This is a genomic window from Nevskia sp. (genome assembly GCF_021732705.1).
Classification (GTDB): domain Bacteria; phylum Pseudomonadota; class Gammaproteobacteria; order Nevskiales; family Nevskiaceae; genus Nevskia.
On the sequence record NZ_JAKFUM010000003.1, the window covers coordinates 339,219 to 453,755 of the forward strand.

Consider the following 114,537-nt stretch of genomic DNA (forward strand, 5'->3'; position numbering starts at 1 on the left):
AGATCGGCCGAGGTGCCGCCGACGATCTCGATCGTCGAACCCGGATGGGCTTTCGCGAACGCCGCGTTCAGCGTGACGGCGGCCGGCGCCATGCTCGGCACGGCGGCGATCCGGAGGCGGTCGGCGGCGTGCGCGGTCGTGGCGAGCAAGGTCGTTGCAAACACGGTGATCAGGAACAGCAGGCCCAGCAGGGCGCGGCGCAGCGGCATCGATGTCTCCTCGGAATGCGGATGTTTTTCTGGTCTGTTGCGCGCTTGGACCGCGCATCATCCGCTCGCGTTCGAGTCTGCCAGCGAGGTCGTCGCGCGTCACCGGCAGCCCGCTACACTCGCGGCTCTGCTCCCGCCCTCTCCCCGGAAGGTTTGCCATGCGTCGCCTGCTTGCCGTGCTGCTGTCCTGTGTCGTCGTCTCGATGGCTGCGGTGTCCGCCCAGGCGGCGGAGGGCGACGCGAAGCTTGAACCGGGCACCGCCCGCGCAACCTTCGCCGGCGGCTGCTTCTGGTGCATGGAAGCGCCATTCCGCAAGCTCGATGGCGTGGTGGCCGTCACCTCCGGCTACACCGGCGGCCACGTGCCGAACCCGACCTACCGGCAGGTATCGAGCGGACAGACCGGCCACGCCGAAGCGATCGAGGTGATCTACAAGCCGGCCAAGATCAGCTACGACAAGCTGCTCGACGTGTTCTGGCACAACATCGACCCGACCACGCCGGAGCGGCAGTTCTGCGACAGCGGCAACCAGTACCGCACCGAAATCTTCGTGCACGACGCCACGCAGAAGAAACTGGCCGAGGCCTCGCGCGCCGCGCTGCAGAAATCCGGCGTGCTCGGCAACGCCCAGATCGCCACCGCGATTTCCGACGCCAAGCCGTTCTACGCCGCCGAGGAATACCACCAGTACTACTACCGCAAGCAGGAACTGCGCTATCGCCTGTATCGCGAGCAGTGCGGACGCGATCAGCGGCTGCAGCAGCTGTACGGCAAGAAGGCGGGCGGGGAGTAGGTCCGCCGCAGACAGGGCCGAGCCGTCTCGCCCGCCGCGATGCGCGGGTCGTGACGGACCAGCCCCGGGTCAGCAGCTGCTGGCCTTGGTCGACGCGGCGTCGAAGATCTTCTCGGCGTTCGCGGCGAGAAAGTTGCGGAAGATCAGCGGCGAGCCGTCCTGCGCCCACAGCGGCGCACCGTCCGCGTCATGCGCCTGGGCGCGCTCGATGATCTCCACGAACTGACGCTCGGTGGCGGCCGTGCCGATCGAGCCATCCGCCTCGATCACCGGCGTGGCCATGGTCGCGGCCATCGTCGCGGTCTGGCGCAGTGGCGAGTTCGGCGCGCCCTGGATCGCCGGCAGCAAGGTGAAGCCGGCGGCGAGCATGGCTTCGGCCATCGCGTCGATGCCGCCGAAGCCGGCGCTCGGCACGTCGATGGTGACGTGGTTGAAGTCCGGGCCCAGCGCCAGCGCGCTGGCCGCTTCGCCGGAGACGGCGGCCACGGCGTCGAGTGTCGCGCGCTGCATCGGCGGACCGGGGCGGCTCATCAGCACGTCGACGAAATGCGCGACGAAGGCGCCGGCATCGGCTTCGCACAGACCGCCCGCGGCCTCGGCCTTGTCGATCAGTGCCAGAAACGGCGCGTGATCGACGGCGGCGGCCTGCGCCGCGCAATCCTCGCGAACGCGCTGCGCGACGTCGGGCGGAAAGGCGTCGAGATCGACCTGGCTGACGAAAATCTTGAACTGGTGCGCGTCGTCGCCGATCGCCTGCAGATCGAAGCTGACCAGCTTCTTGGCCGGAAAGCGGTAGTCCAGTTCGCGTCGCAGGCCGAGGACGCGGGCCGCGCGGACGAACAGCGCACGCACGGCAGGATCGGCCGTGCGGATCGCGCCGTGGTCATTCAGGAAGCGGCCGCCGCGTTCGGCGACGAGGGCCTGCAGGCGCACGAAATCCGGCACGTTGCGGGCGAACTTGGCGGTGGCGTACAGGACGAACAGCTCGCGCAGCGCGCGCGGATTCAGCAAGGGGAGCATGGCGGTCGGGCCGATGAACGAGATGTGCCGACTTTACGCAAGCGCCGCGGCATCGTCAGGTGGTCCGCCTCAGCCACTACAATCGCGCCTCGCCGACACGACCGCCCTCCGGATTCCCGACGCCCCATGCCCGCCGCTTCCCGCACCGCTGCATCCACGCCCAACGCCGCGCGCGGCACGGCGCTCGTCACCGGTGCCACCGGCTTCGTCGGCTCCGCGGTCGCCCGTCGCCTGCTGGCGGAAGGCTATGCGCTGCGGCTGCTGAGCCGCCCGAGTTCGGATCGCCGCAATCTGGCCGGGCTGGAGGCGACGGTGGTCGAAGGCGATCTGACCGATCCGGCATCGCTGGCGCGCGCGGTCGCGGGCTGCGATGCGGTGTTCCATGTCGCCGCCGACTACCGGCTGTGGGCGCCGAATCCGGACGAGCTGTATCGCTCGAATGTCGACGGCTCGCGGGCGCTGGTCGCGGCGGCGCACGCGGCCGGTGTCGCGCGCATCGTCTACACGTCCAGCGTCGCCGTGCTCGGCATTCCGAAGGATGGCCGGCCCGGCGACGAGCGCACGCCGGTGACCGTCGCCGACATGATCGGCCACTACAAGCGTTCGAAGTTCCTCGCCGAGGAAGCGGTGCGCGAGCTGGCGGACAAGGGCGCACCGGTGGTCATCGTCAACCCGTCGACACCGATCGGCCCGCGCGATGTGAAGCCGACGCCGACCGGCCGCGTCGTACGCGATGCCGCCAGCGGCAGGATGCCGGCGTTCGTCGATACCGGCCTGAACGTCGCGCACGTCGACGACGTGGCCGCAGGACACTGGTTGGCGTTCGAGCGCGGCCAGTTGGGCGAGCGCTACGTGCTCGGCGGCGAGGATATGACCCTGCGCCAGATTCTCGAAACCATCGCCGACATCACCGGCCGCCGCGCGCCGACGATCCGCCTGCCGCATGCCGCGGTGATGCCGGTGGCCTACGCCGCCGAAGCGCTGGCGCGCGTCACCGGCCGCGCGCCGGTGGCCACGGTCGAGGAAATCCGCATGTCGAAGAAGCGGATGTTCTTCAGCTGCGCGAAGGCGAAGCGCGAACTCGGCTACGCGCCGCGCCCGGCCCGAGCCGCGCTGGAAGACGCGGTGATCTGGTTCCGCGACAACGGCTACCTGCGCTGACGCAAAACGCTCATCGCGCGGCGAGGCGCCGCGCCTCCAGCCACTGCCACGACAGCAGCGCCGGCGCGCCGAAGCCGAGCTCGCGCAGCCGCCGCGCCAGCGACAGCGCCACGGCCACCTCCGGCGGCAGGCCGACCAGCCGGCCGAAAACGACGAAGCTCGCTTCCTGCACGCCGAGCCCGCCGGGCACGAAGAACGCGAAGTGGCGCACCGCCAGGGTCAGGCTTTCGATCGCCAGTGCCGCGCCGACGCTGATTTCGTGGCCGAGCAGCTTCAGCGCCAGCCAGGTCTCGAACGCGCCGACCAGCATGCCGGCGAGCTGCCACAGCAGCGCCTGGGTCAGCACGGCGTAACGCGCGCTCAAGGCGCGGATTTCGGCATCGAGCATCGCGGCATCACCGAGCAATGCGGAGAGGCGGCTGTCCGGCCCCAGCATCGCGATCAGGCCGCGCTCGACCTTCGCGAACAGCGCGCCACGCCGCAGCAGCAGATACAGCCCGACCGGCACCGGCAGCGACACCAGAAGCCCGAGCGCCAGCGAGCCGAGCAGGCTGTGATCCTGCGTCGCCGCCAGCAGCAGCACCAGACCGAGCGCGGTGAACAGGTACTGATTCACGAGCGTCAGCAGCACCTCGACGATCACGCTCGCCGCTACCGCCGGCCCCGGCAGCGGCCGCAGCAGCGCCAGCCGGATGCCGACCAGCTCGCCACCGATGCTGGCCAGCGGCAGCAGGCGGCTGACCGCCTCGCGCACGGTGGCGATCCACCACAGCCATGGCAAGGTCGCGACCCGCGCCGGATCGCGCGGCCGCAGCAACTGGCGCCAGCCTTCGGCATCGAGCAGCAGCGGCAGCGCGTGGAACGGGATCAGCCACAGCAGCGGCCAGCCGGCGTGGTCGAGCAGGTTCGCGATCGCGCCGAGGTCGTTCGTGGCCACCAGCGCCACGAGCAGGCCGAAGCCGAGCAGGGCGGCGATCAACGGCCCGGCTTTCATCGGGCCGATGCGGCGGTCCGCTCGAAATCGACCCAGCGCCCCAGCACCGCGCCGCGCGCCGTGATCGCCGCACGCACGCGGGGCGACAGCAGCGCGGCCAGCTCGTCGTCGTGGCGGTAGGTCGGCATCGTCGGGGTCAGGCCGCGGTGCGTGGCGGGGTGCAGGTACAGCTCGGTCAGCCCGTCCGGCAAGGTCTCGATCGCGCGCAGCACGGCCATTTCGTCCATCGCGCCGCTCGCGGCGAGGCCGTGGATGCGGTCGTTGTGGCGCACGCCGGCACGATGCAGGCGGCGTTGCATCAGGGCGAGCCAAGGCTTCAGCAGCGGCGCGGTACCGGGTTCGCGCGGCAGGCGCACCGCGCGCAGGCCGTGCTCGCGGCCGATGTCGAGCAGCAGGCCGAGCACCGTCGGGTGCAGGTGGAAATGCTTGTGCGCGTTGACGTGGTCAAGCCGCAGGCCGGTGGCGCTGAAGGCCTCGAACTGCGCGCGGATCTCGCGTTCGAGCTGGCGGCGGACCTGCGGCAGAAAGAAGAAGCGGAAGCCATCGCGCGCCATGCGATCGCCGAAGCGGCCGTGATCGTCGACCAAATCCGGAATCTCGCGTTTCGGCAGCACGGCCGGGCCATCGGCCAGCACCAGATGCAGGCCGACACCGAGCGTCGGCAGCCGCCGGGCGCGGGCGACGGCATCGGCCGCCGCAGGTGCGCCGACCATCAGGCTCGCGGTGGTCAGCACGCCGTCGACATGGGCGCGCTCGACCGCATCGTTCACCGCGACATCGAGGCCGAAGTCGTCGGCGTTGATGATCAGCCGGCGCATCGCGGCGCGGTCGCGGATCGAGCAGCGGTCACTCCGGAGGAGTCCGGACCAGCGGCGCGAGGCGCTTCAGGCTTCGCGCGCACGCAGGAACCGGAAGAACTCCACGCCTTCGCGCAGGCGGCGCTTCATCATGTCCCAGTCGCTGAGCATTTCGCGGACGATTTCCCAGATCTTGCTCGGCCGGAAGTAGAAGCGGCGGTAGAACACTTCCATCGAGTGGAAGATCTCGTCCTTCGACAGATGCGGATAGCTGATCGCAGCCAATTGCACGCCCTTGTCGTTGACCAGATTCACCGCGTCGTTTTCCTGCAGCCAGCCGTTGTCGACCGCCTGCTTGTACAGGGTTGTGCCCGGATACGGCGCGGCGAGGCTGACCTGGATCGTGTGCGGATTGATCTCCTTCGCGAACTCGATCGATTTCTCGATCGTTGCCAGCGTCTCGCCCGGCAGGCCGAGGATGAACGTGCCGTGGATCTTGATGCCGAGCTTGTGGCAGTCGGCATTGAAGCGCCGCGCGATGTCGGTCTTCAGGCCTTTCTTGATGTTGTGCAGGATCTGGTCATCGCCGGATTCGTAGCCGACCAGCAGCAGGCGCAGGCCGTTGTCACGCATGATCTTCAGCGATTCGTACGGCACGTTGGCCTTCGCGTTGCAGCTCCAGGTCCAGCCGAGCTTGCCCAGGCCCTTCGCGATCTCGTGCACGCGATCCATGTTCGACGAGTCGGTGAAGGTGTCGTCGTCGAACATCAGCTCCTTGACCTCGGGCATGTTGTCCTTGATCCACTTCGCTTCGGCGATGACGTTCGCCGCCGAGCGCACCCGGTAGCGATGCCCGCCGACCGTCTGCGGCCACAGGCAGAACGTGCATTTCGAGCGGCAGCCGCGGCCGGTGTACAGCGACACGTACGGGTAGTTCAGATAGCCGATGAAGTAATTCTTGATCGTCAGATCGCGCTGGTACACCGGGGCCACGAACGGCAGCGCGTCCATGTCCTCGATCGTGGCGCGCGGCGCGTTGTGCTTGATCGTGCCGTCCGGCAGGCGATAGCTGATACCGGTGATGTCGGCCCACGGCCTGTCGTTCGCGGCCAGTTCGGCGCAGGTGTAGTCGAACTCCTCGCGGGCCACGAAATCGATCGCGTGCGATGCCTTCAGCGAGCCGGCGGGATCGACCGCGACCTTCGCGCCGACCATGCCGATGACGATGTCCGGCCGCTGCGCCTTCAGCAGTTCGGCGAACTTGGCGTCGGTCGGGAACGAGGGGGTCGACGTGTGCAGGATCACCAGCGCGTAGTCGGCGGCGATCGCCAGCGTCTGCTCGACCGTCAGCTCGTCGGCCGGGGCATCGACCACGCGGCTGCCGGGCACCAGGGCAGCGGGCTGCGCCAGCCAGGTCGGGTACCAGAAGCTCTTGATCTCGCGCTTGGCCTGATAGCGGCTGCCGGCGCCGCCGTCGAAACCATCGAACGACGGGGCCTGCAGGAACAGGGTCTTCAGCGGGTTCTGCCGCGCTGGTGGTGTATTCGCAGCATCCATGTTTCGAACAGTCTCACTCAGGTCGAAGGGCGATTCGCTCGCCGGGCAATCTTCATCGGGCGACCCCGCCAGCGCACCACGCGACCGGCCAGACCGATCACCCAGAGCCCCAGCGCGAGGCCGTCGCGCAGCGGCACGAGCAGCGTACTGGTCAACAGATTCTTCAACAAATCCAGAGACATCGCGTTTTCGCTGCGCTGCACAACCGCGAGCCAATCTAGCACGAGGCGAGCGCCGATCGAGACGCCGACCGCAGTCAGGATCAGGCCATCCATCCCACCATTGCCGCCATTCCCGGTCAGCGCCGCCGCGCCGCTCAGAACGGCGACCGGCACCGGGAAGCAGATGAAGGCGAAGGCGTAGCTCAGCGGCGTGATCGTGCGGATCGAGCGTAGCCAGCGCAGTTCGCGCGCGGCGAGATCGCTGAGCCGGGTCTCGGTCACGTCGGTGATCACCTGCGCTTCCGACAGCACGGTGCGGCGTCCGGTTCGCCGCGTGAGTTCGCCGAGCCAGTAATCGTCGGCGACGTGGTGGGCGATCTGGCCGAAGCCGCCGATGCCGTCCAGCGTGTCGCGACGCAGCGCGATGGTGGCGCCGAACGCGAAGTTCGTGGACCCGAGCAGCCGCGCGAAGCAGACCGAGGGCGCGAACCAGTCGTCGATGAACTGCACGCCGAGCCGTGCCCAGAAGCCGCCGTCACGCGTCTCGCCCGTCGCTGGCGTCGACCGGCCGACGGCCCGGCCGCGATACAGGCAGGTGACGACGCCGACCGCGTCATCGGCCAGCGGTGCAGTGACCCGGCGCAGCAGGTCGGGTGGCGCCTCGATGTCGCTGTCGGCCAGCAGCAGCCAGTCGTGGCGGGCGTGCGGCATCAGGTTCATCAGGTTCGAGACCTTGAGATTGATGCCGTGCACCGCCGGGTCGACGACGATGCCGATGTCGCGTTCGGGAAACTCGGCGCGCAGGCGCTCGGCCACGGCCAGCGCTTCGTCATCGCTCGCATGCAGGCCGAACAGCACCTGAAACTCCGGATGGTCCTGCGTGCAGAAACTGCGCAGGTTCTGGTACAGCCGGGGCTCGCTGCCGAACAGCGGCTTCAGCACGGTGACCGGGCGCGCGACTGCCGGCGGCGGCACGCGCGCAGCCTTCGCCGTCCACCAGAGGCGGGCGATCAGGGTCAGCAGGATCGAGACCAGGCAGGCCAGCAGCACGGCGAGGCCAAGTGCCGGCACGAACGGGAAAACGGACACGGAGGCTGAGCGGGCCTTGGAAGATGGATCGTCTGATGCCGCAGGATGGTAGCGGCGTTGCAGCGCGGCCGTCGGGACGTGCGTCACGGCGCTGCTTTGTGTACGGTTCCGGGCAGGCTTGAGACGGGATTCGAAGGCATGCGGGAAGTCCGATGAAGCGGGGTCTGTCGCTGCAGCTGGGCGGGCTGGCGCTGGCCATCGCGATGATCCCGGCGGCGATGGCCGACGCGCGGATCTGGCCGGAAGACGCGATCGTCGGGCGCTGGCTGATTGCCTCGCGCGACGCGGTGATCGACATCCATCCCGCCCGCGACGGCGGCGGCGAATATCACGGCTCGATCGCCTGGCTGCTGGACAAGACCTACAAGGCGGAAGACGGTCCGGAGCGCGCCGGCAAGCCGCTGCTCGACGACCGCAACCCGGACCCGACGCTGCGCAGCCGGCCGTTGATCGGCCTGCCGATGCTGACCGGGCTTAAGTTCGATGGTCGCGATCACTGGCGCGACGGTCGCGTCTACAGCTCGAACGATGGCCGCACCTACACGGTGCAGGTGTCGCTGGCCGATACCGAGCATCTGAAGCTGCGCGGCTATTTCGGCATTCCGCTGCTCGGCCTGACCTCGGTCTGGACACGGGTGCAGACGCTGCCGAACCCCTGATCACGGCGGTGCCGGCCCGCCGGTCCCCCGGAATATCCGGGCGGCCGGCGAAAGGGGATGGCGCTGGAGTCGCCAGAAGTCCGCTGGCAACGAACTGCGAGCCAAAACCCGGCAAAATGGCGCGAAAATCGCAGCTTTTGACGGACGATGGACGGATATGGGAGGTCCCATATTCGTTCTTGGTGTAAGGGTCTTGTAAACTTGGGCCTTGAAACCGTCATCTTTGACCCATTTCCGTGCGCGCCGCCGCCATCGTTCGAGCGACGCATGCCTCCTCCGTCCGCTGTATTTTCCTCCGTGCACCATTTATGAGCGTGATGTCCAGAACGCTTGATTCCGACCGTTCCCCCGGCGCGCCGAACGACCGCGTGGCGGCCGCGCAGGCACAGCCGAACATCGCGCTGATCAAGTACTGGGGCAAGCGCGACGTGGCGCTGAACCTGCCGGTGGTCGGTTCGCTGTCGATCACGCTCGACACGCTCTGGACGCGCACCGAAGTGCGTTTCAGCGACGCGCTCGACGCCGATTCGATAGTGCTGAACGGCAAGTCCGACCCGAAGCAGCTGAAGCGCACCAGCGCCTGTCTCGACCTGTTGCGCGCGCGTGCCGGCATCAGGACCCGCGCCGCCGTGGTCAGCACCAACAACTTCCCGACCGGCGCCGGGCTCGCGTCCTCGGCCTCCGGCTTCGCCGCGATGGTGCTCGCCGGCGATGCCGCGCTGGGCCTGAACCTGACGCCGGCCGAGCAGTCGGTGCTGGCGCGGCGCTGCTCCGGTTCCGCCGCGCGTTCGATCTTCGGCGGCTATGTCGAATGGGCGCACGGCAGCCGCGCCGATGGCGAAGATTCGGTCGCCACGCCGCTGCTGCCGGCCGACGCCTGGCCGCTCAGTGTCGCCGTCGCGATCACCTCGACCGCCGAAAAGGCGATCGGCTCGACCGAGGGCATGAACCGCACGGCCGATACCAGCCCGTACCAGGACGCCTGGATCGACAGCCAGGAGGCCGATCTCGCCGAAGCCCGCGCCGCGATCGCCGAGCGCGATTTCGAGCGGCTGGCCGACATTTCCGAACACAGCTGCCTGAAGATGCACGCGCTGGCGCTCGCCGCGAAGCCGGGCCTGCTGTACTGGAACGCCGCGACCGTCGCCGCGATGCACGTCGTGCGCAGCCTGCGCGCGCAGGGCGTGCCGGTGTTCTTCACGATCGACGCCGGCCCGCAATTGAAGGCGGTCTGCCTGCCGTCGGCAGCGAGCCGCGTGGCCGCCGCGCTGCGCGAAGTGCCGGGCGTGCTGAACGTGGTCGAAACCGGCCTCGGGGGGCCGGCGCATCTGATCCCGACCGCGGCGGCCGCTGCGGCATGAGCCGCTCGTGAACATCATTGCGTCCGCTCCCGGCAAGCTGGTGCTGCTTGGCGAGTACGCGGTGCTGGAAGGCGCGCCGGCCATTTCGATGGCCGTGAACCGCCGCGCGAAGGCGCGCATCGCGCCGCGCGCCGGTGCCGTCAGCGAGGCCTACGCGCCCGACGTGCTCGATGCCCGCGTGCCGTTCACGCTCGGCGCCAACGGCCTGCCGGACTGGTCCGCCGCTGCCGGCGATGCCGCCAAGCTCGGTCTGGTCGACGAAGTGCTGCGCGGGCTGGCCGACGAACAGCTGGGCCCGGATGCGGCGCAGGCATTCGGCCTGTCGCTCGATACCTCCGAATTTTTCGATGTCGCCGCGGCCGATCGTCCGAAGCTCGGACTCGGGTCGAGTGCCGCGCTGACCGTGGCGCTGGCCTCGGGGCTGGCCGCGCGCGCGGGCCATGCCGCGGAAACCGCGGACCGTGACGCCTGGCTGACGCGCCTGCTCGGCCTGCATCGCAAGTTCCAGGGCGGGCATGGCAGCGGTGTCGATGTCGCCACGAGCCTCGTGGGCGGTGTCATCGCCTACCAGCTGTTCGATGGCGGCCAGCGGCCGCAGGCGCGCGCGCTGGCCTGGCCAGGCACGCTGCACAAGCGTTTCGTCTGGTCCGGCTGCTCGGCATCGACGCCGAAGTTCCTGTCGATCCTGCGCGCGTGGCGGGCGACACACGAAGCCGAATACACGCGTCGGATGAACGGCCTGCACGAGACCGCAACCGCCGCGGTCGAAGCGCTGGCGAGCGCCGATGCCGCCGCGTTTCTCGACTGTGCCCGCCGCTATGCCGGCGATCTGCGTGCGCTCGGCGACGCCAGCGGCGTCAGCATCTATTCGGCCGAGCATCTGGCGATCGCCGAACTGGCGCAGCGTCAGGCCGGCGTGGTCTACAAGCCTTGTGGTGCCGGCGGCGGTGATGTCGGCGTGTTGTTTGCAACAGACCCCGACCGACTCGCGGCGCTCGATGCGCCGCTGGCGGCAGCCGGGTTTTCCTGCGTGGCCCTGACGGTAGATCCGAGCGGCCTGCAGCTGGAGTTCATGGAGAGCAACGAAGCATGAGTGCCGATCAACAGGTTCAGGGCGCAGCCGACGCGGCCGCCATCGACAGATCGCGGTTCCCGGAGTTCTACAAGCTGTCGCCGACCGACCGCGTGCGGCTGATGCGCGAGCGCGGCTGGCTGTCCGAAGCCGACTACCAGCAGATGATCTCGGGCGAGCACACCTTGTCGCTGCACCGCGCCGACAAGATGATCGAGAACGTCGTCGGCGTGATGGGCCTGCCGGTCGGCCTCGGTCTGAACTTCCTGATCAACGGCAAGGACTACGTGATTCCGCTGGTGGTCGAGGAGCCGTCGATCGTCGCCGCGCTGTCGAGCGCCGCGAAGATCGTCCGCGGTGCCGGCGGCTTCACCGCCGAGATGGACGAGTCGATGCTGATCGGCCAGATCCAGGTCGTCGACATTCCGAACGTGCCGCGTGCGCAGTCGGCACTGCTGCAGCGCAAGGCCGAGCTGCTGAATCTCGCGAATTCGCTGCACCCGCAGATGGTCGCGCGGGGCGGCGGTGCCCGCGATGTCGAAATCCATCTGCATCCGCGGCCGGATGGCCACGGCGACATGATGATCGTGCATCTGGTCGTCGATACCTGTGACGCGATGGGCGCCAATCTGGTCAACACGATGTGCGAAGGCCTGGCCTCGCTGGTCGAGTCGATCACCGGCGGCAAGGTGTTCCTGCGCATCCTGTCGAACCTGACCGACCGCGCGCTGGTCCGTGCCAAGTGCGTGATCCCGGTCGACAAGCTCGCCGGCAAGGGGTTTTCGGGCGAGGAAGTGCGCGACGGCATCGTGCTGGCCACCGATTTCGCGAGCGTCGACCCGTATCGCGCCGCGACCCACAACAAGGGCGTGATGAACGGTGTCGATGCCGTGGCACTGGCCACCGGCAACGACTGGCGCGCAATCGAGGCCGGTGCCCACGCCTATGCCTCGCGCTCGGGCCGGTACACCTCGCTGACGCGCTGGTACAAGGGCCCGAACGGCGAACTGGTCGGCGAGATCGAGATTCCGATGAAGGTCGGCACCGTCGGCGGCCCGCTGCAGTCGAACCCGACCGTGGCGCTGAACCATCGCCTGCTCGGCGCGACCTCGGCCCGGGAACTGGCGATGGTCATGGGCACGGTCGGTCTGGCCCAGAACTTCTCGGCGATCCGGGCGCTGGCGACCGAAGGCATCCAGCAGGGTCACATGACCCTGCATGCGCGCTCGGTGGCGCTGGCGGCCGGTGCCTCGCCGGACATCTTCGAGACCGTGGTCGAGCGCCTGATCGAAGGCGGCGACATCAAGATCTGGAAGGCGCAGGAAATCGTCGTGCAGGTGCGCAAGGCCGCGCGCCACGAAGCCGGCGAACCGGAAACGCCGTCGAACGCACCGCGCGCGCAGGGCCACGGCAAGATCATCCTGCTCGGCGAGCATGCGGTGGTCTACGGCAGCCATGCGATCGCCGCGCCGGTGCCGCTGGCGATCGAGGCCAGCGTGCAGGACGGCGACGGCAGCACGCGCAATCCGGGGGTCGACCTGATCATTCCGCGCTGGGGTGTCGAATCCCGGCTGCACAAGGATCCGGCGCACCGCGACTCGTTCCAGCGCAGCCTCGGCATCGTCTTCGACAAGCTTGGCCTGACCGAGAAAAGCTTGCGCATCGAAGTGTTCCCGAACGTGCCGCGCGGCATGGGCCTCGGTGGCTCGGCGGCGATGGCGGTCGCGGTGATCCGCGCGATCGACCAGCACTTCAAGCTCGGCCACACCGACGAAGAGATCAACGCGCTGGCCTTCGAATGCGAGAAGGTCGCGCACGGCACGCCGAGCGGCATCGACAACACGGTGGCGACCTACGGCCAGCCGCTGCTGTATCGCCGCGCGCATGAAGGCAAGCCGCTGAAGATGGAGCCGCTGAAGCTGTCGAAGCCGATTCCGCTGGTCGTCGGCATTTCCGGCAAGGAAAGCCTGACCGCGAAGACCGTGGGCGGCGTGCGCACGGCCTGGCAGAAGAACCCGGAGCTGTACGAGAACATCTTCCGGCAGATCGATGCGCTGACCTTGCAGGGCGTCGATGCGATCCAGAATTACCAGCTCGAGCGGCTGGGCGATCTGATGAATGTCTGCCACGGCCTGCTTAATGCGCTGCGCGTGTCGAGCTGGGAAATCGAGGAAATGGTGCAGATCTGCCGCGAGCAGGGCGCCATCGGCGCCAAGCTGACCGGCGGCGGCGGTGGCGGTTCGATCATCGCGCTGGCGCCGGAACATCCGGAACGGGTGATCGCGGCCCTGCGCGATGCCGGCTACTCCGGCATGGAGGTGCGCATTGGGTGAGATGATGGCGGACCTGAATTCCCCGAAGACGGCATCCATGACGGCCCACGCCCCCGAAATTGCGCACCAGATCGTGTCGTTCGATGACGAACCGCTGATCCTGGTCGACGAGAACGACACCGAAGTCGGCTTCCTGCCGAAGGCCGAGGCCCACATGGGCGGCGGCACGCTGCATCGCGCGTTCTCGCTGTTCGTGTTCAACAGCGATGGCGAGCTGCTGCTGCAGCAGCGCGCCGCCGGCAAGCGGCTGTGGGGCCAGTTCTGGTCCAACACCTGCTGCAGCCATCCGCGTCGCGGCGAAACGATGGACATCGCGATCCATCGCCGGCTGAAGGAAGAGCTGGGCTTCGAATGCCGCTTCGACTATCTGTTCAAGTTTCAGTATCAGGCGCAGTTCGACGCCACCGGCGCCGAGCACGAGCTGTGCTGGGTCTACGCCGGCCGCAGCGACACGCGGCCGGCCGTCAATGCCAACGAGATTTCGGCGATCCGCTACATCGCGCCGGACGCCCTCGATGCCGAGATCGAAGCCCGTCCGGAATCGTTCACGCCGTGGTTCAAGATCGAATGGGCCCGCATCCGGGCGCAGCACGCCGGGGTCTATGCCCGGCAGACGTCGGCGTCTTTGGCATAAAATCCGCAATCCCGGTCCTATCCGGCACAGATCGTGATGCATCACGCTGTGTGATAGGCCACGTTGCCGGCCGCGTCTCGACGTCGGCGGCAGCGTCATCGAATCAGTTTGCCGTCCCCGGCGAAGCCATCAGAGGTTTGGAGAACACATGGGCGTTCCGCTTATCCAGCAGGTCACTGTTGCTCGCTATCTTCTTACCAAGAAGCTGAAGCGCGAGAAACGTTTCCCGCTCGTGCTGATGCTGGAGCCGCTGTTCCAGTGCAATCTGGCCTGCGCCGGCTGCGGCAAGATCGACTACGAGAAGGACATCCTGCAGCAGCGCGTCAGCGTGGAGCAGGCGCTGCGGGCCGCCGAGGAATGCGGCGCGCCGATGGTCTCGATTCCGGGCGGCGAGCCGCTGATCCACAAGGAAATGCCGAAGATCGTCGCCGGTCTCGTGGAGATGAAGAAATTCGTCTACCTGTGCACCAACGCGATCCTGCTGAAGAAGCACATCCACGAGTACACGCCGAGCCCGTATCTGACGTTCTCGATCCATCTCGATGGCCTTGAAAAGCGCCACGACGAGTCGGTGTGCATGGAAGGCGTGTTCGTGAAGGCGGTCGAAGCGATCCAGCTCGCGCTGTCGAAGGGCTTCCGCGTCACCATCAACTGCACGCTGTTCTCGGGCGAAGCCCCGGAAGAGGTCGCCGACTTCTTCGATTACGCGATGAGCCTCGGCGTCGAGGGCATCACCGTGTCGCCGGGCTACAGCTACCAGCACGCGCCGCGTCAGGATGTGTTCCTCGGCCGTACCCAGTCGAAGCAGTTGTTCCGCGACGTGTTCAAGATCGGCCGCGAGCGCAAGTCGAACTGGAAGTTCAACCAGTCGCCGATGTTCCTCGACTTCATCGCCGGCAACCAGGCCTACCAGTGCGAGCCCTGGGGCACGGTGACCTACAACGTCTTCGGCTGGCAGAAGCCGTGCTACCTGCTCGTCGACGAAGGCCATGTCAGCTCTTACAAGGAGCTGATGGAAACGACGAAGTGGGAAAACTACGGCGTCGGCCGCAACCCGAAGTGCGACAACTGCATGGCGCATTGCGGCTTTGAAGGCACGGCCGTCAACGACACGTTCTCGAACCCGCTGAAGGCCGCGAAGGTGGCCATGTTCGGCCCGGACATCGACGGCCCGATGGCGCCGGATCTGCCGATTCTCTACGGCAACCGTGCGGAAGCGGCGGCCGTGAAGATCCCGGTCACCGCAATCAAGAAGAAAGCCAAGCCGGCCACGGAAAAGGCGGATAGCTGACGCGCTGGCGGTGGCGTTCGCGCCACCGCCGGAGGCTCGGCAGTCGTCGATCTGATGGAAACCGCGTTCTGGCTGGCCGCACCCGCGGCGGTGATGTGGTTCGGACTCTGGCTGGCGCCGTGGCGTCCGTGGAGCACGCGCGAGCAGATCGAACCGACCGGTTTCGGGCACGGCGGGCATGGCGACATGAACGCCGTGACCGTGCTGATCCCGGCGCGAAACGAGGCCGAGGTCATCCAGCGGACGCTCGACGGTCTGCAGGCGCAGAGCGAGGGCATGGCGACCGGTCTGAAGATCGTCGTGATCGACGATCAGTCCGATGACGGCACCGGCGACATCGCCCGGCGCTATCCGAATGTCGAAGTGATCTCCGGTCAGCCGTTGCCGAAGGGCTGGGCCGGCAAGCTGTGGGCGCTGGAACAGGGCAAGGGCCGCGTGACCACGCCGATGACCCTGCTGCTCGACGCCGACATCGCGCTGGAACCCGGTCTGCTGCCGGCGCTGCTCGCGCACAAGCGGGCGACCGGCGCGCATTTCGTCAGTCTGATGGCGGACCTGCGCCGCACCTCGTTCTGGGATCGCCTGCTGCTGCCGGCGTTCGTCTACTACTTCAAGCTGATCTACCCGTTCGCGGTGTCGAACTCGCCGTCGAAGTGGGTGGCGGCGGCGGCCGGTGGCTGCGTGCTGGTCGATACGGCCGCGCTGCACAAGGTCAACGCCTTCGAATGCCTGAAGGGTGCCCTGATCGACGACTGCACCCTGGCCCGGCGGATCAAGGACGGCGGCCACAAGACCTGGATCGGGCTGAGTCGCGGCGTCATCTCCCTGCGGCCGTACGGCACGCTGAAGAGCGTGCACGACATGGTGGCGCGCTCGGCGTTCACGCAGCTGCGCTATTCGACGCCGCTGCTGCTCGTGGTCACCGCGCTGTTCGCGCTGGCCTACTGGCTGCCGATCGCGGCCCTGCTGCAGGGCTCGTGGCTGGCGGCTGCCGCGCTGCTGGCGATGTGTGCCGCGTATGTGCCGACGCTGCGCTACTACGGCTTGTCGCCGGTGTGGTCGCTGGCGTCGCCGCTGATCGGCGCACTGTATCTGGGCATGACCTGGAGCTCTGCCATCCGCACCTGGCGCGGCGTACGCTCCCAATGGAAAAACCGCACCTACGAAGTGGAGTCCTGAGGACTCGCTGACGCAGGGCTTTCGGAATCGAGAAGACCATGATGGACAACAACTCAATCGGCATCAGTGCATTTGCGACGTCGGTCCCGCCGTATCGCGTGGATCTGCGGCAGTGGTGCGAGTGGAGCAACAACAGCTGGGACAAGACCCGCGCGGTGATCGGCGAAAGCTTCCGCGTGCCGGGTGTCGAGCAGGACGTTTACACGATGGCGGCGAATGCCGTGGTCGAACTGATCGTCCGCAATGACATCGATCCGCGCCGCATCGGCTATCTGGCGCTCGGCACCGAATCGTCGATCGACAATGCGACCGGTGCCGTCATCGTCCGGGGGCTGGTCGATCGCGTGCTCGCCTCGCGCGGCATGGCGCGTCTCGCGCGGGACTGCGAAGTGCCGGAGTTCAAGCAGGCCTGCCTCGCCGGCGTCTACGGCCTGAAGGGCGCGCTGCGCTATCTGGCGTTCGATGGCGCCGAACGGCTGGCGATCGTGGTCGCCGCCGACATCGCCGAGTACGAGCGCGGCTCCAGCGGCGAACCGACGCAGGGTGCCGGTGCGGTCGCCATGCTGCTCGAACGCGATCCGAAGATCCTGACTCTGGATCTGCGCGCCGCCGGCAGCGCCTCCACCTTCCGCGGCCTCGACTTCCGCAAGCCGTTCCAGCGCTTCTGCGGGCAGCAGCCGGGGCCGAGCGGCCGTCTGGCCGACTTCCCGGTGTTCAACGGCAAGTTTTCCACCGCCTGCTATGTCGACGAGACGCTGTCGGCGCTCGATCAGCTGCTGACCAAGCGCGGCGGCAGCCACAGCCGCTACTTCCACGAGATCGAAGCGGTGTTCATGCATCGCCCGTATCACAAGATGCCGGTCACGGCCTGGGCGCTCGGCTATCTGTTCGCGCTCGGCGCCGACGGTGCCGCTGGCGCCGCCGAACTCGATGGCTACTGCGCCAAGGCGGGCGTCGATCCGGTGGCACTGCACGCCGAAATGGCAACGCTGCCGACCCGCGCGTTCGAGTCGGACTTCGACGGCACGGTCGCCGAGCCGTATCCGCTGACCGCGGCACTGATGAAGTCGTTCCGCGAGGACCCGGCCTACAAGGCGGTGGTCGACGACAAGATGCGCCTCGGCTCCAAGCCGATGATGGCGATGGGCAACCTGTACTCGGCCGCGCTGCCGGCGTGGCTGGCGGCCGGGCTCGAGGAAGCGGCGAAGAGCGGCCGCGATCTGGCCGGCAAGGAAATGCTGCTGATCGGCTACGGCAGCGGCGACGCCTCCGAAGCGATTCCGGCGCGCGTGGTGCCGGGCTGGCTTGCGGCGGCGAAGCGCATCCATCTGGCCGAGGCGCTGAATCCGGTCGTTGACCTGGACAAGGAACAGTACGAGGCGCTGCACGATGGCCTGCCGGCCCCGGGCATCACGCCGCGCGCGCCGGGCATCCGGATCACCAAGGTCGGCGATCGCCGCACCGGCGCGTTCCAGGATTACGGCATCGCGTACTACGAGTTGGGCGAACCGGTCTGAACGACCGTCGGCAGGTGGCGCGGCGGAGTCGATTGCCGGCGCCGCGCCGGCGGTGACGCCTCGGCGGGATGACCGTTCGGCCGAGGGCAGGCGAATTCGAAGCCCGGCACGGTGACAAACCCGGGCGGCCCGATTCCCGGGCTGATGTAGAGGGACTCGGTGACAGCGGCTGTCACACGACTGTCATGTTGGACCTCAAAACTCTGCGGCTTGGCGCGTGGGCGGCGCGGTGAAATGCCGTGAAAATGTCAACGAGATGGTCGATTCGTGCCGCATTGCCACGATAGATTTGGCTGCCCCCTTTGCACCCCGTTTCGCTTTCAGGAGAAATTCGTGAGCCTTTTCAACACAGCGATGATGCGCAAGCTGGCGTTCGGCGTGGTTGCCGCCGCGCTTGCACCTGTCGCAATGGCCGCCGACACCAGCATTACCGGTGCCGGCGCCAGCTTCCCGTACCCGATCTACTCGAAGTGGGCGGCCACCTACAAGGAAAAGTCCGGCGTCGGCCTGAACTACCAGTCGATCGGCTCGTCCGGTGGCGTCAAGCAGATCAAGTCGAAGACGGTCACCTTTGGCGCGTCCGACAAGCCGCTGAAGATCGAAGAGCTGAACGAAGGCGGCCTGACGCAGTTCCCGGCGGTGATGGGCGGCGTCGTGCCGATCGTCAACGTCAAGGGCGTGAAGTCGGGCGATCTGACGATGGACGGCGCGCTGCTGTCCGACATTTTCCTCGGCAAGATCACCAAGTGGGACGACAAGCGCATCAAGTCGCTGAATCCGTCCGCGACCCTGCCGTCGACCCGCATCACCGTGGTGCATCGCGCCGACGGTTCGGGCACGACCTTCCTGTTCACCGACTATCTGGCCAAGGTCAATGGTGAGTGGCGTGAATCGGTCGGCGCCGGCAACACCGTCGAATGGCCGACCGGCATCGGTGCGAAGGGCAACGAAGGCGTGGCGGGCATTGCCAGCCAGACCGACGGCGCCATCGGCTATGTCGAATTCGCCTACGCCAAGCAGAACAAGCTGGCGTTCACCAAGATGGTCAACAAGAACGGCGTGGCGGTCAGCCCGAGCAACGAAGCGTTCTCGGCTGCGGCCGACGGTGCCGACTGGGCCGGCACCCCGGGCTTCGCCGTCGTGCTGACCGATCAGGCCGGCGCTGCCGCCTGGCCGATCACCGGCGCCAGCTTCGTCATCGTCTACAAGAAGCCGTCCGATCCGGCTGCGCTGCGCGAAGTGCTGAAGTTCTACGACTGGTCGTTCGGCGATGCCGGCGCCAAGATCGCCGACGAACTGGACTACGTGCCGCTGCCGAAGAAGCTGACCGATCTGATCCGCGCCAGCTGGAAGGCCAACATCTCCGACGCGGCCGGTCGGCCGCTGCTGTAAGGCCAGACGCCGGTCCCCCGCCGGACCGGCTGGCTTCGGGATTCACGAAGGCCGGCACGAAAGTGCCGGCCTTCGCGTAGGAGCCGGGAGCCCGAGTATCCTCCCGCCGGAGCGTTCGATCGTGAACACAACAGCGCAAGCAATGACGATGGCCGGTTCGAGTGGTATCTCGCTGTCGACCCTGCGACAGCACAATTTCTGGGATGCCGTGATGCGGCATGCCACGCGCACGGCAGCGCTGACGGTGCTGCTGGTGCTGGGCGGCGTGATCTACACGCTGGTCGTCGGTTCGCTGCCGGCGCTGAACCAGCTGGGCCTCGGCTTCTTCTCCAGCCAGCGCTGGAACCCGGTCGAAGAGAATCTCGGCGGCCTCACGGCGATCTACGGCACCCTGATCACGGCGCTGATCGCGCTGGTGATTGCCGTGCCGATCAGCCTCGGCATCGCCATCTTCATCACCGAACTGTGCCCGCGCTGGCTGCGCCGGCCGATCGGCATCGCCATCGAGCTGCTCGCGGGCATCCCGTCGATCATCTACGGCATCTGGGGCCTGTTCGTGTTCGCCCCGGTGTTCCGCGACTGGTTCCAGATTCCGGTCAACAACGCGGTCGACGGCATTCCGATCCTGAGCACGGTGTTCGGCGGCCAGATCAACGGCTACGGCATCCTCACGGCCGGCATCATTCTCAGCATCATGATCCTGCCGTACATCACGTCGATCACCCGCGACGTGTTCGAGACGGTGCCGGCGGTGCTGAAGGAATCGGCCTACGGGCTCGGCTCCACCACCTGGGAAGTCGTGCGCAAGGTCGTGCTGCCGTACTCCGGCGCCGGCGTCATCGGCGGCATCATGCTGGGTCTGGGCCGCGCGCTCGGCGAGACGATGGCGGTGACCTTCGTCGTCGGCAATTCGCATCGCCTGACCGGCTCGCTGTTCAGCCCCGGCACGACGATTTCCGCCAGCATCGCCAACGAGTTCGCCGAGGCCGAGAACGTCATGCACGAGTCGGCGCTGACCTTGCTCGGCCTGACGCTGTTCGTCATCACGTTCATCGTGCTCGCCGCCGCGCGCCTGATGCTGCTGCGCCTCGAACAGCGCAAGGGCAACTGACATGGCGCTCGACACGTCGCTGTACGCGCGTCGCCGCGTGACCAACCAGATCGTGATGCTGCTGGCCTGGGCGGCAGCCGCCACCGGGCTGGTGATTCTGGCGTTGATCCTGTTCACGCTGTTCTACAACGGCGTGGCCGGCGTCTCGATCGCGGTGTTCACCGAGATGACGCCACCGCCGGGCTCGGAGCCGGGCGGGGGGCTGCTGAACGCGATCTACGGCACCTTGGTCATGACGATCATGGGCACCGCGATCGGCACGCCGGTCGGCATCCTCGCCGGCACCTACATGGCCGAATACGGGCTCGGCACGCGGCTCGCGACCGTGGTCCGCTTCATCAACGACATCCTGCTGTCGGCGCCGTCGATCGTCATCGGCCTGTTCGTCTACGGCATCATGGTCAAGGGCTCCGGCTTTTCCGGCTGGGCCGGCGGCGTGGCCCTGTCGCTGCTGGTGCTGCCGGTGGTGGTCCGCACCACGGAAGACATGCTGCGACTGGTGCCGAACGGGCTGCGTGAAGCGGCCTCGGCCCTCGGCTCGCCGCGTTCGCACGTGATCGTCAAGGTCGCGTATCGCGCCGCCAAGGCCGGCATGCTGACCGGCATCCTGCTGGCCGTCGCCCGCATCACCGGCGAGACCGCGCCGCTGCTGTTCACCGCGCTGAACAACCCGAACTGGAGCACCGACATGAATGGCGCGATGGCCAATCTGCCGGTGGTGATTTTCAAGTTCGCCGGCAGTCCCTACGAAAACTGGCGTGAACTGGCGTGGACCGGCGCCTTGATCGTGACGATGGCGGTGCTGGTGCTGAACATCGGCGCGCGCATGCTGTCGGCGCAGTCCAAGGCCAACAGCTGACCCTCATTCCTTCGACGCTGAACCGCGGCCATCCCCCGAACCCCAGACGGACGTCATGAACACTTCTTCCAGCTCGCTGCCGGGCGCCGTGCACACGCAGAAGCCGTATCTCGAAGTTCGGCCGGATTCGTCGGCGTCGAAGCTGCCGATGACCGAGAAGATCTCGGTGCGCAACGTCAATTTCTTCTACGGCGACTACAAGGCGCTGAAGGACATCTCGCTGCCGATCTACGACAAGAAGGTCACCGCGCTGATCGGCCCGTCCGGCTGCGGCAAGTCGACGCTGCTGCGCATCTTCAACCGGATGTACGACCTGTACCCGAAGCAGCGGGCCGAAGGCGAGATCGTGTTCGAGGGCAAGAACCTGCTCGATCCGAAGCAGGACCTGAACCTGCTGCGCGCCCGCATCGGCATGGTGTTCCAGAAGCCGACGCCGTTCCCGATGTCGATCTACGACAACATCGCGTTCGGCATCCGCCTGTACGAGAAGGTGCCGAAGTCGGAACTCGACGATCGGGTCGAAACGGCCCTGAAGCGCGGCGCGCTGTGGGACGAGGTCAAGGACAAGCTCGGCCAGAGCGGTCTGGGCCTGTCCGGCGGCCAGCAGCAGCGCCTGTGCATCGCCCGCTCGATCGCCGTGCGCCCGGAAGTGCTGCTGCTCGACGAGCCGACCTCCGCACTCGACCCGATCGCCACGGCGAAGGTCGAGGAGCTGATCTACCAGCTGAAGAGCGATTACACGATCTGCATCGTGACCCACAACATGCAGCAGGCCGCCCGTGTCGCCGACTTCACGGCCTTCATGTATCTCGGCGAACTGATCGAGTTTGGCGAGACCAGTCAGGTCTTCACCAAGCCGACCCAGACCCGCACCGAGGACTACATCACCGGACGGTTTGGGTAAATCATCGCGAGCATGCTCGCGATGATTTACGCCCGGCCACGGATGGCCGGGCCGGGCTCAGCCGAACAAGGACACCGTCTCGCCAGGGATGGCGTGGAACCCGTTCCGAACAAGGGCGTCGCGAGCATGCTCGCGATGATTTACGCCCGGCCAGTGTTTGGCCATGGCGAGACGCGACTCAATGTCGCGTCGAGTTAGCCAAACACGGCCGGGCCGGGCTGAGCCGAACAAGGACACCGTCTCGCCAGCGATGGCGTGGAACCCGATCCGAACAAGGGCGTTGCGAGCATGCTCGCGATGATGGACGCTCGGCGTCGCAAGTCTGGTCGCAGGCCGACGAAAGCCTGACGAGCGAACTCTGTCGTCTAGGTCGGCCACACGGAGCCACCCCATCACAAGGTCCCCACGGCAAGGCAATTGCGTGGTGCAGCGGCGATAATCCCGTGCCAGCGCGCGCTGCCCGCAGCCGCGACGACTTCGCCCGTGAGGCCATTCCGGCCGGGCCCTGAAGGATCCTGTCTTGATGAACATCGCCATCATCGGCTGCGGTTTCGTGGCCGATTTCTACATGCAGTCGCTGTCCCGGTATCCGGTGCTGAAGCTGGTCGCGATCCATGATCGCGATGGCGAGCGCCTGACGCAGTTCTCGACGCGCCACGGGCTGGATGCGCTGCGTCGCGGCCTCGACGACATCCTGGCCGACCGCTCGATCGGCATGGTGCTGAACCTGACCAATCCGGACCAGCACTACACCGTGTCGCGCGCCGCGCTCGAAGCCGGCAAGCACGTCTATTCGGAAAAGCCGATCGCGATGTCGCTGGCCGATGCCGAAGCGCTGACCGCGCTGGCTGCGGAACGTGGGCTGATGATGGCCTCCGCGCCGTGCAGCCTGCTCGGCGAGACCGCGCAGGCGCTGTGGCGCGCGCTGCGCGAGCGCAAGGTCGGCAAGGTCGGGCTCGTCTATGCCGAACTCGACGACGGCCTCGTGCACAAGATGCCGTATCGCAAGTGGCTCAGCGACAGCGGCCGGCCGTGGCCGTGGAAGGATGAGTTCGAGGTCGGCTGCACGCTGGAGCATGCCGGCTATTACGTCAGCTGGCTGACGGCGTTCTTCGGCCCTGCGGTATCGGTGTCGGGGCTCGCTTCGACGGTGTATCCGGACAAGGAGACCGATGGCCCGCTTGATCGCATCACGCCGGATTTCTCGTGTGCGCTGATCGCGTTCGAGAACGGCGTGGTCGCGCGTCTGACCTGCAGCATCGTGGCACCGCATGACCAGCGCCTGCGCTTCTTCGGCGACACCGGCGTGCTCGAAACCGATCACTCGTGGCATTACCGGCAGCCGGTCAAGATCCAGCGCTACCTGAACATCCGCCGCAAGATGATCCTGCACCCGATCAAGGAGAAGGTCGCGCTTGCGGACTATCCGAACCCGGCCAAGCGCCAGCGCGGCAGCCATCCGATGGAGTTCTGCCGTGGCCCGGCCGAGATGGCGGCGGCGTTCGAGGCCGGCAAGCCGTCACCATTGCCGCCGGACTGGTGCCTGCACAACAACGAAGTGGTGCTCGCGATCCAGCAGGCACTCGAAGGCGGCGGGCATCAGCCGATCAAGACCCGCTTCCAGCCGCTGGCACCGCCGGCGTGGGCCGGCTGATCCGCTGGTTGCGGACGCCTCAGCCGCTGCGGGTGAATGCGGCAATGCCCAGCACTTCCTCGACGCTGGTGACGCCGGCCGCCACCTTCGTGCAGCCGGCGATGCGCAGCGGCATCATCCCTTCGCGCAGCGCCTGTTCGCGCAGCTGCAGCAGATCGGTCTGCTCGCCGATGCGGGCGTTCAGCGTGCCGGTCAGCGGCATGATCTCGTAGATGCCGACGCGGCCCAGATAGCCGGTCTCGCGGCATTCGAGGCAGCCGACCGGCTTCCACACCTGCTCGGGCTTCGGCAGGCCGAAGCCGCCGGTGATCTCGGTCCAGCGGCGGTCGTCGATCGGCGCGGGTGCCTTGCAGTGCGGGCACAGCGTGCGCAGCAGGCGCTGGGCGACGACGCCGATCAGGGTCGACTTGATCAGATAGCCCGGCACGCCGAGATCGAGCAGGCGCGTGATCGCGGACGGCGCGTCGTTCGTGTGCAGGGTCGACAGCACCAGATGGCCGGTCAGTGCCGCCTGGATCGCGATCTCCGCCGTTTCCAGATCGCGGATTTCGCCGACCATGATGATGTCCGGGTCCTGCCGCATCAGCGCGCGGATGCCTTCGGCGAAGTTCAGGTCGATGTTCGACTGCACCTGCATCTGGTTGAAGCTGCCATCGACCAGTTCGATCGGGTCCTCGATCGTGCAGACGTTGACCTCCGGGGTCGCGAGTTGCTTCAGCGACGAGTACAGCGTCGTGGTCTTGCCCGAGCCGGTCGGGCCGGTGACCAGCACGATGCCGTTCGGCTGCTCGATCATCGCGGCCCAGGCGCTGGCCTCGGCCTCGTTGAAGCCGAGCTGGCGGAAGTCCTTGACCAGCACTTCTGGGTCGAAAATGCGCATCACCAGCTTTTCGCCGAACGCCGTCGGCAGGCTCGAACAGCGCAGCTCGATCTCCTTGCCGTCCGGCGAGCGAGTCTTGATCCGGCCGTCCTGCGGCTTGCGCTTCTCGGCCACATCCATCCGCGCCAGGATCTTGATCCGGCTGGTGACCGCGACCATCACCAGCGCCGGAATCTGGTAGACCTCGTGCAGCACGCCGTCGATGCGGAAGCGGACGTTGCCGGTGTCGCGCCGAGGCTCCAGATGGATGTCGCTGGCGCGCGATTCGAACGCGTACTGCAGCAGCCAGTCGACGATGTTGACGACGTGCTGGTCGTCCGCCGTCAGCTGGCCGCGGCGTCCGAGATCGGTCAGCTGTTCGAGCGAGCGCGTGCCGCCGAAGCCGACCAGCTTCGCGCGCTCCTCGCCGCTGGCCTTGACCGAGCGGGCGAGGGCGTAGAACTCGACCAGGTAACGCTCGATGTCGAGCGGATTGGCGACGACGCGCTTGATCTCGACCTTCAGCACCTGTTCCAGATCGCGTACCCAGTCTCTCACCCAAGGCTCGCTGGTCGCGATCGTCACTTCGCTGGCGCTGACCTTGACCGGCAGCAGCTTGAGCCGCGCGGCATAGGCGTACGGCATCACCGTGGTGATGCGCGCAACCTCGATGCCGAGCGGATCGATCCGCAGGTACGGCAGGCCGGCGCGTTGCGCCAGCCACTGGGTCAGCGCTTCCGTGGTCAGCTTGCGGCCGGGCTGCAGCGGGTGGTCCCACTCGCAGGCGCCGATGCGTGCCAGCGGGTGCGCGTGGTCGGTGCGCGTCGGCGGCCGGGCCAGCAGTGCCTTCGCCGCCGTGGCGGTTGCCAGCCCTTCGCCGACCAGGGTCGACAGCACCGATTCCAGCGTCAGGGGCTGGTCGGCGCCGCTGTGCGGGGGTGACGGATTGCGCGCTGGATTCAGCTCGATCATGGTCAGCCTGATTCTGAGGACAATCCGGATTACGGTCCGTTTGGGGGTGTGACGGCCCGCCGTTGAATGAATAGACTGATCGTCCAATTCATTTTCCGCAGGCCACGGTACGAACGATTACGGTTCTGCCGTCCGTGCCGGAGCCTGAGCCGCAGGAGCCCGTCGATGAACGATACAAAGGTTTTCGCTGCCGTGATGTCCGCGTCGCCCGCCGGACCGACGTCCGGCAGTCGCCGCCCGTTGCCGGAGGGCCGCGCATGAGCGACAGCCGCAGCTTCGACTTCATCATCGCCGGCGGAGGTTCGGCCGGCTGCGTGCTGGCCAACCGGCTCAGCGCCAGCGGCCAGTGGCAGGTCTGCCTGATCGAGGCCGGTCCGGACGACAGCAGCCCGTTCATCCACATGCCGGCCGGCATCATCCCGGTGATCCGCTCGAAGCTCCTGAACTGGAGCTTCTGGACCACGCCGCAGCCGAACTGCGCCGGCCGCTCGATGTACTGGCCGCGCGGCCGCACGCTCGGCGGCTCGTCGTCGATCAATGGCATGTGCTACATCCGCGGCCACGCGTGGGACTACGACCACTGGGCGGCCCTCGGCAACGACGGCTGGGCCTACAAGGACGTGCTGCCGTACTTCCGGCGCATGGAGAACTTCGAGGCGATCGACAAGGTCGACGACGGCCGCTCGTACCACGGGACCGACGGCCCGCTGAACGTGGCCGAGCCGCGCTACGTCAATCCGCTGATGACCGCGTTCCTCGCCGCCGGCCGCGAAGCCGGCCACCCGGAAACCGACGATTTCAACGGCGCACAGCAGGAAGGCGTGGGCCTGTATCACACGATGCAGAAGGGCGGTCAGCGCTGCAGCAATGCCCGCGGCTTCCTCGAACCGGCGAAGAAGCGGCCGAACCTGACCGTGCTGACGCGGACGCACGTCGAAAAGGTGCTGTTCGACGGCAAGCGCGCCGTCGGCGTGCGGGTGCAGCGCGCCGGCCGCAGCGAGGACCTGAAGGCCCGGGTGGAGGTGATTCTCGCCGCCGGCGCGCTCGGTTCGCCGCAGATCCTGATGTTGTCCGGCGTCGGCCCGAAGGACGAGCTGGCGCGCCATCGCATCGCGCCGGTGCACGAGCTGCCGGGCGTCGGCGAGAACCTGCAGGATCATCTCGACATCCACATCACGATGCGCGAGGAGACCCGGCATTCGATCAGCCTCCGGCCGCTCGGTCTGCTGAAGACGGTGATCAACACGTTCAGGTATCTGTTCGGCAAGCGTGGCGAGCTGACCTCGAACTTCGCGCAGGCCGGCGGGTTCCTCCGCAGCAACGACGAGCAGGCGATTCCGGACCTGCAGTGGCATCTGGTGCCGTTCGTCTACGCCAACCATGGGCAAACGCTGACGCCGCTGTTCAAGCACTACGCGTTCAGCCTGATGACCTGCTTCCTGCGGCCGGAAAGCCGCGGCCGGGTCAAGCTGATCGACGCCGATCCGCTGTCGCCGCCGATGATCGATGCCAACTACCTGGCGACCGAGCGCGACCTGCAGGCGCTGGTCGACGGCTTCCGGAAAGCGCGCGAAATCCTCGCGCAGCCGTCGATCGCCAAGCATGCGATCGATGAACTCGAGCCCGGCCCGGCGGTGCAGACCGACGAGCAGATTCGCGACTACATCCGCAAGAAGTCGGAGACCGTCTACCACCCCGTCGGCACCTGCAAGATGGGCCGCGACGCGATGGCCGTCGTCGATCACCGGCTGTGCGTGCATGGCCTGCAGGGGCTGCGCGTGGTCGATGCCTCGATCATGCCGACGCTGATCGGCGGCAACACCAATGCCCCGACGACGATGATCGCCGAGCGCGCGTCCGATCTGATCCTGCAGGATGCCGCCCTCGGACGGCTCGTGCCAAACTACCGGCCTGCGCCGGCACCCGCCGCCGCGTTCGCTGAAAAATGAACCTGCATGCCGCCGAGTCCGGTCCCGACCTCGAACCTGCTGGCCCGCTGCCGCCCCATTGCCGTCGGTAGCGCGCTGGCGGTGTCGGCCGGTCTGGTGCTGCTGCTGACCGGCTGCGGTTCGCTGCCGCAATCGGTGCCGGCGCTCGTGATTCCGGGCAGCGGCAGCGATGTCGAGGTCGCCGAGATTCGCCGGCTCGCGTTCTGCGCCAGCGCGTCGAGCGACGCTGCCGTCACCTTGCTGGCTGATGCCACGGCCGTGCGCGACTGGCAGACCGCGCGCGGAGTCGATCTGATCGCGGTCGGGCCGCTGCCCGCGGGGCCGTTCGCGGTGGTCGAGCACGGCGTGCGGACCACCGGCGGCTACAGCGTGGCGGTGACGCGGCGCGCCTATCTCAGTGGCGGTGTGCTGAAACTCACGGCCAGCTTTCTGGCGCCGAAGCCCGATGCGCTGCGCGGCTACGCGCTGACCAGCCCCTGCGTGCTGGTGAAGCTGCCGCCCGGCGATTACGCGCGTGTCGAAGTGCGCGATCCGTCCGGCACGCGTCGCGCGATCTCGCCGCTGCCAGCGGCGCCGACGCCGGCACAGCCCCCGATCCCGAATCCGAACACCGCACCGACTGCGCCCTGAGAGTCGCAGCGTTTCAACGAGGAGAGCGTTACATGCTGCGTTTCCTGCCGGGCTGGGTCAGCGGCCTCGTGATGATGCTGCTGCTGATCGTCAACACGCTGTTCTGGGCAACACCGTTGCTGATCTTCGCGGTGCTGAAGCTGCTGTCGCCGGTGCGCGGTCTGCGCGACCTGTTTTCCCGCGCGGCCGCCGCCAGCGGCCAGCACTGGGCGTCGGTCAATACCGTGCTCGGCGACGTGCTGTTGCCGACGCAGTGGGAAATCCGCGGCGTCGACAAGCTGAACATGAAGGGTCAGTACCTGGTCAGCTCCAACCATCAGTCGTGGAACGACATCTACGTGCTGATGAAGGCCTTCGACCGCCGCGCGCCGTTCTTCAAGTTCTTCATCAAGCAGGAACTGATCTGGGTGCCGGTGCTCGGCCTGTGCTGGTGGGCGCTGGACTACCCGTTCATGAAGCGCTACTCGTCGAAGTATCTCGCCAAGCATCCGGAACTGCGCGGCAAGGACTTCGAGACCACGAAGAAGGCCTGCGCGCGCTACGCGACGATCCCGGTGACGATCCTGAATTTCCTCGAAGGCACGCGCTTCACCCAGGCCAAGCACGACGACACCAAGTCGCCTTACACGCATCTGCTGAAGCCCAAGGCGGGCGGCTTCGCGCTGACCATCGGCGCGCTCGGCGAGAACATCAACTCGCTGCTCGACGTCACCATCGTCTACCCGGGTGGCGCGCTCGGCTTCTGGGATTTCCTCTGCGGCCGTGTGCGTCGCGTGATCGTCGAAGTCCGGCAGATCACCATCCCGCACGAGATGTACGGCGGCGACTACGAGGGCGACAAGGTGTTCCGCAAGCACATCCAGAACTGGATCGCCGACCTGTGGGCCGAGAAGGACGCCCGGATGGCCGTGCTGCTGGCCGGGGCACCGGCGGCGTGAGTCGTTGGCGGCACGCGCTGCTGGTGCTGGCGACCTTGCTCGCCACCGGCTGGGCGCAGCCACCGCCGTCCGCACAGGACACCGCGCCGATCGACGACCACATCCCTGAACTGTTTCCGCGCGGCCCGCAGCCCGAAGCGGGCGATTACGAGATCGACGGCCGGCGCGTGCATTACGTCGTGATGCCGGGCGGGCCGCAGCGGCTGATCTTCATTCACGGCACGCCGGGCAATTGGCAGGGCTGGCGCGACTACCTCGCCGACCCGCGGTTGCGTCAGCGCGCGACGATCATCGCGGTCGACCGTCCCGGTTTCGGTAATTCCGGCCGCGGCCGGATGGTGCCGGACATCGCCGACCAGGCCCGACTGCTGGCGCCACTGCTTGACCTCGCCGATGGCGGGCAAGGCAAGGCCTATCTGGTTGGCCATTCGCTCGGCGGGCCGATTGCCGCGAAGCTGGCGATGGATCATCCGGAACGCGTGGCCGGCGCGCTGCTGATTGCACCGAGCATCGCGCCGGATCTCGAGCACCCGCGCTGGTTCAACCACATGGCCGATACCTGGCTGGCGAAAGCGCTGGCCGGCACCTGGGTGCAGCGCCAATTCGCCGATGACGATCTTTACAACTCCAATGCCGAGATCATGCCGCTGGCGCGAGGCCTGAAGGCGATGGAGCCCGGCTGGGCCTCACTCACGATGCCGGTGATCGTGGTGCAAGGCCTCCAGGACACGCTGGTCGATCCCGCCACGGCCGACTATGCCGAGCGCGTGCTGCCAACGCCGAACGGCCGCGTGATTCGCCTGCCGAACCACGATCACTTCCTGATCTGGAGTGATTACGAGCGCTGCGCGCGGCTCGTGGCCGAACTAATGGATCACGGCAGCTGAGCCGATCACGGCCCGGCGAAGCGCTGCGCATACAGCGTGCCGCGGGTGGCGTAGACCAGCAGTGATTCGCCATCGCCGCGCATCGCGACGCTGCACGCGTACTGCAGCGGCGATGGTGGCGGCGTCGGCCCGAGAGAAGCCGGCAGCGCGGCCGTCAGCGGCGTGCCGTTGGCCCGGAACAATTGCAGCGATACCCGCCGCTGCGCGAAGTTGCCGCCGTCCGACGAACACAGCGCGACGTTGCCGGCATCGTCGATGCCAATGCGGGGCTCGCCGCCAAGCGCGATGCTGCCGTCCGGGCGAGGTGGCGGCGTGAACGCGGCGGTCAGCGCAGCGCCGCTCGTGTCGTAATGGCGCAGGACGACATTCGCGCCATTCGCCCATGTGGCGGCATGCGCGCCATCGCGATTCATCGCGAGGGACACGAGTTGGGCGCTGACGCCGTTCGGGCCTTCGCTGACGAGGTAGCGCGGGCCACGCGCGTCGCCGACCGCGTCGAACGCCTGGGCGAAGATTCCTTGGCCGTCGACGCGTGAGGTCCAGGCCACCACATGGCGACCGGTGCTGTCCATCGCGACGCTGGGATTGACCAGCAACGGCGGCGCGCGATCGTTCAGCAGCAGGGGCCGTCGCGGCGACCGGTCGATCTCGCGAGCCGGACCTTGCGCGGTTCCGTTGGCGAAGTAGCGGCGGGATTCGATCCGGTCGGCGAGCGCCACCCGCGGCGTGTTGGTCGGATAGGGATAGCCGTCGGTGGCGTTCACCAGGGTGCCGTCGACCGCCCAGACCACCACCAGGTTGCCGACATCATCCACCGCCACGTGCGGTGAATTTCCGCGCAAGGCCACGATGAATTCGTTGCCCGCCGGCACGCCGTCGGGGGTGAAGCGCCGAGCGCGGATCTCCGGCGAGATTCGCAGCGTCGGCAGTTCCAGGACGAACGGCACGGACGGCAGAACGAACGGGAGCGTATGTTCCCAGACCACGACGAAGCCGCCGGACGCGTCGATCGCGACCCGGGGATTGCCGGCACCGCCACGGGCGTCGCGATCGCGGACAGCAATCACACCCCCTTGCAGGCTGCCATCGGGCGCGATCCGTTGCGCCAGAAGGGTGTCTCCGAGATTGGTGCTGCCGTCGATCAGCGGCCCGGTCCATGTCACGACGGCGGCACCGTTGCGATTGCGGGCGACATCCGGATTGCTGTCGCTGGACGCGGCGATCACCACGGGTGCGCCCAGCCGGTCGCCGGGTGCCGCCAGCACGGTCGGTGCCAGCACGGTCAGCAGCACCAGCAGCCATCGGATCGAGGGGGTTGGCATGACGTCACTCCTTGTTGAAAGGGCCGACAGCGGCTTCTGCGAAAAGCTTGGGCTGTCTTCGCATCCCCAGCATTGATGGCGGTTGCCTGAGGGGTCGTCCTTTAGAACGAGGGTTCCAGTGCCAGCAGCGCGGCCCGCAAGGCCGGACCATCGCGGCGGACATCGGCCAGCCACGCGCGCCAGTCGCGCGCAACCGCATGCAGGCGCTCGGGCCTGCTCAGGCGCGCACCGATGCGCTCAAACGCGTGATCGATGCCGGCGGGTTCCCGATACGACAGCAACAGCGCTTCGAAGCGTTCGGCGTCCGGCGCGGCGCGATTGGCGGCGAGCTGCCAGGCCCCGGGGTCGGCCACCGCGCGTGCCGCGCGTCGAGCGAAGCGTTCCAGCGGTTCGGCGTGTGGCCCGTCCAGTGACCCGTTCAGGGACCAGTCCAGCGCCAGCGCGTGATCGTGCAGCACATCGAGCACGATGCCGGCGTAGCGCCGCGCGCCGTCACCGAACCGGGCACGCGCGGCAACGCTCAGCGGATGGGCGTCGGTAGCAACATCGACCCGGCGGTGAAAGCGGATCGAGGCTTCCAGTTGCGGCGGTAGTTGTCCGTCAAGCCGGCCACGCACGACATCGCCCAGCACCGCACCGACCAGCGGCAGGCCGGCGCGGTCGGTCAACCAGAGGTGGGCGAGGAAGTTCATTGCGGGCGAAAGCTTACGCCAGCAGCTTGCCTGCACCATCGATGACGATCGTCGAGCAGCCGTGCGCGTTTGCCTTGTCAAGCAGCCGACGCGGCGTCGGCCTTGCGCCGGCAGTTTCTGTCAGTGTCCGTCGTACCGCTTCAGCGCCCGGCAACGCGGAACGCCGGACCGGCTGCGACGCCATCGGACGAGTACAGCCGTGCAAAGACCGTGTACCGGTTCTGCTCAGTGAAGAACGGGTTGACCTCGCCTTCGATCGCGCGCCAAGTGACGACAAACCCGCCGGCAGAGTCGCGGGCAATATCGGGGCGATCGGATCTTTCCGCCTCGGCGACATAGATTTCCGGGCCGATTCTCGCGCCAGGTGTTGCTCCGATAGCCACCGGGCACGCGAACCGCGCGGCGGCGGCAAGGGTAGACAAAGGAGTTGCAGCGGTCATGGCTTTCATTGCTCGCTCCCTGGCAACGCGCATCGAGGTGTGGTTGCCTGCGCGCCGGCTGTCCCGCCGGGTTCCGATCGGCAACAAGGGGACGGTCGCAGCGGGGCGGATCGCCGTCTATCGCCACCCCGTTCGCACGCACGATCGCGATCCTGGTTGCCTGCGCGGTCGTCGCCTGAACACCGCTTGCGCAGATGCCGCGGTGCCGGGGTCTGCGGCATCATCAGGACATGAACAAGCCCATGACGAACGCTGACGCCGCGCTGACGCTGAGTGCCAGCACCGACCCCGGCTTCGCGGCATGGCTCGCTGCGAGCGGTGGCTCGCTGGCGATCAGCACGTATCAGGCCGGGCGGCTGTTCATGGTCGGCTGGAATGGCCAGCAGGTCAGTTTCCTGCCGCGCGCGTTCGATCGGCCGATGGGCCTCGATGTCGCGGGTGATCGCCTGGCGCTGGCGACGCGACACGCGATCTGGCTGTTCGCCAATTCGCGGCCGCTGGCACCGAACTATCTGGCGCCCGGCCGCTATGACGCGCTGTACCTGCCGCACGCGCAGTTTCACCTGCCGGATTTGCAGATCCACGATCTGGCGTTCGCCGGCGACGAGCTGTGGCTGGTCAACACGCGCCTGTCCTGCCTCGCCACGCCGAGCCCGACGCAGACCTTCGTGCCGCGCTGGCGGCCGGCGTTCATCGACGATCTGGCGCCGGAAGACCGCTGCCATCTGAACGGGCTGGCCGTTCGCGACACGCGGCCGGCATTCGTCACCGCCCTGGGCGAGACCAACACGCCGCACGGCTGGCGCGACGGCAAGCGCGGCGGCGGCATCGTCATCGACGTCGATTCCGGCGAGATCGCACTGCGCGGGCTGTCGATGCCGCATTCGCCACGCTGGCATGACGGCGCGCTGTGGCTGCTGAACTCCGGCGAAGGCCGGCTGCTTCGGATGACGGCCGACGGCCGCGCCGACACCGTCTGCGAACTGCCGGGTTATCTGCGCGGGCTGTGCTTCGTCGGCCACCACGCGCTGGTTGGCCTGTGCCAGATTCGCGAGAAGCAAGTGTTCGACGGCATGCCGGTGGCCGAGCGTCATGCCGACCTGCTGTGCGGCATCGCCGTGATCGATACCCGCAGCGGCCAGCGGGTGGGCCTGCTGAGCTTCACGGCCGGCTGCAGCGAGATCTACGACCTGCGCTTCCTCGCCGGCATCCGCCGTCCGAACGTGCTGAATCTCGCGAAGGACGACGTGAAGCTCGCGATCAGCGCGCCGGACTGCTGGTACTGGCTGCCGAAGGAGGAATTGACGCCGCCTTCGACACAGGACGTTTAGCCCGCGATGGCCTTCTTGACAACGTTGGGCAGCGCAAACGCGGGGCATCGCGAGCCACCCGGCCCGCGCAGCGTGACCGGCAAGGCGAGCGGATGGCCGGGACGCGGAAGCGGAGCCCGCAGGATCAGGCGCTGATGGCCTTCTTGACGACGTTGGGCCGCGCAAACGCGGGGCATTGCGAGCCACCCGGCCCGCGCAGCGTGACCGGCAAGGCGAGCGGATGGCCGGGACGCGGAAGCGGAGCCCACAGGATCAGGCGCTTATGGCCTTCTTGACGAAGTTGGGCAAAGCAAACGCGGCCCGGTGGGTCTCGGCGTTGTAGAACTCGGTGTCGAGCTTCGCGATCGCCGCTTCGTCCAGCCGTTCGGCCAGCGGGCCGGCGGTCTTCTGCGCGATCGAGCCGCTCCACCAGCCGCTCGGGTAGATCGTCTGCGGGAAGTGGATCAGCCGGGTCTGGGCAAAGCCGGCTTCGCGCATGAACTTGTGCATGTCGCGGATCAGGTCCAGATGCAGGATCGGGGATTCCGACTGCTGCACCAGCAGGCCGCCCGGACGCAGCGCGCGCAGGCAGTCGACGTAGAACTTGGCGCCGAACAGGCCTTCGGCCGGGCCGACCGGGTCGGTCGAGTCGATGATGATGACATCGAGGCTTTCGGGCTTCGCGTCCTTCATCCAGGCCAGCCCGTCGCCGAAGAACAGCGTGGCGCGCGGGTCATGATTGGCGACGCACAGCTCCGGGAAGTACTGCTCGGACAGGCGCGTCACGCGCTCGTCGATCTCGACCTGCGTCGCGGTCTTCACCTCCGGGTGCTTCAGCACTTCGCGCAAGGTGCCGCAGTCGCCGCCGCCGACGATCACGACGTGCTCCGGCGCGCAGTGCGAGTTCAGCGCCGGGTGCGACATCATCTCGTGATACAGGAAGTTGTCGCGGGTCGAGACCATCGTGCAGCCATCGATCGTCATCAGCCAGCCGAAGGTTTCGGTCTTGAAGATTTCGATGGTCTGGAACGGCGTGACTTCATGGTGCACGCGCTCGCCGAGTTTCAGCGAAAATGCCGTCCCGGTTTTGTCGACGGGCTCCGAAAACCAGGTGTTGTCCAGTGACATCTCGCGCTCCAGAAAAGTGCGCGGAGTATAAGCGGTGGCATCTTTCAATTGAGTGATCGCATGAACAAGCCCGTCTCGCCCCCGATCTGGAACGCATCGAGTTCCGTCGATCTCTACAACATCGATCACTGGGGCGACGGCTACTTCGATGTCAACGAGGCCGGCAACCTGATCGTTCGCCCGAACGGCAGCCACGGCAAGGTCACGATCGACCTGCACGAACTCGCCCGGCAGCTGCCGCGCGAAGGGCTGGAACTGCCCGTGCTGGTGCGCTTCACCGACATCCTGCACGACCGGGTCGATGTGCTGACCAGCGCCTTCGCGCAGGTGATCGAGGAGCAGCACTACGGCGGCCGCTACACCGCGGTCTACCCGATCAAGGTCAACCAGCAGGAATCGGTGGTGAAGGCGATCGTCGCGCACGGCGGCACGCGCGTCGGCCTCGAAGCCGGTTCCAAGCCGGAACTCGCGGCCGTGCTCGGTCTGGCTCCGGCGGGCAGCGTCATCGTCTGCAACGGCTACAAGGATCGCGGCTACATCCGCCGGGCGCTGATCGGCGCCAAGCTCGGCCACACGGTCTACATCGTCGTCGAGAAGCTGTCGGAACTGCCGCTGGTGCTGGCCGAATCGCACGCACTCGATGTCGCGCCGATCATCGGCCTGCGCGTGCGGCTGTCGGCGGTGTCGGAATCGACCCAGCAGAACACCGGCGGCGAAAAGTCCAAGTTCGGCCTGACCACGCCGCAGGTGCTCGAAGCGGTGGAGATGATGCGGGCCGCCGGCCGGCTCGATGCCATCCGCATGGTGCATTTCCACCTCGGCTCGCAGGTCGCCAACGTGCAGGACGTGGCGCGCGGCATGCGCGAGGCCTCGCGCTACTACGTGGAACTGCGCAAGCTCGGTGCGCCGGTCGATACGGTCGATGTCGGCGGCGGTCTCGGTGTCGACTACGAAGGCACGCGCAGCCGCAGCTACTGCTCGATGAACTACTCGGTGCGCGAGTACGCCCGCAACATCATCCGCACCCTGGCCGAGGTCTGCGCCGCCGCCGGCGAGCCGCAGCCGAACCTGATCTCGGAATCCGGCCGGGCGCTGACGGCGCACCATGCGGTGCTGATCACTTCGGTGGTCGATTCCGAAGTGGCGCCCAGTGCCGCGCTCGAAGCGCCGCACCCGGACGCCCAGGCCGCGCTGCATGCGCTGCACGCGCTGCCGCAGCAAATCGCGTCCGATGGGCCGATCGAATGCCTGCACGACGCCGCGAACTACCTGACCGACGCCCAGACCCAGTACACGTTGGGCCTGATTCCGCTGCGTGACCGGGCCTACGCCGAGCGTGCGTACTACGCGGTGGCGCGCGCGGTGCTGCCGCATCTGGACCCGACGATCCGCGCCGAGCGCGAAGCGATCGACGAACTGCGCGAAAAGCTGTCGGCCAAGTATTTCTGCAACTTCTCGGTGTTCCAGTCGGTGCCGGATGCCTGGGCGATCGATCAGGTGTTCCCGATCGTGCCGATCCACCGGCTGAACGAGCGCCCGAGCATCCGCGGTCGCCTGTGCGACCTGACCTGCGACTCCGATGGCCGGCTCGACCTGTATGTCGACCGCGAAGGGGTGGTCTCGACGCTCGCGCTGCACGAGCTGAAGGACGACGAGCCGTACCTGCTCGCGTTCTTCATGGTCGGCGCGTATCAGGAAATCCTCGGCGACATGCACAACCTGTTCGGCGATACCAACGCCGTCAACGTCGTGGTCGACGGCGACGGCTGGAAGCTCGAAGGCGCCGAGCACGGCGACCGCACCGACGAGCTGCTGCGCTACGTCCATCTGGCCCCGGAAGAACTGGCGCAGAGCTATCGCCGCAAGTTCGCGGCGACCGATCTGCCGGCCGCGACGAAAAGCGCCTTGCTGGCCGAGCTTGAGGCGGGCCTGAGCGGTTACACCTATCTGAGCTGAGTCGTACCGAACCCGACGAGGGAAGGACCCCGATGATCGACGCCGAATACGCCGGGCTGATGGCCCGTTACAACCAGTGGATGAACCGCAAGCTGTACGCGGCCTGCGCGACCTTGAGCGATGCCGAGCGCCGGGCCGACCGCGGCGCATTCTTCAAGTCGATCCACGGCACGCTGAATCACCTGATGTTCGCCGACGAGGCCTGGCTGCGGCGCTTCAGCGGCCGCTCACTGGACGGTCTCGCGATCGGCGTCGAGCTGTTTCCGGATTTCGAAGCGATGCGCGCCCGGCGCGAGACCCTCGATGAGGATCTGATCGTGCTGGCCGCGTCGTTCACGCCGGCATGGCTGGCCGCCGATTTCAGCTTCCACAGCATGGGCCTCGGCAAGACCTTCACCCGCCCGGCATGGACGCTGGTCACGCACCTGTTCAATCACCAGACCCATCATCGCGGTCAGCTGACGACACTGATGACACAGGTCGGGCTGGAAGTCGGGCTGACCGATCTCGCGGCGATGCCGGGGTTGGCCGAGCCGGTTTGAGAGGACGACAGCGATGATCTTCGGTATTGCGATCGCGATTCTCGGCGTAGGTGCTCTTGGGTACTGGTGGGAAAACCAGATGTTTTTCGCGGGCACCGACATCGCGCTGGAATGGTTCAAGACCTACGAGTTTTCGTTTTCTGCGGCGTTTCGTTCGAGTGACGGGGCTCAAAAAGCGCTTTCTGCCAAGGTTGCGGACGGCTTGACCGCAAAACTGAAGGAACCCGGCGAATTCAACAAGAACTGGCATGTTTCCTGGGTTATCGAGGCCAAACCGAGGCGACTTCGCATTGCCAAGCTCCAGGCCGCTCTGGACGCTGTTGCTCAAGCCCATGACTGCCTCGGCGGCGGCGTCATGCTGTCTTTCGGCGTACCGCGCACGCCGGTCATCTAGTGGCGCAGCGTGGCCAGCGGGACCAGCGAAAGCGCATCCGCGAATGGGTCGACCCTCGATGGTGGATGCGCTGACGCTTATTCACGCTGCGGTGGCTGGATTGAGCGATGTGCGTAGGGTGTGCCGGCTTCGTCGGCGCATCGTATTCGCGGCACTTCAAACCACTGCGCAGGGTGGGCTTACGGCCACCCGGTGACTCAGGCCGCCCGCAGAAACCGATCGAACTCGGCGACGAAGCGCAGCGGCGCCTCGTACGGAATCACGTGGCCGGACTTCGGGAATTCGATGAGCCTCGCGTGCGGCACCAGATCGCCGAGCAGGCGCTGGCCTTCGGCGGGATACATCGCCGAGCGGCCGCCGATCATCACCGTCATCGGCTGTGTCATCTGCTTCAGCGAATCGCGCCAGTCGAAGCCGTCACGCAGATACGAGCGCAACGAGTCGAGATAGACCGTCCAGTTGGTCGTCGGCACGAGGCGCTTGGCCAGCAGGTCATGCCGGGTCAGACGCGCCGCACGGCGCCAGCCGCGCTGACTGAATGCGAAGCCGAGGAACTCGGCGAGCAGGCCCCAGAAGCGCTGGCGCAGATGGCCCGGCAGGCGCTCGAACGGCAGGTCGCGATAAACCTCCAGCCGCTGCAGCAGATCGCCCCAGTCGGCGAGCCGCTCGGCCTGCACCGGCCCGAGCACGCCGTGCGACCAGTCGTCGCCATTGAGAATGCGCGGGGCCTGATCGATGTGCAGATAGCTGTGCACGCGGCCGAAACCGTAGCGCGCGTGGTAGTCCATCGCGGTGCAGGCACCCATCGACAGGCCGGCCAGACGGACCTGTTCCAGCCCGAGCGCCTCGATCAGGTCGGCCACGTCATCGGCATGCTGGTGGATCAGGTTCGACGTGGTGATCCGCAGGCCGTGCGAGCCGCCGAAGCCGCGCAGGTCCGGCAGGATGAAGCGCTGCTTGACCAGCAGGGGCGCGATCACCGGCAGCCACAGCGCGCCATGCATGCCGAAACCGTGCAGCAGCACGCAGGCCGGACCAGCGCGGCGGCCGACGTCGAGATAGTGCAGGCGAGCGCCGTCGCGCGTGGTCAGGTGGGGCATGGTGGGCAGGGCAGGCGGGAAGCGGGATCGAACAGTGCAGCGGCGTCGCGCCCGCGCGCTGCATGGCCCGACCGGCGGATCGGGCCGCGCCGCGAAACGGCGGGAACGGCGAAAGGTCAGCGTGCGGCGCGGGCGCCTGCTCGGGCTCTGGCAATCGCGGCGCGTACCTGGGCCGGCGCGGTGCCGCCCCAGTGGTTGCGACCGTTGACCGAGCCGTCCAGCGTCAGCACGTCGAAGACATCGGCGTCGATCAGGCTGGAGAAGCCGCGCAGCTCGTCGAGGCTCAGCTCGGACAGATCGACGCCGCGCGCCACGGCATGGCCGACGGCGGCGCCGACCGCATGGTGGGCATCGCGGAACGGCAGGCCGCGCTTGACCAGATAGTCGGCCAGGTCGGTCGCGGTCGAATAGCCCTTGAACGCGGCGGCGCGGCAGGTGGCACGCTCCACCGTCACGTTCGGCAGCATGGCCGCGAACAGCCGCAACGACGCCGACACCGTGTCGTGGGCATCGAACAGCGGTGGCTTGTCTTCCTGATTGTCGCGGTTGTAGGCCAGCGGCTGGCCCTTCATCAGCACCAGCAGGGCATTGAGATCGCCGACGACGCGGCCGGTCTTGCCGCGGACCAGTTCCGGCACGTCCGGATTCTTCTTCTGCGGCATGATCGACGAGCCGGTACAGAAGCGGTCCGGCAGCTTCACGAAGCCGAACATCGGCGTGCACCAGAGGATCAGTTCCTCGCTCCAGCGCGACAGGTGGATCATCGTCAGGGTGCAGGCGCTGACGAATTCGATCGCGAAGTCGCGGTCGCTGACGGCGTCCAGCGAGTTCTCGCTGACCGCGTCGAAGCCGAGCTGTTCGGCAACGAAATGGCGATCGATCGGATAAACCGTGCCGGCCAGCGCGGCGCTGCCGAGCGGCAGCACGTTGGCGCGCTTGCGGGCATCCAGCAGGCGCGCGCGGTCGCGCAGGGTCTGCTCGCGCCAGGCCAGCATGTGGTGGCCGAACGTCACCGGCTGGGCGATCTGCAGGTGGGTGAAGCCCGGCATGATGGTGTCGGCCTCGCGTTCGGCGAGGTCCAGCAGCACGTCGCCGAGCGCGGTCAGCAGGTCGGCCAGTTCGTCGATGGCGTCGCGCACGTACAGGCGCAGGTCGGTGGCGACCTGGTCGTTGCGGCTGCGCGCGGTGTGCAGGCGCTTGCCGGCATCGCCGATCAGCGCCGTCAGCCGCGACTCGATGTTCATGTGTACATCTTCGAGCGCGAGCTGCCAGCGGAACTCGCCGCGCTCGATTTCGCCGCGGATCTGGCTCAGGCCGCCGACGATGGCGTCGACATCCGCCGGCGTCAGCACGCCGACCTTGCCGAGCATCCGCGCGTGTGCCGTGCTGCCGGCGATGTCCTGCCGCCACAGGCGCTGATCGAAGCTGACCGATTCCGAGAACGCCTCGACCAGGGCGTCCGTCCCTTCGGCGAAGCGGCCGCCCCAGAGCTTGGCGGACGGATTGGAGACGGCGGCGGACGGCGGGTGCAGCGGGTCGGCAGGGGTCATGTTTGTGAAATCGTCGGGGTTTGGCAGCCACGGGAAACGGCGGTCGTCGCCCCGCTGTGAAGCCGGTCGCAGAATCAAAGTCGAAAGTATTGTACTGCGGCTCGCCATAGCCCCGAGACTTCCGCTAGGTTCGCAAGATGAAGCGTTTCGAGGTTGCCGCACGGTCGGAAAACAGCCCCATCCCGGAATTTTGTCGGGCCCCCCAGCTATTGACGCTGGTGTATGTCATGGCGCTGATCGCGATGGTGCTGACCCTCGCCGGGACGGCGACCGGGGAAGCGGCGCTGAAGCAGTTGCTGTTGCTGTCGATCTACCTCCAATGGATTGGGCTGTGCGGGGCCGGCGTGCTGTGCGCCGCGCGTCGCTGGTTGAAGCCGGCTCGTGCCGGCGTTCTGTTCTTCGTCTGCTGGGGGTTACTGGTGCTGGTGACGTTCCTCGTCAGTTCCGCTGCGTGGATGCTCAACGCGCAACTGTCGTTCGGGTTGATGCCCGGCGTGGAACTGTGGTCGTTCGTCGCCCGCAACGTCTGCATCGCCGGCATCGTCGCCCTGCTGCTGCTGCGCTACCTGTGGGAGCGCCACCAGTGGCAGGAGGAATCGCGCGCCGAGGCCGATGGCCGCTATCTGGCGCTGCAGGCCCGCATCCGCCCGCACTTCCTGTTCAACGCGCTGAACTCGCTGGCCGAGCTGATTCCGTCGAAGCCGGAACTCGCCGAGGAAATGGTCATCGACCTGTCGGACCTGTTCCGCGTCAGCCTCGATTCGCGCCAGCGGCTGATTCCGCTGCGCGAGGAGATCGAGATCGTCAAGGGCTACATGCGGATCGAGGAGATCCGGCTCGGCGACAAGCTGCTCGTCAACTGGGAAGTGGCCGAGAACACGCTCGATGCCCAGGTGCCGCGCCTGACGGTGCAGCCGCTGATCGAGAACGGCGTGCTGCACGGGGTGTCGCGCCTGCGCGCCCGCGGCATGCTGCATGTCATCGCCCGGCGCGAGGGCGATTTCCTGATCGTCGACGTCGAGAACCCGATTCCGCCCGAGGAAGCGCCGAAGCGCGCGGGTACGGGAACTGCAATCAACAACATCGCGCAGCGCATCAAGCTGATCTACGGCGATCGCGCCAAGCTCATTCTCGGCGAAGACCGGGACGAGTTCGGCCCGCTGTTCAGAGCGCGCCTGCGCCTGCCCTACGTCATTCATAGCGGCGCGGAAATCAACGCGCCCATCGCCCAGGAGGAGTAAAGCAATGAGAGTCGTGATCGTCGATGACGAGCCGCTGGCCCGTGAGCGTCTGGAACGCCTGATTGCCGAGTTTCCGGGCTACGAGATCGTCGGCAAGGCCGGCGACGGCGAGGCGGCGATCGATCTGATCCGCGAGGAAGAGCCGGACGTGGTGCTGCTCGACGTCCGCATGGGCATGGTCGACGGCCTGCAGGTGGCGCGCGCGATCAAGGAAGAGGACATGCCGCCGGCGATCATCTTCATCACCGCCTACCCGGAGCACGCGCTGAGCGCGTTCGATGCCCAGGGCGACGCCTACCTGCTGAAGCCGGTGCGCAAGGAAAAGCTGCGCGAGGCGCTGCAGCGCGTCAGAAAACTGTCGCGCGCGCAGAAGCCGACGATCGCGCTGCCGGGCACCAAGCCGGCCCGCGAGTTCGTGCTGGCGACGACCCGCGAAGGTCTGGTCCGTGTGCCGGCCGAAGACATCGTCTATTTCCTCGCCGACCAGAAATACACCACCGTCTGCCATCTGCACGGCGAAGTGCTGATCGAGGAATCACTGAAGACGCTGGAAGACGATTTCTCGCCGTGGTTCCTGCGCGTGCACCGCAAGGCGCTGGTCGCGACCCGCTTCATCGCCGGACTGGAGCGCGGCAAGGGCGACGAGTCGCAGCACTGGCTGAAGGTGCGGCACGCCGCGACCCTGCTGCCGGTGAGCCGCCGCCGTCTGGCCGAAGTGCGCCGCTTCCTGACCGACGACGGCAGCGACAAGACGCTCGACTGACGCATCCTCCGCCGCGAGCCGCGCCGCCGCCGAGGCTTCCGGCGGCGGCGTTGTCGTGTCCGGCGTCCGTAATGTCGATTTCCGCAGCCGCGACAAGACAAATTGCTGCGCTTTGTCCGACACTAGCCGCCTTGTCCAGTCGATCTGACACGCCGCGCTGCCCATGAGAATTGCCACTCGCGAAAGCCCGCTTGCCCTGTGGCAGGCCGAACACGTCAAGGCGCTGCTGGAGTCGACCCATCCGGGCCACGCTGTGAGCCTGGTGCCGATGACGACGCAGGGCGATCAGCTGCTCGACCGCAGCCTCGCGACCGTCGGCGGCAAGGGCCTGTTCGTCAAGGAACTGGAATCGGCGATGCTCGAGGGCCGCGCCGACATCGCCGTGCATTCGATGAAGGACGTGCCGGCGGTGTTGCCGGATGGCCTGATCCTGACCGCCTTCCTCGCCGGCGAAGACCCGCGCGATGCCTTTGTCTCCAATCGCTACGCCAGCCTCGATGAACTGCCGCACGGTGCCGTGGTGGGCACCGCGAGCCTGCGGCGTCAGGCACAGCTGCGCGGCCTGCGGCCGGATCTGGTGGTGAAGGAGTTGCGCGGCAACGTCAACACCCGCCTGCGCAAGCTCGACGAAGGCCAGTACGACGCGATCCTGCTTGCCGCCGCCGGGCTGATGCGCCTCGGCATGCACGATCGGATCAAGGAGCGCTTCGATGTCGCCCGCTTCGTGCCGGCCTGCGCGCAGGGCGTGGTCGGCATCGAATGTCGGGCCGACGACGCGGCCACCCGAGCGCTGCTGGCGCCGCTGCACGATCCGTATTCGGCCACGCGCCTGGCCGCCGAGCGCAGCCTCAACGCCCGGCTCGGCGGCGCCTGCACGGTGCCGGTGGCCGGTCACGCCGTGATCCGCGATGGCCGCCTGCAGTTGACCGGCCTCGTCGCCGCACCCGATGCCAGCCGCTGCGTGCGCGACGCCATCGAAGGCGATGCCGCGGACGCCACCGCGCTCGGCCGCGAGCTGGCCGAACGCCTGCTCGCCGGCGGCGCGCGCGAGATTCTGGCCACGCTCGGCATCCATGCCTGACGTCGCGCCCGCCGCGCGGCTGGACGGCTTCACCGTCCTCGTCGCCCGGCCGGCGCAGCAGGCGGATGCGCTGTGCGCGCTGATCGAGGCGCACGGCGGCCGCGTGATCCGGCTTCCGATGATCGAGATCGCCCCGGTCGCCGATCCCGCCGCCGCGGCGGCGACGCTGGCCGCCGCCCGCAAGCACGACCGCTGGCTGTTCACCAGCACCAACGCCGTGCGGTACGCCGCCGACTTGCTCGCGCCGCCGTGGCCCGCCTGTGCCGCGGTCGGCCAGGCCACCGCGGCCGCCCTGCAGGCACTGGGCGGCCGTGACGTGCTGGTGCCGGAGGCCGGCGATGGTGCGCAGGCGCTACTGCAGCATCCTGCGCTGCAGCGCATCGACGGCCAGCGGCACCTGATCGTCACTGGCGAGCAGACCCTGCCCGATCTCGAAGCGGGATTGCGCGCGCGCGGTGCGCAGGTCGCGGTGCTGGCGGTCTACCGCCGGATACCGGTCGCCCATGACCCGGCGACCGTTGTCGCGGCGCTTGAACAGGCCGATCTCGCGGTGATTCCGAGTGGCGAAGCGCTGCGGCAACTGCTGGCGCTGACCCCGTCCGCCGCACGTGCCCGGCTGCGGGCGCTGCAACTGGCCGTGCCGTCGCCGCGTGTGGTAGAAACTGCGCGGGACGCAGGCTTCATCGGCACGCCGCTGCTGCCGCACCGGGTCAGCGATTCGGCCTATCTTGATCTGATCCTGCAGTTTTCTGGCGCCAACGCCCGCCAACGCCCCCGAACCGTATGACCGAATACGAAGTCCCCGAACGCGTCGAGCCCCGGCGATCGCTGTGGCCGGTGCTGCTCAGCCTCGTGGTGCTGGCGGCACTCGCTGCCGGCGGCTACGGCGGCTGGAAGCTGTGGCAGGCACGGGTGCAGACCGAGGACATCGTCGCCGCGCAGGACACGTTGCTGCGTCGGCTGAGCCGCCAGCTCGGCGACGCCAACGCCGAGATCCAGTCGCTGCGCCAGCGTCAGAACGACATCGCCGAATCCGCCCGCCGCAACACTGACGTGCTCGGCTCGCTGGCCGACCGCGCCGACGATCTCGACGCCACCGTCGGCCGGATCAACGCCACCCTGCAGGGCGGCCGCGGCCGCGCGCAGCTGGTGGCGGTCGAGCAGTTGCTGCTGATCGCCAACGAGCGCGCGCGGCTGTCGAACGATGTGGTCGGCGCGATCGATGCGCTGACCCTGGCGCAGGAGCGCCTCGGCGCGCTGGCCGAGCCGAAGCTGTTCGCGATCCGCGAAGCGCTCGCGGCCGAGCGCACCGCGCTGCAGGCGCTGCCGAAGGTCGATGTCGAGGACGCCGCGCTGACCCTAAGCGGCCTGATCCGCCGCGCGCCGCAGCTGCCGCAGCGGTCGCGGGCGCCGCATCACGCATCGGTGGTCGATGCCGAGCCGTCGCGCGATCTGAAGCCGGATCGCGGCGCGTGGGCGCGCGGCATCGATTCGCTGCGCGAGGTGCTCGGTGCCGTGTTCATCGTCCGCCGCACCGACAAGCCGGTCGATCGCCTGCTGCCGCCGGAGCAGGAGTCGCTGGTCGGCCAACTGCTGCTGCTGAAGCTGGAAACCGCGCGCGCGGCGCTGCTGTCACGCAACACCGCAACGCTTCGCGCCACGGTCGAAGATGCCGAAGCCTTCCTCGACCTCTATTACCGCAGCGACGATGCCGCCGTGCTCGGCGCCCGCGCCGAACTCGATCGTCTGCTGACGCTAGAGCTGAGCGCCAAGCTGCCGGACCTGAGCCGCAGTCTGGGTCTGCTGCGCGCGTATCTCGATGCCAACCCTCGCTGATCGAACCCGGCACGACCGCCCGTGATCGTCGTCTATCTGGTGCTGCTCGTCGTCTTCGCCGGAGGTCTCGGCGCGATCCTGCTGCTGCGGCCGGATACCGGCTACGTGCTGATCAACTACGGGCCGTGGGTGGTCGAGACCTCGCTGGCCGTGCTGGTGTTCGGCGTGGCGCTGTGGTTCCTCGTGGTCTATCTCGTGCTGCGCCTGTCCGGCTTCGCCATCCGCCTGCCGACGACGCTGCGCGAAGCCTTCGATCAGCGTCGGGCCGATCGCGCCCGCGATGCCTTCGAGAACGGACTGCTGGCCCTGTTCGAGGGCAACTGGGCCCGCGCCGAAAGCGAGCTGATCAAGCGCGCCAGCGATCACCACGCGCCGCACCTGAACTATCTGGCCGCTGCCCGTGCGGCGCAGCGCCAGTCCGCGACCGATCGCCGCGATCACTATCTGCGGCTGGCGGCCCTGAACCGTCCCGAACACGAGTTCGCCACCCTGCTGTCGCAGGCCGATCTGCAGCGCAAGCGCGGCGAGTTCGAGGCGACCAAGCTCACCGCGCTGAAGCTGCGCGAGAAGGACCCGGCGCATCCGTTCGCCATCGAGCTGCTGGCCGAGAGCTACGCCGCGCTCGGTGACTGGGCCGCCTTGCGCAAGCTGCTGATCGATACCGCCGCGCAGGGCGTCATCGCCACCAGCCGGCGCGACCAGCTGATGAGCCGCGCGATCCGCGAACTGATGCAGCAGGCGATCGCCGAGGCCGCGCTGCCGACCCTGAAATCACTGTGGGAAGCGGCCGGCGCGCTGCGCGACGATCGCGACGTGCGCCGCACCTACGCTCGCGGCCTCGCCCGGCTGAATGCCGATTCCGAAGCGATGGCGCTGATCGCGCAGGCGCTGTCGGTGGACTGGGATGCCGAGCTGGCGCTGCTGTACGGCGACCTGCACGCGAACGACCCGATCAGCCAGCTCGCGACGGTCGAGCAGTGGTTCAGCATCTACGGCGAGAAGGCCGAGCTGCTGCAGGTCGCCGGTCATGTCTGCCTCGCGAACCGCCTGTGGGGCAAGGCTCGCAGCTATCTCGAAGCGGTGATCGCGACGGCGCCGACGCCGAAGGCTTACCTCGATCTGGCCCGGCTCTGCGCCGACACCCAGCAGCCGGAAGAAGCGGCGCGCCACTACCGGCTGGGTCTGGAACTCGCCGCCGGCAATCGCTGAATCTCAGCGACCTGCGGCGATGCACGGGTGCTTCGGCAGCGGCGGGTGCAGCAGGTCCGGCAGTCGGTCCACGGCGCTGAATTCGTCGATCACGCGCGGCGCCTGGGTCGAATCTGGATGGCGGATCGCCACCACTTCGCGGATGCCGTAGTGCTTCGCCGCGCGCAGCACCGGCAGGCTGTCGTCGGCAAACAGGGTGCGCGACGGGTCGAACGGATGGGCGTCGACCAGCGCCGGCCAGAAGCGCGCATCTTCCTTCGGCATGCCGAAATCGTGCGACGAGATCACCCGCTCGAAATGGCGGCCGATGCCGGTTTCCTCGAGCTTCACGGTCCAGCTGCCCGGATGGGCGTTGGTGACGAGCCACAGCGGCCGGCCGCTGTCGCGCACGGCTTCGAGGAACTCGTGGCTGCCGGGCAGCGGGCGCATGCCGGCCCGCAGCTCGGTCTTCATCGCGATGATGTCGAGCCCGGTGAACTGGCTCCAGTAGTCGAGGCAGTACCAGTTCAGGGTGCCCTGCGTCGCGCGGAACTCGGGCACCAGCCGCGCCAGCGATTCGTCCAGCGACAGCCCATGACGCGCGGCATAGCGTTGCGGCAGCAGTTCCAGCCAGAAATGGTTGTCGAACGACAGGTCGAGGACCGTGCCGTCCATGTCCAGCAGCACCTGGTCGATCTGCGACCAGTCGATGTTCAAGGCAGTCATGTCGCTATGATACCGACAGCCTCCATCACCCCCGCCATGACTTCCGAACGCCCCGTTTCCGCTGAACTGCTCGACGCCGTGCTCGCCATCGCCATCAAGGCCGGCGACGCGATCATGGAGGTCTACGAATCCGATTTCGCGGTGGCGACCAAGGACGACACCTCGCCGCTGACGCAGGCCGACCTGCGCGCTCACCACACGATCATCGACGCGCTGGCGCTGCTGACGCCGGAGATTCCGTGCCTGTCCGAGGAATCCGCCGCGATCGACTTCGCCACGCGCAGTGCGTGGACCCGCTACTGGCTGATCGATCCGCTCGACGGCACCAAGGAGTTCGTCAAGCGCAACGGCGATTTCACCGTCAACATCGCGCTGATCGATCGTCACGACGCCGTGCTCGGCGTGGTTCATGTGCCGGTGGCGAAGTCCAGCTACATCGCCGCACGCGGCCTCGGCGCGTTCGTCGTGCGTGACGGCCAGCGCCAACCGATCGCGACGCGCAAGACGCCGGACAAGCCGGCGCTGGTGGTGACCAAGTCGCACCGGGATGCGGCACTCGATGCCTTCCTCGCTCATGCGCCGGCGCACGACGAGATCAGCCGCGGCTCGTCGCTGAAGTTCTGCATGGTCGCCGAGGGTGTCGCCGACTTCTATCCGCGCACCGGTCCGACGTCCGAGTGGGACACCGCCGCTGCGCAATGCCTCGCCGAAGTCGCCGGTGCCACGGTGCTGCGCCTGCCGGACTGGCAGCCGTTGCGCTACAACACCAAGGAATCGCTGCTGAATCCGGGCTTCGTCGTGATCGGCGATCCGGCCTACGGCTGGCGCGAGCGCCTGCAGGCCTGAGCCGCATGGCGAGCCGACTGCAGGCTGCCGATCGGCGTCGCATCGCGGCGCTGTGGCAGGAACTGTCGATCGCCGCCGACGTCGTGCATGCCCGGCGTCTGCCGCTGTATGCCGAAGCGCAGCGGCTGGCGCCGATCGGGCTCGGCACGGACGGTCGCGACAAGATGCTGGTACCGGGGGCCGCAAAAGCCTGGGCATCGATGCGTGACGCCGCGGCCGGGCAGGGCGTCGAACTGCTGATGGTCTCGGCCTTCCGCAGCTTCGAGTTCCAGGCCGCGCTGATCCGGAACAAGCTGGCCAAGGGCCGGGTGATCGAAGAGATCCTGACCGTCAATGCGCCGCCCGGCTGCAGCGAGCATCACACCGGGCGCGCGGTCGACATCGGCACGTCCGGCTGTGCGCCGCTGGAAGAGGAATTCGAAACCACCGCCGCCTTCGCCTGGCTGCAGCGCCACGCCGGCGCCTTCGGATTCACCATGACTTACCCGAAAGGGAATGCCGAGGGCTATCTTTACGAGCCGTGGCACTGGTGCTGGCAGGTGCCGCGCGTGTTTCGGAGCCGCTGACCGGCGTTGCCGACGCCCCTTCGATCGGCGCGACCGACAGGCTCGATCACGTCGCCGCCAGCCTGCCGTAGCGGAGATGCCCGATGAACGTGCCGGCCCGCGGAATCGTCACCTGCTGTCTGCTCCTTGCTGTCGTCCCGCTGCCGTCGCGCGCGGCGGACGAGGTCTCGCTGCGCTTCGAAGGCTGTTCCGAGCAGACGGCGGTGCTCGGCTTCCCGGCACTGGCCTATCGATCGCTGCTGCCGCCGGGCTTCCGCTTCACCGGCCTTGGCGGCGCCGGGCTGACGGCGCTGGTGTCGGTCTCCGGTTCCACCTGCGCATCGTCGAATGGCGGCGGCCCGTCGGCAGAGCTGCTGTCGTTCGTGCAGGTGGATCCGCCGGCGGCCTATCGCGATCCGGCGATCCCGTTCTACGGCATCGCGCTGGGCGGCTATTCGAATCGCCCCGATGTCGTCACCGCGTTCGACCGGCTCGGATTCGGCGACCAGATCCGTCCGGGCGAGGTCACGGTGCGCGTGGTCGATCATCCGGCGCTGCGCGAGCGGCGCGGACAGGTCGTGGCGCGCGATGCCGACAGCCGCATCGTCACCAACACGGTCGTGTTCGGGCCGCTGGTGGCGCTGCCGGGCTCGCGCACGCGGCTGTTCGCGGTCCGCGACGGTGCCGTCGTCGCGATCGTCGATGGGGTCTACACCGCGCAGTCCGGCTTCATCGGCATCAGCACCTTCGTGCAGCAGGGCGATGGCCCGGCGCAGTTGCCGGCCGCGGTCGGCACGGCCGGACACGCCACCGGCTACGACCTCGTGATCACGCCGGTGCCGCTGCCGGTGCGATGACCCGCGATCAGCTGCCCTGCTTGCTGCGGATCGCCCCGACGACGTACAGCAGCACGATGGCGCCGATCAGCGCGCCGAGAAAGCCCGCGCCCTGTCCCGGCCGGTACAGCCCGAGCGCCTGACCGCCGTAGCTCGCGACGAACGAGCCGGCGATGCCGAGCACCGTGGTCAGGATGATGCCCATGCCGTCGTTGCCGGGCTTCAGATAGCGCGCGACGAGGCCGACGACGAAGCCGATGAACAGGGTCCAGATCATGTGACGCTCCTTGTGGCCGGTTTGGCCGTGGGACTGTAGCCGGGTTCGAGGCCGATCGGCGACCGGATCGACGTCCGGCCACGGCCGGCTCAGCGCGCCGACGACGTGTGATCGCGCGTGATCTTCCAGCCGTCCGCCGTGCGCCGGAACAGCAGCGTGAACAGGCCGTTCGGGCGATCGTTCTCGCGCGCCAGCGCCCAGCGTCCGAACGCGAGGGCCGCATCCGGGCCGGTGCTTTCGATCTCGATCTCGGTGAAGCTCAGCGTGCCCATCGCCGCGCGGTCCGGATAGCGCGTCCTGTAGCCTTCGAGCGTGGTCTGCCAGCCATGACTGACCTTGCCGCCGGATGCGAAGCGCAGGCGCTCGTCATGCCAGTAGCCGCTCATGAAGCGGTCGATGTCGCCGCGGTTCCAGGCTTCGGCCTGTGCCTGAAGCACGGCGCGGATCGCGGCTTCGCTGTCGGCGGCGGCCGGCTCGACGGCGAAACCGAGGCCTGGCAGCAGCGTGCCGAGCACGGCGGCGGCACTTCCGATGACGCCAGCGAGCACGCGACGACGGTGGGGATCGATCGGCAGCGACGCCGGCACGGCCGATTCGGGAGTCTGGTTGCGCGACATGAGGGACCGTCCGGACAAGGGTTCAGCCTGCAGCTTAGCGGCTGCTCGTCAATCACCGGGTATTCGCGTGCAGTAGCTCACAAAGCGGTTGATGGTCGCTGCGCGACTGGGACCCACATCAACAAAAAACCGCAGGTCGGACGCCAGAATCCATCCATCGCCAGTGCGCCGGCGCCAAGACCCGGCCCGGCACCGACCCCGCATTGAAAAGGTGAAGACCATGCTTCGTTCATTCATCGATTCCGACATCTACCGCGTCATGCTCGGCAGCGAGCAGCCAGAGGCGCTTTCCGACGTGTTCCTGCAGTTCGGCCTGCAGCACGAGGGGAACATCCGGCTGATGCGCCGCGACGACGGCAGCGGCGTGCACGTGGCGATGGTGCTGGTCGATGGCGACACGCTCGAGCGCATCGCGCTGAGCCAGCGGGTGATGATGATGCAGATCGACAACATCAGCGCCCGTCTCCGCGCCGTGCCGAGCCTGCCGGGCGGCGGCTCGGCCGAACGCACGCCGCGTTTCGCGCCGCTGCGGCTGCCCTACGGGGTGGCAGCCTGAGAAATTGCCGCCGCCGGCACGATCCGGCGGCCTGCGGGATCGATCCATCCGCGCGCGTGCAGCCAGCGGCGCGCGTCGTCCGAATCGCCGGCGAACCATGCGGCGGCGCTGCCGAGGATGAAGTGGTAGCCCCAGGCATCCATGTCGGCGAACACCTGCGGCCTTGAATAACCGGCCAGGTCCGACGCCAGCAGGCATTGCAGGTAGCAGACGGCGTTTTCCTCGGTGTCGGTGCCGCCAGCGTCGGTGTGCAGCACAGTCCGCCGCTCTGCATCCATGCAGATGTAGTGACTGGCCTCGTGCAGTGCGGAATGCACCGGCGTGTCCGGCCGGATCAGCAGCTCGCCACCGATCAACCCCGCTTCCGGCTCGCCCCAGTAACTGCCGGGAATCGGCGCCGCTTCCGGCAGCCAGCGCACGCTCAGCCCGTAGTCCGCCAGCAGGATCGCCAGCGCGCGCTCGGGCAGCGCATCGCAGCGCGTCACGGCAGCGCTGTCCGACGCTGCTGATCGCTCGGACGCTGGCGGGGCAATGCGGGTGTCGGCAGGCAGGGTCACGGTCGGATTAGAGCAAATTTTCCTGCGGGACCGCCCACGCCAAGCGGCTATGCTCGACGCGCCATCAAGACCAGAACAACCATTCGCGCGGCCCGGGCATGTCCCGATCGCCAGCGCCGGTGCCGGAGATCCGCATGACCCCGATTTCGAGCCGTCCGCGACGGCGTCTGCCGCTGCGCGCCCTGTGCCACGCCAGCGCCGCCGCGGTGGTCGCGATCCTTGCCGCCTGCGCCGATTCGTCGACACCGGGCAGCGGCGGCGGTACCACGCCGCCGGCGCCGCAGGGCGGTCCGGACCTGTTCCTGAACGTGCTGCCGCCGGGTTCCAACGGCAATTCCGCCGGAGGGCTCGGTGCGCCGGTGCCGGGCGTGCCGGTGCTGCGCTACCCGGACAACTTCGTCGATCAGCTGTCGCTGTACGGCAACCTGAGCTACGCCCGGCCTGGCCTCGTGACCGCACCCTGCGCGCCGCCACGGACGATCGCCGAACATGCGGCCTCGTCGAATCAGGCCTGCAACTACTTCAAGAGCGAAGGGCTCGATCCGACGCCGGGCACCGTCGTCTCGACCCTCAACCTGACCGCGCCGAACGGCCGCGCGGTACGCCTGCAGCGCGACGGCTGGGGCGTGCCGTACATCGTCGGCGATGATCGTCAGGCCGCGATGTACGGCTTCGGCTACGTCTCCGCCCAGGACCGCCTGTGGCTGCATGACGTGCTGCGCAACATCGGCCGCGGCCGCTTCTCGGAATTCCTCGGCCCGGCCGCCGATACCTTCGATTTCGACGGCAATCTGGCCGTGGTCGCCGGCTACAGCGAGGACGAGCTGACCGCGATGGTGGAGCTGGCGCGCACCCGCTTCGGCGCGCTCGGCGAACTGGCGATTGCCGATCTCGACAGCATGGTCGCCGGCATCAACGCCTACATCGGCACGCTCACCGGCCCGAACCTGCTGGCCACGCCGCCGGAATACAGCAGCCTGCGGCTTCCCGGGCTCGGCGGTCAGGGCCTGCTGTTCCCGCCGCGGCCTTGGACGCGCAACGACATCGTCGCGTCCGCGATCCTGATCCAGTCGATCTTCGCCACCGGCGGCGGCAACGAAGCCGTGGCCGAGCTGCTGCTGCAGCGGCTCGATCCGTCGTTCCGTCCGGGCGCCACCAGCGTGCCGCGCGCCGCCTGCGAGTTCTGGCGCGACGTGCGCCACGCCGACGATCCCGACGCCACCCGCACCATCGCCACCCGGTTTGCGACGCAGAGCCCGGGCACGGTCAGCGAAGCCTGCCCGCAGGCGCTGCCGGCCGGCACGGCGATCTGGGATGTCGGCAGCGTGCAGCCGCGCGCCGTGCTGGTGTCCGGCGGTGCCGTGATCCCGAACCCGACGCTGCCGCTGCCGGTCAGCGCGCCGCCACGGCCGGCATTCGGCGCGGCCGACCTGCTGCGGCTGCCGGCGATCTTCGGCCAGGCCACGCGTCGGCTTGCGTCGAACGACGCTGACGCGTCGGCCGGCGCGCTGGCCGTGGTCGTGCCGTTCCGCCGCGACCTGCCGGCACCGGCGCCGAAGACCGTGTTCGCCACGCTGTCGCCCACCAAGGGCGCGCATGACGCGCTGGCGGCCGCCGGTCTGCCGCTGCCCGACACGCTGTCGAACTTCATCGCCGTGACCGGCAGCCAGAGCGCCAGCGGCCACCCGATCGCCGTGATGGGGCCGCAGGCCAGCTATTTCGTGCCGCAGCTGCTGTTCGAGGTGTCGATCCAGTCGAACGGCGGCACGCCGCAGGATTTCGCCGGCCGCGGCATCGTCTTCGCCGACCTGCCGTACATCAACATCGGCCGCGGCGTCGATTTTGCGTGGAGCGCCACGTCCGGCGGCTCGGATCTGATCGACACCCGCGTCTCGCGCATGTGCAATGTCGACGGTTCCACGCCGTCGCGTGCCGACGCCAACGGCGACGGCTTCCCCGATGCCGACGGCTACCTGTTCGATACCCAGGATGGCAACGGGCCTCGCTGCCGCCGCTTCTTCCGCCGCACCGACGAATGGACCTCGGTGCCGACCGTCGCCAGCCTCGCCCTCGGCGGCCCGGCGCTGCCGCAGCGCGTGCAGCGCTTCGTGCTGCGCACGCACTACGGCCCGGTGTTCGCCACCGCAACGGTCGATGGTGCGCCGGTCGCGATCAGCCAGCAGCGCGCAACCTTCTTCGACGAGCTGGGCACCATCGCGCCGTTCGCGCTGGCCTCGACCCGCGTCGTGCACGACGCCGCGAGCTTCCAGCAGCTGTTCAACGGCGTCACCGGTACCTTCAACTGGCTGTATGTCGACGCCACCGATGTCGGCTACATCCACTCCGGCCTGTACCCGCGCCGCGATGCCGCCGCGCACCCGGAACTGCCGACCTGGGGCGATGGCCGCTTCGAATGGGCCAGCGGCCGCAACCTGCCGGCGGACTACTTCACGCGCTTCGAAGGCGGTGCGCCGTTCTCCACCAGCCGCTCGATCCCGGTCGCCCGCGGCCCGGCGCTGAACGGCTTCTTCGAATGGCCGGACTACCTGCCGCTGTCCGCGCACCCGACGGCGATCAACCCGCAGCAGGGCTTCATCACCAGCTGGAACAATTCGCCGGCCGCCGGCTGGTGGGCGGCGGACTTCAACGGCAGCTTCGGCCCGACCCATCGCGTCGACCTGCTCGGCGAGCGCCTGAAGGCGTTCCAGGCCAGCGGCCGCAAGTTCGACTTCGCCAACATGGTCGAAATCATGGGCGACGCCGCCTACGCCGATCTGCGCGGTCAGGCCGTGCTGCCGCTGCTGCTGCAGATCATGCGCAGCGGCCCGCTGACGCCGGAGCAGACGCAGGTTGCCGACCTGATGCAGGCCTGGCTCACCGCGCAGGATTCGCGCAGCTGGATCGGCGGCAGCACGCCGTATCCGCTGGCGCTGGGCGCGATGCGCCGTGACCGCGACAACAACGGCCTCTACGACCAGCGCCAGCAGGCCGTGCTGATGGACGCCTGGTTCCCGTACCTGCTCGACACCACACTGCCGCAGTTGGTCGCGCAGGACGGCTTCGTCGGCCAGGGCCGCTACGACGCCCCGCGCGCGCAGGGCTCGGCCTATCAGGCCGGCTGGTACGAACACCTGCGCCGCGTGCTGCAGATGGCCGTCAACGCGCCGAACACCACGCCGTACCGCGCCCTGCGCTGCGCCAACTCCACCGATGCCAGCGTCTGCCGGCAAGCCGTGCTGACCGCGCTGGACTCAGCCCTGTCCCGCCTTGGCGGATTCGCCAACCGCGCGAACTGGGACGGCAGCACGCTCGGCGTCTATAGCGCCCGCAGCAGCGACGCCGCCGATGGCCGCGTGATCGAGGACTACGACGCGGTCCAGCACATCGGCCTGAGCCTGCTGCCGGTGCCGGCGATCCGCTGGATCAACCGGCCGACGTTTCAGCAGGTGGTGGAGGTTCGGAATCGGCGGTGAGGCGGGTCGTCAGTCCGCAGCCAGCGCCTCGGCAAACGCCGACTCGTCGCATTCGATCCACGCGAAGCCTGCCTTGCGGGCTTCGCGGCTCAATGCGTCGATCAATCTTGATTCGATCTCTGCAGTGAGCGAGCAGATGCCGGCCACGTCGCCATCGACGCCAGGCCGGACGGCGCCAACCACGCCGGCACCGGCGAGCGACTGGACCTGCGACTTCCAGTCATCAGACAGGATTCGGCGAATTCCACTGCGGTCGAGCGCTATTGAAGTGAAGCGAGGCTGCAGCAGCAGAATGGTTTGAGCCTGCAACGTCCACGGCTGCTGCGGTAGATCGAATGCCTGCGTCGCGTCATCGACGCTGCGCGCGGTGATCACTGTTCCATCAGCACCGATGAACGCGATATCGGCAATCGAAGCCAACGCCGTTGCCAGCACCTGTACGACGGAAACGGGAATACCGCCATCGACTGACGGCGGGCTCGTCCGCCAGCCGATCATCGCGAAATGTTCGCGCGCGGAAACCACACCCAGATGCCAATGCAGCGCAACAGCACCGCGGCAGGCGATCAAGGCGTCTGTCATGGCGCAGACGTTTCGAAAAACAGGGAGAAGCTGACGCCCGCTAAGGCGTGGAAACCGCGCTGCGTGGCGACGCGCCCGGGTTTGTGTGTTAACCGCTGCATCCAACTATGCCGTCGTCAGACGGTATTGGCGATGCAGCAGCCAGCGGGTCTTTCGGCAGGAACACGGCCAGTCCCTGTGCCATTTCAGCTGCGTCCTTGCAGCGACCGAGCTTCTTCGCCATCGGAATGGCGCTCTGCAGCAGCGCTATGCGGCCGGTTTCAGGCAATGCGGCGACATCCCACCAGCGCATGCCATCGTCGAACACCAGCGCGAACGCCTCTGCCGTCCTGCCGGCGTCATCGAGGCGCTTTGCCAACTGCGTCCGGGTTGTCGTATCCAGCGGATTGCGGCGCACACTTTCCGCAAGCAGCACCAGAGGATCGGTCGAGACGCCTGCTACAACGGCGCTGGCTGCTTCTGGAAACCGTTCGAGCAGCAAGCCCAGATCGGCATAAACATATGGAACGACTGGCGTCGAGCGGATCAGTTCCGACATTTCCTTCGCCGCGAGTCGAGCGTTGGCAAGGCGCTCTTCGGGCTTCGCGGCACGATCTGCCGCCGCTGTGTAGGTTTTCGCAAACCATTCGCGTGCCGGAAGAAACGACGGCTGTGTCGCGACCATGAATGCCGCGAAGTGACCGGTGAATTTTTCGTTACGCGCCAGTTCACCGCACATCCGAAGCTCGCAGCGGCCACTGGTGAATTCGTAGAAGGCGGCCTGCAGACCCAGTGTCCCGGCAACGATGACCGCTACAGTGGAAATCAGGACTGTCGCAAATTTCGGAGTGATGTACCGAAATGGATTCAGATGCCGAACGGCCGGCGTCATGACATCGAGTCGGCCCAGATAGAGGCCCGCCAGCATTGCCAACGGCAGGATGTAGAAGATGAAATTCAGCGTTGCATGGCCGAACAGGCCCAACAAGGCCACCGCCAGACCAGCACGCTCATGGAAGTGGTCTTCGTCATCAACCCGGGCGACTTTCCAGAGTCTGATCACGGCCAGCACGCAGGTGAATGCCAGCATCAGCAATGCGCCCAGCAACAGAGGTCCGCCTTCTGCCAAAAACTGAAGGTAGTCGTTGTGCGCAAGGTCGCCGGTAGTCGAGTGCTCGGCAGGGCTGCGATACGTCAGATATCGAATCTTGTAGGTGCCAGGGCCGCTGCCGTACCACGGGCCATCCTGCACCATGTGCCACGTCGACTTCAGCATTTCGATCCGATCCGCTGCGGATTGGTCGTGGCTCAGGTCCGACAGGCGGGCCAGCGAACTGGCGTGGTTCTGCAGCGGTATCACGATGAGCGTCAATGCGATGAATGCGGCACCGGACGCTGCCGGTATCCGCCAGTGCTGCCGGTTTCGCCGCAGCAGCAGTGCCGTCAGGATCATCAGCGACAGCACGAACGACAGATGGGCTCCGCGTGATGCCGTAGCGGCCAGGCAAGCAAGGGCGACCACAAGCTTGAACGCCGTTGCCGAGCCCAGTGCGCGCCGCAGGCCGTTGTGCGCCGATTGGCGATGCAAAGCCACGATTGCGGGCAGGGCAAATAGGTTGCAGAACGCGCCGAGCGCGTTGACATCCTGAAATACCGAAAATGGTCGTGTCCGCACCAGCAGGAAGTCGACAACCCCGAGCAGCATGACCAGCGCTGCAATCCATTCGATTAGGTCAAGCGTGCTGCGCCACATGAGGTCATCGCGCAGCGCCGTGACTGCCATCAGATAGGCCAGCGGCAGCATGGCGATGCCACAGGCTACCGTTGCGCTGGTGCCGGGCAGGACGCTTGACGCGGTCGTGGCAACCAGGACAACGAAAAGCACCGCCAGCGCGGAGCTACTGATCGTGACCGGAAGCGTCACGGATTCCGCCTTCACTTCAGCGATCGCAATCGCCAGCGTGGCCAGCATGGCCAAGGTCGCGACAACCAGCGGCGCAATTACGGCTCCGCCCGTGTAGTTCAGCGCTGCCAAAAACGTCCCAGCGAGCAAGGGAGCGCTGCGGGCGGACGGTGCGATCTGCATATCGAATTCGCCTCAAAAACAAAAACGCCGCCCGGAGGCGGCGTTTATTGCACGTTAGATGGTCGCGCTGATGCAGCTTTAGCCGCCGCGGCAATTCGCTGGGACGTACTTCTTGGTGCCAGTCGTGGTGCAGGTCCAAACCAGCGGCTGATCAGTCGACGAAGCAACCGGTGTCAAAATAATGTTCGTGCCAGTCGGGATCGCTGACGTGCCAACGACGGTGATGATGCCATTGGCGACAGACAGCGAGGCAACGTACTGAGCGTTCTGGCTAGTGCAACCAGCAGCCGAGGTATCCGTAGGCAGCGTCCCGGTGGCCGAATAGGCCTCAGCCACTGCCGTCTTGCATCCATCAGCCTGAACGACCAACTCGGTGACCTTCGAACGGGTGATGTAATCCTGATAAGCCGGCAGCGCGATGGCAGCCAAGATGCCGACGATTGCGACGACAATCATCAGTTCGATGAGGGTGAAGCCCTGCTGTGCCTTCTTCATGGGGATGCTCCTTCGGGGGAATGAGGTGCGGGTGATTCGCGAATAAGAAAGAGCAACCCATGTGCCACGGGACTCTGCTTCATTAAAACCACATATTTTCAATAGCTTGCGGATTTTAAGTCGATCGTGAAGTGACGTGCTGGGCTTGGGCCGCGTCGTGGACTGACAAAAAGTGTCGGCTTGGGCTTTGATCGACGGGGTCGGGCGGGTCTGCTGCCGGGTGGCACGTGAGGACGCCCGCAGCACTTCGGCAAGCCGCGTCGCGCAGGCCCAGCGTTTAACATGTGCGCCTTCCGAATGCTGCCGGGGCTCGATCTTGATCGGGCTGACGGTGGCGATCGGGTCCGGATCACGGTTCGGAGCGTTGCACCGGTGTCCGAAATCCCCGCAGCCGTCCCCAGTCCTCAGAAGCCCCGAATCCCCATGAAGCCCGAGTACAGCCCCGCCGACGTCGAAGCCCAGGCCCAGTCCTACTGGGCGGAGAACCTGTGCTTCAAGGCGGTCGAGAAGCCGGGGGCGGACAAGTTCTATTGCCTGTCGATGTTCCCGTACCCGTCCGGCAAGCTGCACATGGGCCACGTACGGAATTACACGATTGGCGACGTGATCAGCCGCTATCAGCGGATGAAGGGCAAGAACGTGCTGCAGCCGATCGGCTTCGATGCCTTCGGCCTGCCGGCCGAGAATGCGGCGATCAAGAACAACGTGCCGCCGGCGGCGTGGACGTATTCGAACATCGACACGATGTGCGCGCAGCTGAAGCAGCTCGGCATCGGTTACGACTGGGAGCGCAAGCTCGCCACCTGCGAGCCGGAGTACTACCGCTGGCAGCAGTGGTTCTTCACCGAGCTGCTGAAGCGCGGGCTGATCTATCGCCGCAATTCGCGCGTGAATTGGGACCCGGTCGACCAGACCGTGCTGGCCAACGAGCAGGTGATCGACGGCCGCGGCTGGCGTAGCGGCGCGATCGTCGAGCAGCGCGAGATTCCGCAGTGGTTCCTGAAGATCACGGCTTACGCCGACGAGCTGCTGGAGGAAGTCAAGCAGCTGGAGCACTGGCCGGAAGCGGTGCGGACGATGCAGTCGAACTGGATTGGACGCTCGGAAGGGCTGGAGATCGATTTTGTCGTCGCCGGCCGTGAGGAGAAGCTGACGGTATTCACGACGCGACCGGACACGCTGTACGGCGTGACATTTGTCAGCGTGGCCGCGCAGCATCCGCTGGCGCTGGAAGTGGCCGCGCGCAATGCCGAGGTGGCGGCCTTCGTCGAGGAAGCGAGCCGCGGCGATGTCACCGAAGCGGCGATGGAGACGATGGAGAAGCGCGGCGTCGCGCTTGGGCTGGACGTGATCCATCCGCTGACCGGCGACCGCATCCCGGTGTTCGCCGCGAACTTCGTGCTGATGAGCTACGGCTCCGGCGCGGTGATGGCGGTGCCGGGGCATGACCAGCGCGACTGGGAGTTCGCGACCAAGTACCGGCTGCCGATCAAGGCCGTGGTGGCGCCGGCGGCTGATGGCCCGGCGCCGGATCTGTCCGAGGCCGCGTTCACCGACAAGGCCTTCACGATCAACTCGGCCGAGTTCTCGGGCCTTGCGTTCAAGGACGCGTTCGACGGCATCGCCGCCAGGCTGGAACAGCTCAACTCTGGCCGTCGCCGTGTGAACTATCGCCTGCGCGACTGGGGCGTTTCGCGCCAGCGCTACTGGGGCTGCCCGATCCCGATCATCTACTGCGACAGCTGCGATGCGGTGCCGGTGCCGGCCGATCAGCTGCCGGTGCGCCTGCCGGAAGATCTGGTGCCGGATGGTCGCGGCAACCCGCTGCTGCGGCTGCCGGAATTCGTCAACGTGCCCTGCCCGCAGTGCGGCAAGCCGGCGCGGCGCGAGACCGACACCTTCGACACCTTCGTCGATTCCAGCTGGTACTACGCCCGCTTCGCCAGTGCCGGCTGCACCACCGGCATGGTCGACGAGCGCGCCGCGTACTGGCTGCCGGTGGATCAGTACATTGGCGGCATCGAGCACGCGATCCTGCACCTGCTGTATGCGCGCTTCTTCTCGAAGCTGATGCGCGACTGCGGCCTGCCGGCAGTGGCCGAGCCGTTCAAGCGCCTGCTGACGCAGGGCATGGTGCTGGCCGAAGGTTTCTACCGCACGACCGACGCCGGCGGTCGCGACTGGATCAACCCGAAGGATGTCGAGCGCACGGCGGACGGCCCGAAGCTCAAGGGCAGCGGCGAGCCGCTGGTCGCAGTCGGCCTCGGCACGATGTCGAAGTCCAAGAACAACGGCGTCGATCCGGCGGCGATCATCGAATCGCATGGTGCCGATGCCGTGCGCCTGTTCATGATGTTCACCGCGCCGCCCGAGCAGACGCTGGAATGGAGCGATGCCGGCATCGACGGCGCCATGCGCTTCCTGAAGCGCGTCTGGAAGCTGGTCGCCGAGCACACCGCGCTCGGTGCGGTGGCAGTGCTCGACGCTGCGAATCTCACGCCGGGTCAGCGCGACATCCGCCGCAAGCTGCATGACCAGCTGGCGAAGATCAGCGACGACTTCGGCCGCCGCTACAACTTCAACACGGCGGTCGCCGCCTGCATGGAGCTGGTCAACGCGCTGGCGAAGTTCGACGACCGCAGCCCGCAGGGCCGTGCGGTGCTCGACGAGGCCTTGAGCGCGCTGGTGCGCGTGCTGTCGCCGATCGTGCCGCACGTCGCGCACGAGCTGTGGCTGGCGCTGGGCCACGCCACGCCGGTGATCGACGCCGCGTGGCCGGAGCCGGACGCCGCCGCCCGCGTGTCCGACGAGATCGCGCTCGTGGTGCAGATCAACGGCAAGCTCCGCGGCCAGATCACCGTGCCGGCCGATGCCGATCAGGCCGCGATCATCGCGGCCGCGCTGGCCGACGAGACCGTGCAGAAGTTTCTCGCCGGGGCCGCGATCAAGAAGCAGATCGTGGTGCCGCGCAAGCTCGTGAATTTCGTGGTGTGATGATCCGGCCGGGCACGCCCGCTTCCGGCGCGTGCGCGGCGTGTGCGGGTTCGATCGTGAGTGCTCGTTGATGCCTGTGATTCGAAAAATGGCGGCGGTCGGTCTGGCCGCGATGGTCGCAGTGGCACTGACCGGCTGCGGCTTTCATCTCGCCGGCAGCCGGCCGCAGCCGCTGGCGCTGAAGTCGGTCTATGTCGAGCTGGTGGATCCGTATCGGGTCACGGCACCACCGGTCGAGGAAGCGATCAAGGCGCGGATCGCGCGTGGCGGCGGCGTGGTGAAGTCGAAGCCGGAAGACGCCGATACGGTGCTGCGCCTGTCGAACCTCGCCGAAGCGCAGGAGGTGCTGTCGATCGGCAACGACGGCCGCGCCATCGAGTACCGGCTGGTCACGCGCGTGACCTTCGAGATGCGGCGCACGGTCAATGGCAAGGCCACGGTGCTGATCGCGCCGGAGTCGCAGTCGGTCTCGCGTGACTACAGCTTCAGCGCCCAGCAGATTCTGGCGAAGGAAGCGGAAGAAGCGCGCCTGCGCCGCTACATCCAGGACGATCTGGCCGAACGCGTGCTGTTGCGCGTCGAAGCGCTGCTGGCCAAGGATGCGCCGGGTCTCGCGCCGCCCGCCGAGCCGGATCAGGTGCCGGCCGATGCCGTGCCGCGGCCGCCGGTCACGCCAGGCATCGTGCCAGCAGACGCACCGGGTGCAGCACCTCCGGCGTGACGCCGCGGCCGGCGCGCAGCAGCCCGCCGGCCAGATGCAGCGAGCAGCCGATGTTGCCGCTGACGATCACCTGCGGTGCCAGCCGCGCGGCGGCTTCGAGTTTCGGCTGCAGCAAGCGATCGGCGGCTTCCGGGGCCGTGACGAAATGCGTGCCGGCTGCCCCGCAGCAGCGCGCCGTCGCATCCAGCGTGACCGCCTCCAGCCCCGGAATGCGCGCCAGCAACCGACGCAGGGCATCGCCTTGGCCGATAACGTGGCTCTGCGTGCAGGGATCATGGATCGCCACCCGCAGCGGCGATGGCTTGAAGCGCAGCGCGTCGCCATGCGCCAGCAGGAACGCGATCGGGTCCTGCACGCGCGCCGCGAACGGCTGGCCGCCGTCGGCGACGAGGCGCGGATAGTCGAGCAGGGTTGCCGCACAGCCGGTGGCCAACGGCAGGATCGCGACCGCATGGCCCGATCCGAACGCAGCGACGTTTTGTTGGGCGAGGCGACGGGCCTGTGGGGCATGACCGGCATGCTGGTCGATCGCCCCGCAGCAGGTCTGCGCGGCGGTGATCTCGGCGCGGAAGCCGCACGCGGCGAGCAGGCGCGCGAGGTCGTTCGCGACCTCGCGCTCGGCGATGTCGCCGATGCAGCCGATGAAGATCGCGACGGTTCCGCGCTCGGCGCCGGTGGCCCGCACTGCAGGTGAGGATCGCAGCGCGACGCGCGGCAAGGTCGATTCGAGCCGCGCGAGACGGCCGCGACCCAGCACGCCACTTCGTCGCACGAGCATCTGCAGGCCGCTGGCCGAGTACGCCCACAGCGCCACGCGCACCAGCGCGCGCAGCGAGGCGCGCGACAGCACCGCGCTCAGCCGCCGCGTGGGCTTCAGCCGGTCCGGGCGTTGGGCGGCCAGCTGCTCACGGCCGGCGTCGATCAGCGCGCCGTACGGCACGCCGGCCGGGCAGGCCTTTTCGCAGGCGCGGCAGCCGAGGCAGCCATCGAGATGGGCTTCGAGCGAATCCGAGATCGCGATCCGGCCCGTGGCGAGGCCCTGCATCAGCATGATGCGGCCGCGTGGCGAATCGGCTTCGCTCTGGCTGTCGAGATAGGTCGGGCAGTGCGGCAGGCACAGGCCGCATTTCACGCACAGATCAGCCGCGGCAAGCGGAAACGGGGCGGGAGGCGATGTGGCGGAAGTGGCGGCGCGAGCGTGGTCCATCGTCCAAAAACCTTAGCATGGCGGTCCGCCGCGCGATCCGTCGCGCGCCACTTCGATGCCCATGGAAACCCATTCGATGATGAAACCCGCGCTCATTCGCTGCCGTCGACGACGGTGGTGCGCTGCCCTTGCGCTCTCGCTGATGGCTGTTCAGGCCCATGCCGACGAGGCACAGCCTGCGGCCGACAGCAGCGCCGCTGGCGACGAGCAGGCGTCGGCGACGACTGCTGCAGCGCCCGCGGTGGCGCGAGCCGCGTCGCCATGGCGCGGCGAACTGGCGCTCGGCTTCGTCAGCACCAGCGGCAACACCAGTACCCGATCGGTGAATGCCCGCGCAGCGCTCGAGTATCGCCGCGGTCACTGGGGCAATCGGGCCACGGTGCTGGCATTCAGCGGCACGCGGGATGGCCAGACCACCGACGAACGCTATTCGTTCGCGAACAAGACCGACTACCAGCTCGATCCCGACAACTACGTGTTCGCCATCGGCAGCTACGACAACGATCGTTTCGCCGGTGTTGCCGAGCGCTACACGCTGACCGGCGGCTACGGCCGCCACCTGCTGAAAGGCCCTGCGCACCGGCTCGATCTCGAAGTGGGCGCCGGTGCCAACCGCACCCGTCCCGGCGATCGCAACCGCTTGCAGACCAGTGTCGTCGGCACGTTTGGCGGGACCTACGCGTGGGTGATCTCGCCGAACGCGACGTTTTCGCAGACCTTGCGCACCGAAGTCAGCGAAAGCAACGTCTATGTGAACCCGGTGACGTCGCTGAAGCTGACGATCGTCGGCAACCTGTTCGCGACGTTCAATCACGAAATCCGCTACAACTCGGAAGTGCCGGCCGACACGCGCCACGTCGACCAGATCAGCACCATCAATCTCGGCTACAGCTTCGGACCCGCATGAGCGAACCCTTGGTCAAACTGTCGGAACTGCCGGTCGGCGCCGCGGCGCCCAGCCATTACCGGCATCACGTGTTCTTCTGCTGCAACCAGCGTTCGGATGGCCGCGAATCCTGCGAGGATCACGGCGCCAACGCGCTGCGCGACTACTGCAAGAGCCGCGTCAAGAAGCTTGCGCTGACCGGTGTCGGCCGCGCCCGCGTCAACCAGGCCGGCTGCCTCGATCGCTGCGAGCTGGGCCCGGTGATGGTGGTCTATCCGGAAGGCATCTGGTACCGCTACAAGGATCAGGCCGACATCGACGAGATCGTCAGCGAACACCTTCAGCAGGGCCGTCCTGTGGATCGCTTGCGGATTTGACCGCTGCGGCCTGCGCGGCCGGGCTCGGCGCCACCGAGCGGCCGCCGGTGACCCAGGCCAGCAGGTCGTAGTAGCTGCGCACGTTGTCGACGAAGTGCACCGCCTCGCCACCGCGGGCGTAGCCGTGGCGAGTGTCGACATACCAGCGCTCCTGCGCCAGCAGCGGCAACGCGGCGCGGACATCGTCCCAGCGATTCGGATTCTTGCCGGCCTTCTGCGCCAGCACGCGGGCATCCTCGAGATGACCCAGGCCCTGGTTGTAGGCAGCCAGCGCCATCCAGGTGCGATCGGGATCGGACACGCCGGGCGGCATCTTGCGCAGCAGCTGCGCCAGATAGCGGGCACCCCCCTCGATGCTTTGCCGCGGGTCCTCGCGGTCGGTCACGTCCATGTGCTCGGCGGTATCGAGCGTCAGCATCATGATGCCGCGCACGCCGGTGAAGCTGACCGCATCCGGGTTCCACTTCGATTCCTGATAGCCGACGGCGGCCAGCGCGCGCCAGTCCAGGCCGTAGCGCTCGGCGGCGTCCTCGAAGAACTGGCGGTACTTCGGCAGACGTTCCTCGGCATCGGCCACCAGCCGTACCACGCCCTGATACTCGTCGTTCTCGAACTTCCCGAAGTGCCGGTCGCGCACCCGGGCCAGCTCCTTTTCCGGCAAGGCCTGCAGCCAGTTCTGGACAGCGGCGAACAGGCTGTCCCGTGCCTTGGCATCGGTCGTCGGTGCCAGCGCCCAGGCCACGTTCTCGGTGCCGCTGAGGTCGAACGCGACCCGCAGGCGAGTGGACGTGCGCTGATTGATCGCGATCAGATCGGAGTTGGCGACGGTGTAGGCCAGTTCGCCATCGACCACGCGGCTGATCAGATCGTTGGCGCCGGCATCCGGCACTTCCAGCCAGATCAGGTCGGGATGCTTGATCCGCATCTGCGCCAGACGCTCGGCCATCGAGCTGCCGGCCGGCACGGCGAGCTGGCCGTCGAGATGGTCGAGGTCGGCCGGCTTGCCGCGATCGGCGCGATAGACCAGCTGCTGGCGCACGGTCTGCACCGGCCGGGTAAAGCGCACGATGGCGCCATAGGCCGGCGTCACGTTCAGGCCGGCGGCACCGATGTCGACCTGGCCGCTGGCGACGCGGACCACCGCCTGCGCGCCGTTGGCGACATAGACCAGCTGGAGCTTGACGCCGATCGACTCGGCGAATGCCCGCAGCAGGTCGCACTCGTAGCCGGTCGGCCCGGCCGGGCCGTCGTAGCAGGTGGTCGGGCTGTTGGTCGTCGCCACCCGCAGCACGCCGCCTTCGATCACGCGGGTCAGCGAACCGGGCTTCGGCGAGCAGGTCGACAGCATCGCCAGCACCAGCGCGGTCAGCACGACGCGATGCGTCCGGAGCGGACGCAGTCGCCTCATCATCTTCGGATGCTTCCGGTACGCATGTCGTCGTCTCCCCGACCATCGCGCGCGTCGGGAAAATCCGGCCATGAAAAAACTGCCAAGAAAATCCTGCGTCGCGTCTGCTGGATTGATAGAATAGGCGGGCTGTCGCTGAAAAGCCCGCGTCCGGTATCGACCCATCGGCGCAAAACAGGCAGGCGAGGCGCCCCGGAGAGGTGGCAGAGTGGTCGAATGTACCTGACTCGAAATCAGGCGTGTACGCAAGTGCACCGTGGGTTCGAATCCCACCCTCTCCGCCATACAAAAGAAAAAGCCCCTTGAATGGGGCTTTTTCTTTTGTACGACGGAAAAGCCGAGGGTGGGATTCGAAGCGGCGGCAGCCGCCGGGGGTTGCTGCCGGGCGCGGCCGGTTGATCGGGCAAGTCGGCCCCTTGAATGGGGCTTTTTCTTTTGTACGACGGAAAAGCCGAGGGTGGGATTCGAAGCGGCGGCAGCCGCCGGGGGTTGATCCCGGGCGCGGCCGGTTGATCGGGCAAGTCGGCCCCTTGAATGGGCCTTTTTCTTTTGTACGAAGGAAAAGCCGAGGGTGGGATTCGAAGCGGCGGCAGCCGCCGGGGGTTGATCCCGGGCGCGGCCGGGTGATCGGGCAAGTCAGGAGCAACAGATGCTGGTCGAAATCGATGCACTCGCGGCCGAGGGGCGGCACTTGCAGGGGCTGGTGGCGGCGATGACCGACGCCGACTGGGATCGGGCGACGCCGTTCAAGCAGTGGACGGTGTGGGACGTGATCGCGCACCTGCATCTGTCGGATCAATGGGCGCTGGCGTCGATCGAAGGTCGGGCGGCGTTCTCGAAGGCGGCGGTGCCGCTGTTCGCGGCGATGCAGCGCAAGCTGGGATTGCGCGAGTACACGCGCGAGCATTTCGCGGCGTGGCCGCGGCGGGCGATCCTCGAATCCTGGCAGGCGTGCTTCGCGTCGTTGCTCGACAAGGCGCGGCAACTCGATCCGGATGCGCGGCTGGCCTGGTTCGGGCCGGACATGGGGGTGCGCTCGTTCATCACCGCGCGCTACATGGAGACCTGGGCGCATGGGCAGGACATCCACGATCTGCTCGGCCAGCCGCGCGTCTACAGCGATGACATCCGCGCGATCGCGACGCTCGGGATCAAGACCTTCCGCTTCACGTTCCGCAATCGCGGGCTGCCGGTGCCGACGGTCGAGCCGCATGTGCGGCTGATCGCGCCGTCCGGTGCGATCTGGACGTGGAACGAGCCGTCGGACAGCGAGCGCGTCGAAGGGCTTGCCAGCGAGTTCTGCCACGTCGTCACACAGGGCCGGAACATTGCCGACACGGCGCTGGCCGTCACCGGGCCGGTCGCCACGCAATGGATGGCGATCGCGCAATGCTTTGCCGGTCCGCCGGAGACGCCACCGCCGCCCGGAGCGCGCATCGGCCGGACCTGAGGCTCGTACGGGAAGGACCAGCCTGCTGGCGGTGCTTGATCTGCTGCATCGCAACAACGGCGGGGCAGTGCAACGCGCTACCAATGAAACTGCGTTGCGGGGATCTCCTCCAGCAGGCTTTAGAGCCTTTCTCGCACCTTGCCCCTGCAAAAGGGGGTTTTTTGTTGTCTGGGTGCTGCGTGGTGCCGCGACTCTGCAACAACCGGTTTGAAAGATCAACTGGTTCTTGGGAAAGCAGATTTACCGCTTGTGGCGTGACGCCGCCGCCTCGGCGAAGCGGGCCGCCGAGGCCTTGCGCTGGCAGGCGCGCGCTCGATGAACGCGGATTACACGCGGCACGTCAGCTTTCCGTCCGGACATTTTTCCGACGACGCCAGATGAACTTCGCGCTCATGTGTGACGCATTGCGCAGTTGCGAAGTGCCGAATGATCGGCGGTCAGGCCGCGATTCAATGAACTGTCATTCTTGTCGGATGCGGCGACAGACCGCGGAACGCTGGCGGTCAGGACTCGAGACACGATGGTTGACGATGAAGTGGCACGGGTGATCGAGCCCGCGCATGGGGCCCCGCGGGACACGCGCATCGCCTTCGGCGGGCTGGCCCGGAAACCTCGCGTGCTGGCCGGCGGGTTGCTCGCCGTCGGGGCGATCGTCGCGGCCGTTGCGGTGTTCGAGCACGAGGCCACGCCCGATCGGGTCGAGGCCGACGTCGGTCGCCCGGCCAGCCACGCCAGCCTGAGCGGGCTCCAGCTGTCGTCGACGGTGACCGCCGCCGTGCCGATGCCGGTGGCCTTGCCGCTGCCCGGTGCGCCGGTAATCACCAGCCGCGCCACGCTCGCGGTCGATCTCGATGGCGACGGCCTGCCGGAGCTGGTCACGGCTGATCCCCGGACGGCGCAGCTGTCGGTCAGCGTCGCGCGCTCCGGTCCCGGCGAGCCGCCGGCATTCGAGCCGGCGCACGCGGTGACGCTCGCGCTGGGCCATCCGGCCAGCCTGCTGGCAGCGGGCGACATCGACGGCGACGGCCGAGTCGACCTCGTGGTGGCGAGCGAATCGGCAGCGGCGACCGAGCTGCTGATCAATGTTTCCGTGTCGTCCGGTGCGCCGATGTTCCGGTCGGGCGGGCTGCTGGACATCGACACGCCGCCGTCGTCGTTGCTTCTGGTCGATGTCAGCGGCGACGGCCTTGCCGATCTCGTCGCGCTGCAGCGGCTGGACCACGAAACCGACCTGCCGATGTCGCTGGCCGTGCGCGTCAATGTCAGCAGCCGTCGCGACACCGAGTTCGCGCCGGCCCGCCGCTTCCCGACCGGCTACCTCGCGAACGGCGTCGCCGCGAGCGACTTCGATGGCGATGGGCGCACCGATCTGGCGGTGTCCAATGCCGGCAGCGGCACGGTCACCGTCCTGCGCAACAGCTCGGTGCTGACAGTGAACTTCTCGGTCGACCAGACGCTGGCGGCGCGGCGCGGCGTGACCGGTGTCGCGGCCGGTGATGTCGACGGCGATGGCCGGCCCGATCTCGTCGTCGTCGAACCGGCCGATGACCGGATCGCGCTGTTCCGCAATCGCGACGGGCGCTACGGGGATCCGGTCGAAGTCGCGGCGACGGCGCCCGGCGCCATCGCACTGGCCGATCTGCGCGGCGATGACCGGCCGGAACTGATCGTCGCCCACGGCGGCGCCGGTGGCGTCAGCATGCGGGTCGATGTCGCACCGCGCGGCAGTCCGCATGCGCGGCTGCTGCCCGAAGTGCCGCTGCTGGCACCGGGGGCGCAGGCGCTGATCGTGGCGGCCGATTTCGATGGCGACCGGCGGGTCGAACTGGCGCTGCAGCCGGTGGCGTTCGCGGCGGAAGCCGGGGGCGGTCTCGAAGCGACGGCGCCGTTGTCGCTGTTCCGCCATCCGTTTCCGCGGCTCATGGCGTCACGCGCCGTGCGGAGCCGGCAGTTGGCGCAGGCGATCGCATTGCCGACGACGGCCGCGGCGCAAGATGTCGCGGCCGATCTGCCGCGACGGGCGACTCAGTGATTGCGACCTTCGATTTCCAGCGCCAGCCATCGCAGGCCTTCGGCGCTGTCGCCTAGCGGCGCGAGGGCGTTGCGGGCGTCGTCGAAGGTCTTCGCCGCCAGCGCCTTCGCGGCATCGAAACCGAGCAGCGCCGGGTAGGTCGACTTCTCCTGCACCACGTCCTTGCCCGCAGTCTTGCCGAGCTGTTCGGTGGACTGGGTGATGTCGAGGACGTCGTCCTGGATCTGGTAGGCCAGCCCGAGCAGGCGGCCGTAGTCCTCCAGTGCCTTGACCACGACCGCGTCCGGCGCGGCGAGCGCGGTCGGCATCCGCAGGCAGCACAGGATCAGCGCGCCGGTCTTGCGCGCGTGCAGCGACTGCAGGCGCTCCAGCGGAATCTTCTTGCCTTCGGATTCGATGTCGACCGCCTGCCCGCCGACCATGCCGAGCGAGCCGGAGGCGAAGCCGAGTGCCGCCACGACCTGCAGCAGCCGCTGGGCGCCGATGCCATCGGTCGGGATGCGGCGGGTCAGGGCTTCGAACGCCAATGTCTGCAGGGCATCGCCGACGAGGATGCCCATCGCCTCGTCATAGACCTTGTGCACCGTCGGCTGGCCGCGGCGCAGGTCATCGTCGTCCATCGCCGGCAGGTCGTCGTGTACCAGCGAATAGGCGTGGATCAGTTCGACCGCCACGGCGGGCGCGTCGAGATCGCCCGGCTGCAGGCCCAGCGCTTCGCCGGCGGCGTAGACCAGCAAGGCGCGCAGGCGCTTGCCGCCGTTGCAGGCGTAGCGCATCGCTTCGTGCAGCAGCACCGGATCGGTCGAGGCCGGCGGCAGGGTCGAATCGAGCACGCGGTCGAAGCGGCTGCGGTATTCGGACACGCGGGTCTGGAACGAAGCGGCTGAGGTCACGGGCAAGGCTCTGATTGGAAGTGGGTGCCGTCGACGGGCTGACAGCGGTGGCGGCAAGCTGCCAGACTTCGCGCCGCGGACAGGGCGCGATCTGGCGTGGTTTTCGCAGGCGATGACTGCCGGATCGCGGGCCGACCCGGCGCGAATGACAGGCCATGACGGCTGCCGGGCCGTTCAGGGCCGCGCAGTTTGAACCGAACGCCGCCGGGCCGACAAGCGAAGCGCGGCGGAACCCTGCTGCTGTCCCTCCCGACCTCACGACCCCGAACATGATGCTGAACGCTGCCGACAACCCTGCCGAAACCGCCGCCATCCTCACCGGCCTGATCCGCGATGTGCCGGACTTCCCGAAGCCCGGCATCCTGTTCAAGGACATCACGCCGCTGCTCGAAAGCCCGGACGGGTTCCGCACCTGCATCGCCGCGCTCGGCGAGCGCGTGCGCGCCCACGGGGTGACCGCGCTGGTCGCGATCGAATCGCGCGGCTTCATCTTCGGCGCGCCGCTGGCCACGCATCTGGGCCTGCCGCTGATCGTGGTGCGCAAGCCGGGCAAGCTGCCGCGCAGGACCGAATCGGTCAGCTACCAGCTCGAATACGGCGAGGACCGGCTCGAAGTCCATGCCGATGCCATCGTCGCCGGCAGCCGCTACGCGATCATCGATGATGTGCTCGCCACCGGCGGCACGGCGGAAGCGGTGGCAACCCTGATCGCGCGGCTCGGCGGCATCGTGGCCTGCGCGGCGTTCCCGATCGAACTGGCATTCCTTTCCGGCCGTGCGCGACTGTCGGCGCCGGTCGAAAGCCTCGTCGTCTTCAGATGATCCGGGTTGCCGTCGAGCATTGAGGCATCGGCGCAGCGATCCCGCGCCGTCCACACGGTCCAGTCATCATCTTGCTGCGATCGGTGTCGATTGCGGCAGGAAATTCATCCAAATCACTGGCGGATCGAAGGATTCGACGAAATTGCACGCAAGATTGTTAGAATGTCGACAGAAAAGGCCGGCGGGCATGCACCGTTTTCGTGACACCACGCCGACACTCGCAACATGATCCGCTCGATTCGGCGCTGGGAACCGACATCGCGGCTGCGATCCTGGCCATAGCCGGCGACCGTCCCGACATTCTTGATGACCATTGAGCACACAACCACGGATGCGTTGCTGATCGCGTCCGCGTTCCAGGATCACATCCTACCGGGCGTGTCGCGCACGTTTGCGCTGACCATCCCGCAGCTGCCGCAGCCGCTCGGCGGCGTGGTGGCGAATGCCTACCTGCTGTGCCGGATCGCGGACACCATCGAGGACGATCCGGCCATCGGCGCCGATGACAAGGTGCGGCTGACCGAGCAGTTCGCCGATCTCGTCGCCGGCCGCGGCACCGTCGTCGCGTTCGTCGACGAGCTGCTGCCGAAGCTGTCGTCGGCCACGCTGCCGACCGAGATGGAGCTGGTCAAGAACACGCAGCTGGTGCTGACGATGACCAACAGCTACGCGCCGAACGCGCGTCGCGCCATCGAACGCTGCCTGCGCATCATGTGCCGCGGCATGCACCGCTTCCAGCAGCACGCCGGGCCCGACGGCCTGCGCGATCTGAACGAACTCGGTCGCTACTGCTATTACGTCGCCGGCGTCGTCGGCGAAATGCTGCGCGACCTGTTCTGCGAGTACTCGCCGGAAACCGCGAAGCGCAAGGACGATCTGGCGCGCTATGCCGTGGCGTTCGGCCAGGGCCTGCAGATGACCAACATCCTCAAGGACATCTGGGAAGACCGCGCCCGGGGCGTCAGCTGGATGCCGCGCCGCGAGTTCGAGCAGCACGGCGTCGACATGGCCAAGGTCGATCCGGCGAATCAGGGCGAAGCGGTGCAGCGCGCGCTGCACGAGCTGGTGGCGGTGACCCATGCACAGCTGGGCTACGCGCTGGAGTTCACCCTGGCGATCTCGCCGAACGACACCGGCATCCGCAAGTTCTGCGCGTGGAACATCGGCATGGCGCTGCTGACGTTGCGCAAGATCGTCGCCACGCCGGGCTACCGCACCGCGAACGACGTCAAGATCTCGCGCCGCTCGGTGATGTGGACGATGGCGCTGACCCGCGTCGGCATCCGCAGCAACACTTGGCTGCGCTTCCTGTTCCGCCGCACGGCCGCCGGCCTGCCGCAGATCGTGACGACGCCTGCCCAGGCACCGCTGGAAGCCTGATGACGAGCCCGCCGCGACTCCACCGCGAGTGGGTCGGCGGGCCCGGTTCCAGCCTGACGACCGGCGAACACGGCCGGATCGTCCTTTCCCGAATCCCGCCCCGAATGCTGCTGACAACACGAGCCAGACGATGACCGTACCCGCCGCCGCCCGTTCCCGCCGGACCGCCAGCAACCCGCTGGCCGGACGCGACGCCCAGCTCAACGCCGCCATCGACACCGCCCGCGACGCCCTGATCGCGCTGCAGAAGCCGGACGGCGAGTGGTGCTTCGAGTTCGAGGCCGACTGCACCATTCCGGCCGAATACATCCTGATGATGCATTTCATGGATGAGATCGACCTGGGCCTGCAGGCGCGCCTTGCCAAGTTCATCCGTGCCCAGCAGGTGCTCGATGGCCCGGATGGCAGCGCCGGCACCGGCCACGGCGGCTGGCCGCAGTACCGCAACTACGCCACGGCCGGCGCCATCGACATCTCGTGCACGGTCAAGAGCTACTACGCGCTGAAGTGCGCCGGCGATGACATCAACGCGCCGCACATGGTGCGGGCCCGCGAAGCGATCCTCGCGCTCGGCGGCGCCGCGCGCGCCAACGTCTTCACCCGCATCCTGCTGGCGATGTTCGAGCAGGTGTCGTGGGATGCAGCCCCGTATGTGCCGGTCGAGATCGTGCTGTTCCCGCGCTGGTTCCCGTTCGAGATCTACAAGGTCGCGACCTGGGCGCGCGCGGTCATGGTGCCGCTGTTCATCCTGTGCTCGCTGAAGGCCAAGGCCAAGAATCCGAACGGCGTGCACATCCCGGAACTGTTCGTGCGGCCGCCGTCGGAAGAGACCGACTGGTTCCGCAACGACACGCTGTTCGCGAAGTCGTTCCTGGCGCTCGATCGCCTCGGCCGCTCGCTCGATCGCTACTGGACCAAGCCGCTGCGCAAGCTGGCGCTGAAAAAGGCCGAGCACTGGTTCATCGCCCGCCTGAACGGCGAGGACGGCATCAACGGCATCTTCCCGGCGATGGTCAACGCCTACGAGGCGCTGGCCCTGCTCGGCTATCCGAAGGACCACCCGCTGCGCGCGACGTGCCTGAAGTCGATCCAGAAGCTGGTGCAGGAATGCCCGGACGGCAGCGCCTACGTGCAGCCGTGCCTCTCGCCGACCTGGGATACCGGCTGGGCGGTGATGGCGCTGATGCACGCCGATTCGCCGGACGGCTCCAGCCGCGCGAAGACGCGCGAATCGATCCGCCGTGCCGAAGACTGGCTGCTGCCGCGCCAGATCCTCGACCACGTCGGCGACTGGATCGAATCCGCACCGGACAAGAACCTGCAGCCGGGCGGCTGGGCCTTCCAGTACTGGAACGAGTACTACCCGGACCTCGACGACACCGCCGTCATCGCCGGTGCCCTGCACCTGACGGGTCGCGACGGCGTCGGCGCCAACCGCCACCGCGAATCGGTGTCGCGCGCGGCGGACTGGCTGGTGGGCCTGCAGTCCAAGAACGGCGGCTTCGGCGCGTACGACGCCGACAACACGCACCACTGGATCAACTCGATCCCGTTCGCCGATCACAAGGCGATGCTCGACCCGCCGACCGAGGACGTCACCGGCCGCGTGCTGGCCTTCCTCGGCGTGATCAAGCGCAAGGAAGACGCCCCCGCGATCAAGCGCGGCATCGCGTACCTGAAGAAGTCGCAGCAGCCGGACGGCTCGTGGTGGGGCCGCTGGGGCACCAACTACATCTACGGCACCTGGTCGGCGCTGGCCGGTCTGGCACTGGTCGGCGAGAAGCCGACGGCGCCGTACATCGCCAAGGCCATCCGCTATCTCGAATCGAAGCAGAACGACGACGGCGGCTGGGGCGAGACCAACGACACCTATCTGGACCCGGCGCTGAGCGGCACGATGCCTGGCCCGGCGGGTACGGAGATCGGCAACATCAGCACGCCGAACAGCACCTCGTGGGCCGTGCTGGCGCTGATGGCGATCGTCGGCGCCGAGCATCCGGCAGTGGCACGCGGCATCGAATGGCTGATCGCCAACCAGCATGCCGACGGTCGCTACGCCGGCCTGTGGCACGACCCGGGCCACAACGCGCCGGGCTTCCCGCGCGTGTTCTACATGAAGTACTACGGCTACGACGCCTACTTCCCGCTGTGGGCGATGGCGCGCTACCGCATGCTGCGCGCCCGCCGCGCCGCGGCCTGAGTGCCGCGCGTCACGACCGGCCGGTGATTTCGCGATGACTGCCTCGCCGGTCGGCGTCGTGGTGGCGCTGCTGTCGGAAGCGAAGGCGCTCGGCCTGCGCTCGCCGAAGCCCGGTCTCAACACCGAGCGCGGGCCCGAGCTGCTGATCCACGTTTCGGGGATCGGCGAGGCGGCAGCCCGTGCCGCGGCCGAGGCGCTGGCCGATGCCGGCTGCGCCGCGCTGCTGAGCTTCGGCACCGCCGGTGGCCTGGACCCGGCACTGGCACCGGGCGACGTCGTCTGCCCGAGCCGCGTGCTGTTCATGGACACGCACACGGTCGACATCGATCTCGCCTGGCGCGCGCGCCTTGCAGCCCGCTGCGCCGAGGCCGAGCTCGAACTGGTCGACGGCGCGCTGCTGACCACGCGCCAGACCCTCTTGAACGCCGGGATCAAGTTCCTCGCGCACACGCAAAGCAAGGCGGTGGCGGTGGATCAGGAAAGCTCCGCGGTCGGCGATGTCGCCAATGCCCGCGGCCTGCCGTTCCTTGCGCTGCGCGCGATCGTCGATGACGCCGAAGCGACCTTGCCGCTGGCGGTGATCGACGGAGTCGACGCGTACGGTCGTCCGAAGGCGGCCGTGATGCTCAGCGGCCTGATCAAGGCGCCGTGGCAGATCGGCAAGCTGCCGGGGCTGGCACGCTCGTTCGGTGCCGCGTCCGGCAGCCTGAAGGCGATCTGCAGGGCCGTGCCGGATTTCGCGTTTCAGGCGTAGTCCGGCAATCGACTTTCGCGTCGGGTGAACCCCCGACGCGACCGGTTCAAGCCGCCCGCAACGCCGTCGCGATCTGCATCCGCGCCGCGCGCAGCGCCGGGAAGAAGCCGCCGAGGAAGCCGACGAACAGGCTCAGGATCAGGCCGTTCGCGAGCAGTTGCGGAGTCACGCGGAAGCTGAACGCCACCTGCGTGAAGCCGGCGCCGAGCGTCGACACCGTGTAGCCGTTGAAGAACAGATAGGCGCCGGCGCCGCCGATCAGGCCACCGATCAGTGCCAGGGTCATCGCTTCGGCAATCGTCGCCAGCACCACGACACCGCCGCCGAAGCCGAGTGCGCGCAGCGTCGCGATCTCCACCGTGCGCGCCGCGATCGCCGAGTACATCGTGTTCAGCGCGGCGAACACCGCGCCCAGGCCCATGATCACGCCGACCACCGAGACCAGCACGCCGATGGTCCGCGTGAAGTTGCGCGACTGCGCGGAGAAGTACTCGACCTCCTTCTGGACATCGACCTGCAGGCGCGGATCGGTGGTCAGGCTGTCCTTGAACGCCTCGAACTCCGCCGGATCGTCGAGCTTCACGAGGAGCGACGAATAGCCGTTGCGCCGGAACGCCGACTGCGCGGTCTCGATGTCGACCATCGCTTCCGATTCATGGGCATCGCCGTTGGAGGTGAACGCGCCGACGACGTTCCATTCCGAGCCGCGAATCTGCACTTTCGACCCAACCTCAAGGCCCAGAAACTGCTCCTGCGCTTTCTTGCCGACGATGATTTCCTGCAGGCCCGGCTGGAACGCGCGGCCTTCGACGATCTTGAGTTCCGGCCGCATCGCGAAGCCGGCCGGTCCGACGCCGCGCATCGAGACATTGCTGTCCGTGCCCGAACGCCGCAGCTTGCGCTCGGCGATCACGATGATCTCGCCGGAAGCCAGCGGCTTGCCATCAGCCCCTTTGGCAACCCCGGGCGCCTGCTCGATGACGATGGCCTGATCGCGCGTGAAGAAGCTCGACAGTTCCGAGTTCGAGCCGCCTCTGAGCACGATCGCGCGATCCGGGCTGCCGGTGGCGCGCAGCGTGGCGACCATGCCCTGCGACATCGACTGCAGTGCCGTGATCACGCCGACGACACCGGCCAGGCCGACGACGATGACCAGCGTCGCGCCCCAGCGCGCCGGCACGCTCTTCAGGTTGATGGTGATCAGCTTCAGGGTCTGCGACAGGAATTTCATCAGCGGTCACTCCAATGCCGGTCGTACGGGGACACGCGCCACGCGGACGGCCGATGGAAATCGGGATTCAGACTGCAAACCAGTGCAAGCATCACCGGCCGGCCAGCGCATCGACGATCTGCAGGCGCCGCGCCCGCAGCGCCGGGAAGATGCCGATGGCGAAGGCGAGCAGCAGCATCGTCACCAGTGCCTCGATCCAGACCTTGCCCTGCACCGCCACCGGCGCGCCGCCGAGCACGGCCCCGAGCCCCTTCGCCGCGCCCATCGCCAGGACCATGCCGATGACGCCGCCGAGCAGGCACAGCGCCGGCGCTTCGGCCAGCACCAGCGCGGTGACCTTGCCGTCGCTGAAACCGAGTGTCTTCAGCACCGCGAACTCCGGAATGCGCTCGCGCACCGCCTGGCTCATGGTGTTGCCGGTGACCAGCAGGATGGTGAAGAACACGGCACCCAGAATGGCGGTGACGATCAGGCCGATGTCGCCGATCTGGCGCGCGAAGCCCAGGTTCCAGTCCTTTTCGGTCTGGGTCTTGGTCTCGTCCGGCGAGTTCTCGAACTGCGTGTCGATCGCCTTCGCGATCGCTTCCGACTGGTTCGGATCGGCGACGCGGACGATGTAGACGCCGGCGCCGCCCTGGCCGAACTGCCGGTTCTCGTCGAAGTAGCCGAAGTTCAGGTACATCAGGCTCGAACGGCCCTGCCAGTCATCGTCCTGGCCGTCGAAGATGCCGACGACGTCCCACTCCCAGGCGCGCGAGCCGTCCTTGGTGGTGAAGATGAACGACTTCAGCGGCACCTTGTCGCCGATCTTGAAGCCGAATTTCTCGGCCAGCTTGCGGCCGACGATCGCGCCGGTCTTGGTCCGCACGAAGGCTTCGCGCTGGTCCGGCGGCAGTTTCCATTCCGGATAGCTGTCGAGCAGGCGATCCGGGTCCACCGCGAACTGCGGGAAGAAGTTGCGCTCGTCCTGATAGATGCCGCCGAAGAACTGCGAATAGGCCACGCGCGCGACACCCGGAATCGACTCGATGCGCGGCAGCAGGCTCAGCGGCAGCGGCTGCGTGAAGCTGACCTTGGCCTGCGTGATCAGGCGATTGGCGCCGACGAAATCGGCGCCCGAGTTGAACAGCACGTTCACCGCCTGCAGCAGCCCGAACAGCATGAAGGCCATGATCAGGCTCAGCAGCGTCAGGATCAGGCGGGTCTTCTTGTGGAACAGGCTGGCCCAGACCAGCGGCAGGTATCTCATCGGTGTTCTCCGACAGTGTTTTTGGACGTCTTGTTGGCGAGGCCTCTCGCGGCATGAGCGTCCTGCCATCCCTGGCGCGACGGCGCACTCACGTCCAAACCCCTGCCCGCACATCCCTGTGCGGGCCGCGCTGGCAGGAGACGCGCCATTAAGGCGCCTCTCCTACCAGCGCGCCCTTGTCCATGTGCAGCTGGTGCGAGGCGAACTCCGCCGCCTTCGCGTCATGCGTGACCATGACGATGGTCTTGCCGTGGTCGCGGTTCAGCGTCTGCAGCAGGTTCAGGATTTCATCCGCCGTCTTGCGATCGAGATCGCCGGTCGGCTCGTCGCAGACCAGCAGGGTCGGGTCGGCGACCAGCGCGCGGGCAATCGCCACACGCTGCGCCTGACCGCCGGACAGCTCGTTCGGCTTGTGGCCCGCACGGTCCGCGAGGCCGACCACGGCCAGGGCTGCCGCCACGTTCTTCTTGCGCTGCGCCTTGCTGAGGTTGGTCAGCAGCAGCGGCAGTTCGACATTGGCTTCGGCGGTCAGCACCGGCAGCAGGTTGTAGAACTGGAAGACGAAGCCGACATGGCGCGCACGCCACTTGGCGAGATCGCCGGCAGACAGGGTATCGATGCGCTTGCCGTCGACCATCACTTCGCCGTCGCTGGGCTTGTCGAGCCCGCCGATCAGGTTCAGCAGCGTGGTCTTGCCGGAGCCGGATGGCCCCATCAGCGCCAGGAAATCACCCTGCGCAATGTCCAGATTCAGCTTCTGCAGCACTTCCACCGTCTGCTTGCCGCGCGTGTAGCGCTTGGAAACGCCGCGAATCGATACCAGGGCCGTCATGAGCTGCTCCGAGTGCTGCCGATGAAATGCAAGTGTTGCCGAATGAGTTGCTGAATGGATTCCAGAAGGCCTACGGGGCTTTCCGGATGACGATGCGCGCGCCATCGCCGAGCTTCGCGAGGTCACCGACCGCCAGCGCATCGCCGGCGCTCAGTCCGCCGATCACCGTGTAGTCGCTGCCGGTCTTCGCGCCGAGCTTCACCGCGCGCCGCTCGACCGTCGTGCCCCTGACCAGGAACACCGCGCCCGTGTCGCCGGTGCCGAGCACGGCATCGGCCGGCACCAGCACACCGCTCGGCTTGGGCGCGCCTTCGGCCGGCGCATCGCTCAGGAACGACACGCGGGCGCCCATTTCCGGCAGCACGCGCTCGTCCTTCTCCTTGAACGCGACGCGCACCTTGACCGTCGCCTTGGCCCGGTCCGCGGTCGGAATCACCGCGATCACCGACGCCGGAATGGCCCAGTCCGGATAGGCATTGAGCTTGATCACGGCCGGCTGGCCGGACTTCACCCGGTTGATGAAGTTCTCGTTGACGTCGACTTCCACTTCCAGCGAATCCATGTCGACCACGGTGCCGATGCCGGTGCGGGTGAAGCCGCCACCGGCCGACAGCGGCGACACGATCTCGCCGACCTGCGCCGCCTTCACCGTGATCACGCCGGCAAACGGCGCGCGCACCGTGGTGTCGTCGAGATTGCGCTGCGCCAGTTCGACGCCGCGCTGCGCGACCTCGACGTTGCGCTGCGTCGTCGCCAGCGACGCGCGCAGGCTGTCGAGCGAGGTCTGCGCCACATCCAGTTCCGCCGGGCTGATGAACTTCTGCTCCACCAGCCCCTTCCGGCGCGCGACATCGCGCTCGGCATTCGCCAGATTGACCCGCACCTGCTGCAGCTGCGCCCGCTGCGCCTCGAGCTGCGCCTGCGTCTGGTTCAGCGACGCCCGGATGTTGGTGTCATCGAGCCGCGCGACCACCTGATTGGCCTCCACCCGGCTGCCTTCCTCGATCAACACCTCGGTGACCTTGCCCGTGACCTTGGCCGAGACCGTCGCCGCCCGTCGTGCCACGACGTAACCCGCGGCATCCAGCAGCGAACCACCAGCGGCAGCACCGCTGCCGGCAATCGCCCGCGCCGTCACCACCGTCACCGGCACCCCCGGCGGGGGTGCGAACCAGGCATAGGCGCCGGCGGCCAGCGCGATCAGCAGCACCAGCACCAGCAGCCATTTCAGCCACGGCCGACCACCGCTTTCCGGTTCGTCGCTGCGATCGATACGGAGCTGGTTGAGCAATGCGGCTTTATCGTCCATAACCTGCGAAAGGGGTCAAAAAAAGGTGCAGCTAGCATAGGGAGAAACCGGCCCGTACGCAGGCACCCAGGGCCGGTTTCCACCCGCTTCCAACGGCTTTCAGGATAGGAAATGCGGCCCGAGGGCAGCAGTTTCGTTCGTCACGAAGCCGGGTTGACGTTTGTCACCCCGAGCGCGCGGCAGACATCGCCCATCAGCGCTCGATCGATACCGGTCTGGTGGTGCCTGCCGGGTGCGTTCGCGCTGCCGGCACCGCGGCACGCAGCAAAGCGCTCTGCCCAACCGTCCCGCCGCGCTGGTCGCGGTGGGTGGCTCATTCGACCGGCAGATCGCCGCAGATCGAAGCCTCACCTTTCGTTCACAGCGAAGCGGTCCGTCGGCCGTTCGCCATGCCGGTGAATGCCGATCCGCGCGGCCCGCAAACACACGGCCTGTCACGAGTCTTGCGTTAACATTTGTCAATCAAGCTGAGCGGAGCGGGATCCGCCAACGTTCTTCGGGAACCAGCGTCTGGCGGGGGCCGGGTTGAAAGCAGACAAGCGTATGCCGAGCCGTCGCCTTGCCGCGATTGTCTTCACCGACATCGTCGACTACAGCGCGTTCGTTCATCGCGACGAACTGCTCGGCGAGCGGCTGCTGAACCGGCAGAAGGCGGTGGTGCGCGCCGTGGCGCCGCGCTTCGGGGGCATCGAGGTCAAGACCGGCGGCGACAGCTTCCTGCTCGAATTCGGCAGTGCGCTCGCGGCGGTGCAGGCGGTGATCGCGATCCAGCGCCGGCTGCGCGAGGAGAATGCCCGCGCCGCTGGTGATCCGCCGGTGGTGCTGCGCGCGAGCATCCATCTGGGCGATGTCGAGCATCGCGACAACGATGTCTACGGCGATGGCGTGAACATCGCGGCGCGCCTGCTGCCGCTATCGCCGCAAGGGGGCCTGAGCCTGTCCGGTGCGGTGCTCGGACTGGTGCGGCAGCGCTTCAATCTGGACTGGCGCTCGATCGGCTTTCCGAAGCTGAAGAACATCACGCATCCGGTCGAAGTGTTCGTCGTGGAAGCCGAAGGGCTGGACAGTGACGAAGCGGCCGCCGCCGCGCTGCCGGAAGCCGACAGCGTGGCCGAGGTGGACCGGCGCGCGCGCGGGTACACCATCGCCGCGATCGCGTTCGCGCTGCTGGCCCTGGGCGGCTACTGGTTCGGCGTGCATGGTGCGGCTACGTCATCGGCGCAGGACAGCGCGCGGCCACCGCCGCTGGCGCTTGCCGCTCGGCCGGCATCGCTGGAGAAGCTCGAGCGGGCGTCGATCGCGGTGCTGCCGCTGGTCAACCAGAGCGACGATCCGAACAACGAATACTTTTCCGATGGCCTGACCGAGGAGCTGATCTCCGCCCTCGCGCAGGTGCGCGAGCTGCGCGTGATCGGCCGCAATTCCTCGTTCCAGTTCAAGAATCGCCCGTCCGATGCGCGCGTGGTCGGCGAGATGCTGAAGGTCGGCAACCTGCTGGAAGGCAGCGTCCGCCGGCAGGGCGATCGAGTGCGGATCATCGCGCAGCTGGTCAACGCCGGCGATGGCAGCCAGGTCTGGTCGGAGACGTTCGACCGGCAGATCAAGGACATCTTCGCGGTGCAGGTCGAGATTGCGCAGGCGGTGGCCGAGGCGCTGAAGCTGAAGCTGATCGACAACGAGACGCACAGCGCCTCGCGCGAAGCGAACCTCAACGCCTACAACGCGCTGCTGCTCGGCAATTTCTATTACGAGCGCAACGACCGCGACAACTGGCGCAAGGCGATCGACTACTACGCGCAGGCGACACAGCTCGATCCCGCCTACGCGCTGGCATGGGCCAAGCTGGGCGCGACCTGGGGCCATCTCGCCGGCAACTACATGGCCGGCGACGAGGTGCGCGAGGCCTACGGCAAGGCCCATGCGGCGGTCGAGAAGGCGCTGATGCTCGATCCGGCACTGGCCGAAGGTCATGCCGCGCTCGGCTGGCTGCTGATGATTGCCGACCTCGATCTGGATGGCGCCGAACGCGAACTGCGCCGCGCGGTGGAACTGGCGCCGACCGAGGCGGGCCCCAAGCACCGGCTGGCCTATGTGCTCGGCGCGCTGGGCCGGCTCGATGATGCCGTGACGATGGTGCGGCGCGCATTCCTGCTCGATCCGCTGGGCTTCCGCGGCTACTACTACCTGTCCGTGTTCCAGATGGCGCAGGGCCGTTTCGACGATGCCGACGCCTCGGTGCGCAAGGCACTGGAACTGCAGCCGACCGCCGCAACGCAGTACCAGCATCTGGCGATGATCCAGATCATGCGCGGCCGCCCGGATGCCGCACTGCTCGATGCGCTGCGCGAGCCGGATGACTACTGGCGCGACTACGCGATGGCGCTGGCGCGGCAGAAACTCGGCGACCAGGGCGCGGCCGATGCCAGCCTGCGTCAGTTCATCGATGCCCACACCCACGACGGCGCGTTCCAGATCGCCAGCATCTACGCGCTGCGACAGGAGCCGGACCGCGCGTTCGAATGGCTCGTCAAGTCGCTCGAAATGCGCGACCCGGCCGCGACCGGCGTGCGGCTGGATCCGTTTTTTGCGGCCTACCGCAAGGACCCGCGCTTCATTGCGTTCTGCCGCAAGGCCGGCATCGGCGCAAGCTGACCTTCGAGCGCTCCGCCGCCGGCGCAGTCGCCGGGCTGTAACACTCGCTCCCGATACTTCGCTGATCTGATCGGCATCGGAGCAGTGCCATGGCGAAGGTCGCGAATCCGCAGAAGTCTTCCATCGGTCGTCCTGCCGGCGGCAAGGCCGACAAGGCCGAGCGCACGGAAAAGGTCGTGCACCGCTATCGCACGATCTGGCTGTCCGACATCCATCTCGGCACCGCCGGCTGCAAGGCCGAGTTCCTGACCGACTTCCTGAAGCGCAACGACTGCGAGACGCTGTACCTCGTCGGCGACATCATCGACGGCTGGAAGCTGAAATCCGGCTGGTACTGGCCGCAGGAGCACACCAACGTGGTGCGCAAGATCCTGACCAAGGCCAAGCGCGACACCAAGGTGCTGTACGTGACCGGCAACCACGACGAGTTCCTGCGCAAGTTCGTCGACTACCGGCTCGAGATCGGCAACATCCAGCTGGTCAACGAAGCGATCCACGAGACCGCCGACGGCCGCCGCCTGCTGATCCTGCACGGCGACTACTTCGACGTGATCACCCGTTATCACCGCTGGATCGCGCTGGCCGGCGATCTGGCCTACGAAACGATGATGCACTCGAACTACTGGTTCAACCGCCTGCGCGCGATGGCCGGGCTGCGCTACTGGAGCTTGAGCGCGTTCGCGAAGCAGAAGGTCAAGAACGCGGTCTCGATCGTGTCCAGCTTCGAGGAAGCGGTGGCGCGCGAGTGCAAGCGCCGCGGGCTCGATGGCGTGGTCTGCGGCCACATCCACCATGCCGAGATCCGCACGATCCACGGCGTGGAGTACCACAACTGCGGCGACTGGGTGGAGTCGTGCACGGCGCTCGCCGAGGACTTCAACGGCAAGATCTCGGTGATCCGCTGGGTCGAGATCGACCACCTGAACGAGCGCCCGAACATCGCGCAGCTGAACCGCGCGCCGCAGAAGCTCGCCGTCAACGCCTGATCGCGGACGCAGCGACGGGCGCCAGCACCGTCTCCGGCCGGATCGGGTTCGAGGCTTCCGGCATCGGGCAGCCGCGGTGATCGGCCGTGGCGAAGGTGAACATCGCCTTGCGCGGCAAGGTGCCGACGAACGCTTCGAGTGCCGCCTGCAGCTTCGGCGCCGCTTCCGCGGATGTGGCGAAAAACGCCACCGGTGCCTCGATCGGGATCACCGACGGGTGGTCGAGCGTCAGGTTGCCGAGATGGCACCAGTCGTCCGGAACCATCGGGAACCACTTGGCGTAGATCATCGCCAGCTGCACGTCGTGGGCGTCGATCAGCGGCGCGATCCAGTCCGCAGCATTGGCCGTGGCGTGGCTGCGGGCGATTCGGGCCGGTTCCGAGCCGAGACCCCAGAGGTCGAGCACGTAGTGGTCGCTGTGGTACGAGACGAGGCCCAGATCGTTCACGGCGACCGGCACCCGGGCATAGTCGTGCGCGAAACGGGCCATCTGGTACTGCTGTGAATAGACCTCGGCGGCGGCGGCCGGCGTCAGCAGCGTGGCCTGCATTTCCAGCGATCGGCGACCCGCCAGCACGGTGACGCTGGCAACGGCGGCCGTTGCCAGCCAGCGCCACGGCAGGGGCGTGTGGCCATTGGCACGGACCGGCGCCGGGCGGGTGGTCACCGGGTCGGAAGCCCCGAACAGCGCCCAGATCACGATGGCGATGCAGACCAGCCGCGCGTAATTCTCGTAGCGGCCGAACCAGCCGTATCGCCCCGCGACCGCGTGCGCGCCGACGGTGCCGAGCGCCAGCAAGGCGAGCCACAGGCAGGTGATGACCGGCCTGCGCTGATCGCGCAGCCGCCAGGCCTGCACGGCGAGCAGTGTCAGGGTGGCGAGCAGCATCAGCAGCAGGCTCTGGCCGGCCTTCGACATCGTGGTCATGTCGAGGTTGGTCAGCGTGTTGGCGATGAAGCGCGAGAGGCCACCGCCTTCCAGACCATCGGCCACCAGCTGCGACTTGGTGGCCACCGACGACGGCAGCAGCGGCAGCCCCTGTATCCGCGCGAACAGCGCCCAGCCCGCAAGGCCCAGGCCGATGCCGCCACCGGCCAGCAGCGCCGCGCGCCAGCGCCGGACCGCGATCAGCAGCAGGATCGCGACGCCGGACAAGGCCAGCCCTTCGAACCGGATCAGCGGGCACAGGATGATCAGCAGTACCAGCAGGCGCGGCAGCAGATCACGCTCCAGCAACTGCACGCAGCCGGCGATGATGCCGATCGACAACGCAATGTGCAGCGAATGCTCGAGCCCGGTGAAGACGATGCCGAACAGGTTCAGCGCGCCGCCCAGCATCACGATGAAAGCGGCTTGAAACGCGGGATTCATTAATTGCGAACGCAGCGCCGAGGGAGCCGGAGGCACGGTCCCGGACGACATCGCCGCCAAGCCGGCGAGGTACCACAGCGACACGAGGGTCGCCGCCAGGCACAGCAGCAGCGGAACGTAGGCATGCACCGCGGTGCCGGCAAACGGTGCCAGCAGGAACGGAAACAGGATCGAGGAGCTCGGCGCCGCCGGTTCGCCGATATTGACGCCGTAACCGCCGCGGGCGATCAGCTCGCTGACACGGAGGTGGATGTAAGGGTCGTCCAGCGAATAGCGCAGGTCGCCGGTCTGCAGCACGATCAGCGTGCCCAGCAGGCCCATGATCGTCATGCCAGCCGCCGTGGTCAGCACGAACACAGTGCTGCGGTGGGTCTTCAAGGCAGTCGCTCGTCCAGCATCGTGGCGTGAAAGTGTAGGGGGGCCGCGAAGCGCCCGATTCCGACCGTTTGCCGATCAGCCGCAATACTGTGACGTAGTTCACAGGGACTGCGGACGACTTGTGATCGTGTCGGATTCATCGCCGAGCGCGAGCGCGCAGACGACTCGCATCCCACGAAGGCTTACGGCGCTGGCGTGCTCGCCAGTGCGGCACAGGCCTCGGCTTGCGGCTGATGCGCGATCAGGCGATCACCGTCGATCCGCCAGGGTGACTTGCAGCGCAGGACCTGCGCAATTACATCGGGTGAGCGCGTCTCGTAGTGCAGATCCCACACTTCCGCATTCGACGGCTCGGCACCGCCTGTGACGACGACATGGCGCACACCAGGATCAAACGCGGCAGACCAGCGTGGGCCGCTGTCGCGGGTACGCAGAACGGCCAGTGTCTGGCCGCTAACCAGATCCCAGACCCGGGTCGATCGGTCGTTGCTGGCGCTGACCACGAACGCGCCGTCGTGACTGAAGGCCGCGCCGTAGCTGGCTGAGGTGTGTCCGATCATTCGATCGAACTGGCCAGTGGACCATCGCCACAGCAACAGTTCGCCGGTGGAGCCCGACAGCAATACCTGTTTGCCGTCAGGGCTCAGTGTGCCGTGGCGGAAGCCGCCGGGTCCGGCCAGCGGTTCGTCAACGCGGGTCAGCAAGAGGCCCGTCTGGGCGTCCCAGACTCTCGCCGTGGCGTCGACACCGGCAGTGACGATGCGGCGGTCGCCGTCGACGAAAAACGCCGTCGGGACCACGCCGGCGTGGCCTTCGAGCGCCAGCAGCGCCTTTCCGGTGAGGCCATCGAATACGCGGGGCACGCCATCGAGACCGGTGGTCACGAGCTTCCGGCCATCAGCGCTGAAATGGCCGTCGACGGCGGGTGCAGTCGGGCCTTCCAGCCGCGCGATGAGGCCGCCGTCGGCCACGTGCCATAGCCGGGGTTCGGTCCCGGCCACGGTCAGCAGGCGGCTGCCGTCCGGGCTGAACGCAAGACGGCGGACGAAACGGTTGTGACCATCAAGCACGGCGCGCAGCGCGCCGGTTTCGACCTCCCAGAGGCGAGCACTGAGATCATCGCTGCCGGTGGCCACGGTCCGGCCATCTGGGCTGAACCGTGCGTAATTGACGGTCTTGGTGTGGCCGCGCAGCACGTGCAGCAAGGTTCCATCGGCAGCGTTCCACAGCCGGGCGGTGCCGTCGCTGCCCGCGGTGACCAGGACGTTTCCGTCCGGACTGTAGCCGCCGGCAAAGGTCTCGAACTCACTACCGGGCGTGATCGGCGCATCGTGCGGAAGACGCAGCGCTGGCGTCGTGTGGAAGCGCGTGGCGTCCCACAGCACAACGGCGCCGCCGATGCCTGCCGTGACCACGCGCTCGCCATCAGGGCTGAAGTGAATCTCGTTGACTTCGCCGTTGTGCCCCTCCAGGGTCGCGATCATCCGCCGCTCGTCGATATCCCAAAGTCCCAGGCGCACCCGGTCGAGCCGGGCGATCAGCCACCGGCCGGCAGGATTCATGTCGCTTTTGCCGTTGGCGGGACAGTCACAGGTTGTGTGCAGCAACTGGTCGCCGCTCGCGAGATCCCAAACCGTGGTTCCGTCGGCTGCTTGCGTCATCAGTCGACGTCCGTCGGCCGACAACACATAGCGGCTGATTTTTCCGTCATGGCCACCGTAGGCATCGAGCAATGTGCCACGCTGACCCTCGTAGAGCTTGATCTTGCCCTTCTCATCGCTAGCGAGGATCCTGTCATCGTCGAGGCTGAGCGCGGCGAGACTCGTTCCCAGGCGACTGTCAACCTTGAGCAAAGGCCGGCCATCGGCGACACGCCAGATGCTGATGCGGGATTCGGCATCGGTGATCACCAGACGCTCGCCATCGGCGCTGAACGATGCGGTGCCGACCCCGTTGACGGGTGCGGTCCACAGTCGCTCGCCGGTTTCGGTCTGATAGATCGACGCACGGCCGTTGCTGTCGATCAATGTCACGCGGTGGCCATTCGGTGAAAAGCTGCGAAACGCGGAGCCAAACTTGGTCGCGCTGGCACGCGCGTCCAGCTGCAACAGGAGACGGCCAGACGTCAGTTCGTACAGTTCGCTCTTGTCTGCTTCTTCGTTGAAAGGACGCTTGCCGCCAACGAGCAGAAACCGACCGTCACGGGAGGCCGTGGTGCCTAAATACTCAAACAGGTTCCCACTTCCCAGCGTCGCCTGTAGCTGGCCGGACGCCGCATCCCAAACTTTGACGTTGCCCCAGACGCTCAAGACGCGTTGGCTGTCGCGAAGCCAGCCGACACCGCCGGCCGCCTCATTGTCCTGATGAATGCGGATCGGCGAGAGCGGATCGACTTGTGCCATCGCCATGCCCAACAGCAGCCGAAGCGCGCGCGTGTCGTAGCCTTGGCTATAGGCCGCATTCAAGAACGTGGCAGCACTGGCAGGCTTGTTTGCCAGCAAGGCCTGTCGACCGGATTCGAACCAGCGGTCCAGTTGCGCCTGTCTCGCTTTCTCGGCCCGTTGTGCCTGCTCGATCTGCCAAAGCCCCGCGATACCGGCGATCAACGCCAGACTTCCTGCCGCGATCCGCAGTCGCCGCCAGAACTGCCGACGCCGCTCGCGCTGACGCAGTTCGTCATACGGCACATCCAGCAGGCCGGCGATCAGCTTCAGACGCGCTTCGGCCCGGCCGTCGCCGGAGCGACGCGCATCGGCGGCGATCGGCTCGACTGGCGTATCGCTGATCACGCCGTCGGCCGCCACGTGGCGCCGCAGCGCCAGTGGAAAGCATTCTTGTGCCGGATCATGGCCACCCGATGCTCCGGGCTCGCCGTCGATGATCAGCGCCAGCACCCGGTCGCTGCGGCCCAGTGACTTGAAGTACCGCACTTCCTCGTTGACCCAGCGCGACGCGGCCGAGCGCGGCGAGCAGATGACGATCTGATAGCGCGACTGACGCAGCGCTTCGTTGATCACGCCGCCCAGTTCGGCGGAACTCGACAGTTCATCGCGATCCCTGAAGATCGGGAACAGCTTGCGCGGCAGCACGCCGGCACCGGTATCGCGGCCGACCAGATGGCGCGGCACGACGTAAGCTTCAAGCGACCGGTGCAGCCAAAGCGCCCACTCGGAATCCTGGTGGCTGTAGCTGATGAAGGCCCAGTACTTGAACGGCGCTGCGGTCACGGAACTTCCTGGGCGCGGACTATCGAAAGGGGCAGCGGATCATCCTGCACGGCCCGAGCGAATTCGCCTTCATTGTGCTGTCAGGCGTTGCAGGATCAAAGCCTTAACTGCGTTACGTAAATCGATTTCAAACACGCGCAAAGTGCTCGGCCCGCAGGTGCTGATGCGAGCCTCGACATCGCGACGTCGCAGTGCCGTGTGGGGCGGCGCGCGGGACGGAGGCGAACGCGACCGCCGTGCGATCTCTCCCGATCCGTCGCCGGGTTCGACCGTACGCACGCTGCTGTCCCGTCCTTGCGTGAATGACGCGGCATTCGACGGCGGCAGCCGGCTTTGCGTCCTCGTGCCCGTCGCATCGGCCCAGAGTTCGAATCGGAACGGTCAGCAATGTCGAAGGATCGGCAAGGCCGCGGCAGTCTCGGCAGTGCTTCGTTGCCGCGTTGGCGACATCCGCAAGGTCGGCGGCGTGCCCGCTGCCGATGGCATCGGCCGCGGCGGCTGATTTGCCTGTCCGCGTCGCCGATGGCGTGAGGTCCGATGTGTCCGTTGGCTGTTCCCGCAACGGAAAGGTCGTAGTGGTCTGGGCGACCGGGCGTCAGCGCCTGGCGGCGCTACGGCAGCGATGCCTCGCCAGTGGACGAGGGCTTCTGATGATGCGTCGTGCCGCACCACATCGGCACGCTTGATGGCGCGCCGCTACCGCGCAGACGGTGTGCCGACCGGCTCGACACGCGTCGTCGAGACGGCCACTAGCCGGGCGCTGTAGTCGCGATCGATGGCGGCGGCCATGTCGTCGTCGCGTTGACGCAGCACGTCGGCACCGAGCTTGCCGCCATCCGTCCGCGACCGCGCGTCGAAGCGCCGTGAGGCCACGCGGCCCGCTGTCTGACGATCAGCGCCAGACAGCAGGCCGCCATCGAGGGCCGTGGCGGGTCGATCAGGCCTTGCCGCTCAACTGCGCGACGATGCCCGGGTTCTCAAGCGTCGAGATGTCCTGCGTGATCTCTTCGCCCTTGGCGATCGAGCGCAGCAGCCGGCGCATGATCTTGCCGCTGCGGGTCTTCGGCAGGCCGTCGGCCAGACGGATGTCGTCCGGCTTCGCGATCGGGCCGATCTCCTTCGCCACGTGCTCGCGCAGTTCCTTGATCAGCGCATCGGCTTCGGCACCGATCGGGCGCGTGCCCTTGCAGATGACGAACGCGCAGATCGCTTCACCCTTGATCTCGTGCGGACGGCCAACGACGGCGGCTTCCGCCACCCGCGGATGCGACACCAGCGCCGATTCCACTTCCATCGTGCCGAGGCGGTGGCCAGAGACGTTCAGCACGTCGTCGACACGGCCGAGAATCCAGTAGTAGCCGTCTTCGTCGCGGTGCGTGGAGTCGCCGGCAACGTACAGCAGCGAGCCGTCCGGGCGAGGCGGGAACTGGCCGAAGTAGGCCTTCTTATAGCGCTCGTTGTCGCCCCAGATCGTCCGCAGCATCGACGGCCACGGCTTGGTCATGACCAGATAGCCGCCGGCGGTCTTGCCCTGCACCGGATCGCCCAGCTCGTCGACGACATCGGCGAACAGGCCCGGCAGCGGCTGCGTGCACGAACCCGGCTTGGTCGCCATCGCGCCCGGGATCGGGCTCATCATGATGCTGCCGGTTTCGGTCTGCCACCAGGTATCGACGATCGGCAGCTCGCCCTTGCCGATGACCCGGTGGTACCACATCCAGGCTTCCGGATTGATCGGTTCGCCAACGCTGCCGAGCAGGCGCAGCTTGCTTAGATCGTACTTGTTCGGGAATTCCTCGCCGGACTTCATCAGCGCGCGGATCGCGGTCGGCGCGGTGTAGAAGATGGTCACGCCGTGGTCCTGGCAGATCTTCCAGAAGCGGCCGGCATCGGGAACCGTCGGCACGCCTTCGTAGATCATCACCGTGGCGCCGTTGGCCAGCGGGCCGTAGGTCACGTAGCTGTGGCCGGTGATCCAGCCGACGTCGGCGGTACACCAGAACAGGTCGTCTTCCCTCAGGTCGAACACCCACTGCGCGGACTTCATCGCGCCGAGCAGATAGCCGCCGGTGCAGTGCTGGATGCCCTTCGGCTTGCCGGTGGAACCCGAGGTGTAGAGCAGGAACAGCGGATGCTCGGCCTCGACCATCACCGGCTCGCAGGTGGCCGGCAGGTTCGCCGTCAGCTCGTGCAGCCAGACATCGCGGCCGGCGGTCATGCCGACGCTGTTGCTGGTGCGCTTGGCGACGATCACCTTCTCGATGTTCGGGCAGCCGAGCGCGAGGGCATCGTCGACGCCCTTCTTCAGCTCGATGAAGTTGCCGCCGCGCTGGTTGCCGTCGGCGGTGATGACCACGCGGGCGCCGGTATCCTCGATGCGGTCGCGCAGCGCGGTGGCCGAGAAGCCGCCGAACACCACCGAATGGATCAGGCCCAAGCGGGCGCAGGCCAGCATCGCGATCACGGCTTCGGCGGAATGCGGCAGATACAAGGTCACGCGGTCGCCCTTGACCAGCCCGAGGCTGTTCAGGCCGTTGGCCAGCTTGCAGACCTCGCTGTGCAGTTCGCGATACGTGTAATGGCGCGTGTCACCTTTTTCGCCCTCGTAACGGATGGCGATCTTGTCGCCCTTGGTCGCGAGGTGGCGGTCGAGGCAGTTGTAGGACGCGTTGAGCGTGCCGTCGTGGAACCAGCGGTAGTTCGGCGCGTTCGACTCGTCGAGCACGGTCTGGAACGGCGTGGCCCAGCTCAGTTCCTCGCGCGCGAACCTGCCCCAGAAACCGCGGAAATCGGCCGCTGCGTCGGCGCGCAGCTGGCTCAGCTGTTCGGCGTTGACCCGCGTCTTGGCCACGAACGCCGCCGATGGCGGGAACAGGCGGGTTTCGGTCAGCACGGACTGGAAGTTGTCGCTGCTCATGGTTTTTTCATCCTCGTTGTCGTGGCTCCTTGTCTGGAGCGTCTCCTCCGGCCGGAGTGTGCCAGCCTCGGCACACCCCCATGGGCGGTGTCGCGCTCAAGCAAACATCGCGCCCGGTCCTGCAGGCTGCTTGCAAACGCCTTCGGCCCGCGGATTTCGCCGCGGGCCGAGGGGGTGTATCAGTGGCTTGATGCGCCGGTTGCGCCGTATCCGGTTTCGGCTCGGACCAGCTGTTCGATGTATCGAGATTTCTCGACCCTGGCTCTCGCACTGTTGTCGGTGACCGAGCCCAGCCAGCAGCCGACGAAGGCCAGTGTCATCGAGAAGATCGCCGGGGCGTCGTACGGGAAGATCGGCGTTGCATGGCCGAGCACCTTCACCCAGACCGCCGGGCCAAGCACGGTCAGGCTCACGGCCGACACCAGCCCGAGGCTGCCGCCGATCAGCGCGCCGCGCGTGGTCAGGCCGCGCCAGACCATCGACAGCAGCAGGATCGGGAAATTGGCGCTGGCGGCGATCGCGAAGGCCAGCCCGACCATGAAGGCGACGTTCTGCTTCTCGAACACGATGCCGAGCACGATGGCGAGGATGCCGAGCGCGACGGTGGCGTATTTGGAGACGCGGATCTCGTCCTTCTCGTTGGCCTTGCCGCGCTTGAACACGTGGGCGTAGAGATCGTTCGACACTGCCGTGGCACCGGACAACGTCAGACCTGCGACCACGGCGAGGATGGTCGCGAAGGCCACGGCCGAGATGAAGCCCAAGAACACGTCGCCGCCGACCGCATGGGCGAGGTGGATCGCCGCCATGTTGCTGCCGCCGCGCAGGCCCTTGTCGTCCAGATAGAAGCTGTTGGTGCCGACCAGCACGATGGCGCCGAAACCGATGATGAAGGTCAGGATGTAGAAGTAGCCGATGAAACCGGTCGCGTAGAACACGCTCTTGCGGGCTTCGGCGGCGTTCTTGACGGTGAAGAAGCGCATCAGGATGTGCGGCAATCCAGCCGTGCCGAACATCAGCGCCAAGCCGAGCGAGATCGCCGAAATCGGGTCCTTGACCAGCTTGCCCGGCGCCATGATCGCGATGCCGTCCTTGTGCGCGGCGGTGGCCTGTTCGAACAGCGCTTCGACCGAGAAGCCGACATGGCGCATGACCATGAACGCCATGAAGCTGGCGCCGCCGAGCAGCAGCATCGCCTTGATGATCTGCACCCAGGTGGTCGCCAGCATGCCGCCGAAGGTCACGTAGACGATCATCAGCACGCCGACCAGCACCACGGCGACGTTGTAGTCGAGCCCGAACAGCAGCTTGATCAGCTGACCGGCGCCCACCATCTGGGCGATCAGGTAGAAGGCGACGGTGATCAAGGTGCCGGCGGCGGCCAGCTTGCGGATCGCCAGCTGATCCAGCCGGTAGCTGGCGACATCGGCAAAGGTGAACTTGCCGAGATTCCGCAGGCGCTCGGCGATCAGGAACATGATCACCGGCCAGCCGACGAGGAAGCCGATCGAGTAGATCAGGCCGTCGAAGCCGGACCCGAACACCAGTGCCGAGATGCCGAGGAAGCTCGCGGCGCTCATGTAGTCGCCGGCGATCGCCAGCCCGTTCTGGAAGCCGGTGATGCCACCGCCGGCGGTGTAGAAATCGGCGCGCGACTGGGTCCGGCGCGCCGCCCAGTAGGTGATGCCGAGCGTCAGCGCCACGAAGGCGACGAACATCAGGATCGCCGTGACGTTCAGCGGCTGCTTTGCGGCCTGGCCTTCGAGGGCGGCGGCGATGCTGGCCAGCGGCGCGGACAGCAGCGCGATGCCAGCGACGGTCTTGCGGATCAGCGGCAGGCTCATGACTGGGCGCTCCGGATCGCGGTGGCGGTCAGGCGGTCGAACTCGCCGTTGGCGCGGCTGACGTAGACGCCGGTCAGCGCGATCGCGGAAACGATCACGCCGAGGCCCAGCGGAATGCCGAGGGTGATGACGCCATCGATTGGGGTGGCCAGCCAGCCCGGCGCGAACGCAATCGCGACGATGAAGCCGTAATAGATCACCAGCATCATCACGGTCAGGATCGCCGAGAAGCGCCGCCGCTTGGCGCGAAGCTCCGCGAATGCCGGGCTTTCGAGAATGCGCCGGATTTCCGGTGCGACCGCGACCTCGTTCGACGGATCGCTGCCGTCGCGGGTCTGATTCTGGGTTGTCATGGTGTCTCCTCGCACGTGCATCGTGGGTACCCCGATGCTGTTGACGCAGCCTATCGGGCAGCGCCGTGAGGCTCCATCCGACGTTGGTCTAAACACGGTGTCCCGGCCGCTTCGACTTTGGTCGCAGGCGGCGGAGGCCGCGCCGCGCGCTGACTTATGCTCCCGCCCAGCAAGCAGCCGGCGTCGCGACCGGCAGGAGATGCCGGGATGCTCGAGGTCTGGTCGCTGTTCCTGATCTCCGCGGTCTATGTCGCCGTGCTGTTCGGCGTCGCCGCGCTTGGCGATCGTCAGGCGCTGAAGCGGCCGGCCGCCAGCGCCAAGCCATGGACCTACGGCCTCGCGCTCGGCGTCTACGCGACTTCGTGGACCTTCTACGGCGCGGTCGGCCGGGCGGCATCCAGCGGCTGGGATTTCCTGCCGATCTATCTCGGGCCGCTGCTGGTGTTCCTGTTCGCCGGGGGCTTCGTCGCGCGGCTGATCGACATCAGCAAGCGCCACAACATCACCTCGATCGCCGACTTCATCGGCGCCCGCTACGGCCGCAGCCAGCGGCTGGCGATGTTCGTCACCGTGGTCGCGGTGCTCGGCGTGGTGCCGTACATCGCGTTGCAGCTGAAGGCGGTGGCGTTCGGCTTCGAGCTGCTGGCGCACAGCGCCGGCGAGGTGCGCTTCGACGAGCGCGTGTTCGACAACGGCGCGCTGTTCATCGCCGTGCTGCTGGCCGGCTTCGCGATCCTGTTCGGCACCCGGCAGGTGGTGGCCAGCGAGAACCATCACGGCATGGTGCTGGCGATCGCGTTCGAATCGACGGTCAAGCTGCTGGCCTTTCTCGCCGTCGGCCTGTTCGTCTGCTACCAGCTGTACGACGGCTTCGGCGATGCCTGGGCGCATGCGCTGGCACGGCTGGAAACGCAGGCCGACGAGCGCGACAGCCGCTGGCAGGCCGGCTTCGCCATCCAGACCCTGCTCGCCGCCGCCGCCGTGCTGTGCCTGCCGCGGCAGTTCCACGTCACCGTGGTCGAAAACGCCTCGACCCGCGACCTGAACCGCGCCCGCTGGGTGTTCCCGCTGTTCCTGGTCGCGATCAGCATCTTCGTGCTGCCGATCGCCGCTGCCGGTCTCGACCGCCTGCCGCCCGGGGCCTCCGGCGACACCTTCATGCTGGCCCTGCCGCTGGCGCAGGGGCAGGGCTGGCTGGCGCTGATCGCCTATCTCGGCGGCTTCTCGGCGGCGACCAGCATGGTGATCGTCGAAACCATCGCGCTGTCGACGATGATCTCCAACGAACTGGTGCTGCCGGTGGTGCTCGGCTCGAAGCGCTTCCGGATGGCGGCCAGCGGCGATCTGGGTGGCCTGATCAAGAACATTCGTCGCACGGCGATCGTCGCGATCATCGCTGCCGCCTACCTGTATTTCCGGGTCTACACCGGGCCCGGCTCGCTGACCGCGATCGGCCTGCTGTCATTCGCGGCCGTTTCCCAGTTCGCGCCAGCGGTGATCGGCGGCGTCGTCTGGCGTGGTGGCACGCGGATCGGTGCGCAGGCCGGCCTGCTGCTCGGCTTCGGCCTGTGGATCTACACGCTGCTGCTGCCGGCGCTGATGGCCGGCACCGACAGCAGCCTGCTGGCGCAAGGGCCGTTCGGCATCGGCTGGCTGCGGCCGCAGGCGCTGTTCGGCCTGACCGGCTTCGACGACATCACCCACGGCACGCTGTGGAGCCTCGGCGTCAACACGCTGGCCTACCTGCTGGTGCCGCTGGCGCTCAAGCCCGGCCTGCGCGAACGCCTGCAGGCCGGGCGCTTTCTCGATGTGCCGTCGGCGGCGCGCACGGTGCGCGAATCGACGATCCGGATCGCCGCGACGGTCGGCGATCTCGTCGTGCTGCTGGAGCGCTTCTTCGGCGCCGAGCGCGCCCGCAGCGAGCTGGAACTGCACGCTCGCCGCCTCGGCCGGCCGACGCCGAAGCCGGAGGATCGGGTGTCTTCCGAGCAGGCGCGGCATGTCGAACTGCTGTTGTCCGGCGCGCTCGGTGCGTCGAGTGCGCGTCTGGTGCTCGGCTCCGCACTCGGCGGTCGCGACATGCAGCTCGAAGACGTGATCCGGCTGCTTGACGAAACCGCGCACGAGATCCAGTTCAATCGCGAACTGCTGCGCGCGTCGCTCGAACATCTGTCGCAGGGCGTGTCGGTGGTCGACAAGGACCTGTGCCTGGTCGGCTGGAACCGTCGCTATCTGGAACTGCTCGATTACCCGGAAGGCCTGATCAAGGTCGGCCGGCCGATCGCCGACGTGTTCCGGTTCAATGCCGAACGCGGCCTGCTCGGGCCGGGCGACATCGAGACCCAGATCGAGCGGCGCATCGCCCATCTGCGCGCCGGCACGCCGAACAGCCACGAGCGCCGGATGCCGGATGGCCGGGTCATCGAGGTGCGCGGCAGCCCGATGTCCGGCGGCGGCTACGTCACCAGCTATTCGGACGTCACCGCCTACAAGCAGGCGCAAGCCGCGCTGGAAGTGGTCAACGAGCAGCTGGAGGAGCGCGTCGGCGAACGCACGGCAGCGCTGGAGGAAGCGCGCGGCGCGGCCGAGCGCGCCAATCGCGCCAAGTCACGCTTTCTGGCCACCGTCACCCATGACCTCGTGCAGCCGCTGAATGCCGCGCGACTGTTCGTCACCTCGATCGACCGCGACACGGTGCCGCCGGGCACGGCGAAGGTGGTCGGGCAGGTGGAAAGTGCGCTGCACGCGGCCGAAAACCTGATCAGCGCGCTGCTCGACATCTCCCGCCTCGATGCCGATGCCCAGGCGGTGCGCCGCGAGCATTTTCCGGTCGACCGGGTGCTGGCACCGCTGGCCAACGAGTTCGCCGCGCTGGCCAGTGCCCGGGGACTCGAGTTCCGCTTCGTGCCGTGTTCGGCGATCGTCGAGACCGATCCGGCGCTGCTGCGTCGCATCCTGCAGAACTTCCTGTCCAACGCCGTGCGCTACACGCGCAGCGGCCGGGTGCTGCTCGGCTGCCGACGACGGCCGGGGAGCCTCGAAATCATGGTGATCGACACCGGCCCGGGCATTCCGGCCGAACGCCAGCCGGAAATCTTCGAGGAATTCCGGCGGCTCGATGTCGGCCGCGATTTCGATCACGGCCTCGGGCTCGGCCTGTCGATTGCCGACCGCCTGTCGAAGCTGCTCAAGCACCGGCTGGGCCTGCGCTCGAATGTCGGTCGCGGCAGCAATTTCTCGATCGGCGTGCCGTTCGGCGACCCGGCCCTGATCGCGCCGCTCCGGCCGGCGCCGGTGGCGCGCTCCACCGATCGCCTGCATGGCCGGCTGGTGTTCTGTCTCGACAACGAGTACGCCACGCTCGACGCGCTGACGGCCCTGCTCGGCCGCTGGGGTTGCCGGGTGATCACGGCGCGCAACGCCGACGAAGCCCGCCGGCTGTCGCAGCCGGGCAGCGAGGTGCCGGATCTGGCGCTGATCGACTTCCATCTCGGCGAAGGCCCGACCGGCATTGCGCTGATGGCTGAACTGCGGCAGCGCTGGGGCCACGCGGTGCCGGCCATCGTGCTGACCGCCGATCCGACCGAGGCCGCGCGCAATGCCGCAACCGCCGCCGGCCATGCGCGCCTGCCGAAGCCGGTGAAGCCGGCGGCGCTGCGGGCGTTGATGGGCCGCACCATCCGCATCCTGAACGCTGATCCGGCGGACAGCGCGGATGCCGATGCCGAGGCTCAGTCCTCGTCGGCGACGTCGGACTGAGAATTGTCGAGCGGCGGCGTCAGCGTGTCGGCGCTGGCATCGAGCAGGCGCCGCGCCAGCAGCGCGGCCTGGGTGCGGCGATACAGGCCGAGCTTGCGCAGGATCGCCGTGACATGGGCCTTGACCGTCGCTTCGGTGACGTTCAGCTCGTAGCCGATCTCCTTGTTCAGGCGACCATCGGCGAGCGCCATCAGCACCTTGAACTGCTGCGGCGTCAGCGTGGCGATCTGGCGCGTCAGTGCCTGTTCGGCCTCGCCCTGATCGACGACATCGACGAGCCCCTCGGGCAGCCATTCGTTGCCATCGAGCAAGGCGCGGATGGCTTCGCCGATGACGGCGAGCGAGGCCGATTTCGGAATGTAGCCGCAGGCGCCGAAGTCGATCGCGCGGCGCACCACCAGCGGGTTTTCCTCGCCGGACACGATCGCCACCGGCACATCGGGCCGCAGGCCGCGGAGCTGGATCAGCGACGAGAAGCCGCTGCTGCCGGGCATCCGCAGGTCGAGCAGCACGAGGTCGCAGTCCGGTTGCCGTTCGAGTGCGGCAAGCAGTTCGATCATCGACGCCGTGGCTTCGACCGTGGCACCGGGCACGGCATCGGCGGCGGCGGCCGTGAGGGCTGCGCGGAACAGCGGATGGTCATCGGCGATCAGCAGGCGGTGCATCGGCGAATGTCCGTTCGATTTCAGTGGCGGCATTCAACCACCGTACGACCTTGGTCGCGATTCGACCTAAGGTGAATGTTCCGGGCGATGCCCGTTCTCCACGCTACGTCTGCGGCCTTCGATGCCGCCCCCGGCTTCCGATGTCGGGCACCCGAACAACGTGGAGGAGTGAGGAGATGAGGCTTTCCCGCAGCCGTTTTGCCACCGCCGTGATGGTGGCCGGATTCGGCGTCACCAGCGTGCCGGTCATGGCCGCCAGTGACGACACTGCCGCCGTGATCCAGGAGCTGAAACGTCGGATCGAGGCCCTCGAACAGCAGCTCGCGAACCAGCCGGCCGCACCCGCGACACCGGCCGCCGTGGCCGCCGCGCCGGCACCGGCACCAGCCGCCGCCGCGCCGGCTCCGGCGGCTGCCGGCAACGAGTTCAAGCTGGCCTGGGGTGGCTACATCAAGGCCGATGCCATCGTGTCGCGCTTCAGCGACGCGCCGGTTGCGCAGAGCCTGGGCCGCGATGCCTACATTCCGAACTCGGTGCCGGTGGTCGCGAACGCGGCCGAGAACGCCCGCACCTACACCGACCTGCACGCCAAGGAAACCCGGCTGTACCTGCGCGGCTCGGGCCTGCTGTACGGCCACAAGGTGGCGGTCAACGCCGAGTTCGACTTCATCAGCGGCCAGCTCAGTCAGGGCATCGGCGGGGCGCCGAACGAAGCGGTGACCAATGCCTACAATCCGGCGTTCCGGCTCGGCTACATCGATTTCGACAACTTCCGCATCGGCCAGGACTGGACGACGCTGCAGAACCTCGTCGCGCTGCCGGACATCGTCGATCTGGTCAACTGGCCGAGCGAAGGCACGGTGTTCGGACGTCAGCCGCAGATTCGCTACACCTGGGGTCCGCTGGCCGTGGCGCTGGAAAACACCGAATCAACGGTTGCTGCCTTCGGAGGCAACACGTTCACGGTGACCGACGACAACACGCTGCCGGACTTCGTCTGGCGCTACACCTTGAAGACCGCCAGCTGGGGCGACTACACGCTGTCGGGCGCGGTGCGCCAGATCAGCGACCGCGGCACCATCGGCAACGGCAACGATACCGCGCTCGGCTACGGCTTGAGCTTCGCCGGCAAGATTCCGCTGTGGGGTAAGGACGACCTGCGGTTCACCTTCAGCGGCGGCGACGGCTTCGGTCGCTATCTGGCGCTGAACACGGTGGGTGACGCGATCGTCGATGCCCGCGGCAAGCTGCAGACGGTGGAGATCTACAACGGCTTCGTGGCCTACCGCCATCCGTGGAACGAGCAGTGGCGCAGCAACGTGGCGCTGTCGGCGTTCCACGCCAACACCGGACAGGCGGCCACCGGGTCGATCTACGGCGCCGGGGTGTCGCGCAACGTCCGCAGTGCCACGGCCAACCTGCTGTACTCGCCGATCCCGAAGATCACGTTCGGCATCGAGTACCGCTACGCACGGCGTGACACCGTCGGCAACCTGTCGGGCGACCTGAGCCGCCTGCAGTTCTCGGCGCGCTACAACTTCTGATCGACCGGCGGCGACGGCGCGCGGGCACTGGCGAGCCAGGCCAGCCCGCACGCTGCCGCCGCGTAGATCAGCGCGCTGCTCGTCGCTCCATGGAAATCGTAGTGACGGTGGCTGCTGAACAGGAGGTGCAGTCCGGCATGCACGACCAGGAAGGTGGCGATGCCGCGCCGGGTCCCGACCCGGATGCGGCGACGCCGGTGTGTCAGCAGCATCAGCAGCACCGCCACCAGCGGTACGTGCGCCAGCACGAACGCGGGTTCGGCGATGGTCTCCGGCAGTTGCGCGAAGCCCGGCAGCACGCGCCATTCGCGGCGGCTGACGGCATCGAGCTCGTGCGTCGTCAGCAGCGCGAAGCCGAGCGCGAACAGCGCGTCGCGCATCGGCTTCAACCGGCGCGACGGGTGACCAGGTACAGCAGCGGGCCGATGCTGCCGAGCGCGAACGTCAGCAGCACGAATGGCCAGGCCGCGCGCCCGATCTGGCGAGCGTCATGCACCATCCAGGCGCAGGCCAGCAGCAGCGCGATCACCAGATCGGCGAACACCTGCATGCCGGCGACATGGAAATGGCTGGTGATGATGCCGAGGTAGCCGACCTCGATCACGGCGTAGGTCGAGTACAGCGAGAACGGCAGCAGCACGACGACCAGCAGCCAGGTCGGCAGGGAATCGCTGGCAGCGGATGCGTTGGCGCCGAGCGGGCGGGGGCTGTTTCGGGTGGTGACGGTGGACATCGGCGATCTCCGGTGGTGCGCAGCGGTGGGTCAGTGACGCCAGCATCCCGGCCTGCGGTGCATGCGGCAATTACTTCGCACGTCATCGCCGGGTGCCGCAGCGCGCGGCACAATCCGGCCATGAACGCGACCCTTCCAACGTCACCTCCCGGCGCGACCGCCTTTGGCGCGGCGCTCAAGACCGCGCGCATGGCCCGTCGGCGCAGTCAGCTTGATCTGGCGCTGGCAGCCGACCTGTCGCAGCGGCACTTGAGCTTCCTCGAATCCGGTCGGGCCCGGCCGAGCCGCGCCGCGCTGCTGCGGCTGGCCGATGCACTGGATCTGGGGCTCGCCACGCGCAACGCGCTGCTGACGGCGGCAGGGTTTGCGCCCGTTTACGAACGGCGGACGATCGATGCGCTGGACATGGCGCCGATCCGCGATGCGCTCGGCCGCATGCTGCGGCACCACGAGCCGTTCCCGGCGATGGTGATCGATCGGCGCTGGAATCTGGTGATGGCGAACGAGGCGACGCAGCGCTTCATCAGCCTGCTCGGGCCGCCGGACGAGGTCTGGCGGCGCATCTGCCCCGACGGCGCGCGCAACATGGTCAAGCTCAGCTTCCATCCGCAAGGCCTGCGGCCGCTGATCGTCAATTTCGACGACATGGCGGCGGCGCTGCTGTCACGGCTGGGCGCGGAAGGTCAGGATTTTCCCGAAGCTGCGGCACTGCGCGAGGAAGTGCTGGCGTTTCCCGGCAGCCATCCGCGCTGGCGCTCGATCGAGCCGGGCAGCCGGCCGCAGCCGGTACTGGCCACGCATTTCCGCGTGGGTGATGTCGATCTGCGGATGTTCGCGATGATCACGCATTTCGACATGCCGCAGGACCTGACGACCGAGGACCTGCGGGTGGAAACGCTGTATCCCGCCGATGCCGCCAGCGAGCAGTTGCTGCATGCGCTGGCGGGCACCGCGCCGCGCCCGGCCTGAGGCACGGGCGGGGTTCAGCGACCAGTGCCGGGCAGCGTCGCTGCCGGCACTGATCGCCGATGTCGACTCAGGGAACCGGCGTCAGGCCGGCTTCGGCACCGCCGCCTTCGAGCTTCTTCGACTTCAGGCTGACCTTGGTGAAGCCCGACAGGCTGACCAGACCGATCAGGTCGACGACGCGGCCGTAGTCGACCTTGGCATCGCCCTGCACGAACGCCAGCGTGTCCGGATCGATCTTCGACAGCTCGATCAGCTTCGGCTGCAGCGCTTCGTTCGCGTACTGGATCGGGCCCTGGCCGTCGCCGGCGTCGATGAAGTAGTTGCCGTAGCTGTCGATCGACACCACCAGCGGTTCCTTCGGCTTGTCGCTCGGTGCCGAGCTGGCCTTCGGGAGCGTCACCGGCAGCTGCGACATCATCAGCGGCGAAGTCACCATGAAGATGATCAGCAGCACCAGCATCACGTCGACCATCGGCGTGATGTTGATTTCGGCGACGGGGCCCAGCTCTTCGTCGCCACCCATGGTTCCCACGCGTTTCTTGCTCATCTGCTTCCTCGAACAATCAATTTCGGAGTCGGACTCCGCGGGGCGGCCGCTCGCGCGCGGCCCCAGCGTCAAGTCCCGGTGTGATGCCGAGTTTACCCCGTCGTTTCGACGAGCGTCGAACCGCGGGCCCGGCTTGAATCAGGCGCAAAAAAGCCCGGCGTCAAGCCGGGCTTTGCACAAACCGTACCGCCAGGCTGCCGAGACTTACGCCGGCTGGCGGGTCTCGCTGATGCGCAGGATCAGCACCTTGATCCGGTCGGACAGGAACTCCACCCGATTCTGGAAGTAGTTGAAGAACAGCAGACCGGTCAGCGCCACCGAGATACCGAGCGCGGTGGCGATCAGCGCGGTACCGATACCGGCGGACACGCCGCTGGGATCGGAAATACCGGAGCTGGCCAGCACCGTGAAGGTGTCGATGATGCCGAGAATCGTGCCGAGCAGCCCGAGCAGCGGCGACGCGGTGACGATCGTGTCGAGCAGCCACAGGTTCTTGTTCAACTCCAGGCGGGCCTCGATGTACGCCTCTTCCGAGGCGTCTTCGAGATCATGCCGGCTCTTGATCTTCGGCAGACGATCCAGCAGCAGGCGAGAAACCTTCGCCGGCACGTTGTTCGCTGCCAGCAGACCTGCTGCCGGCGCCGCTGCGCCAGGGGCCAGCGCATCTTCCAGTTCGGCCGTCTTCTTGTTGGTCATCACGTAGAAGATCAGCCGTTCGACCGCGACGAATGCCGTCAGAGCCAGTCCGGCATACAGCGCGTAGAAGGTGATGTCGTGAAACAGATTCAGATTCATGCTGGTTATCCCCCGGCGTGGCGCCGGATCAGAATTCCGTCGACAGGGTGACGGCGAACGACACCGGAGCGCCGATGAAGTAGCTCGGCTGGGCGCCGCCGGTTCCCTGTGAACGCGTGGTGAAGTTGCTGCCGCTGCCGGCATTCAGGTAGTCATATTCCTGATTGGTGGCGTTGTTGACGACGCCAACCAGCTTGACGTTCTTCAGCGGGCCGATCGGTGCGAAGGTGTAGCCGGCGCCGATGTTCATCAGGGCGTAGCCAGCCACGCTCTGGTCATTGACCAGCGTGGCCTGACGACGACCCGTGTACTTGCCTTCGATGAACACGTAGTAGTTGTTGCGCGCGTACTGCAGGTTCAGCGCGCCGAGCCAGACCGGCGTGTCCGGGAAGGTCTTGCCAGCGGTGTTCTCGAACGTGTTCGCGGCCGTGCGCAGGTTTTCCTTGATCAGGCTGCGCGTGTACGACGACGAGGCGTACGCGGTGAAGCCGCGGTAGAAGTTCCAGGCGCCCTCGAGTTCGACACCATAGGCCTTCGAGCCGCCGACGTTGGTGTCGGTGGAGCGCTGCTCTTCCTGATCGAACGCCACCGCCAGACGGTTCTGGAACAGGCTGTAGAACGCCGTCGCCGAAGCCGTGACCTTTTCGCCGGCGAAACGGTAGCCGAGGTCGAAGTTGTTGGTGGTTTCAGGCACCAGGTTCAGATCCTCCACCCGGTAGTTGGTGTACACGCCGTTGACGAACGTGCCGCCGGTGGCGAGGTTCTGGTAGATGAAGTTCGACGGCACGCGGAAGCTGCGCGAGCCGTTGGCGAACACTTGGTTCGAATCGTTCAGCTGATACGAGATGCCGAGGCTCGGCAGGTTCTCGATCGCCGACACCTGAATGCGGTACGCGCCGAAACCGTTGCGAACGCCCGCTGCGCCGATGTTCGGGAAGTTGTTGAAATCACGGTCCTGGCCGCTGTGGCGGAAGCCCGGGGTGATCGTCAGCTTGTCGTCGAACAGCGTGATGGTGTCGGAGATGAACAGCGACTTGCCGGTCGAACGCGTCAACTGGTCACGCGTGTTGGTGACCGAGCCGTCGCGGTTGCGGATCCAGGCGTACGGGCTGTCGAAGTAGCGGTCGACCACCGTGTCGGCACGGAGCGGATCGCTCGGATCGCCGGACAGGATGCGCTGTCCCGGAGCGGTCTGGCGATGGCGCGCCTTTTCGGCCCAGTAGCCGAACACGATCTTGTGATGCTCGAAGCTCTTGGTGAACTGCGCCGTGACACCCGGACGGTAGGTCGTGGTGACGTTGGAGCGATAGATCAGGATGGTGTCGCGGGTATCGCCGTCACCGTTCAGGTCGCCGACGCCGCCGCCCTGGATGTTGGCGCCGACCGCTTCGGTCTGGCTGGCGAGCTGGCCGCCGCCGGTGCCGTAGCCATGCCACAGGTACGGGGTCAGGTCGAAGCGGAACGTCGGCGTCAGCTGGAAGCCGGCGTTGACCGACAGGATGTAGTTGCGGAACGGGTTCAGGTTGAAGCCGAAGTAGCCGTCGCCGTTGTTCGGCGTGCTGCCGCCCTGCGCGATCGTCAGGCTTTCGTTCTGGACACCCGCAGCACCGGCGGCGCTCGACGGCGTCAGATGCCGCGGCGCAACGAGGCCGAAGTCATACGCGCGACCGAAGGTATTGATCTGCGGGCGCGTCAGCGTGCGGAAGTTGTTGTTCAGCGCGCGGTTGTACAGGAAGTTGCCGGTGATGCGGCTGCCGCGACCGAGATCGACGGTGGTGACGAAGTCGACGTGGTGACGGTCGGCACGGCCATCGCCCTTGAACTTGTCGATCAGCGCGCGCGAATACGAGACGTAGCTCTTCCAGATGCCGCCGACGAGACCGGTTTCGATCTTGGCGTAGGTGCGGCTGAGCTTCAGCGAGCCGCCGGTCTGCGCAACCTTGACGCCGAAGGTGTCCTTCGGGGCGCAGGTCGACAGGCCGATGTTGCCGCCGCTGGCGCCGGTGTGCGGCGCGTCGTTATCGGCTGCGCCCTGGGTCAGGAAGATGTTGCAGAGGTTTTCCGAGTCCGTGTATTCCTGCGGGAACACCGCGAAGTTACCGGAGTCGTTGACCGGCACGCCGTTGACGGTGAAGCCCAGCTGGTCCGAGTTGAAGCCGCGCACGCGGATGGCACCGCCGAACAGACCCGAGGCATCGGTCGAGTTCGTGGCCACGCCCGGCAGCAGGCTCAAGCTCTGGAACGGGTTTTCCGTCGGGCTCTTCTTTTCGATGTAGGCCTTGTCGACGGCGCTGCGCGCCTTCGGGGTCGATTCCGGCGCGATCAGGCCGGAGGCCGACGGGCCTTCCGTGCCTTCGACCTGGATCTTGCCGATGTCGGTCGTGGACGATGCGGCCTGCGAGGTGGCGATCAGCTCGGCATCAACAGCCAGACTGGCGGCGGCGGACTCTGCGATGGCGACTGGGCCGTCGGCATTCGCGCCGTACGAGGCGACGAAGCCGGCGAGCAATACGGCAAACGGGTGGGCTTCAGTGGCATGGTGATCTCCCTAAGTCTCTGGCTCATGAATGACAGCAAGGTGCAGCAACTGCTCGTTAGAAAGGCGAAAACTTCAGTTGGCCGGCTTGAAATCGAGGTCGACGGTGAAGCGATGCGTCAGCTCGCCCGGCCAGGCGTCGGACGGAAATGGCGGGTAGCTGGCCCGGCGAACCGTCACCAGCGCCTGCTTGTCGAGCAGAATCGAGTTCGATGACTCCTGAATGTCGGCTTCGACCAGCTCACCGCTGCGCTTCAGGACGAACCAGACCCGCGTCGTGCCCTGCGGACGCTGCAGGCTGGCCTCACGTCCGGTCGGATAACGCTTGGTCGAATTCAGATAGCTGCGCACCTGGCCGACGTACTGGCTTTCCAGATTCACGTTCACCGGCGGGGCAGGCGGCGGAGCCGGCGGCGGCGGCGGCGCATCCGGCGGCGGCGCCGGCGATGGCGGCACCGGTGCCGGCTGCGGCGGCGTCGGTTCGGACACCGGCTGCGGACTCGGCACCGGCGACGGTGGCGGGTTCGGGCGCTGCGGGGTCGGTGTCGGCGGCGGCGGCGTTGGTGGCGGCGGTTCCGGCGGCGGCGGTTCCGGCGGCGGTGGCGGCGCTTCCGGCGGCGGCTCGGCGAGCACCACGACGATCTCGTCGCGCACGACCGGCTTCTTCGGCTCGATCAGCGGCCGCGAGGCGATCAGCCACGCGAACGACAGCTGCACGATCGCCGCAACGAACGCGATCCAGTTGCGATGGCGGTAGATGGAATTCATGCACGCAGAGCGCCGTTACTTCTTCTTGGCCGCAATCGACATCGACTCGAAGCCGCCACCCTTGAGGGCGTCCATGACGTCGAGCAGGCGCTGCATCTCGACGGTCTTGTCCCCGTTGATGATGATCGTGACCTTGGCGTCCGGTCGCTCCATCGCGCGTATGCCCGGCGTCAGCCCTTCCAGCGTCGTCGGCTTGCCGTTGAGTTGCAGCTCGCCGTCCTTGCCCATCGTGACGATGGCATTGATGACGGTCTTCAGATCCTGAGTCTCGGACGACGTCGGCAACGAGGTCTTCACCCCGAGCGCCGGAATCACGTTGATGCTGATCAGCACGAAAAACACGAGCAGGAACATCATCACGTCGATCATCGGGATGATCTCGATGCGCGCGCGCGGTTTCTTCGCTTGGTCCCAATGACGCATGAACGGCCCCTGACAAAGGCGTGGATGATCCACGCCCCCGATGACGAATCGATGAATTTTCTTGAAATTGTCGACCTGATCGGCCGACGACGCCCTGCCATGCTTGTCGCGACGGCTCGTCTGGACGAGTCGATATCCCGGATTGAATCCAACAGCAAAAAACCTGCCGTTGTCTGCCTGGGTCTGCCGGATTCCCGAAGCGGGACCATCATCCGCAGCCCGCATGCGCCGTGCTTGCGGTCGCTTTATGCTCAGGCATCGTCATGATAAACGAGATTAAAAGTTGAAAGTCAGCAGGAGGGTGCGACCGGCGGTGTGGATTTCGGCTCATGGCGGCGCGCCTTGCGCGATCCGCAATCCGCAACGGAAACGCGTCGGAGCCGCTGCAGCCCTTGCCGCAGCGATGTCTGCGTGGCTGGCGGCCTGTGCGCCGACCGCGACGACGGTGCCGGATTCACCTGCCGCCGCCGTCAGTTCGCGCCCTTCGGCGGTGACGGTGAAGCTGATCGGGATCAACGATTTTCATGGTCATCTGCTGCCACCGGACGGATTGACCGAAGTGGTCGAGGCCGATGGTTCGCCGCCAGTCAAGCTGTCGCTCGGCGGCGTTGCCTACCTGGCCAGCGAGATCCGCGCGCTGAAGGCGGCGAATCCGCTGAACGTGGTCGTCGGCGCGGGCGATCTGATCAGCGCCAGCCAGTTGCAGAGCGCGCTGTTCAACGACGAGCCGGCGGTCGACGTGCTGAACGCGCTCGGGCTCGACCTGTCGTCGGTCGGCAACCATGAGTTCGACAAGGGTCGCGACGCCCTGCTGCGGATGCAGCGCGGTGGCTGCGCGCCGGGACAGGTCGCCGGGCCCGCCGCCTCGGCGACCACCTGTCTCGACGGCCGCTATCCGGGCGCGAAGTTCCAGTGGCTGGCCGCCAACGTGATCGACGACGCGAGCGGCCGGACGCTGCTGCCGGCCTATGACATCAAGACCCTGCCCACCGCCAGCGGTCCGGTGCGGATTGCGTTCATCGGACTGGTGCTGAAAGACGCACCGACGCTGGTGGCACCGGCCGGCATTCGCGGCCTGCGCTTCACCGACGAAGCCGACACCGTCAACGCGCTGGTGCCGCAGATCACGGCGCAGGGCGTGCGCAGCATCGTCGTGCTGATCCATCAGGGCGGCTACACGCAGGCCGGTTACAACGACGAGGAATGCTCGACCTTCACCGGCGACATCGTCGACGTGGTCAAGCGTCTCGATCCGGCGGTCGACGCCGTGATCAGCGCGCACACGCATCGCACCTATCGCTGCCGCCTGCCGAGCCGCGACCCGGCGCACCGGATTCTGGTCACCAGCGCCGGTCACGGCGGGCGCTTCGTCACCGACATCGATCTGACGATCGACCCGGCGAGCGATGAGGTGCTCGACAGCCGCGCGCGCAACATCCCGATCGTCAACGACCGCGCGCCGAACCCGGCGCCGGACCGCTACCCGACCTTGGTGCCGGATGCCGCGATCGCGGCGAAGGCGGCGTTCTACGCGGCGAAGGCGGCGCCGGTCGGCGACACGCCGGTGGCGCGGCTCAAGGCCGATCTGCTGCGCAAGGTCGATGCCGCCGGCGAGACGGCGCTCGGCTACGTGATCGCCGATGCCCAGCTCGCGTCGGCGCGTGATCCGGCGCAGGGCGGCGCGCAGCTGGCGCTGATGAACCGCGATGGCGTGCGCGCCGATCTGCTGCGGCGTCCGTCCGATGGTCAGGTGAACTTCGGGCAGATCTACACCGCCCAGCCGTTCGGCAGCGACCTGGTGACGATGACGCTGAGCGGCGCCCAGCTCATCGCCGTGCTCGAACAGCAATGGCGCATGAAGGACGGGCGACTGATCGAGACCTTCCTGCATCCATCGGCCGGTTTCCGCTATCGCTGGTCAGCCAGTGCGCCGGTCGGTGCCCGGATCGTGCCGGGATCGGTCGAACTGGAAGGCCAGCCGGTGCAGCCCGAGCGGATCTACCGGGTCAACGTCAACCGCTACCTCGCCGACGGCGGTGATGGCTTCACGCAGTTCCTGGCGGGCACCGATCGCGTGACCGGCGTGCTCGATCGCGACGCACTGATCGCCTATCTGAAGGCGAGCGAGCCGGTCGACGTGCCGAAAACCGGCCGCGTCACCCGCGTCGACTGACGACGGCGCGCGGAACACCGCACGGCGCGGCGTTCCGACTGCGGTCCGTCGGCGCGACGGCGATCGGCTCAGGCCACCAGGCCCGAATGCCGCAGCAGCGCGTCGACTTCCGGCTTGCGGCCGCGGAACGCGACGAACAGGTCCATGGCATCGGCGGAGCCGCCGTTGGCCAGCACCGTGTCGCGGAAGCGGCGGCCGGTCTCCGGCGCGAAACCGGTTTCCTCGAACGCGGCAAAGGCGTCGGCCGACAGCACTTCCGCCCACTTGTAGCTGTAGTAGCCGGCCGCGTAGCCGCCGGCGAAGATGTGGCCGAACGAGTTCGGCATGCGGTTCCAGGCCGGCGGCGGGAACACGCTGACCTCGGCGCGGGCCGCGGTCAGCGTGTCGAGGATCGACTGTCCGGCCGCCCGTGCCGCCTCGGTATCGCGATGCAGTCGCAGGTCGAACAGCGCGAACTCGACCTGACGCAGGGTCTGCAGGCCGGCCTGATAGCCGCGGCCGGCCTGCAGCTTGGCCAGCAGGGCATCCGGAATCGCAGCGCCGGTCTGGTGGTGGCGCGCGAAGCCGTTCAGCGTCGCGCGGTCGTAGCACCAGTTCTCCATGAACTGGCTCGGCAGTTCCACCGCATCCCAGGCGACACCGCGGATGCCGGACACCGAGGCCTCGTCGACCCGGGTCAGCAGGTGGTGCAGGCCGTGGCCGAACTCGTGGAACAGGGTCAGCACTTCATCGTGCGTCAGCAGTGCCGGCTGATCGCCGAGCGGCGGCGTGAAGTTGCAGGTCAGGTAGGCCACCGGTCGCTGCAGGCCGCTGGCGGTGCGTCGGCGCACGAGGCATTCGTCCATCCACGCGCCGCCGCGCTTGTCGGTACGTGCGAACGGATCGAGGTAGAACAGGCCGATCTCCGCGCCATCGGCTTCCTTCAGGCGATAGGTCGTGACGTCCGGATGCCAGGTCTTGATCCCGGACGCAGCCTCGATGGTCACGCCGTACATGCGCTCGACGACATCGAACATGCCCTGGATCACCTGCGGCGCCGGGAAGTACGGCCGCAGCTCTTCCTCGGAATAGCCGAGCTTTTGTTCCTTGAGCTTTTCCGAGTAGTAGGCGACATCCCACGGCTGCAGATCGGTCAGGCCGTCGCGGGCCTTGGCGAACGCGCGCAGTTCGTCGAGTTCGGCCAGCGCGAACGGCCGCGCCTTGGCCGACAGATCGAGCAGGAAGGCTTCGACCGCGTCCGGCGATTCCGCCATCTTGGTCGCCAGCGACAGTTCGGCGAAGTTGCCGAAGCCGAGCAGCCGCGCCTCTTCGTGGCGCAGCGCGAGGATCTCGTTCATCAGCGGCGTGTTGTCGAACTGTCCGCCCTGCGGGCCGAGTTCGGAGGCGCGCGTGGCATAGGCCTCGTACAGTTCGAAACGCAGCTCGCGGCGATCGGCATACGAGATCACGGCGTCGTAGCTCGGGAAGTCGAGCGTCAGCAGCCAGCCGTCGAGCGACTTGGCCTTGGCCTTCTCGGCGGCCTGCGCCTTGCCTTCGACGGTCATGCCGACCAGCAGCGATTCGTCGGTGACGTGCTTCGACCACGCCTGCACGGCGTCCATCAGGTTTTCCTCGAACTTCGTCTGCAGTTCCGACAGACGCAGCGCGATGACCTTGAAGCGTTCCTTCTGTTCCGGCGGCAGCGCGATGCCGGACAGCTTGAAGTCGCGGATGGCGTCGGTCAGCAGCTTCCGGCGGGCCGGCGAGAAGCCGGCCGCGGCCGGGCTCGAGGCCAGCTGTTCGTAGGCCTGATACAGCGCCTCGTTCTGCGACAGCTCCAGCCCGTATTCGGTGATCTTCGGCTGCACCGCATTGAAGGCCTTGCGCCAGTCGCCGGTCGAAGTCACGCCGAACAAGTGCTGCACCGGTCCCCAGGCGCGGCCGAGGCGATCACTCAGGTCTTCCAGCGGCTCGATCAGGCTTTCCCAGCGCGTGGCCTTGCCGGACGCCAGCAGCGCGTCCAGCGCTTCGCGATTGCCGGCGAGGACGGCGTCGATCGCCGGTTCGGCGTGCTCCGGCAGGATCGCGTCGAACGCCGGCAGCGTGTTCGGGGCCCAGGTGTGGTCAGTCGGTGCGAGCAGCGGATTGGTCATGGCAGGGCGCGTCGGAAGTCGGGTGGGGCAGGCGGTCGGCGGCAGCACGCCGGTCGATCATCAATGCTGGCGACGGGGCCGGAATCAAGTCGGCGGCGTGCCCAGCGGACCGCATCGTCGCACGCCGGCTTTTTCGGCGAACAATCAATTGTTCCGACCGTGTCGATAGATCGCCGCCGCCGGATGTCCGCGGCGCGCGGCCCGGCACTGTCCGTCTGTGGGTGATCCGGCGGGCTTGTCGCATGGAATGACGGGCCTGCGCGTTATCATGACAGCCGTCCTGCAACCCGAATCGCCGGGCTACGCCGCCCGCTGCCCTTTTCGATCGAGAGACCTCCCACCCGTGCGCAAGATCGTCGTTGTTCTCGCTGCCCTGCTGTTGCTGTCGGCCTGTACCCGTCAGAAAGTGCTGAACACGCTGACCAGCGATGACGGCTACAACCTCGCGTCGAACATCGTGTTCGACAACGCGACCGGCCTGCAGCTCGATGTCTACAGCCCGGCCGGCGTCCGCAATGCGCCGGTCGTGGTGTTCTTCTACGGCGGCCGCTGGTCGGAAGGCGACAAGGCTGACTACAAGTTCGTCGGCCAGGCGCTGGCGGCGAAGGGTTTCGTCGCGGTGCTGCCGAACTACCGGCTGTATCCGAAGGTTCGCTTCCCGGGCTTCCTGATCGATTCCGCGAAGGCCGTGCGCTGGGCGCACGACAATGGGGCGCAGTACGGCGGTGACCCGGCCAAGATCGTCGTGCTCGGCCACTCGGCCGGCGCCTACAACGCAGCAATGCTGACCCTGAATCCGGACTACCTGAAGCAGGCCGGCGGTGATCGCGCGTACATCCGCGGCATGATCGGCCTGGCCGGTCCGTACGATTTCCTGCCGATCACCGATCCGGACCTGCGCGACCTGTTCGGGCCGCCGGAAAACTACGACCAGACGCAGCCGGTGCTATACCCGGATGGCAAGAACCCGCCGATGCTGCTGATGCACGGCCGCGACGACAAGTTCGTGCCGATCCGCAATTCCGAAAGCCTGGCCGCGCGGCTGAAGAGCGCCAATGGTCCGGTCGAGACCGTGTTCTATCCGGAAATGAGCCAGAACAAGATCGTCGAGACCCTGTCCACGCGCCTGCAGCCACAGGCCGACGTGATGCTGTACGTCAACGAGTTCGTCAAGCGCGTGACCAGCGGCCCGGCGACCGGTCAGGTCCAGCAGCAGGCGCCGGGCGGGCTGCAGACGATCGTTCCGCAGCCTTGATGCCGGCTCGCCATTCCGGCGCGCGCACGCCGTGATCCGCAGCTATCGCGGCCGGTCGCCGACGCTTGGCGAGGCCGTCTACATCGACGAGCAGGCCTGCGTCATCGGCGACTGCGTGCTCGGCGACGACGTCTCGGTCTGGCCGATGGCCGTGGTTCGCGGCGACGTCAACTTCATCCGCATCGGCCAGCGCACCAACGTGCAGGACGGCGCCGTGCTGCACGTCACCCACGATGGCCCGCTGCTGCCGGGCGGCATGGGTCTGATCATCGGCGACGATGTCACCATCGGCCATCAGGCAATCCTGCACGGCTGCACCGTCGGCAACCGCTGCCTGATCGGCATGGGCGCGAAAGTGCTGGACCGCGCCGTGATCGAGGATGACGTGCTGCTGGCCGCCGGTTCGCTGGTGGGGCCGGGCAAGCGCCTGGAATCCGGCTGGCTGTATCGCGGCAGCCCGGCCGTGGCGGCCCGCCGGCTCAGCGAGCAGGAAATCGCAAACCTGCGCTACTCGGCCGAGCATTACGTCCGGGTCAAGAATTTTTACCGGCAGGGCTGATCCGGCCCCGTCATTTCGCAATCCGTCACCGAAGAGCCCCGTCAGGACATGACCCGTAAACTCGTGCTGTTGCGCCACGGCCAGAGCCAGTGGAACCTCGAAAACCGCTTCACCGGCTGGGTCGATGTCGACCTGACCGAGCAGGGCCGCGCCGAAGCCAAGGCCGGTGGCGAACTGATGCGGGCCGAAGGCCTGACCTTCGATAGCGCCCACACCTCGGTGCTGAAGCGCGCGATCCGCACGCTGAATGCCGCGCTCGACGCGATGGACCAGCAGTGGATTCCGGTGACCAAGACCTGGCGCCTGAACGAGCGCCACTACGGCGCGCTGCAGGGTCTGGACAAGGCCGAGACCACGGCCAAGCACGGCGAGGCGCAGGTCAAGATCTGGCGCCGCAGCTACGACATCCCGCCGCCGGCGATGACGCTCGACGACCCGGGTCACCCGGCCAACGACGTGCGCTACGCCAAGCTCGACGCCGCCGCCCTGCCGGGCACGGAATCGCTGGCGACGACGCTCGACCGCGTGCTGCCGTACTGGCATGACGCCATCGCCCCTCAGCTCAAGGCCGGCCAGACCGTGCTCGTGGCCGCTCACGGCAACAGTCTGCGCGCGCTGTACAAGTACCTGACCGGCATCGGCGAAGCCGAGATCCTCGAGATCAACATCCCGACCGGCATCCCGCTGCTGTTCGAACTGGATGACCAGTTGAAGGTGGTCAGCCACCGCTACCTCGGCGATCCGGAAGCGGCGAAGCGGGCGGCGGAAGCGGTCGCCAATCAGGCGAAGGCGAAGTAAGTCCCGGCAGAGCGCATGACATGCCGACGGCGGCGTGGCCGCCGTCGGCTTGATCAAGCCGGCCGCGCCGTCGCCGCGCGCCGCGGCTGCGGTTTCGGGGCGCGCTCGGGACGTTGATCGAGCGCGTGCTGGATCAGCCGCAGTTCCTCGTCGCTGAACCCGGCTTCGCGCCGCGCCGCGTCGTTGATCGGCGGCCGGATGCTCATGCCCTGCTCGGCCAGCAGGCGCTGCGAAGTCGCGATCGGATCGACGCCTTCGCGCGTGCAGGCCCAGCGGTACCAGCGCGTGCCGATCGCGACGTGGCCGACTTCCTCGGCCAGGATCACGTCGAGGATCGCGACCGTGTCGCGGTCGCCGATCTCGGTCAGCCGCCGGATGATGCCCGGCGTCACGTCGAGGCCGCGCGCCTCGAGCACGCGCGGCACGCAGCACATGCGATCGAGCAGCGCGTGCGCGGTCTTTTCGGCCGCTTCCCACAGGCCGTTGTGCGCCGGCAGGTCGCCGTAGTCGAAGCCCAGCTCCTTCAGCCGCGCGCGCAGCATCGCGAAATGGCGGGCTTCGTCCTGCGCCACCGAAATCCAGTCGCGGTAGTAGTCGGCCGGCAGGCCGCGAAAGCGCCAGGCTGCGTCCAGCGCCAGATTGATCGCGTTGAACTCGATGTGGGCCACGGCATGGATCAGCGCGGCGCGGCCCGCCACGGTGCCGAGGCCGCGCGTCGGCACATCGCGCGGATGGATCAGCTCGGGTCGGGCCGGCCGGCCGGGGATGCGGGCATCCGCGGCTGGCGCATCGGCGTGCGAAAAATCGGCTGCCGGATCGATGGCGGCCGCGAGCCGGCATTTTTCGCCCGGATCGACCGCGACCAGCGCCGCCAGCACGGCGGCAAAGCCATCGCTCACGCGCAGGTCCACTCGAAACGGCCAAGGCTCGGGCTGGCGAGCAGGCAGTGATCGCCGGGCTTGAGTTCGGCCACCCCTTTCGGCGTGCCGGTGTAGATCACGTCACCCGGTTCCAGGCTCCAGAACTGGCTCAGGATGCGGATCTGCTGCGCCACCGGATACAGCATCTCGCGGGTCAGGCCGTGCTGGCGCAGTTCGCCGTTGACGTGCAGCGTGAACTCCAGCGCCTGCAGGTCCTGTTCGAGGAACGGCTTGAAATCGCCGAGCGGGGCGGAGCCATCGAACGACTTCGAGATCTCCCAGGGCTTGCCCTTGTTCTTGAGTTCGGTCTGCAGGTCGCGCAGGGTCAGGTCGAGGCCGAGGGTGACGCCGGCGACCGAGTCCAGCGCGTCTTCGAGCGCGATGTCG

General features: G+C 67.4%; 100 protein-coding genes and 1 tRNA gene (2 of these 101 running past the window's edge). 56 read left to right on the top strand and 45 right to left on the bottom strand.

Annotated features, from left to right (window positions below; genetic code table 11):
- Nucleotides 1–209 carry the 5' end (the start) of a molybdate ABC transporter substrate-binding protein gene (gene modA / locus QZ951_RS03885; protein ID WP_292998748.1) on the bottom strand. 589 nt of this gene lie to the left of the window's left edge, so only the first 209 of its 798 coding nucleotides appear in the window; the start codon lies at nt 207–209; its stop codon lies beyond the left edge, outside the window.
- Nucleotides 210–412: 203 nt separating this feature from the next.
- On the opposite strand from modA, the gene msrA reads away from it, so the two are divergent.
- Nucleotides 413–1,003 (top strand): peptide-methionine (S)-S-oxide reductase MsrA, encoded by a 591-nt coding sequence (gene msrA / locus QZ951_RS03890; RefSeq protein ID WP_366943793.1) that lies wholly within the window; start codon nt 413–415, stop codon nt 1,001–1,003.
- A 69-nt stretch (nt 1,004–1,072) separates the two neighbouring features.
- Here the strand turns inward: msrA and QZ951_RS03895 are convergent, their stop codons facing one another.
- Nucleotides 1,073–2,023, bottom strand: a complete 951-nt coding sequence (locus QZ951_RS03895) for a DUF1338 family protein (protein WP_292998752.1) — start codon at nt 2,021–2,023, stop codon at nt 1,073–1,075.
- Nucleotides 2,024–2,149: 126 nt separating this feature from the next.
- Between QZ951_RS03895 and hpnA the strand changes: the two genes are divergently transcribed.
- Entirely contained in the window at nt 2,150–3,184 is a 1,035-nt protein-coding gene (hpnA, locus tag QZ951_RS03900) for a hopanoid-associated sugar epimerase (RefSeq protein WP_292998754.1), read from the top strand.
- Between the two features lie 10 nt (nt 3,185–3,194).
- On the opposite strand, the gene QZ951_RS03905 is transcribed toward hpnA, so the two are convergent.
- The 4 genes from QZ951_RS03905 to hpnI are packed head-to-tail and all read right to left on the bottom strand — an operon-like array spanning nt 3,195 to nt 7,782.
- Entirely contained in the window at nt 3,195–4,163 is a 969-nt protein-coding gene (locus QZ951_RS03905; RefSeq protein ID WP_292998756.1) for a lysylphosphatidylglycerol synthase domain-containing protein, read from the bottom strand.
- 11 nt (nt 4,164–4,174) lie between these two features.
- Nucleotides 4,175–5,014 (bottom strand): hopanoid biosynthesis-associated protein HpnK, encoded by an 840-nt coding sequence (gene hpnK / locus QZ951_RS03910; protein ID WP_366943794.1) that lies wholly within the window; start codon nt 5,012–5,014, stop codon nt 4,175–4,177.
- A 48-nt stretch (nt 5,015–5,062) separates the two neighbouring features.
- On the bottom strand, nt 5,063–6,532 hold the full coding sequence (hpnJ, locus tag QZ951_RS03915) for a hopanoid biosynthesis associated radical SAM protein HpnJ (RefSeq protein ID WP_292998760.1): 1,470 nt from the start codon (nt 6,530–6,532) through the stop codon (nt 5,063–5,065).
- Nucleotides 6,533–6,549: 17 nt separating this feature from the next.
- Entirely contained in the window at nt 6,550–7,782 is a 1,233-nt protein-coding gene (gene hpnI, locus QZ951_RS03920) for a bacteriohopanetetrol glucosamine biosynthesis glycosyltransferase HpnI (RefSeq protein ID WP_292998762.1), read from the bottom strand.
- A gap of 152 nt (nt 7,783–7,934) precedes the next feature.
- On the opposite strand from hpnI, the gene QZ951_RS03925 reads away from it, so the two are divergent.
- The 13 genes from QZ951_RS03925 to QZ951_RS03985 all read left to right on the top strand — a co-directional run bounded on the left by QZ951_RS03925 (nt 7,935) and on the right by QZ951_RS03985 (nt 23,748).
- Entirely contained in the window at nt 7,935–8,441 is a 507-nt protein-coding gene (locus QZ951_RS03925) for a DUF2147 domain-containing protein (RefSeq protein WP_292998764.1), read from the top strand.
- A 317-nt stretch (nt 8,442–8,758) separates the two neighbouring features.
- A complete protein-coding gene (gene mvaD, locus QZ951_RS03930; RefSeq protein WP_292998766.1) occupies nt 8,759–9,802 on the top strand; it encodes a diphosphomevalonate decarboxylase in 1,044 nt (347 codons plus the stop codon).
- Between the two features lie 7 nt (nt 9,803–9,809).
- On the top strand, nt 9,810–10,895 hold the full coding sequence (locus tag QZ951_RS03935; RefSeq protein WP_292998768.1) for a hypothetical protein: 1,086 nt from the start codon (nt 9,810–9,812) through the stop codon (nt 10,893–10,895).
- On the top strand, nt 10,892–13,207 hold the full coding sequence (locus tag QZ951_RS03940) for a hydroxymethylglutaryl-CoA reductase, degradative (protein WP_292998770.1): 2,316 nt from the start codon (nt 10,892–10,894) through the stop codon (nt 13,205–13,207). Before QZ951_RS03935 ends, QZ951_RS03940 begins: the two co-directional genes overlap by 4 nt.
- Nucleotides 13,208–13,244: 37 nt before the next feature.
- A complete protein-coding gene (idi, locus tag QZ951_RS03945) occupies nt 13,245–13,841 on the top strand; it encodes an isopentenyl-diphosphate Delta-isomerase (protein ID WP_292998771.1) in 597 nt (198 codons plus the stop codon).
- Between the two features lie 148 nt (nt 13,842–13,989).
- Nucleotides 13,990–15,132, top strand: a complete 1,143-nt coding sequence (hpnH, locus tag QZ951_RS03950; protein WP_292998772.1) for an adenosyl-hopene transferase HpnH — start codon at nt 13,990–13,992, stop codon at nt 15,130–15,132.
- A gap of 54 nt (nt 15,133–15,186) precedes the next feature.
- A complete protein-coding gene (locus QZ951_RS03955; RefSeq protein WP_292998773.1) occupies nt 15,187–16,311 on the top strand; it encodes a glycosyltransferase in 1,125 nt (374 codons plus the stop codon).
- A gap of 41 nt (nt 16,312–16,352) precedes the next feature.
- Nucleotides 16,353–17,828, top strand: coding sequence for a hypothetical protein (locus QZ951_RS03960; RefSeq protein ID WP_292998775.1), 1,476 nt, complete (start codon nt 16,353–16,355; stop codon nt 17,826–17,828).
- A 333-nt stretch (nt 17,829–18,161) separates the two neighbouring features.
- Nucleotides 18,162–19,220 (top strand): phosphate ABC transporter substrate-binding protein PstS, encoded by a 1,059-nt coding sequence (gene pstS / locus QZ951_RS03965; RefSeq protein ID WP_292998776.1) that lies wholly within the window; start codon nt 18,162–18,164, stop codon nt 19,218–19,220.
- Between the two features lie 211 nt (nt 19,221–19,431).
- Entirely contained in the window at nt 19,432–20,331 is a 900-nt protein-coding gene (pstC, locus tag QZ951_RS03970; RefSeq protein WP_366943795.1) for a phosphate ABC transporter permease subunit PstC, read from the top strand.
- Between the two features lies 1 nt (nt 20,332).
- Nucleotides 20,333–21,190: a phosphate ABC transporter permease PstA gene (pstA, locus tag QZ951_RS03975; protein ID WP_292998778.1), complete on the top strand. Its 858-nt coding sequence runs from the start codon at nt 20,333–20,335 to the stop codon at nt 21,188–21,190.
- 148 nt (nt 21,191–21,338) lie between these two features.
- Nucleotides 21,339–22,094: a phosphate ABC transporter ATP-binding protein PstB gene (pstB, locus tag QZ951_RS03980; protein WP_366943796.1), complete on the top strand. Its 756-nt coding sequence runs from the start codon at nt 21,339–21,341 to the stop codon at nt 22,092–22,094.
- Between the two features lie 523 nt (nt 22,095–22,617).
- Nucleotides 22,618–23,748 (top strand): Gfo/Idh/MocA family oxidoreductase, encoded by a 1,131-nt coding sequence (locus tag QZ951_RS03985; RefSeq protein ID WP_292998780.1) that lies wholly within the window; start codon nt 22,618–22,620, stop codon nt 23,746–23,748.
- Between the two features lie 19 nt (nt 23,749–23,767).
- On the opposite strand, the gene QZ951_RS03990 is transcribed toward QZ951_RS03985, so the two are convergent.
- The gene (locus tag QZ951_RS03990; protein WP_292998781.1) at nt 23,768–25,579 is read right to left on the bottom strand and encodes a GspE/PulE family protein; all 1,812 of its coding nucleotides are present in this window, start codon (nt 25,577–25,579) and stop codon (nt 23,768–23,770) included.
- Between the two features lie 257 nt (nt 25,580–25,836).
- Here QZ951_RS03990 and QZ951_RS03995 point away from each other — a divergent pair, with 257 nt between their 5' ends.
- Genes QZ951_RS03995 through QZ951_RS04010 form a run of 4 tightly spaced genes read left to right on the top strand, consistent with a single transcriptional unit; the run spans nt 25,837 to nt 29,983 of the window.
- Nucleotides 25,837–27,528 (top strand): choline dehydrogenase, encoded by a 1,692-nt coding sequence (locus QZ951_RS03995; protein WP_292998782.1) that lies wholly within the window; start codon nt 25,837–25,839, stop codon nt 27,526–27,528.
- Between the two features lie 6 nt (nt 27,529–27,534).
- A complete protein-coding gene (locus QZ951_RS04000) occupies nt 27,535–28,158 on the top strand; it encodes a protease complex subunit PrcB family protein (protein WP_292998783.1) in 624 nt (207 codons plus the stop codon).
- Between the two features lie 32 nt (nt 28,159–28,190).
- Nucleotides 28,191–29,096: an acyltransferase gene (locus tag QZ951_RS04005; protein WP_292998784.1), complete on the top strand. Its 906-nt coding sequence runs from the start codon at nt 28,191–28,193 to the stop codon at nt 29,094–29,096.
- Nucleotides 29,093–29,983: an alpha/beta hydrolase gene (locus QZ951_RS04010; RefSeq protein WP_292998786.1), complete on the top strand. Its 891-nt coding sequence runs from the start codon at nt 29,093–29,095 to the stop codon at nt 29,981–29,983. Before QZ951_RS04005 ends, QZ951_RS04010 begins: the two co-directional genes overlap by 4 nt.
- A 5-nt stretch (nt 29,984–29,988) precedes the next feature.
- Here the strand turns inward: QZ951_RS04010 and QZ951_RS04015 are convergent, their stop codons facing one another.
- The 3 genes from QZ951_RS04015 to QZ951_RS04025 form a co-directional block, all read right to left on the bottom strand.
- The gene (locus QZ951_RS04015) at nt 29,989–31,305 is read right to left on the bottom strand and encodes a hypothetical protein (RefSeq protein WP_292998788.1); all 1,317 of its coding nucleotides are present in this window, start codon (nt 31,303–31,305) and stop codon (nt 29,989–29,991) included.
- Between the two features lie 101 nt (nt 31,306–31,406).
- Entirely contained in the window at nt 31,407–31,997 is a 591-nt protein-coding gene (locus tag QZ951_RS04020) for an ACP phosphodiesterase (protein WP_292998790.1), read from the bottom strand.
- 140 nt (nt 31,998–32,137) lie between these two features.
- Complete coding sequence (locus QZ951_RS04025) at nt 32,138–32,446, bottom strand: hypothetical protein (protein WP_292998792.1); 309 nt, start codon at nt 32,444–32,446, stop codon at nt 32,138–32,140.
- On the opposite strand from QZ951_RS04025, the gene QZ951_RS04030 reads away from it, so the two are divergent.
- Together QZ951_RS04030 and QZ951_RS04035 are read left to right on the top strand one after the other, a co-directional pair.
- A complete protein-coding gene (locus QZ951_RS04030) occupies nt 32,436–32,693 on the top strand; it encodes a hypothetical protein (protein ID WP_292998794.1) in 258 nt (85 codons plus the stop codon). The two genes, QZ951_RS04025 and QZ951_RS04030, sit on opposite strands and share 11 nt — an antisense overlap.
- Nucleotides 32,680–33,768 carry a TIGR03032 family protein gene (locus tag QZ951_RS04035; protein ID WP_292998796.1) on the top strand — a complete coding sequence of 363 codons (1,089 nt, stop codon included), beginning with the start codon at nt 32,680–32,682 and terminating at the stop codon, nt 33,766–33,768. The genes QZ951_RS04030 and QZ951_RS04035 overlap by 14 nt, the downstream gene beginning before the upstream one ends.
- A 252-nt stretch (nt 33,769–34,020) precedes the next feature.
- Here QZ951_RS04035 and speE read toward each other — a convergent pair whose 3' ends face one another.
- Nucleotides 34,021–34,875 (bottom strand): polyamine aminopropyltransferase, encoded by an 855-nt coding sequence (gene speE, locus QZ951_RS04040; RefSeq protein WP_292998798.1) that lies wholly within the window; start codon nt 34,873–34,875, stop codon nt 34,021–34,023.
- 60 nt (nt 34,876–34,935) lie between these two features.
- Between speE and speA the strand changes: the two genes are divergently transcribed.
- From speA to QZ951_RS04055, 3 genes are read left to right on the top strand one after another with little or no spacing between them, the layout of a single operon-like run.
- A complete protein-coding gene (gene speA / locus QZ951_RS04045) occupies nt 34,936–36,831 on the top strand; it encodes a biosynthetic arginine decarboxylase (protein WP_292998800.1) in 1,896 nt (631 codons plus the stop codon).
- 32 nt (nt 36,832–36,863) lie between these two features.
- On the top strand, nt 36,864–37,373 hold the full coding sequence (locus QZ951_RS04050; RefSeq protein ID WP_292998802.1) for a DinB family protein: 510 nt from the start codon (nt 36,864–36,866) through the stop codon (nt 37,371–37,373).
- A gap of 13 nt (nt 37,374–37,386) precedes the next feature.
- The gene (locus QZ951_RS04055; protein WP_292998804.1) at nt 37,387–37,767 is read left to right on the top strand and encodes a ribonuclease E inhibitor RraB; all 381 of its coding nucleotides are present in this window, start codon (nt 37,387–37,389) and stop codon (nt 37,765–37,767) included.
- A gap of 197 nt (nt 37,768–37,964) precedes the next feature.
- Here QZ951_RS04055 and QZ951_RS04060 read toward each other — a convergent pair whose 3' ends face one another.
- Nucleotides 37,965–38,867, bottom strand: a complete 903-nt coding sequence (locus QZ951_RS04060) for an alpha/beta hydrolase (RefSeq protein ID WP_292998806.1) — start codon at nt 38,865–38,867, stop codon at nt 37,965–37,967.
- Between the two features lie 116 nt (nt 38,868–38,983).
- Complete coding sequence (argH, locus tag QZ951_RS04065; protein WP_292998808.1) at nt 38,984–40,417, bottom strand: argininosuccinate lyase; 1,434 nt, start codon at nt 40,415–40,417, stop codon at nt 38,984–38,986.
- Nucleotides 40,418–40,644: 227 nt separating this feature from the next.
- Here argH and QZ951_RS04070 point away from each other — a divergent pair, with 227 nt between their 5' ends.
- From QZ951_RS04070 to QZ951_RS04095, 6 genes are all read left to right on the top strand, one after another.
- A complete protein-coding gene (locus QZ951_RS04070) occupies nt 40,645–41,658 on the top strand; it encodes a histidine kinase (RefSeq protein WP_292998810.1) in 1,014 nt (337 codons plus the stop codon).
- 4 nt (nt 41,659–41,662) lie between these two features.
- Complete coding sequence (locus QZ951_RS04075) at nt 41,663–42,421, top strand: LytTR family DNA-binding domain-containing protein (protein ID WP_292998812.1); 759 nt, start codon at nt 41,663–41,665, stop codon at nt 42,419–42,421.
- A 163-nt stretch (nt 42,422–42,584) separates the two neighbouring features.
- Nucleotides 42,585–43,502, top strand: a complete 918-nt coding sequence (gene hemC / locus QZ951_RS04080) for a hydroxymethylbilane synthase (RefSeq protein WP_292998814.1) — start codon at nt 42,585–42,587, stop codon at nt 43,500–43,502.
- On the top strand, nt 43,495–44,289 hold the full coding sequence (locus QZ951_RS04085; protein ID WP_292998816.1) for a uroporphyrinogen-III synthase: 795 nt from the start codon (nt 43,495–43,497) through the stop codon (nt 44,287–44,289). The genes hemC and QZ951_RS04085 overlap by 8 nt, the downstream gene beginning before the upstream one ends.
- Nucleotides 44,286–45,338: a uroporphyrinogen-III C-methyltransferase gene (locus QZ951_RS04090; protein WP_292998818.1), complete on the top strand. Its 1,053-nt coding sequence runs from the start codon at nt 44,286–44,288 to the stop codon at nt 45,336–45,338. The genes QZ951_RS04085 and QZ951_RS04090 overlap by 4 nt, the downstream gene beginning before the upstream one ends.
- A gap of 21 nt (nt 45,339–45,359) precedes the next feature.
- The gene (locus QZ951_RS04095) at nt 45,360–46,547 is read left to right on the top strand and encodes a heme biosynthesis HemY N-terminal domain-containing protein (protein WP_292998820.1); all 1,188 of its coding nucleotides are present in this window, start codon (nt 45,360–45,362) and stop codon (nt 46,545–46,547) included.
- Between the two features lie 3 nt (nt 46,548–46,550).
- On the opposite strand, the gene yrfG is transcribed toward QZ951_RS04095, so the two are convergent.
- Nucleotides 46,551–47,252 carry a GMP/IMP nucleotidase gene (gene yrfG, locus QZ951_RS04100; protein WP_292998822.1) on the bottom strand — a complete coding sequence of 234 codons (702 nt, stop codon included), beginning with the start codon at nt 47,250–47,252 and terminating at the stop codon, nt 46,551–46,553.
- 36 nt (nt 47,253–47,288) lie between these two features.
- On the opposite strand from yrfG, the gene cysQ reads away from it, so the two are divergent.
- From cysQ to QZ951_RS04115, 3 genes are all read left to right on the top strand, one after another.
- Complete coding sequence (gene cysQ / locus QZ951_RS04105) at nt 47,289–48,098, top strand: 3'(2'),5'-bisphosphate nucleotidase CysQ (protein WP_292998824.1); 810 nt, start codon at nt 47,289–47,291, stop codon at nt 48,096–48,098.
- A 5-nt stretch (nt 48,099–48,103) separates the two neighbouring features.
- A complete protein-coding gene (locus QZ951_RS04110; protein WP_292998826.1) occupies nt 48,104–48,664 on the top strand; it encodes a M15 family metallopeptidase in 561 nt (186 codons plus the stop codon).
- Between the two features lie 83 nt (nt 48,665–48,747).
- On the top strand, nt 48,748–49,500 hold the full coding sequence (locus tag QZ951_RS04115; protein WP_292998828.1) for a hypothetical protein: 753 nt from the start codon (nt 48,748–48,750) through the stop codon (nt 49,498–49,500).
- 7 nt (nt 49,501–49,507) lie between these two features.
- On the opposite strand, the gene QZ951_RS04120 is transcribed toward QZ951_RS04115, so the two are convergent.
- Both QZ951_RS04120 and QZ951_RS04125 read right to left on the bottom strand, forming a co-directional pair.
- The gene (locus QZ951_RS04120; protein ID WP_292998830.1) at nt 49,508–49,756 is read right to left on the bottom strand and encodes a GlsB/YeaQ/YmgE family stress response membrane protein; all 249 of its coding nucleotides are present in this window, start codon (nt 49,754–49,756) and stop codon (nt 49,508–49,510) included.
- Nucleotides 49,757–49,845: 89 nt separating this feature from the next.
- The gene (locus QZ951_RS04125; RefSeq protein ID WP_292998832.1) at nt 49,846–50,373 is read right to left on the bottom strand and encodes a DUF4440 domain-containing protein; all 528 of its coding nucleotides are present in this window, start codon (nt 50,371–50,373) and stop codon (nt 49,846–49,848) included.
- Nucleotides 50,374–50,593: 220 nt separating this feature from the next.
- Between QZ951_RS04125 and QZ951_RS04130 the strand changes: the two genes are divergently transcribed.
- A complete protein-coding gene (locus tag QZ951_RS04130) occupies nt 50,594–50,929 on the top strand; it encodes a hypothetical protein (RefSeq protein ID WP_292998834.1) in 336 nt (111 codons plus the stop codon).
- On the opposite strand, the gene QZ951_RS04135 is transcribed toward QZ951_RS04130, so the two are convergent.
- Nucleotides 50,911–51,414 (bottom strand): hypothetical protein, encoded by a 504-nt coding sequence (locus tag QZ951_RS04135; protein WP_366943797.1) that lies wholly within the window; start codon nt 51,412–51,414, stop codon nt 50,911–50,913. The two genes, QZ951_RS04130 and QZ951_RS04135, sit on opposite strands and share 19 nt — an antisense overlap.
- A gap of 206 nt (nt 51,415–51,620) precedes the next feature.
- Here QZ951_RS04135 and QZ951_RS04140 point away from each other — a divergent pair, with 206 nt between their 5' ends.
- Nucleotides 51,621–54,959 carry a penicillin acylase family protein gene (locus QZ951_RS04140; RefSeq protein WP_292998838.1) on the top strand — a complete coding sequence of 1,113 codons (3,339 nt, stop codon included), beginning with the start codon at nt 51,621–51,623 and terminating at the stop codon, nt 54,957–54,959.
- Between the two features lie 9 nt (nt 54,960–54,968).
- Here QZ951_RS04140 and QZ951_RS04145 read toward each other — a convergent pair whose 3' ends face one another.
- From QZ951_RS04145 to QZ951_RS04155, 3 genes are all read right to left on the bottom strand, one after another.
- The gene (locus tag QZ951_RS04145; protein ID WP_292998840.1) at nt 54,969–55,541 is read right to left on the bottom strand and encodes a hypothetical protein; all 573 of its coding nucleotides are present in this window, start codon (nt 55,539–55,541) and stop codon (nt 54,969–54,971) included.
- Nucleotides 55,542–55,629: 88 nt separating this feature from the next.
- Complete coding sequence (locus QZ951_RS04150) at nt 55,630–57,606, bottom strand: O-antigen ligase family protein (RefSeq protein ID WP_292998842.1); 1,977 nt, start codon at nt 57,604–57,606, stop codon at nt 55,630–55,632.
- A gap of 78 nt (nt 57,607–57,684) precedes the next feature.
- Nucleotides 57,685–58,101: a pilin gene (locus QZ951_RS04155; RefSeq protein WP_292998844.1), complete on the bottom strand. Its 417-nt coding sequence runs from the start codon at nt 58,099–58,101 to the stop codon at nt 57,685–57,687.
- Between the two features lie 423 nt (nt 58,102–58,524).
- On the opposite strand from QZ951_RS04155, the gene leuS reads away from it, so the two are divergent.
- On the top strand, nt 58,525–61,095 hold the full coding sequence (gene leuS, locus QZ951_RS04160) for a leucine--tRNA ligase (protein ID WP_292998846.1): 2,571 nt from the start codon (nt 58,525–58,527) through the stop codon (nt 61,093–61,095).
- A 70-nt stretch (nt 61,096–61,165) separates the two neighbouring features.
- Entirely contained in the window at nt 61,166–61,816 is a 651-nt protein-coding gene (lptE, locus tag QZ951_RS04165; protein WP_292998848.1) for an LPS assembly lipoprotein LptE, read from the top strand.
- Here the strand turns inward: lptE and QZ951_RS04170 are convergent.
- Complete coding sequence (locus tag QZ951_RS04170) at nt 61,764–62,948, bottom strand: (Fe-S)-binding protein (RefSeq protein ID WP_292998850.1); 1,185 nt, start codon at nt 62,946–62,948, stop codon at nt 61,764–61,766. The two genes, lptE and QZ951_RS04170, sit on opposite strands and share 53 nt — an antisense overlap.
- 217 nt (nt 62,949–63,165) lie before the next feature.
- On the opposite strand from QZ951_RS04170, the gene QZ951_RS04175 reads away from it, so the two are divergent.
- The gene (locus QZ951_RS04175; protein ID WP_292998852.1) at nt 63,166–63,930 is read left to right on the top strand and encodes a YdiY family protein; all 765 of its coding nucleotides are present in this window, start codon (nt 63,166–63,168) and stop codon (nt 63,928–63,930) included.
- Entirely contained in the window at nt 63,927–64,286 is a 360-nt protein-coding gene (locus tag QZ951_RS04180; protein ID WP_292998854.1) for a (2Fe-2S) ferredoxin domain-containing protein, read from the top strand. Before QZ951_RS04175 ends, QZ951_RS04180 begins: the two co-directional genes overlap by 4 nt.
- Here the strand turns inward: QZ951_RS04180 and mltF are convergent.
- Entirely contained in the window at nt 64,237–65,658 is a 1,422-nt protein-coding gene (gene mltF / locus QZ951_RS04185; protein WP_292998856.1) for a membrane-bound lytic murein transglycosylase MltF, read from the bottom strand. The two genes, QZ951_RS04180 and mltF, sit on opposite strands and share 50 nt — an antisense overlap.
- 230 nt (nt 65,659–65,888) lie before the next feature.
- On the opposite strand from mltF, the gene QZ951_RS04190 reads away from it, so the two are divergent.
- From QZ951_RS04190 to QZ951_RS04200, 3 genes are all read left to right on the top strand, one after another.
- A tRNA-Ser gene (locus QZ951_RS04190) sits at nt 65,889–65,978 on the top strand.
- A gap of 365 nt (nt 65,979–66,343) precedes the next feature.
- A complete protein-coding gene (locus QZ951_RS04195; protein ID WP_292998858.1) occupies nt 66,344–67,144 on the top strand; it encodes a TIGR03084 family metal-binding protein in 801 nt (266 codons plus the stop codon).
- Between the two features lie 520 nt (nt 67,145–67,664).
- A complete protein-coding gene (locus tag QZ951_RS04200; protein ID WP_292998860.1) occupies nt 67,665–69,176 on the top strand; it encodes a VCBS repeat-containing protein in 1,512 nt (503 codons plus the stop codon).
- Here the strand turns inward: QZ951_RS04200 and QZ951_RS04205 are convergent.
- Complete coding sequence (locus QZ951_RS04205) at nt 69,170–70,069, bottom strand: polyprenyl synthetase family protein (protein WP_292998877.1); 900 nt, start codon at nt 70,067–70,069, stop codon at nt 69,170–69,172. The two genes, QZ951_RS04200 and QZ951_RS04205, sit on opposite strands and share 7 nt — an antisense overlap.
- Before the next feature lie 269 nt (nt 70,070–70,338).
- Between QZ951_RS04205 and QZ951_RS04210 the strand changes: the two genes are divergently transcribed.
- Entirely contained in the window at nt 70,339–70,890 is a 552-nt protein-coding gene (locus tag QZ951_RS04210) for an adenine phosphoribosyltransferase (protein ID WP_292998878.1), read from the top strand.
- A gap of 113 nt (nt 70,891–71,003) precedes the next feature.
- Here the strand turns inward: QZ951_RS04210 and QZ951_RS04215 are convergent, their stop codons facing one another.
- A complete protein-coding gene (locus QZ951_RS04215; RefSeq protein WP_292998880.1) occupies nt 71,004–71,204 on the bottom strand; it encodes a hypothetical protein in 201 nt (66 codons plus the stop codon).
- On the opposite strand from QZ951_RS04215, the gene QZ951_RS04220 reads away from it, so the two are divergent.
- From QZ951_RS04220 to QZ951_RS04230, 3 genes are all read left to right on the top strand, one after another.
- On the top strand, nt 71,197–72,270 hold the full coding sequence (locus QZ951_RS04220; protein WP_292998882.1) for a phytoene/squalene synthase family protein: 1,074 nt from the start codon (nt 71,197–71,199) through the stop codon (nt 72,268–72,270). The two genes, QZ951_RS04215 and QZ951_RS04220, sit on opposite strands and share 8 nt — an antisense overlap.
- Before the next feature lie 130 nt (nt 72,271–72,400).
- Nucleotides 72,401–74,470, top strand: a complete 2,070-nt coding sequence (shc, locus tag QZ951_RS04225) for a squalene--hopene cyclase (protein ID WP_292998883.1) — start codon at nt 72,401–72,403, stop codon at nt 74,468–74,470.
- 34 nt (nt 74,471–74,504) lie between these two features.
- Nucleotides 74,505–75,224 (top strand): hypothetical protein, encoded by a 720-nt coding sequence (locus tag QZ951_RS04230; RefSeq protein WP_292998884.1) that lies wholly within the window; start codon nt 74,505–74,507, stop codon nt 75,222–75,224.
- 46 nt (nt 75,225–75,270) lie between these two features.
- On the opposite strand, the gene QZ951_RS04235 is transcribed toward QZ951_RS04230, so the two are convergent.
- The 4 genes from QZ951_RS04235 to QZ951_RS04250 form a co-directional block, all read right to left on the bottom strand.
- On the bottom strand, nt 75,271–76,455 hold the full coding sequence (locus QZ951_RS04235) for an ABC transporter permease (protein WP_292998885.1): 1,185 nt from the start codon (nt 76,453–76,455) through the stop codon (nt 75,271–75,273).
- A gap of 91 nt (nt 76,456–76,546) precedes the next feature.
- Nucleotides 76,547–77,704, bottom strand: coding sequence for an FtsX-like permease family protein (locus QZ951_RS04240; protein ID WP_292998887.1), 1,158 nt, complete (start codon nt 77,702–77,704; stop codon nt 76,547–76,549).
- Nucleotides 77,705–77,852: 148 nt separating this feature from the next.
- On the bottom strand, nt 77,853–78,536 hold the full coding sequence (locus QZ951_RS04245; protein ID WP_292998889.1) for an ABC transporter ATP-binding protein: 684 nt from the start codon (nt 78,534–78,536) through the stop codon (nt 77,853–77,855).
- A 70-nt stretch (nt 78,537–78,606) separates the two neighbouring features.
- A complete protein-coding gene (locus QZ951_RS04250; protein WP_292998891.1) occupies nt 78,607–79,827 on the bottom strand; it encodes an efflux RND transporter periplasmic adaptor subunit in 1,221 nt (406 codons plus the stop codon).
- A 561-nt stretch (nt 79,828–80,388) separates the two neighbouring features.
- On the opposite strand from QZ951_RS04250, the gene QZ951_RS04255 reads away from it, so the two are divergent.
- Together QZ951_RS04255 and QZ951_RS04260 are read left to right on the top strand one after the other, a co-directional pair.
- On the top strand, nt 80,389–82,497 hold the full coding sequence (locus tag QZ951_RS04255; protein ID WP_292998892.1) for an adenylate/guanylate cyclase domain-containing protein: 2,109 nt from the start codon (nt 80,389–80,391) through the stop codon (nt 82,495–82,497).
- Between the two features lie 89 nt (nt 82,498–82,586).
- Nucleotides 82,587–83,483: a UDP-2,3-diacylglucosamine diphosphatase gene (locus QZ951_RS04260; RefSeq protein WP_292998894.1), complete on the top strand. Its 897-nt coding sequence runs from the start codon at nt 82,587–82,589 to the stop codon at nt 83,481–83,483.
- On the opposite strand, the gene QZ951_RS04265 is transcribed toward QZ951_RS04260, so the two are convergent.
- Both QZ951_RS04265 and QZ951_RS04270 read right to left on the bottom strand, forming a co-directional pair.
- Nucleotides 83,473–85,233 carry a hypothetical protein gene (locus QZ951_RS04265; protein WP_292998895.1) on the bottom strand — a complete coding sequence of 587 codons (1,761 nt, stop codon included), beginning with the start codon at nt 85,231–85,233 and terminating at the stop codon, nt 83,473–83,475. The genes QZ951_RS04260 and QZ951_RS04265 overlap by 11 nt on opposite strands.
- A 182-nt stretch (nt 85,234–85,415) precedes the next feature.
- The gene (locus tag QZ951_RS04270) at nt 85,416–88,460 is read right to left on the bottom strand and encodes a TIR domain-containing protein (protein ID WP_292998896.1); all 3,045 of its coding nucleotides are present in this window, start codon (nt 88,458–88,460) and stop codon (nt 85,416–85,418) included.
- On the opposite strand from QZ951_RS04270, the gene QZ951_RS04275 reads away from it, so the two are divergent.
- A complete protein-coding gene (locus QZ951_RS04275) occupies nt 88,426–88,962 on the top strand; it encodes a hypothetical protein (protein ID WP_292998898.1) in 537 nt (178 codons plus the stop codon). The two genes, QZ951_RS04270 and QZ951_RS04275, sit on opposite strands and share 35 nt — an antisense overlap.
- 194 nt (nt 88,963–89,156) lie before the next feature.
- Here QZ951_RS04275 and QZ951_RS04280 read toward each other — a convergent pair whose 3' ends face one another.
- The 4 genes from QZ951_RS04280 to QZ951_RS04295 all read right to left on the bottom strand — a co-directional run bounded on the left by QZ951_RS04280 (nt 89,157) and on the right by QZ951_RS04295 (nt 93,574).
- Nucleotides 89,157–89,333: a hypothetical protein gene (locus QZ951_RS04280; protein WP_292998900.1), complete on the bottom strand. Its 177-nt coding sequence runs from the start codon at nt 89,331–89,333 to the stop codon at nt 89,157–89,159.
- A 64-nt stretch (nt 89,334–89,397) separates the two neighbouring features.
- Nucleotides 89,398–91,377 (bottom strand): acetate--CoA ligase, encoded by a 1,980-nt coding sequence (gene acs, locus QZ951_RS04285; protein ID WP_292998902.1) that lies wholly within the window; start codon nt 91,375–91,377, stop codon nt 89,398–89,400.
- Nucleotides 91,378–91,556: 179 nt separating this feature from the next.
- Nucleotides 91,557–93,221 (bottom strand): cation acetate symporter, encoded by a 1,665-nt coding sequence (locus tag QZ951_RS04290; RefSeq protein WP_292998903.1) that lies wholly within the window; start codon nt 93,219–93,221, stop codon nt 91,557–91,559.
- Nucleotides 93,218–93,574: a DUF485 domain-containing protein gene (locus tag QZ951_RS04295; RefSeq protein WP_292998904.1), complete on the bottom strand. Its 357-nt coding sequence runs from the start codon at nt 93,572–93,574 to the stop codon at nt 93,218–93,220. The genes QZ951_RS04290 and QZ951_RS04295 overlap by 4 nt, the downstream gene beginning before the upstream one ends.
- A 207-nt stretch (nt 93,575–93,781) precedes the next feature.
- Between QZ951_RS04295 and QZ951_RS04300 the strand changes: the two genes are divergently transcribed.
- On the top strand, nt 93,782–97,333 hold the full coding sequence (locus QZ951_RS04300) for a NahK/ErcS family hybrid sensor histidine kinase/response regulator (protein WP_292998905.1): 3,552 nt from the start codon (nt 93,782–93,784) through the stop codon (nt 97,331–97,333).
- On the opposite strand, the gene QZ951_RS04305 is transcribed toward QZ951_RS04300, so the two are convergent.
- A complete protein-coding gene (locus QZ951_RS04305; RefSeq protein WP_292998907.1) occupies nt 97,306–97,998 on the bottom strand; it encodes a response regulator transcription factor in 693 nt (230 codons plus the stop codon). The two genes, QZ951_RS04300 and QZ951_RS04305, sit on opposite strands and share 28 nt — an antisense overlap.
- A gap of 176 nt (nt 97,999–98,174) precedes the next feature.
- Between QZ951_RS04305 and QZ951_RS04310 the strand changes: the two genes are divergently transcribed.
- On the top strand, nt 98,175–99,542 hold the full coding sequence (locus QZ951_RS04310) for a DcaP family trimeric outer membrane transporter (RefSeq protein ID WP_292998909.1): 1,368 nt from the start codon (nt 98,175–98,177) through the stop codon (nt 99,540–99,542).
- Here the strand turns inward: QZ951_RS04310 and QZ951_RS04315 are convergent.
- Nucleotides 99,530–99,922, bottom strand: a complete 393-nt coding sequence (locus QZ951_RS04315; protein WP_292998911.1) for a DUF6713 family protein — start codon at nt 99,920–99,922, stop codon at nt 99,530–99,532. The two genes, QZ951_RS04310 and QZ951_RS04315, sit on opposite strands and share 13 nt — an antisense overlap.
- 5 nt (nt 99,923–99,927) lie before the next feature.
- Nucleotides 99,928–100,275 (bottom strand): DUF2834 domain-containing protein, encoded by a 348-nt coding sequence (locus QZ951_RS04320; RefSeq protein WP_292998913.1) that lies wholly within the window; start codon nt 100,273–100,275, stop codon nt 99,928–99,930.
- A gap of 120 nt (nt 100,276–100,395) precedes the next feature.
- Between QZ951_RS04320 and QZ951_RS04325 the strand changes: the two genes are divergently transcribed.
- Complete coding sequence (locus QZ951_RS04325; protein WP_292998915.1) at nt 100,396–101,244, top strand: helix-turn-helix transcriptional regulator; 849 nt, start codon at nt 100,396–100,398, stop codon at nt 101,242–101,244.
- A gap of 67 nt (nt 101,245–101,311) precedes the next feature.
- Here the strand turns inward: QZ951_RS04325 and QZ951_RS04330 are convergent, their stop codons facing one another.
- The 5 genes from QZ951_RS04330 to QZ951_RS20370 all read right to left on the bottom strand — a co-directional run bounded on the left by QZ951_RS04330 (nt 101,312) and on the right by QZ951_RS20370 (nt 106,313).
- Nucleotides 101,312–101,791, bottom strand: coding sequence for an ExbD/TolR family protein (locus tag QZ951_RS04330; RefSeq protein ID WP_292998917.1), 480 nt, complete (start codon nt 101,789–101,791; stop codon nt 101,312–101,314).
- Between the two features lie 204 nt (nt 101,792–101,995).
- Nucleotides 101,996–102,586, bottom strand: a complete 591-nt coding sequence (locus tag QZ951_RS04335) for a MotA/TolQ/ExbB proton channel family protein (protein ID WP_292998919.1) — start codon at nt 102,584–102,586, stop codon at nt 101,996–101,998.
- A 28-nt stretch (nt 102,587–102,614) separates the two neighbouring features.
- Nucleotides 102,615–105,095 carry a TonB-dependent receptor gene (locus QZ951_RS04340; protein ID WP_292998921.1) on the bottom strand — a complete coding sequence of 827 codons (2,481 nt, stop codon included), beginning with the start codon at nt 105,093–105,095 and terminating at the stop codon, nt 102,615–102,617.
- A gap of 102 nt (nt 105,096–105,197) precedes the next feature.
- Entirely contained in the window at nt 105,198–105,890 is a 693-nt protein-coding gene (locus tag QZ951_RS04345; protein WP_292998923.1) for a TonB family protein, read from the bottom strand.
- Nucleotides 105,891–105,905: 15 nt separating this feature from the next.
- Complete coding sequence (locus tag QZ951_RS20370) at nt 105,906–106,313, bottom strand: biopolymer transporter ExbD (RefSeq protein ID WP_366943798.1); 408 nt, start codon at nt 106,311–106,313, stop codon at nt 105,906–105,908.
- A 403-nt stretch (nt 106,314–106,716) separates the two neighbouring features.
- Between QZ951_RS20370 and QZ951_RS04355 the strand changes: the two genes are divergently transcribed.
- Nucleotides 106,717–108,486 (top strand): bifunctional metallophosphatase/5'-nucleotidase, encoded by a 1,770-nt coding sequence (locus QZ951_RS04355; RefSeq protein WP_292998927.1) that lies wholly within the window; start codon nt 106,717–106,719, stop codon nt 108,484–108,486.
- A gap of 68 nt (nt 108,487–108,554) precedes the next feature.
- Here QZ951_RS04355 and QZ951_RS04360 read toward each other — a convergent pair whose 3' ends face one another.
- Entirely contained in the window at nt 108,555–110,618 is a 2,064-nt protein-coding gene (locus tag QZ951_RS04360; protein ID WP_292998929.1) for a M3 family metallopeptidase, read from the bottom strand.
- A gap of 343 nt (nt 110,619–110,961) precedes the next feature.
- Between QZ951_RS04360 and QZ951_RS04365 the strand changes: the two genes are divergently transcribed.
- The 3 genes from QZ951_RS04365 to gpmA are packed head-to-tail and all read left to right on the top strand — an operon-like array spanning nt 110,962 to nt 113,230.
- Nucleotides 110,962–111,873, top strand: coding sequence for an alpha/beta hydrolase (locus QZ951_RS04365; RefSeq protein WP_292998931.1), 912 nt, complete (start codon nt 110,962–110,964; stop codon nt 111,871–111,873).
- 31 nt (nt 111,874–111,904) lie between these two features.
- Complete coding sequence (locus QZ951_RS04370; protein ID WP_292998933.1) at nt 111,905–112,432, top strand: gamma carbonic anhydrase family protein; 528 nt, start codon at nt 111,905–111,907, stop codon at nt 112,430–112,432.
- A gap of 48 nt (nt 112,433–112,480) precedes the next feature.
- Complete coding sequence (gene gpmA / locus QZ951_RS04375) at nt 112,481–113,230, top strand: 2,3-diphosphoglycerate-dependent phosphoglycerate mutase (protein WP_292998935.1); 750 nt, start codon at nt 112,481–112,483, stop codon at nt 113,228–113,230.
- Nucleotides 113,231–113,283: 53 nt separating this feature from the next.
- On the opposite strand, the gene QZ951_RS04380 is transcribed toward gpmA, so the two are convergent.
- Both QZ951_RS04380 and QZ951_RS04385 read right to left on the bottom strand, forming a co-directional pair.
- Nucleotides 113,284–114,129, bottom strand: a complete 846-nt coding sequence (locus QZ951_RS04380; RefSeq protein WP_292998937.1) for a ferritin-like domain-containing protein — start codon at nt 114,127–114,129, stop codon at nt 113,284–113,286.
- Nucleotides 114,126–114,537: the 3' portion of a fumarylacetoacetate hydrolase family protein gene (locus QZ951_RS04385; protein ID WP_292998939.1), read on the bottom strand. It continues 215 nt past the right edge of the window; only the last 412 of its 627 coding nucleotides appear in the window; the start codon falls outside the window, past its right edge — the gene reads right to left on this strand; its stop codon occupies nt 114,126–114,128. The genes QZ951_RS04380 and QZ951_RS04385 overlap by 4 nt, the downstream gene beginning before the upstream one ends.

Excerpts from the sequence above, each read along its gene's own strand:
- msrA (WP_366943793.1), top strand. The coding sequence starts at position 413 with ATGGCTGCGGTGTCCGCCCAGGCGGCGGAGGGCGACGCGAAGCTTGAA.
- QZ951_RS03895 (WP_292998752.1), bottom strand. The coding sequence starts at position 2,023 with ATGCTCCCCTTGCTGAATCCGCGCGCGCTGCGCGAGCTGTTCGTCCTG.
- hpnA (WP_292998754.1), top strand. The coding sequence starts at position 2,150 with ATGCCCGCCGCTTCCCGCACCGCTGCATCCACGCCCAACGCCGCGCGC.
- hpnJ (WP_292998760.1), bottom strand. The coding sequence starts at position 6,532 with ATGGATGCTGCGAATACACCACCAGCGCGGCAGAACCCGCTGAAGACC.
- QZ951_RS03925 (WP_292998764.1), top strand. The coding sequence starts at position 7,935 with ATGAAGCGGGGTCTGTCGCTGCAGCTGGGCGGGCTGGCGCTGGCCATC.
- mvaD (WP_292998766.1), top strand. The coding sequence starts at position 8,759 with ATGTCCAGAACGCTTGATTCCGACCGTTCCCCCGGCGCGCCGAACGAC.
- QZ951_RS03940 (WP_292998770.1), top strand. The coding sequence starts at position 10,892 with ATGAGTGCCGATCAACAGGTTCAGGGCGCAGCCGACGCGGCCGCCATC.
- idi (WP_292998771.1), top strand. The coding sequence starts at position 13,245 with ATGACGGCCCACGCCCCCGAAATTGCGCACCAGATCGTGTCGTTCGAT.
- hpnH (WP_292998772.1), top strand. The coding sequence starts at position 13,990 with ATGGGCGTTCCGCTTATCCAGCAGGTCACTGTTGCTCGCTATCTTCTT.
- QZ951_RS03955 (WP_292998773.1), top strand. The coding sequence starts at position 15,187 with ATGGAAACCGCGTTCTGGCTGGCCGCACCCGCGGCGGTGATGTGGTTC.
- QZ951_RS03960 (WP_292998775.1), top strand. The coding sequence starts at position 16,353 with ATGGACAACAACTCAATCGGCATCAGTGCATTTGCGACGTCGGTCCCG.
- pstC (WP_366943795.1), top strand. The coding sequence starts at position 19,432 with ATGCGGCATGCCACGCGCACGGCAGCGCTGACGGTGCTGCTGGTGCTG.
- pstA (WP_292998778.1), top strand. The coding sequence starts at position 20,333 with ATGGCGCTCGACACGTCGCTGTACGCGCGTCGCCGCGTGACCAACCAG.
- pstB (WP_366943796.1), top strand. The coding sequence starts at position 21,339 with ATGACCGAGAAGATCTCGGTGCGCAACGTCAATTTCTTCTACGGCGAC.
- QZ951_RS03985 (WP_292998780.1), top strand. The coding sequence starts at position 22,618 with ATGAACATCGCCATCATCGGCTGCGGTTTCGTGGCCGATTTCTACATG.
- QZ951_RS03990 (WP_292998781.1), bottom strand. The coding sequence starts at position 25,579 with ATGATCGAGCTGAATCCAGCGCGCAATCCGTCACCCCCGCACAGCGGC.
- QZ951_RS03995 (WP_292998782.1), top strand. The coding sequence starts at position 25,837 with ATGAGCGACAGCCGCAGCTTCGACTTCATCATCGCCGGCGGAGGTTCG.
- QZ951_RS04000 (WP_292998783.1), top strand. The coding sequence starts at position 27,535 with ATGCCGCCGAGTCCGGTCCCGACCTCGAACCTGCTGGCCCGCTGCCGC.
- QZ951_RS04005 (WP_292998784.1), top strand. The coding sequence starts at position 28,191 with ATGCTGCGTTTCCTGCCGGGCTGGGTCAGCGGCCTCGTGATGATGCTG.
- QZ951_RS04015 (WP_292998788.1), bottom strand. The coding sequence starts at position 31,305 with ATGCCAACCCCCTCGATCCGATGGCTGCTGGTGCTGCTGACCGTGCTG.
- QZ951_RS04020 (WP_292998790.1), bottom strand. The coding sequence starts at position 31,997 with ATGAACTTCCTCGCCCACCTCTGGTTGACCGACCGCGCCGGCCTGCCG.
- QZ951_RS04030 (WP_292998794.1), top strand. The coding sequence starts at position 32,436 with ATGGCTTTCATTGCTCGCTCCCTGGCAACGCGCATCGAGGTGTGGTTG.
- QZ951_RS04025 (WP_292998792.1), bottom strand. The coding sequence starts at position 32,446 with ATGAAAGCCATGACCGCTGCAACTCCTTTGTCTACCCTTGCCGCCGCC.
- QZ951_RS04035 (WP_292998796.1), top strand. The coding sequence starts at position 32,680 with ATGACGAACGCTGACGCCGCGCTGACGCTGAGTGCCAGCACCGACCCC.
- speE (WP_292998798.1), bottom strand. The coding sequence starts at position 34,875 with ATGTCACTGGACAACACCTGGTTTTCGGAGCCCGTCGACAAAACCGGG.
- speA (WP_292998800.1), top strand. The coding sequence starts at position 34,936 with ATGAACAAGCCCGTCTCGCCCCCGATCTGGAACGCATCGAGTTCCGTC.
- QZ951_RS04050 (WP_292998802.1), top strand. The coding sequence starts at position 36,864 with ATGATCGACGCCGAATACGCCGGGCTGATGGCCCGTTACAACCAGTGG.
- QZ951_RS04055 (WP_292998804.1), top strand. The coding sequence starts at position 37,387 with ATGATCTTCGGTATTGCGATCGCGATTCTCGGCGTAGGTGCTCTTGGG.
- QZ951_RS04060 (WP_292998806.1), bottom strand. The coding sequence starts at position 38,867 with ATGCCCCACCTGACCACGCGCGACGGCGCTCGCCTGCACTATCTCGAC.
- argH (WP_292998808.1), bottom strand. The coding sequence starts at position 40,417 with ATGACCCCTGCCGACCCGCTGCACCCGCCGTCCGCCGCCGTCTCCAAT.
- QZ951_RS04070 (WP_292998810.1), top strand. The coding sequence starts at position 40,645 with ATGGCGCTGATCGCGATGGTGCTGACCCTCGCCGGGACGGCGACCGGG.
- QZ951_RS04075 (WP_292998812.1), top strand. The coding sequence starts at position 41,663 with ATGAGAGTCGTGATCGTCGATGACGAGCCGCTGGCCCGTGAGCGTCTG.
- hemC (WP_292998814.1), top strand. The coding sequence starts at position 42,585 with ATGAGAATTGCCACTCGCGAAAGCCCGCTTGCCCTGTGGCAGGCCGAA.
- QZ951_RS04085 (WP_292998816.1), top strand. The coding sequence starts at position 43,495 with ATGCCTGACGTCGCGCCCGCCGCGCGGCTGGACGGCTTCACCGTCCTC.
- QZ951_RS04090 (WP_292998818.1), top strand. The coding sequence starts at position 44,286 with ATGACCGAATACGAAGTCCCCGAACGCGTCGAGCCCCGGCGATCGCTG.
- yrfG (WP_292998822.1), bottom strand. The coding sequence starts at position 47,252 with ATGACTGCCTTGAACATCGACTGGTCGCAGATCGACCAGGTGCTGCTG.
- cysQ (WP_292998824.1), top strand. The coding sequence starts at position 47,289 with ATGACTTCCGAACGCCCCGTTTCCGCTGAACTGCTCGACGCCGTGCTC.
- QZ951_RS04110 (WP_292998826.1), top strand. The coding sequence starts at position 48,104 with ATGGCGAGCCGACTGCAGGCTGCCGATCGGCGTCGCATCGCGGCGCTG.
- QZ951_RS04115 (WP_292998828.1), top strand. The coding sequence starts at position 48,748 with ATGAACGTGCCGGCCCGCGGAATCGTCACCTGCTGTCTGCTCCTTGCT.
- QZ951_RS04120 (WP_292998830.1), bottom strand. The coding sequence starts at position 49,756 with ATGATCTGGACCCTGTTCATCGGCTTCGTCGTCGGCCTCGTCGCGCGC.
- QZ951_RS04125 (WP_292998832.1), bottom strand. The coding sequence starts at position 50,373 with ATGTCGCGCAACCAGACTCCCGAATCGGCCGTGCCGGCGTCGCTGCCG.
- QZ951_RS04130 (WP_292998834.1), top strand. The coding sequence starts at position 50,594 with ATGCTTCGTTCATTCATCGATTCCGACATCTACCGCGTCATGCTCGGC.
- QZ951_RS04140 (WP_292998838.1), top strand. The coding sequence starts at position 51,621 with ATGACCCCGATTTCGAGCCGTCCGCGACGGCGTCTGCCGCTGCGCGCC.
- QZ951_RS04145 (WP_292998840.1), bottom strand. The coding sequence starts at position 55,541 with ATGACAGACGCCTTGATCGCCTGCCGCGGTGCTGTTGCGCTGCATTGG.
- QZ951_RS04150 (WP_292998842.1), bottom strand. The coding sequence starts at position 57,606 with ATGCAGATCGCACCGTCCGCCCGCAGCGCTCCCTTGCTCGCTGGGACG.
- QZ951_RS04155 (WP_292998844.1), bottom strand. The coding sequence starts at position 58,101 with ATGAAGAAGGCACAGCAGGGCTTCACCCTCATCGAACTGATGATTGTC.
- leuS (WP_292998846.1), top strand. The coding sequence starts at position 58,525 with ATGAAGCCCGAGTACAGCCCCGCCGACGTCGAAGCCCAGGCCCAGTCC.
- lptE (WP_292998848.1), top strand. The coding sequence starts at position 61,166 with ATGCCTGTGATTCGAAAAATGGCGGCGGTCGGTCTGGCCGCGATGGTC.
- QZ951_RS04175 (WP_292998852.1), top strand. The coding sequence starts at position 63,166 with ATGGCTGTTCAGGCCCATGCCGACGAGGCACAGCCTGCGGCCGACAGC.
- QZ951_RS04180 (WP_292998854.1), top strand. The coding sequence starts at position 63,927 with ATGAGCGAACCCTTGGTCAAACTGTCGGAACTGCCGGTCGGCGCCGCG.
- QZ951_RS04195 (WP_292998858.1), top strand. The coding sequence starts at position 66,344 with ATGCTGGTCGAAATCGATGCACTCGCGGCCGAGGGGCGGCACTTGCAG.
- QZ951_RS04200 (WP_292998860.1), top strand. The coding sequence starts at position 67,665 with ATGGTTGACGATGAAGTGGCACGGGTGATCGAGCCCGCGCATGGGGCC.
- QZ951_RS04210 (WP_292998878.1), top strand. The coding sequence starts at position 70,339 with ATGATGCTGAACGCTGCCGACAACCCTGCCGAAACCGCCGCCATCCTC.
- QZ951_RS04220 (WP_292998882.1), top strand. The coding sequence starts at position 71,197 with ATGACCATTGAGCACACAACCACGGATGCGTTGCTGATCGCGTCCGCG.
- QZ951_RS04215 (WP_292998880.1), bottom strand. The coding sequence starts at position 71,204 with ATGGTCATCAAGAATGTCGGGACGGTCGCCGGCTATGGCCAGGATCGC.
- shc (WP_292998883.1), top strand. The coding sequence starts at position 72,401 with ATGACCGTACCCGCCGCCGCCCGTTCCCGCCGGACCGCCAGCAACCCG.
- QZ951_RS04230 (WP_292998884.1), top strand. The coding sequence starts at position 74,505 with ATGACTGCCTCGCCGGTCGGCGTCGTGGTGGCGCTGCTGTCGGAAGCG.
- QZ951_RS04235 (WP_292998885.1), bottom strand. The coding sequence starts at position 76,455 with ATGAAATTCCTGTCGCAGACCCTGAAGCTGATCACCATCAACCTGAAG.
- QZ951_RS04240 (WP_292998887.1), bottom strand. The coding sequence starts at position 77,704 with ATGAGATACCTGCCGCTGGTCTGGGCCAGCCTGTTCCACAAGAAGACC.
- QZ951_RS04245 (WP_292998889.1), bottom strand. The coding sequence starts at position 78,536 with ATGACGGCCCTGGTATCGATTCGCGGCGTTTCCAAGCGCTACACGCGC.
- QZ951_RS04255 (WP_292998892.1), top strand. The coding sequence starts at position 80,389 with ATGCCGAGCCGTCGCCTTGCCGCGATTGTCTTCACCGACATCGTCGAC.
- QZ951_RS04260 (WP_292998894.1), top strand. The coding sequence starts at position 82,587 with ATGGCGAAGGTCGCGAATCCGCAGAAGTCTTCCATCGGTCGTCCTGCC.
- QZ951_RS04275 (WP_292998898.1), top strand. The coding sequence starts at position 88,426 with ATGAAGGCCCAGTACTTGAACGGCGCTGCGGTCACGGAACTTCCTGGG.
- acs (WP_292998902.1), bottom strand. The coding sequence starts at position 91,377 with ATGAGCAGCGACAACTTCCAGTCCGTGCTGACCGAAACCCGCCTGTTC.
- QZ951_RS04290 (WP_292998903.1), bottom strand. The coding sequence starts at position 93,221 with ATGAGCCTGCCGCTGATCCGCAAGACCGTCGCTGGCATCGCGCTGCTG.
- QZ951_RS04295 (WP_292998904.1), bottom strand. The coding sequence starts at position 93,574 with ATGACAACCCAGAATCAGACCCGCGACGGCAGCGATCCGTCGAACGAG.
- QZ951_RS04300 (WP_292998905.1), top strand. The coding sequence starts at position 93,782 with ATGCTCGAGGTCTGGTCGCTGTTCCTGATCTCCGCGGTCTATGTCGCC.
- QZ951_RS04305 (WP_292998907.1), bottom strand. The coding sequence starts at position 97,998 with ATGCACCGCCTGCTGATCGCCGATGACCATCCGCTGTTCCGCGCAGCC.
- QZ951_RS04310 (WP_292998909.1), top strand. The coding sequence starts at position 98,175 with ATGAGGCTTTCCCGCAGCCGTTTTGCCACCGCCGTGATGGTGGCCGGA.
- QZ951_RS04315 (WP_292998911.1), bottom strand. The coding sequence starts at position 99,922 with ATGCGCGACGCGCTGTTCGCGCTCGGCTTCGCGCTGCTGACGACGCAC.
- QZ951_RS04320 (WP_292998913.1), bottom strand. The coding sequence starts at position 100,275 with ATGTCCACCGTCACCACCCGAAACAGCCCCCGCCCGCTCGGCGCCAAC.
- QZ951_RS04325 (WP_292998915.1), top strand. The coding sequence starts at position 100,396 with ATGAACGCGACCCTTCCAACGTCACCTCCCGGCGCGACCGCCTTTGGC.
- QZ951_RS04330 (WP_292998917.1), bottom strand. The coding sequence starts at position 101,791 with ATGAGCAAGAAACGCGTGGGAACCATGGGTGGCGACGAAGAGCTGGGC.
- QZ951_RS04335 (WP_292998919.1), bottom strand. The coding sequence starts at position 102,586 with ATGAATCTGAATCTGTTTCACGACATCACCTTCTACGCGCTGTATGCC.
- QZ951_RS04345 (WP_292998923.1), bottom strand. The coding sequence starts at position 105,890 with ATGAATTCCATCTACCGCCATCGCAACTGGATCGCGTTCGTTGCGGCG.
- QZ951_RS20370 (WP_366943798.1), bottom strand. The coding sequence starts at position 106,313 with ATGCGTCATTGGGACCAAGCGAAGAAACCGCGCGCGCGCATCGAGATC.
- QZ951_RS04355 (WP_292998927.1), top strand. The coding sequence starts at position 106,717 with ATGTCTGCGTGGCTGGCGGCCTGTGCGCCGACCGCGACGACGGTGCCG.
- QZ951_RS04360 (WP_292998929.1), bottom strand. The coding sequence starts at position 110,618 with ATGACCAATCCGCTGCTCGCACCGACTGACCACACCTGGGCCCCGAAC.
- gpmA (WP_292998935.1), top strand. The coding sequence starts at position 112,481 with ATGACCCGTAAACTCGTGCTGTTGCGCCACGGCCAGAGCCAGTGGAAC.